We start from the raw sequence: 113471 nt of genomic DNA, 5'->3' as shown, positions 1-113471 counted from the left end.
GTCCGCCCCGGCGTCGAGCGCCTCGACCTTGTCGGCGGAGTCGGTGCGCGCGGACAGCACGATCACCGGCGACCGGCTCCAGCCGCGCAGTCCGGCCAGCACGTCGATGCCGTCCATGTCGGGCAGGCCGAGGTCGAGCACGACGACGTCGGGGTGTTTCTCGGCGGCGGCGCGCAGTGCGGCGGCGCCGCTGGCGGCGGTGATCACCTCGTAGCCGCGGACCGACAGGTTGATCCGCAGCGCGCGCAGGATCTGTGGTTCGTCGTCGACCACGAGCACCTTGGTCGGCGCCGTGTTCGGTGCAGTCACCGGTTCTCCTGTTCTGAAAGCTCTGTCGTACCACCGGAATCGGACGGTCCTTCGCCGGTCGGCAGATCGATCACCATGGTGAGACCGCCGCCGGGGGTCGGCTCGGCGTGCACCGTGCCGGCCATCGCCTCGACGAAGCCGCGGACCACCGACAGGCCCAATCCGACGCCGGTGGAGTTGTCGCGATCGCCGAGCCGCTGAAACGGTTCGAACATCTGGTCTTCCATGCCCGTCGGCACTCCGGGACCGTAGTCCACCACGGTGATCGACACGCGGTGGCCGGTGCGTTCGGCGGCGACACGCACGGTGGTCTCGCGTGGCGAATAACGCAGCGCGTTGTCGATCAGGTTGGCCAGCACCCGTTCCAGCAGGCCGCTGTCGGCGCGCACCGAGACATCGCCGACCTCGACCTTGATCCGGTCCATCGCCGCGCGGCGCACGCCCCGGGTGCCCATCCCGACCCCGACCACCGCCCGGCTGACGACCTCTTCCAGGTAGACCCGCTTCAGCTGAGGCCGAACCACCCCGACGGCCAGCCGCGAGGAGTCGAGCAGATTGCCGACGAGCGCGGTGAGCTGATCGACGGATTCCTCGACGGTTTCCAGCAATTCGGCGGTGTCCTCGGGGGAGAACTCGACATCGTCACTGCGCAGGCTGGACGCTGCGGCCTTGGCGGCGGCCAGCGGAGTGCGCAGGTCGTGGCTGACCGCCGACAGCAATGCTCGGCGCAACCGGTCGGCCTCGAGCACGCCGGCGGCGGCCTGGGCCTCGTCGGCCAAGCGGCGGCGCTGCTGCAATCCGGCGGCCTGATTGGCGACCGCGCCCAGCACCAGCCGGTCGCCGGCGGTCAGCGCGCGGCCGGTGAGCAGTAGCCAGTGCATGTCGTCGCCCGCCTCGATCGCGACATCGGCATCGCCGACCCGGCGCGGCGGGTTCTCGCCGACGCAGGCGATCACCTCGTCGTCGGTGGCGAAGCTGACCGCCCGCTGCCCGAAGGTCTCGCGGGCGCGTTCGAGCAGGTCGTGCAGGTCGGCGCCGTGCAGCACGGCACCGGCGAACAGGGTGAGCAGTTCGGCCTGCTGCGAGGCCCGGCGCGCCTCGCGCCGCCGTTTCGAGGACACGTCCACCAGCGCCGCGACGGCGACGGCCACCAGCAGCATCACCACGATGGTGAGGAAGTTGTTCAGCTCGGCGATGGTCAGGCTGTGCCGCGGTGAGACGAAGAACCAGTTCAGCAGCAGCCCGCCCAGCAGCGCCGACAGTGTGGCCGGTGCGACGCCGCCGAGCAGCGACACCGCGACGACGCCGATGAAGAACAGCGCGCTCTCCCCGGCCAGGTCGAGGTGGTGGTCCACCCAGAAGTAGCAGCCCACGGTGATCAGCGTGGGCACCAGCACCGCGGCCGGCCAGGACGACAGCTTGCGATGCCGGGGGGTGACCGCCGACCATCGGAACCCGCGCTTGGATTCCTCGTGGGTGACCATGTGTACGTCGATCTTTCCCGACAGCTGCACGACGGTGGATCCGATGCCCTCCTCGACCATGCGGGCCCAGCGCGACCGCCGCGAGGTGCCCAGCACCAGCTGGGTGGCGTTGACCTGGCGGGCGAAGTCGAGCAGCGCGACGGGCACGTCCTGGCCGGTGACGGTGTGGAGTCCGGCGCCGAGACTGTCGGCCAGGTCCCGCAGCCGCGCGAGGCGCTGGGTGGACACTCCGGCCAGGCCGTCGCCGCGGACCACGTGCACCACGATCAGATCCGCGCTGGACTTGGTGGCGATGCGGCTCGCGCGGCGCACGATCGTCTCCGATTCGGGCCCGCCGGTCACCGCCACCACGACGCGTTCGCGCGTCTCCCAGGTATCGGTGATCCGGTGGTCGTCGCGGTACTTGGCCAGCGCCGCGTCGACCTGGTCGGCCAGCCACAGCAGCGCCAATTCCCGTAGCGCCGTGAGGTTTCCGGGCCGGAAGTAGTTGCGCAGCGCGGCGTCGACCCGCTCGGCGGCGTAGACGTTGCCGTGCGACATCCGCCGCCGCAGCGCCTCCGGGGTGATGTCCACCAACTCCACCTGCTCGGCGCCGCGCACCACCCAGTCGGGCACGGTCTCGCGCTGCACCACGCCGGTGATCTGCTGCACGACGTCGTTGAGGCTCTCCAGGTGCTGCACGTTGACCGTCGAGATCACATCGATGCCGGCGTCGAGCAGTTCGTGTACGTCCTGCCAGCGCTTGTCGTTGCGGGAACCGGGCACGTTGGTGTGGGCCAGTTCGTCGACGAGCGCGACCGCGGGGCGGCGGCGCAGGACCGCTTCCACGTCGAGTTCGGGCAGGGTGGCGCCGCGGTAGTCGATCAGCTTCGGCGGTACGCGCTCGATGCCCGCCAGCAGTTGGGCGGTCTTCGCGCGGCCGTGCGTCTCCACCACGGCGGCGACCACGTCCCGGCCGCGTTCCAGCCGCCGATGCGCCTCGCCGAGCATCGCGAAGGTCTTGCCCACGCCCGGGGCGGCGCCGAGGTAGATCCGTAGCTGCCCGCGCTTCACTCGTCCATCATGGCGCGGGCGCCGCGGCGACTGTCTCGCGCCACGCGCTCGGTCGCTCGCGGGCGGCGCTGCGCGGTCGCGAGTACCCGCAGGGCCAGCGCGCAGGCCAGGAACCCGAGGAGCACCGCGGTGGTGACCGCGAAATCCGGCACTGTCTTCTCCTTACCGTCGCTGTCGTAGCCGGCCGGTCGATCCCGTAGCCGAGCACTCCACTGTCTACCGGCGGCGGTGGCGGTCAGACCGATCTTTACGGCTTCTTGACGGCCGTCCGGCCGACGTTGACGGCATTGCGGCGCTGACCGCGCACACCCCTGTAAGCGCGGCGTCAATTCGCGGCGGCGGAACGCTAAGAAGGCGTCAACGACCTCGAAAACGGCCAAAGCAGACGCTTGACTCGCTGTGGCGCGCCTCGGGTGCGCCGTTGTCGAGAGAGGTTGTTTCCCATGTCTGTCGTGGTGTTCACGCTGCTGACCGTGGCGGTCTTCGCACTGCTCGGCCTGATCCAGCGGGGAGTCGAACGGCTGTGACGCAGAACATCATCGGCCTGCTGCTGGCCGTCGGCGTCGCCCTGTATGTCCTTGCGGCCCTGCTGTTTCCGGAGAGGTTCTAGGTGAACACGACTACCGCGGGGATACTGTTCGCGGTATCCCTGGTGATCGCGCTCGCGGTGGTGCACGTCCCGCTCGGCGACTACATGTACCGGGTCTACGCGGGCACGAAGCACTCCCGGTTCGAGCGCGGCATCTACCGGCTCATCGGCGTCGAGCCGGGCGTCGAGCAGACCTGGGGCGTCTATGCCCGCAGTGTGCTGGCGTTCTCGGCGATCGGCGTGCTGTTCCTGTTCTTCCTGCAACTGCTGCAGGGACAGCTGCCGTGGCATCTGACCGATCCCGGCACCGAGATGACCGGCGGCCTCGCGTGGAACACCGCGATCAGCTTCGTCACGAATACGAACTGGCAGAACTACGCCGGTGAGTCCACGCTCGGTCACACCGTGCAGATGGTCGGGCTGACGGTGCAGAACTTCGTCTCGGCCGCGGTCGGTATCGCGGTGGCGATGGCGCTGGTGCGCGGCTTCGCGCGCCGCGACACCGGCGACCTCGGCAACTTCTGGGTGGATCTGGTGAGGGGAACCATCCGGCTGCTGCTGCCGATCGCGTTCGTGTTCGCCCTCGTCTTCGTGGCGGCGGGCATGATCCAGAATTTCCATGTCTACGACCAGGTCGCGCAGACCGTGGCCGGTACCGGATCGCAGACCCTGCCGGGCGGTCCGGTCGCCGGTCAGGAGGTCATCAAGGAGCTGGGCACCAATGGCGGTGGCTTCTTCAACGTCAATGCCGCGCACCCGTTCGAGAACCCGACCGCCTGGACGAACTGGCTCCAGATCTTCCTGATCCTGGTGATCGGCTTCTCCCTGCCGCGCACCTTCGGCCGCATGGTCGGCAGCCCGAAGCAGGGTTACGCGATCACCGCGGTGATGGCCACGCTCGCGATCATCAGCGTCACCCTGACCAATCTGTTCCAGCTGCTGCACCACGGCACCGTGCCGACCGCGGTCGGTTCCGCGATGGCCGACGTGGAAACCCGCTTCGGCGTGTCGAATTCGGCGACCTATGCCGCGGCCACCACGCTCACCTCGACCGGTGCGGTCGATTCGGCGCACGATTCCTACACCAGCCTGGGCGGGCTGTGGCCGCTGTTCAACATGCAATTGGGCGAGGTCGCGCCCGGCGGTGTCGGCGCGGGGCTGTACGGCATGCTGATCCTGGCCGTGATCACGGTGTTCGTCGCCGGGCTCATGGTCGGGCGCACGCCGGAATACCTGGGCAAGAAGATCACGCCGCGCGAGATCAAGCTCGCCGCCACCTATTTCCTGGTGAGCCCGCTGATCGTGCTGGTGGGCACGGCCGCCGCGATGGCCATGCCGGGACAGCGCGCGAGCATGGCCAACACCGGGCCGCACGGCCTGACCGAGGTGCTGTACGCCTTCGCCTCGGCGGCCAACAACAACGGATCGGCCTTCGCGGGACTGTCCGGCAATACCGACTGGTACAACACGGCGCTGGGCCTGGCCATGGTCTTCGGCCGCTTCGTCCCGATCATTCTCGCGCTCGCGCTCGCCGGTTCGCTTGCCGCACAAGGACATACCCCCGAGTCGATCGGTACGTTGCCGACGCACCGGCCGCAGTTCGTCGGCATGGTCGTCGGCGTGACGCTGATCCTCGTCGCGCTCACCTTCCTGCCCGCCCTGGCGCTCGGGCCGCTCGCCGAAGGAATCCACTCATGACCGCCCCCACCCTGGCGAAATCGCGTGTCGGCACGGGCCTTTTCGACCCGCGGATGCTGGTGCAGTCCCTGCCGGAGGCCTTCCGGAAACTCGATCCGCGCACGCTGTGGCGCAATCCGGTGATGCTGATCGTCGAGATCGGCGCCGTGTGGTCGACGATGCTGGCCATCGCCGAACCGACGTTCTTCAGCTGGGCCGTCGTCGTATGGCTCTGGCTCACAGTGCTTTTCGCGAATTTGGCCGAGGCCGTCGCCGAGGGGCGCGGCAAGGCGCAGGCCGACACATTGCGTAAAGCCAAGACCGACACCGTCGCTCGCAGGCTGGTGGATTGGCATCCCGGTCAGCAGCACCACACCGAGGAGCAGGTCTCGGCGCCGGAACTGCGCCGCGGCGACCATGTGGTGGTCGAGGCGGGGCAGGTCGTCCCGGGTGACGGCGATGTCGTGGAAGGCATTGCGTCCGTGGACGAGTCGGCCATCACCGGCGAGTCCGCGCCGGTGATCCGCGAGTCCGGCGGTGATCGTTCGGCGGTGACCGGCGGGACCACGGTGCTGTCGGACCGGATCGTCGTGCGGATCACGCAGGAGCCGGGTGGCTCGTTCATCGACAAGATGATCGCGCTGGTGGAGGGCGCCTCGCGGCAGAAGACGCCGAACGAGATCGCGTTGAACATTCTGCTGGCCGCACTCACGATCATCTTCGTGTTCGCCGTGGCGACAGTGCAACCGCTGGCGATCTTCGCCAAGGCGAACAATCCCGGCGTCCCGAACACTGCGGCGCTGGACGTGCACGGTGTCACCGGCATCGTGCTGGTGTCGCTGCTGGTGTGCCTGATCCCGACCACGATCGGCGCACTGCTGTCCGCCATCGGCATCGCGGGCATGGACCGGCTGGTGCAGCGCAATGTGCTGGCCATGTCCGGGCGCGCCGTCGAGGCCGCGGGGGACGTGAACACGCTGCTGCTGGACAAGACCGGCACCATCACCCTCGGCAACCGGCAGGCGTCGGAATTCGTGCCGATGCCGGGCATCTCCGAAGACGAGATCGCCGACGCCGCACAGCTTTCCAGTCTCGCCGACGAAACGCCCGAGGGCCGCTCGATCGTGGTGTACGCCAAGCAGGCCTACAACAAGCGCGAACGCACGCCCGGCGAGCTGACCGGGGCCACGTGGGTGGAATTCACCGCGCAGACCCGCATGTCGGGCGTCGACCTGCACGATGGCCACCAACTACGCAAAGGCGCGGCCAGCGCCGTCACCGAATGGGTCCGCGCCCACGGCGGCGAAGTCCCCGCCGAGGCAGGCGTGACCGTCGACGGCATCTCCGCGGCCGGCGGCACCCCGCTGGTGGTCGGCGAGATCTCCGGCGGGAATGCCCGGCTGCTCGGCGTGATCCAACTCGAGGATGTCGTGAAGCAAGGCATGCGTGAGCGTTTCGACGAGATGCGCCGCATGGGCATCCGGACGGTCATGATCACGGGTGACAATCCGTTGACAGCCAAGGCGATCGCCGACGAGGCCGGCGTGGACGACTTCCTCGCCGAGGCCACGCCGGAGGACAAGCTGGCGTTGATCAAGCGGGAGCAGGACGGCGGCCGCCTGGTCGCGATGACCGGCGACGGCACCAACGACGCGCCCGCTCTCGCGCAGGCCGACGTCGGCGTCGCGATGAACACCGGCACCTCGGCCGCCAAAGAGGCCGGCAATATGGTCGATCTGGACTCGGATCCGACCAAGCTGATCGAGATCGTGGAGATCGGCAAGCAGTTGCTGATCACCCGGGGCGCGCTGACGACGTTCTCCATCGCCAACGACATCGCCAAGTACTTCGCGATCATTCCCGCGCTGTTCGTGGTGCTGTTCCCCGGGCTCGACGTCCTCAATGTCATGCGGCTGCACAGCCCGCAGTCGGCGATCCTGTCGGCGGTGATCTTCAACGCGCTGGTTATCGTGGCGCTGATCCCGCTGGCGCTGCGGGGCGTGAAGTACACGCCGTCGAGCGCGTCCACACTGCTCTCCCGCAATCTCGCCGTCTATGGTGTCGGCGGCATCGTCGCGCCGTTCCTCGGCATCAAGCTCATCGACCTGATCGTTCGATTCCTCCCCGGGATGTCCTGATATGCCTACTTTCTCGATGCGGAAGACAACCTGGATCCGGCAGCACCTCGCGGCGCTGCGCGCGCTGCTGGTGCTGACCGTGATCACCGGAATCGTCTATCCCGTAGCGGTTTTCGCGGTCGCGCAGCTGCCCGGCCTGCACGACAAGGCGAACGGGTCGCTGATCGAGCAGGACGGCCGGATCGTCGGCTCGTCGTTGATCGGCCAGGCCTTTACCGACGGCAACGGCAACGCGCTGGCGCAGTACTTCCAGAGCCGACCGTCGAGCTCGGGCAAGGGTGACGGCTACGACCCGACCTCGACCAGCTTCACCAACCTCGGTCCGGAGAGCATCGTCGACACCCTCGCCGAGAATCCGGACGACGCGAAACAGAGCCTGCTCACCCAGGTCTGCGCGCGCAGCAAGGCCGTCGGTGAGCGCGAGGGCGTGGACGGCCGCCGCCCGTTCTGCACGGAATCCGGTGTGGGCGCGGTGCTTTCGGTGCTGGGTCCGCGCGACGACCGCGGCCGGGTGACCCATCCCACGGCGGTGATCAGTGTCGACGAGGCCTGCCCGGCCACGCCTTTCCTGGATACCTACGAGGGTGTGCGGGTCGAGTGCGCGAGGGTCGGCGAGGACTACTCGGCCGGGCTGATCGTGCCCGTGCGCGGCGACGCCCCGTCCGCTCCCGCGGTGCCCGCCGACGCCGTCGTCACCTCCGCCTCCGGACTCGATCCGGACATCTCCCCGGAGTATGCGGCCATTCAGGCGCCACGAATCGCCAAGGCCCGCAACATCTCCGAAGCCGACGTGCGCGCGGCGGTCGATGCGCACACCAAGGGGCGCGATCTCGGCTTCCTGGGTGAGTCCCGGGTCAACGTGCTCGAGTTGAACCTCGAACTGGACCGGAGCCACCCGGTCACCGGCTGAGGGTTTCGGCCTGGGTGCGTGGAGTTCGCAGTGCCGGGGCCACCCAGGTGGAGAGGTAGTCGCGAAGGTCGCGGCCGGTGCGCGGCGGGCGGCCGGGGTCGATGACGAACGACTGGACGATGCGCAGCATGTGTTCGACGAGGCCGTCCAGGTCGGTGTCGGAGATTCCGGCCGCGTCCCAGTCGACCGCGTAGCGTCGCAGGATCGAACGGCCGAACGCCATCGCGGTATCGGAGGTGACGCCCGCCGAGAACGCTCCGGCGCGGCCGGGAGCCAGCAGCAGGCCGAGGTACTTCTCCTGCGGCAGGCGTTCGAGGGTGTAGGCGATGCCCTCGACGACCGCGGTCGCGGGATCGCGCAGATCGTGCACATGCTCGGCCAGGACGTCGAGGAATTGCTCGGTGTGCGCGATGGCCGTCGCGGTCAGAAGCGCTTCGGCACTGGGGAAGTAGCGGTACACCGTCTGGCGGGTGACGCCGAGGTCGCGCGCGACCTCGGCGATGGTGAACTCCGCGCCGGAGCGATCGATGGCCGCCTTCGCGGCGGCCAGGATTCGCGCGATGGCCTCGTCGTCGTCGCCGGGCGCCGCTCCGGACCAACCATGCGTACGCACCGCACTCCTCCCGCACAGATCACCGGAAAGCTTACCGGCCGTCTTGACCATACACATGGTGGTAGATGTATGGTCGTCGGCAGCTCATCCGGAGAAAGGCACACCATGACCGCCGCGACGCCGCCGCGCCCCAAGCAGCTCGATTCGCCGATACTGCCGAAGATCTTCAAATACGCGGGCAGAGCCCAAGTGTGGGTCTACAAGCGGACGGGCGGCCGCATCGGCGGGAAGTGGCGTATCGGCGCGGGCTTCCGCAAACCGGTCCCGACCCTGCTGCTCGAGCATCGCGGCCGGAAATCCGGCGCCACGTACACCACGCCGCTGCTCTACATCACCGATGGCGACGACGTCGTCATCGTCGCCTCCCAGGGCGGCCTCCGTCATCACCCGCAGTGGTACCGCAACCTGTGCGCCCACCCCGATGCCCACATCCAGATCGGCCGGGACCGCCGGGCGGTCCACGCCGTCACCGCCGACCCGGATCAGCGCGCCCGCCTGTGGCCCCTGCTCCTCGACGCCTACGCCGACTTCGACACCTACCAGTCCTGGACGGATCGCGAGATCCCGGTAGTCGTCCTGCGTCCCCGCTCGTATTGACGTCAGCCGCCGTCTCGGTCAGACTTGCACACCAACCGGACCCTACAGTCCGGTTGGTGCCGTCACCGGGCCATGCCGGTCGGAAGCCGGTCGAGGAAGGCGGATTTCGAATGGGGAGCAGGATTCTCGCCACGCTGGTCGCGGCGATCGTGGCGGGTAGTGCGGGGGTGAGCGCGGCGGAGCCCGCCGGAGTGCCGTCGCTCGAGCCGTCGTTCCTCTGGGGTGTCGCGTCGTCCGGTTTCCAGAGCGAAGGGCATGCGGCCGACAGCAATTGGAGCCGCTACGCCGCGTCGCGCGAGGCCTACGGTGATTCCGTCGACTTCTTCCACCGCTATCGCGAGGACATCGGCCTGGCGCGGGACCTGGGTGCGCGGGTGTACCGGATCAGCGTGGAATGGTAACGGCTGCAACCACATCCGGGGGAGTGGGACGAGGAAGGGTTCCGCTTCTACGACGACGTGATCGCCGCGATCCGGGACGCGGGCATGCGCCCGATGCTCACCTTGGATCACTGGGCGTATCCGGGCTGGGAGGTCGACCGCGGCGGCTGGCGCAATCCGGGCATCGTGGACGACTGGCTGGCCAACGCCCGAAAAGTGGTGGACCGGTACGCGCGCTTCGACCCGCTGTGGGTCACGTTCAACGAACCGGCGTTCTACAGCATGCACGAATTGCGCATGGGCAACATGGGTGTCGGCGACATCCCGGCATTGAACGATCGTCTCGTCGCCGCCCACGACGCGGTGTACGACTACATCCACGCCCGGCAGCCCGGCGCGATGGTGACCAGCAATGTCGCCTTCGCCGCGAGTGGACAGGCGCTCACCGACGCGCTGTTCGAGGACCGGGTGGCCGCGAAGCTGGACTACCTCGGCATCGATTACTACTACGGCGCCTCGCTGGCGCATCCGGAAGGATCCAACCCGGTCGCCGCCGACGCGCCCTGGGAGCTGTCGATCACGCCGGAGGGCATCTATTACGCGCTGCGCTATTTCGACCGCAAGTTCCCCGGTAAACCGCTGTACATCGTGGAGAACGGCATGCCGACCGAGAACGGTAAGCCCCGCGCCGACGGCTGGGACCGGGCGGACGATCTGCGCGACACCGTCTACTGGCTGCAACGCGCCCGCGCCGACGGCATGAACGTCATCGGCTACAACTACTGGAGCCTCACCGACAATTACGAATGGGGCAGTTACGCACCGCGATACGGTCTCTACACCGTCGACGTCGCCACCGACCCGACCCTGACCCGCCGCCCCACCGACGGCGTCCCCGCCTATCGCGACATCATCGCCCGCGGCGGCGTCCCCGCGGATTATCGACCCACCCGCCCACCGGTCTGGTGCTCGATGGTCGACCTACCCTCCAGCTGCCTGGCCCCGGTCGCACCACCACGATGACTGACAAGACCGTCGCACTGTTACCGTGGCGCACCGATTGCCGGCGCGTCGCTCGGTACGGCATAGAACGCGCGAGTCAGCAGCGCCCATCCCCGCTCCGCGGCGGCGGGGCGCTCGGCGGTGGGCGTCTTGTGCAGCAGCCCCGCCAGCATGCTGATGCCGACGAACACCTCGTCGACGGTCAGGTCCGCCCGCAGCCCGCCGCGCAGGTCTTCCTCGGCGAGTTTGGCTTTCAGCAATCGGATGACGCGCTGACCGGGTTCGTAGAGCCGCCCGTCGGAACTGTCGCCCGGATCGAGCACGGCGATGAACGCGACCGAGGCGACCAACTGCTCGACGATCGCGCCGATCACCCGCCAGGCGGTGCTGTCGGCCTCGGCGGCGAACCGCTCCAGCTCCCTCACGATATCCTCGAACACCGCGACAATGACGTCCGCCCGCGTCGGAAAGTGCCGATACAGACTCCCTTTGCCCACTCCGGCCCGCTGCGCGATCAACGCCATCGGCGCATCCGCTCCGTACTCCGTGAGCACCTCCCGAGCCGCGCCGATCAGCGCCACTCGATTGGCCGCCGCAGCCGCCGGCCCCCGATTGGGCCGCCGCACAGTCGTCACCCCTGTGACACTACGTACTGCCCGACCGCCGCCGCCACCGCCCGGGCTACATCGGGAAGCAGCGGGCGAAGGCCAGGAGGAGGCGGGGGGAGCCGTAGGGCCTGATGCGGCCGAGCAGGATGGCTCCGGGGAGGACCGACTTCTTGGACAGCAGGCGGAGCCAGGTGCGGGAGTCGGCGGTGATTCGGATGTCGGCGGCGCCCTGGTGGCCGTCGGTGATCTCCAGGGTGCGGTCGCGGATCGCCACGGTGATCCGGCGCTGCTCGGCGCCGGTGAAGGTGAAGTGGTAGGTCGCGTTCAGGCCACGGGATTGCTCGCGCTGGAACAGCAGTGGCATCCCGGCCACGAAGCGGGCAATGCTGGTCGGACGCAGGCCGCGGCCGACGAACTTGATCTGCTTCTCCGGAAATCGTTGCGCGACATACTGTTCGGCGTCCGAGCCGCGGACGACGTAGACCGTTTCGGCCTTGTGCTGCAACGGGCGCACCACATCGTTGAGGTGCGCCTTGCTGTTGTCGAGGTAGGCGCCGATGACGTCCTCGCCCGCCGGGCACACCGACATGCAGTACGCCGCTTTGTAATTGGCGCCGAACGACAGGCTCTGCCACATGGACGCGGTCTCGCTGTCGGCGACGCGGGAACGGTAGTCCTCGGCATCGCGGCTGTCGGCGATCTGTTCCACCCACTCCCCGAAATTGCCGAGGAACTCCCGGTAGTTGTGGGTGTAGCAGGCGGAGAAGTCGAAGCGGCCGTCCGCTGCGATGGCCCCGGTCGGGCAGGCCGCCACGCACAGCTTGCATTCCAGGCACGGGTCGAAGTCGATCGGCCGGGAGTACTCGCCGATCTCGGCGTCGATCACGACGGTGCCGAGCAGCACGAAGCTCCCGAACTTCGGATGGATGACATTGCGGTGGATGCCCATCTTGCCCAGTCCGGCCGCCACCGCCACCGGCTTGTGCGAGACGACCCAGATCCGATCCGGGAAGCGGTCCATCTCCATCGGGAACCCGACGGCCGGATTCAGCGCCCGCACGCCCCGCTCCTGCAGCGCCGACACGATCCGGCGCGCCACGTCGTTGGTGTCGTCGGCGGCGTGATGGAACTCCAGATTCGCCACCGAACGCGCCGGACTGCGGATGCTGTCCCGGTTCATCCGGCACACGAAACCGATCAGGGCGCGGGCGCCCGGCAGCGCCGAGTCGATCTCGGCGCGCTCGTCGCGGAGTTCCGGACGGTCGATCTCGACGAACCCGACATCGTCGGCGCCGGCCTGTAATGCCAGCTCGCGCAGCCATTTCGCATCCAGCGGCCCCCGCCGCAGCACCGAATCGGCGGAGCGCTCGCGAACCCGGATGACGGTGGGATGCTCGTCGAGCCTGCTCCGCTTGTCCATCCGGCTACACCTGTTCGTCGGCCGTGTTTCCCCTGCTCGCGCATCGTAGCCCGCGAGTGTCGGACCGGCGCCCGGTCTTCGCGAAACACGCTTCGAGGCAGGGCATTTCACCAAAAATACCTACCGGATGGTTGTGAACGTGTACACCTACATGACCGGCGAAGCCGTTAGCCGGACGAGAGCCAGGCATCGGCCGAGGAGTCGTCCGGGGTTTCGCCGCAGGCTGTCCGACCGATGCCCCGAAGGCGACGGTGAGTGCGATGACCAGGCGCGACAAGGCACCGGGACCGAAGCTGCCGATCAATATCCGGCGCTATCGCGTCGATGCCGCCGACCTGATGCTGGAGTTGCATCGCCGATACGGTGACATCGTCCGCTTCCGGGTGGGACCACAACTGGTCCATCAGATCGCCGCGCCGGAACTCATCGGGCGGATCCTGCACGACAAGGACTCCTTCCGGCGCGGCAAGGTGTACCGCGGGTTCGAGCTGTTCCTCGGTCAGGGCATGCTCACCGCCGACGGCGAGAACTGGCGCGTCCGGCGCCGGGCCGGGCAGCCGCATTTCCGCGCCGCACGGCTCGCCGCCGCGCGACCGGGGCTCGCGACGGCCGTGCGCGATCTGCTGACCCGCTGGGAGGGGTACGCGGCCGAGGGCAGGCCGGTCGATCTGGTGCCGGAGGTCATGCGGCTGACCTTCGACGCGGTGGGCCGGGCGCTGTTCGATTTCGCACCGGACGGCCGCGCCGAGCAGGTGGTCGCGCTCGGCCCGGCGGTGCTGTCGGCCATGTTCCCGGGCAGCCCGGAGCAGTTGCTGCCGCCCTGGCTGCCGACGCCGGTGCGGCGACGGCTGCGGACCGCTCAGACAATCTTCGACGCAGCCGCCGAGGATCTCCTCGCCCGGCACGCGGCGCAGCCGTCGCCGGACGGGCTGATCGGCGATCTGTTCGCCGCGCGCCGCGCCGACACGGGAGCGCCGCTGACCAGGCCGCAGGTCGCCGAGGAACTGCGAACCTATCTGTGGACGGGGTACGAGACCACCGGGTGCGGGCTGGCGTGGGCACTGTGGGAGATCGCCCGGCATCCGGCGGTCCAGGATCGGCTGCGCGCCGAACTGGACACGGTGCTGAGCGGCCGGGCTCCGGACGCGGCGGACCTGCCACGATTGCGTTACCTGCGACAGGTACTCGACGAGACGTTGCGACTCCATCCGCCGATCCCGAGCTTCCCGCGAGAACCGGTGCGGCCCATGGAGATCGGCGGATATCGCATCCCGGCCGGGTCCACGGTCTTCCTCGGAAGCCAAGTGGTGCAGCGTGATCCACGCTACTGGCCGGACCCCGACGCCTTCGATCCCGGCCGATTCGCACCGGATCGACCGAAACCGCTGCCCTACACCTATTTTCCGTTCGGCGGCGGCCCCCGCCGCTGCATCGGGGCGGTACTGGCCGAGCTGGAACTCACGGTGGCGGTCGCCATGATCGCGCAGCGCTTCCGGCTCGGCGCCGACCCGGAAAGACCGGTGCGCGAACACTTCCTGATCTCGCTGCGGCCCCGGCCGGGAGTGCTGCTCACCCTGCGGGAGTGACCGGCCTCAGTGCAGCGCGCTGCCCGCCTGCCACTCCTCCCACGGAATGGTCCAGTCGCCGTTGTCCCACGACTGCAGCGGCGGCCCGGTGGTGTTGCGGACCTCCACCACATCGCCCGGCACCGCGAAGTTGTAGAACCATTTGGCGTTCTCGCCGTTGAGGTTCAGGCAACCGTGTGAGGTGTTCTGGCTGCCCTGCGCCCACACCGTGGAGTCCAGTTGGTGCAGGTAGACGCCGTCGGCGCTGATCCGGGTGGCCCAGTTGATGGTCTCCTTGTAGCCGAGCCGGGAGTTCACCGGCAGGCCGTAGCTGGCGGAGTCCATGATCACCGGGTTGCCCTTGTCCATCACCGTGTAGACCCCGGTCGGGGTGTTGAAGTAGATGGTCTTGTTGCCGACCTGCTCGCTGCCGCCGCGCCCCATCGAGGTGGGCATGGTGCGGATCAGCTTCCCGTCCTCGAACACCTGCACCTGATGGGTGTTGTCGTCGGCGATCGAGATGTGCGACGGGCCGATGGTGAAGGTGGTCTTGGAGTCCTCCTGCCCGTACATTCCGTCGCCGAGTTCCGCGCCGAAGATGTTCGCCGCCACCGTCACCTTGGTCTTCGAGGCCCAGTACTGCTGCGGACGCCAGTGCGCGTTGCGGTCGTCGAGCCAGTACCAGGAGCCCTGGACCGGCGGATCGGAGGTCACGCTCAGCCGCTTCTCGGCGGCCGCGCGGTCCGGAATCGGTTCGTCGAAGTGCGCGACGATCACGGTGCCGACCCCGTAGGTACCGCCGTCGGCCAGCGGCAGGCCGCCCGTGGTGGTCAGGTAGGCCTTGGTCTGATTGCCCGGCGTCAAGGTCGAGAAGGAAGCCGTCAAGGGTCCGCTGGGACCGCTGATCGTCACGCCCTGCGCGGTAACCTGATAGGTATGGCCGTAACCGAGCGGGCCGGTCGGTTTCCAAGCCGTTTTGTCCGGTGTGAGAATTCCCTCCACCGGTTTGCCCTGTTCGTTGGTCATCGACACCGACGTCAGAATGCCATCGGAGGTGGATACCTCGATTTTGCCTAGCGGGTCGACATCCTCACTCCCGGCTGCCGGGGTCACCGAGAGCACCGGCGCCGCCGGTTTCGGTGTAGCCGGGCCCGGTTTCGTACCGGAACCCGACGAGGATGAGCACGCGGCCATCAGCATCGTCACCAGGGCGATAACGCCCAATGCGACACAGAATCGGCAGCGGCGACCTGACATGGTGTCTCCTGCGCTCGCCGTGCGCCTGCCGAGCGAGTCCCCCGCAGCGCACCATCGCCTAACTGTCTTGCCGGGTAGTTTACGGGGAGACCCGGTGAGGGGGCACATCGAGGTGTTGCCCCACGTTTACGAAACGGTTGTCCGGGTACTCCAGTTACCGTTCTCTGCCCTCCGTAACCGTGCCCTCGTGGCGCTGGGGCACCAGGCCGAGTATCTGCTAGGGAAGAAGCTATGAGCGCTAACCTGATGATCGTAGAAGACGACGACCGGGTCCGGAGCGCCCTGCGGCTGGCCATGGAGGATGAGGGCTACGACGTCGAGGAGGCCGAAGAAGCGGAGGATGCCCTCGAGCATCTGCGCGACAACGGCGCACCCGATGTGATGATCGTCGATCTGATGCTAGGGGAGATGGACGGATTCTCCTGTATTCGTGAGATCCGCCGCGATCACGATGTGCCGATAATAGTGGTCAGCGCGCGTGACGATACTCACGATGTGGTGGCCGCGCTGGAGGCCGGCGCGGACGATTTCGTGACCAAGCCGTTCGAGATCAAGGAGATCACCGCGCGCATGCGGGCGCTGCGCCGCCGCGCGCAGCAGTTCGCCGAGCCGGACCCGGAGCCGGCCGCTCCCGAGGAGATGGTGCTCGACGCCGATCCCGACGAGCCGCTGGTGTTGTCGGTCGACGGCGGCACAGTGCGCCGCGGCGACGAGGAACTGCACCTGACGCTCACCGAGTTCCGGCTGCTGTGCGAACTCGCGGAGACGCCGGGCCGGGTGCTCTCCCGCAGCGTGCTACTCGAAAGAGTCTGGGACCGTGGCTTTTTCGGCGACGAGCGAATAGTCGACGTGCACGTGCGCCGGCTGCGCACCAAGATCGAGCAGGATCCTTCGGAGCCCTGCGTCGTCGTCACCGTGCGAGGGCTCGGTTACCGACTCGATGTCCAGCGCTGAGCCGCGCCGGGGACTGCGCGAGCTGAGCCGCCAAAGTCTGCGCGGCCGAGCGATTTTCGCGTTCGCCGTGATGTCCGGCCTGGTGTCGGGGCTGTTCGTGGTGATCGTGTCGGTCGCGTCCGAAGGTTTCTGGCTGCCCCTCGCGATCTGCCTGGTCGGGGGGACCGCGGTGGGCGCCGGATTCGGACTGTGGCTGTCGCGACGACTGCTGATACCGCTGCGCCGGTTGACCCGGACCGCGGCGCGGATCGCCTCGGGTGAACTCGGCACCCGGCTGCCCGACACCGATGATCCCGATCTGGCGCCGACGGTGGACGCGTTCAACACCATGGTCGATTCTTTACAACGGCGTATCGATCGCGAGCGGCGGCTCGTCGGTGACGTGAGTCACGAACTGCGCACGCCGTTGACGACGCTCACCACGAGTGTCGGGGTCATGTCCCGTTACGAGGACGAGTTGCCGCAGCGGTCGCGCCACGCGCTGGTCCTGGTGCGCGCGGAGCTGGAACACCTGCGTCGCCTGCTCGATGATCTGCTGGCCCTGGCCCGCGCGGAAGCGCGCATGCACCGGGCCGACGCCGAGCCGGTCTCGGTGCGCGAGTTGCTCACTCACACCCTGTCCGAACTGCGCTATCCGCCGGATCTGCTGAGCGTCGCCGCCGACGCCACGGTGACCGGACGCAAGCTGGAACTCGAACGCGCCCTGGTGAATCTGCTCGAGAACGCCGATCGCCACGGCGGCGGGGTGATGTCGGTGGGCGTGGACCGGGCCGGCGCCCAGGTGGTGATCACCGTGGACGACCACGGACCCGGTGTGGCGCCGCAGGATCGGCAGCGCATATTCGAACGTTTCGTGACGGTGCGTCGTGGCCGCCGCACCGCCGCGGGCACCGGCATCGGTCTGGCGCTCGTCGCCGAAACCGTTGCCGCACATGGCGGAACCGTGGAATGTACGGATCGACCGGGGGGTGGTGCGCGCTTCGTCGTACGGTTGCCCGCAACGTGACGAAATTCACTGATTAAACGGATGTAACGTAACCGTAATGAAGTCGACCGGTTGGCCTCAAAGTTCATTGGCAATTCTGGAAGGGTGATAGAGACCCGAACAAGGAGTACTCCATTCGGTTCGCCTCCCCCCGATAGGCAAGATTCAGATCGGGATACCTCTGCGCCTGCGGTGATTCGCACGCCGCGGCTCGGTGACGGGGCGCCGATGTGGCGTATTGCCGTCGAATCCCAGGTATTGGATGCAAATTCCAGCTACGCCTACCTCCTGTGGTGCCGAGATTTCCGGGCAACGTCCGTTGTCGCCGAAATCGGATCGGAAATCGCAGGCTTCGTCACCGGATATCTCCGGCCCGAGGCGCCGGACACGGTATTCGTGTGGCAGGTCGCCGTCGACCACGCCTTCCGCGGCCGCGGGCTGGGTGTGGCGATGCTGGATCAGTTGGTGGACAACGTCGCCGAGCACGGCGTATCGACGCTGGAGACGACGATCTCGCCCGACAACGCAGCCTCGCAGGCGATGTTCGCCTCGTTGGCGCGGCGCCGGGGCGCCCAGCTGACGCAAGAGTCGTTATTCGAACCGCAAGATTTCCCGGACGGTCACGAATCAGAGGACCTGTACCGGATCGCGCCATTGCATTCTGTGGCGCACACCACACGAAAGGATCATCGATGACCACCGCTGAGATGACCGTTTTCGAATCGCTCGAATCCAATGTTCGTGGCTACTGCCGATCTTGGCCGACCCTGTTCGACACCGCGCAGGGTTCGTGGATCCGCGACGGCAGCGGCCGGGACTATCTGGATTTCTTCGCCGGCGCCGGCGCACTGAACTACGGCCATAACAATCCCGTGCTCAAGCAGGCGCTGATCGATTACATCTCGCGCGACGGCATCACGCACGGACTGGATATGTCCACCGTGGCCAAGCAGCAGTTGCTGGAGACGATCGACACCGTGCTGCTCGATCCGCGCGGCCTGGACTACAAGGTGCAGTTCCCCGGCCCGACCGGCGCCAACGCCGTCGAGGCCGCGCTGAAGCTGGCGCGAAAGATCACCGGGCGCACGACAATTCTCAACTTCACCAACGCATTTCACGGCATGACGCTCGGCGCGCTGTCGGTCACCGGCAACGCCACCAAGCGGGCCGGCGCGGGAGTGCCGCTGGTGCATGTGAATCCGATGCCCTACGACGGCTACCTCGAGGGCGCCGACGAACTGGCCTGGATGGAGAAGGTGCTCGACGACGGCTCGTCCGGTGTGGACAAGCCCGCCGCCGTGATCGTGGAGACCGTGCAGGGTGAGGGCGGTGTCAACGTCGCGCGCGCGGAGTGGCTGAAGCGGCTGTCGGAGCTGTGCGCGGCGCGCGACATCCTGCTGATCGTCGACGACGTGCAGATGGGTTGCGGCCGCACCGGCCCGTTCTTCTCCTTCGAGATCGCGGGCATCACCCCCGACATCGTCACGCTGTCGAAGTCGATCGGCGGCTACGGCATGCCGCTGGCGCTGGTGCTGATGCGGCGCGAGCTGGACCAGTGGGCCCCGGGTGAGCACAACGGCACCTTCCGCGGCAACAACCCGGCCTTCGTGACCGCGACCGCCGCGCTGGAGCACTTCTGGTCCGACACCCGACTCGCCGAGGGGACCGCCGCCAAGGGCGCGCGCATCCACAAGTCCTTCAGCGAGCTGTCGGAGAATTACGATGGCGTGTCGACCCGTGGCCGCGGCTTGGTGCACGGCCTGGTGTTCGACGAGCCGTCGGAGGCGAACAAGGTCAGCCGGATCGCCTTCGAACAGGGGTTGCTGGTCGAGACCTCCGGCGCGGAGGATGAGGTGGTGAAGCTGCTGCCGCCGCTGACCATTACCGATGACGAACTCGACCACGGCCTGGGCATCCTGGGCAACGCGGTCGACATGGCCCGAGGAGGCAACTGACCATGATCGTGCGCACTACGGAGGAGATCACCGGCACCGACCGCGACGTCGCGGACGCCGGCTGGCGCAGCAAGCGGATCATTCTCGGGGGCGACAAGGTCGGTTTTTCTTTTCACGAGACCACGATTCAGGCCGGCACCGTGCACGAGTTCCATTACGCCAACCACGTCGAGGCGGTGTGGTTGATCGAGGGTGAGGCCACTCTCACCGATTTGGACAACGGTGTCAGCTACGAATTGGGGCCTGGCTCGATGTATCTGCTGAACGGACACGAGCGTCACCGCATCGAGACGCGCACGCAGATGCGGGCGTTGTGTGTGTTCAATCCGCCGGTCACGGGCCAGGAGGTGCACGACGAGAACGGCGTCTATCCGTTGGTCGCCGTTCCAGACTAGGTAGGAGGACAACACCGCGATGACGTTGGCCGACAGTCGAATCGATCGTTACCGCACCCGAACTCTGACCGCGGTGCCGCCGATCGAACGCAATGATCCGACCGTGTGGGGCCGGATCACCTCGCCGGAGCTGGCGAACTTCGACGCCGACGGGTACGCGATCATCGACCAGCTGCTGTCGCCGGAGGAGGTGGCCGATTTCTCCCTGGAGATCGACCGCCTGGCCGCCGATCCCGAACTTCGCCTGGACGATCGGGTGATCATCGAGAAGAAGTCGAACCGGGTGCGGTCGATCTTCGAGATGCACAAGATCAGTCGGGCCGTCGCGGATCTGATCCGGGACGAGCGTGTGGTCGGGCTTGCCCGGCAGGTGCTCGGCTCCGAGGTGTACATCCACCAGAGCCGGGTCAACTACATGCCGGGTTTCGAGGGCGCGGGGTTCTACTGGCACTCCGACTTCGAGACCTGGCATGCCGAGGACGGGATGCCCTCCCCGCGAGCGGTGAGCCTGTCGATCGCGTTGACAGAGAATTATCCGTTCAACGGCAGCCTGATGGTGATGCCGGGTTCGCAGCGCACATTCGTGCCGTGCCAGGGTGAGACCCCGGCCGAGCACTACCGGGAATCGTTGCGGGAGCAGGAGATCGGCGTGCCCTCGCATGCCGACATCACCGATCTGGCCAACAAGCACGGCATCGCGCAGTTCACCGGTGCGCGCGGGTCGGCGCTGCTGTTCGATTCGAACATCATGCATGCCTCGGCCAACAACATCACGCCGTTCCCGCGCTCGAACATCTTCCTGGTGTTCAACAGCGTGGAGAACACCCTCGTGCAGGAACCGTACGCGGCCAGGGAGATCCGGCCGACGTACATCGCCGCACGGGACTTCGATCCCGTCCGGTAACAGGATCCCGCGGCGCGCAACGGAGCGCGGTGTGGAGTCGGGTCGGCCGCCGAGCGAGCGCGGTAGCGGTCGAACACCGAAAGACGAGGCGCCGTCCGCTTTTCGAAGCGGGCGGCGCCTCGTCGGTTCGGTCTCAGTTCGGGCGGGTGAGGGCGGCGTAGCGGGCGATGTGATGGTCCGCCGAGCCCCATTCGTACTGAATCGCGGTGAGGCGCTTGAAGAAATGGCCGATGGCAAGTTCCTCGGTCATACCCATCGCGCCGTGCAGCTGCACCGCGTGCTGGCCGATGAAGCGGGCCGCGCGGGCCACGGTGGCCTTGGCGGCGGCCGCCGCGCGGGCCCGTTCGAGCGGTGCGGCGTCCAGCTTCAGCGTGACGAGATATGTTGCGGCGATGGCCTGTTCGAGTTCCAGGTGCATGTCGACCATGCGGTGCTGCAGGACCTGGAAGCTGCCGATCGGCACGCCGAACTGCCGACGCTGCTTCGCGTACGCCACGGTGTCGGCGAGCACCTTGCGCATGCCGCCGATCGCCTCCGCCGCGAGGGCGGCGATCGCCTCGTCCACGGCGCGGGCGAGCGAATCGTCCGCGCCCGCTTCGGTTCCCAGCAGTGCGTCCGCCGGGACCCGCACGCCGTCGAGTACGAGATCGGCGGCCCGGCGTTCGTCTATGGTGCGGTACGGATGCTGGGTGAGGCCGGGCGCGTCGGCCTCGACCACGAACAGCGACAGTCCGGTCGAATCCGGTGTGCGGGCCGTGACCAGCAGGTGTGTCGCCAGCGGCGCGGTGGTCACCACGGCCTTCGAGCCGTCGAGGACCCACGCGTCCCCGTCGCGGCGCGCGGTCGTGGACACCCGCCCGATGTCGTAGCCCGAATCGGCTTCCAGCGCGGCGAGAGTCGTGATGACCGTGCCGGAGACGATGCCGCGCAACAGGTCCGTGGCGCGGTCGCCACCGGCCCGGCGCAGCAGCCCGCCGCCGAGTACGACGGTGTCGACGTACGGTTCGACGACCAGCGCCCCGCCCAGGGCCTCGGCGATGAGCAGCGTCTCGACCGCGCCGCCGCCGAACCCGCCCACCTCCTCGGGCAGGCTCGCGCCGAGGATGCCGACCTCGTCGGCGAAGGCGCGCCAGATCTCCGGCTGCCGGCCGGCGCCCAGGCGGGCCGCGGCGCGACTCTTCTCCAGGTCGTAGCGCGCCGCCAGGAACTCGGTGACCGTATCGCGGAGCAGTTGCTGTTCGGCGGTGAATTCGAAGTCCATGTCTACAGTCCCAGGGTTGCCTTGGCGATGATGTTGCGCTGAATCTCGTTGCTACCGGCGTAGATCGAGCCGGCTCGATCGTTGAAGTAGCGCTGCGGCGCGACCGCCTGCCACTCGGCGCCGCTGAGGTAGCCGTCGGCCGGTGCGGTGAAGTCGGCCACGGGGCCGCCGGGCATGGTGCCGTGCGGCTGGTAGACCCGGCCGCGCGGGCCCGCGGCCGCCAGGGCGAGTTCGGTGAGCTGCTGGCTGAGTTCGGTGCCGAGGATCTTCAGCGTCGAGGCCGCGGGTCCCGGGTTCCTGCCCTGGGAGATCGCGGCCACCGTGCGGTACTCCAGGATCTCCAGCACGTCGGCGCGGATGCGGATGTCGGCCAGCCGGGCCGCGAAGACCGGATCGTCCAGCAGCGTGCCGCCGTCCGGGCCGGGCTGGGCCTGCGCCTGCTCGGCCAGCGATTCGGCCATCACCTGCAGCATGGGGCCCAGCGCGCCGCCGCGCTCGAAGTTGAGCAGGTACTTGGCGACGGTCCAGCCGTCGTCGACGCGGCCCAGCACGTTCGTCTTCGGCACCCGCACCTGGTCGAAGAACACCTGGTTCTGTACCTGCTCACCCGAGGTCATCACCAGCGGGCGCACCTGGATACCGGGGGAGTCCATCGGGATCAGCACGAACGTGATGCCCTGCTGCTTGCGCTCCAGCTTCGAGGTGCGCACCAGGCAGAAGATCCAGTTCGCCTCCGTGGCGTGCGTGGTCCAGATCTTGGAGCCGGTGCAGACCAGGTCGTCGCCGTCGTCGACCGCCGCCATGGTCAGCGAGGCCAGGTCCGAACCGGCCTCCGGCTCCGAGTAGCCCTGGCAGAAGAAGACCTCACCGGTGAGGATGCGGGGCAGGAAGTACGCCTTCTGCTCCTCGGTGCCGAAGGCGATGATCGCGTGCGACACCATGCGGATCCCCATGGGCGACAACGGCGGTGCGCCGGCCAGCATCGACTCGCGGTCGAAGATGTAGTGCTGGGTCATGCTCCAGTCGCAGCCGCCGTATTCCACCGGCCAGGCCGGCGCGGCCCAGCCGCGGGCGTGCAGGATGTGCTGCCACCGCATGCTGGCCTCGTGATCCGGGTAGACGCTCGTGGCGAGCTGCCCGGCGCGCCGGAGGTCGGGGGTCAGGTTCTCGTCGAGAAAACGCCGCACCTCGTCGCGAAACGCCAGATCGGTGGGCGACCATTCCAGATCCACGAAGAACTCCTTGTCCGCTAAACGGAGCTTCACCTTCTCATTTACCCGCACTCGAGCGCAAATGGTCGTTAACTTAAGGCCCCTCGGGCGGCCCCGGTTCACTCTCCGTCTTGACATTCCACTGTGGAGGTAGCATCATCCTGTGTACGTTCCACTTTGGAATATTGATCTCGTCGATAGGAACACGGGCCATGGACATCACCACCGGCACCCGCGCCTCCGACGCCGAGCGGCAGCAGGTGGCCGATCTGCTGTCCCGGCATTTGAGCGAGGGGCGCATCGATCTCGCCGAATACGACCAGCGGGTGGCGCGGGTGTTCGCCACCACCACGCGCGACGATCTGCAGCTGGTGTTGTCGGATCTGCCGAAGCTGCCCCGGCAGCGGGCCGCCGCGCCCGGCAAGAGCCCGGCCCGGTTGCCGATCTGGCAGCGCATCGAGGGCGGCGCGTGGCTGGGCGTCGGGGTGCTGTGCCTGGTGATCTGGGGCCTGATCTCGCTGGGTACGGGCGAATTCACCTACCCGTGGCCGCTGTGGGTGATCGGGCCGTGGGGTGCAGTGCTGGTGTTCCGCGTCCTCACCGGCTGGGAGTCGCGCGGGTGCGGCGGGCCGCGCACGAACATGCCCTGACGACATCCTGACCCGGCATACGCGGAGCTACCCCCGGCTAGCGGGTAGATTGGCCTGCTGTGCACCTGAAGAGTCTGACGCTGAAGGGATTCAAGTCCTTCGCGTCCGCGACGACCCTGCGCCTGGAGCCGGGCATCACCTGCGTGGTGGGGCCCAACGGCTCGGGTAAGTCGAATGTCGTCGACGCGCTCACCTGGGTGATGGGGGAGCAGGGCGCGAAGGCGCTGCGCGGCGGCAAGATGCAGGACGTCATCTTCGCCGGCACCGCCGGCCGCGCGCCGCTGGGTCGCGCCGAGGTCACCCTGACCATCGACAACTCCGACGGCGCGCTGCCCATCGACTACTCCGAGGTGTCGATCACCCGCCGCATGTTCCGCGACGGCGCGGGTGAGTACGAGATCAACGGCAACTCCTGCCGCCTGATGGATGTGCAGGAACTGCTGTCGGACTCCGGAATCGGCCGGGAGATGCACGTCATCGTCGGCCAGGGGCAGCTCTCGGCGATCTTGGAATCGCGTCCGGAGGACCGCCGCGCCTTCATCGAGGAGGCCGCCGGTGTCCTCAAACACCGCAAACGCAAGGAGAAGGCGGTCCGCAAGCTGGAGGCCATGCAGGCCAACCTGGCGCGCCTGACCGACCTGACCACCGAGTTGCGCCGCCAGCTCAAGCCATTGGGCCGCCAGGCCGAGGTGGCGCGCCGCGCCGCGACCGTGCAATCCGAACTGCGCGACGCCAAACTCCGGCTGGCCGCCGACGATCTGGTGACGCGCCGCCGCGAGCTGGAGAGCCAGCAGAGCAAGGAGTCCTACGCCCGCGAACAGCAGATCAATGTGCAGGCCGAACTCGACGCGGCCAATGCCGCACTGGCACAACAGGAATTCGAGCTGTCGCGGCTGACGCCCGGCGCCGAGGCGGCCGCGCAGACCTGGTTCCAGCTGTCGGCTCTGGTGGAGCGCGTCAACGCCACTATCCGCATCGCTCGCGACCGGGCCCGCAACCTGACCATCGAGCAGCCCACCGGTACCGGCCGCGATCCGGAGCAGCTCGAGGCCGAAGCGGCGCGGGTGGAGGCCGAGGAGGCCGAACTCCTGGAGGCCGTCGAGGTCGCGACCGCGACCCTGGAGGCCGCCCGCGACCAGTTGCACGATCGCGAGCAGGCGGCGAAGGCGGCGGAGCAGGCGCATCTGGCCGCCGTGCGCGCCATCGCCGATCGCCGCGAGGGGCTGGCCCGGCTGTCCGGTCAGGTCGACAATCTGCGCACCCGTGCCCAGTCCGCGGACACCGAGATCACCCGGCTGTCGACCGCGCTGACCGAGGCGCGGCAGCGTGGCGCGGACGCCGAGGCCGAATTCGAGTCGGTACAAGCCGAATTGAGCGAACTCGACGCCGGTGAGGAGAGTCTGGACGCCTCCTACGAGCACGCCGCCCAGGCCTTGGAGCTGGCCGACCGGCGCGTCACCGAACTTCGCGAATCCGACCGTGAGGCCGGCAAGAAGGTGGCCTCGCTGACCGCCCGGATCGAGGCGCTCACCATGGGCCTGTCCCGCAAGGACGGCGGCGCCTGGCTCCTCGAGCACCACGCCGACGGCCTCCTCGGCCCCCTGTCCGGCCTGCTGCGCGTCCACACCGGCTACGAATCCGCCGTCGCCGCCGCCCTCGGCCCCATGGCCGACGCCGTCGCCGCCGAGACGGGCAGCGCTGCCCACGCCGCCCTGACCGCGCTCAAGGAAGCCGACGGCGGCCGTGTGGCCCTGGTATACGGCCGCACCACAGCCGATATGGGCCATGGTCTCCCGGAGTCTGCAACTACGGGTAGCGGTGGGTCGGAGTCCGGTGTTGCGGTGCCGGAGTCGGCTGGTGCGGGTAGCGGTGTTGTGGTGTCGGGGTCGGCGGGCGACGGTGTGGATCGGTCGGAAGCTTTTGCCGCGGACGGACATTCGGATCGTGGGCGGGGTGGCTCCGGGCGCGGTGGGCAGCGGGCGGCGTTGCCGGGGCGGGCGCGGTGGCTTGCGGAGGTTGTCGATTGTCCGCCGGAGTTGCGGGGGGCTGTCGATGCGCTGACGGCCGGGACCGCGGTGGCCGATGATCTCGAGGCCGCGGCGGAGGTGCTCGGGGCGTATCCGGAGCTGCGCGTCGTTACTCGCGACGGGGATCTCGCCGGTACCGGGTGGGTGCTCGGTGGTTCCGATCGCGCGCCCAGCCGGCTCGAGATCCAGGCCGATATCGATGCCGCGCAGGCCGAATTGGAGTCGTGGCAGCGGCATGCCGAGGAGTTCGAGGCCGCGCTGTCGGGCGCCGAGGCCGAACAGACCGACCGCAAGCAGGCGGTGGACCAGGCCCTGCTGGCGCTGCACGAATCCGACCAGGCCATGGTGTCGATCTACGACCGGCTCGGCCGGGTGGGTGCGTCCGCGCGCTCCGCGAAGTCCGAATGCGAACGCCTGCAAGCCCAGCGGGCCGAGGCCGAGACCACCCGGGACGCGAACCTGCGGCAGCTGGCCGACCTGGAGAACCGGCTGCGGAACGCGGAATCCGAACAGTCCGAATTGGATTCGGACGACGACGCGGGCAGTGAGACCGCCGGGCTGGCGCGCGAGGAGGCGGCCGGGGCGCTGGCCGAGGCGCGCTCGATGGAAGTGGAGGCCCGGCTGGCGGTGCGCACCGCCGAGGAACGCGCGGAATCGGTACGGGGCAAGGCGGATTCGCTGCGCCGCGCCGCCCGCGCCGAGCGTGAGTCCCGGGCCCGCGCCGAGCGCGCCCAGGCCGCGCGCCGCCGGGCCGCCGAGGTCGCCGCCGTCGTCGCCGAGTCCGCCGAGCGGGTCGCCGCCGAGCTGGAAACCGTTGTGGGCGAAGCCTCTTCGCGCCGGGACGAACTGGTGCGGCGGCGCACCGACTGCGCCGCCCAGGTCGACCAGATCAAGGAGCGGGTGCGGGCGCTGACCACCCAGCTGACCCAGCTCACCGACGCCGTGCACCGCGACGAGGTGGCGCGCGCCGAGGCGGCTCTGCGCATCGAACAGCTCGAGCAGACCATCTCCGAGCAGTTCGGCATCGCCCTGGACGACCTGATCGCCGAGTACGGCCCCGACGTGCCGATGCCGCCGACCTCGCTGGAACTGCAGGAGTACGAGCAGGCCAAGGAGCGCGGCGAGCAGGTCAGCCCGCCGCAGCCGATGCCCTACGACCGTGCCACCCAGCAACGCCGCGCCAAGCGCGCCGAGAAGGACCTCACCACCCTCGGCAAGGTGAATCCCCTTGCGCTGGAGGAGTTCGCGGCCCTGGAGGAGCGCTACAACTTCCTGTCCACCCAGCTGGAGGACGTCAAGAAGGCCCGCCAGGACCTGCTGGACGTGGTCGCCGAGGTGGACGCGCGGATCCTGCAGGTGTTCACCGAGGCCTGGGAGGACGTCGAGCGTGAGTTCGTCGGCGTGTTCGCGAAGCTGTTCCCGGGCGGCGAGGGCCGGCTGTTGCTGACCGACCCCACGGACATGCTGACCACCGGGATCGAGGTGGAGGCCCGCCCGCCGGGGAAGAAGGTCAAGCGGCTGTCGCTGCTGTCCGGCGGCGAGAAGTCGCTGACCGCGGTGGCGCTGCTGGTGGCGATCTTCCGGGCCCGGCCCTCGCCGTTCTACGTCATGGACGAGGTGGAAGCGGCGCTGGACGACACCAACCTGCGCCGCCTCATCGGCCTGTTCGAGCAGCTGCGGGAGAAGTCGCAGCTGATCGTCATCACCCACCAGAAGCCGACCATGGAGATTGCCGACGCGCTCTACGGCGTGAGCATGCGCGGCGACGGCATCACCCAGGTGATCTCCCAGCGGCTGCGCGGGGAGAACCTGGTCGGGGCGTCCGCCTAGACCGGTTTCGGCGCGGGCGCGGCCACCGAACGGGTGGCGGTGAATCGCATCGTTGGGTAGGAACATCGCCCCCTAGGGTGCGTACCGGACGTGCCGATTCGCTGTGACCATGGGTGAGCCGGTCCACATCGACCCCTCGGGAAGCACTGCATCGCAACGGTGTCCGTGCCACGGGACCATCCCGGTTCGGCGGGGTCGGCCGGTCTGCATCAATTCCCTGGAGGAGCACCCATGTCCAGTTCTCGGCCATGGTCGAAAATCGCCGCCGTCTCGGCACTGTCTCTGCTCGTGGTGGGCGGTGGCGCCGCCTGTTCCAGCGACGTCGGCACCGCGCCCGCGGACCTGCATCCGCCGAACCGGATGGAGCAGGCCGCCGCGCTGATTCGTCCCGCGATCGCGGCCATCGATATGCGCGTCAGCGGTTATGTCCTCGACGAACTCGGCAATGTGTTCAACAACGGGCAGCCGTACGAGATCGACGCGACCTGCACCGGATTCGTGGTCGACCCCGACGGGTACGTCGCCACGGCGGGGCACTGTGTCGACATCGGTGCGGGCACGGAATCGTTCCGCGACAAATACATTCAGATGGCCGCGCTCGAGGCGCACGACCGCCGCGCCCAGGTGAGCGCCGAGGAGTTCTACGAGTTCGGTGCGAAGAACTGGACCGTGGAGGGCGAGGCCAAGGGATCGCCGCTGGATCTGCGGGCGACGGTGCAACTCGGCGACGGGCGGACCGATCCGCTGCCCGCCCGCGTGGTCGACTACCGCTCGCTCGGGCAGGGCGATGTGGCCCTGCTGAAGGTGGAGGCGCACGGCCTCGCCGCGGCCGAACTCGCCGCCGACGCCGACGTCCGCATCGGCGACCAGGTGCTGGCGGTCGGCTACCCCGCCAGCACGGAGACGGTCACGGATCGCTCGGCCGAACCGTCGAACAAGGAAGGCGCGGTCAGCTCGAAGAAGACACAGGGCAGCGTGCCGGTCTACGAGATCAGCGCCGCCGTGTCGCCCGGGATGAGCGGCGGTCCCACCGTCGGCGGCGACGGGCGGGTGATCGGGGTGAACAGCTTCCTGATTCGCGGCGAATCCCAGCCGTTCAACTTCGTCGCACCGGCTACGGGCCTGTCGGAACTGTTGAAGCGCAACGGAGTTCAGCCCGCACCGGCCGCCGTGGACACCTCCTATCAGGACGGGCTCGCGGCGTTCTATGCCGGTCGGTACACCACCGCGATTTCGGACTTCGACAAGGTGCTGGCGCTGTCGCCGAAGCACGCGAAGGCGGCCGAGATGAAGACGTCGGCGGCCCAGATGCGGGACAGGTTCGGTGACTGGGGCAACTCGTCCGCCGACTACCGGCTCTGGTATCTGATCGGTGGCGCAGCAGGTGCCGCGGTAGTGGTGGTGATCCTGGTCCTGCTGCTGGTGCGCCGCTCACGGCGCGGCAAGGTCGCCCTCGCGGCCCCGCCGATGCCGTCGGCCGGACCTGCCACGGACCCGGCATTCCGCTTCGGGCACCCCGGCCACGTCGTCGGCGCCGGCGTCCCGAGCGGCCTCGGCACTCCCGCACCGATACCGGCCGAAGCGCAGACGGTCCCGGCGCCTACCGGTATCCCTGTGCCGGGACCATCTGCGCCGCAATCGGTTCCGGGCAGTCCTGCGCCGACCACGTTGGTGTGGCAGGCCGCTGCACCGACCGTATCGGGGTGGCAGGCCGCTGCGCCGACGGCGTCGGTCCCGGCCGAGACGCAGCCGATTCGCGCCGTCGACGTGCCGGAAACGACTGCGGCGCAGTCGATTCCGTCGGAAATCGGAGCCGATACCGAGCAGCTGCCGAGTGCGGCGCCCGCGTTCTGCGGAACCTGTGGCTCCCGTACGGAGCCCGGTAACCGGTTCTGCCGGACCTGCGGACAGGCGCTTTAAGCCGATCCGTCCAGCAGCGACTTCAGTTGTGCGGCACCGGTTTCCGTCAGCCAGTCGTCGAACGTGCGGAGGCCGGGATGGATGACGCGCAGCGCGTGGATGTCGGCGTGCCAGCCCGCGCCGCCGTCACCGACCAGCCGGGCGACCGAGGCGATCGGCTCGCCCAGCGCTGCCACCTCCGGCCCGGTGAGCTGGTGGTATCGGACGGGGATCCCCGTGGCCTCGGAGATACTCGCCGCGGCGGCCACCGGTGTCTGCTCGTCACCGGCCAGTTCGAGGATCCGGCCGTGGAAGCGCTCCGGTTCGGCGAAGGCCAGCGCCGCGATGACGCCGATGTCGTCGACTGCGATCATCTGCACCGGGTGGTCGGGTGCGAACAGATGCCGGTGGACGCCCGCGCTGATTCCGTCCACCGGCGTGCCCTGTGCCAGATAGTTCTCCATGAACCGGACAGGTCGCAGCAGCGTATAGCGCATGCCACTGGCGATCACGGCCTGTTCGGCGGCCTCCTTCCCGGCGGCGATCCGCTCACCGCCGGAGAACGAGCCGATGCCGGTGAACACGAAGTGATCGACCCCCGCCGCCCGCGCCGCCTCGACCAGCTGCACGCTCCGCCGGGCTTCGATGTCCTTGATGTCGCTCGTCGGGTCCATGGGACTCGGCGGTACGGCGAAGACACCGCGGACTCCGGCGACCGCGGTGCGGAGCGTGGCGGGTTCGTCGAAATCGCCGACCACGAGTTCCGCGCCCAGCGCCGACAGTTCCCGCGCCGCGGCGGTCTTCGGGTCACGGACCAGCGCGCGGACGGGATGCCCGTGCTCGAGGAGGTGGCGGGCCGTCGCGCCGCCCTGCTTGCCGGTCGCGCCGGTCACCAGAATGGGATCGTTCGATTCGGACATGAGCTTCCCTTCGCTAGAATACGGGTTGTTCGACCCGTATTCGGACCATAGGAGGGGCGAAGTGCCCGCTGCCAGTGTTGAATCGAAGGTGCGTAACGAAACCCAGCCGCAGCCGGGACTCGGCAACCGGGCCGATGCCCGGCGCAACCGTGCGCTGATCCTGTCCGCCGCCCAGCGCGCCTTCGCCGAACACGGCACCTCGGTGTCGCTCGCCGAGGTCGCGCGTCGGGCGGGAGTCGGCGCCGGCACCGTGCACCGGCATTTTCCGGCGAAGACCGATCTGGTGGAAGCCGTTGTGCAGCAACGTGTCGACCGGCTCACCGCGCTGGCCATCGGCTATCGTGACGCGCCGGACGCGGGCGCGGCCTTCATCGAGTTCTGCGCCAAGGTCGTGATCGGCGCGCCCCGCAACAAGGCGATGTGCGATGTGCTGGAGTCCGACGACGGCTGGCCCCGCGAGCTGCTGCGGGGTGCGGGCGAGCGATTCCGCCACGCGCTGGCGGCGCTGCTGGTCGCGGCGCAGCGCGAGGGTTCGGTGCGCGCGGATCTCACCATGCCCGACGTGGTCGCGCTGTTCGCCGGATGTCTTGCCGTGCAGCGTTCTTCGGGGCTGACCGACACGCTGTCGCGGCCCGCCGCCCTGGTGCTGGACGCCATGCGCGCCGCCCCGTCCGAGCGTGTGACGAAACTCGAAACCCGCGGCCCGGATCGTAACGAAACGCATAGCGAAACGATCCGTTGCCCGGTCTGCGGCGACGCCCTGCGACCCTCCGCCACCGGCCGCCCCGCCCGGTACTGCTCACCGGCCTGCCGTCAGAAGGCGCACCGCCGCCGCGCTTCCGCCAAGACCTGTGACACCGAGACGGTCAACGCGGGCCTCGAATTCGACGGCGGCCGCTAATCTCGTCCCGTGCGAACCTTCGTGTGGCAGGGGATCGATGAGCCGCGGATGGAGATCGTCCGCGTCGAATCGCTGGACCGTGCCGACGGTACCCAGATCGGCGTGGCCTACGAATTGCGCTGGCGGCTGGACGGTCCCGAGCTGACCGTCGACATCGGCGACGGCCCGGTGCGGCATCGTCTGGACGGAGCCGACTACTTCGACCTCCAGCACTCCGCGTACTTCAACTCCCTGCCCGTGGTGCGCGACGAACTGCTGGGCGCGGCGTCCGCCCCGCGGGACTACACCATGCGATTCGTCGCGGTGCCGGACCTGACCGCCACGCTCACCGCGCAGCGGTACGAACCGCGCGGCGGCCGGACGGTGCGTTTCGTCTCCGGCGACTACCGCGCCGGCATCGATTTCGACGACGACGGATTCGTCCTGCTGTACGAGGACTACCTACGCCGGGTCCATCCCTGACCCCGGCCCGCGAGCGCGACCGGTGATACTTCTCACGATCCCGCCGACGCGCCCGGGCCTACAGCAGATCGCTCACGTCGTCGGGAACATCGACGGCGTATTTGCGGAGCGTGTCCATCGGGACGACCTCGAGCGCGTTCTCGTGGGTGGCGGCCAGGACCACCGGGGCGGCGACGCCGTCCTCGTGGGCATGTAGCCAGCGCACCGCGACCACGCACCAGCGGTCGCCCGGTTGCAGCCCGGGGAAGTTGTTCTCCGGGCGCGGGGTGATCAGATCGTTGCCGATCGACTTCTGGTGCTCCAGGAACTCCTGGGTTACGACGGTGCACACCGTGTGGCTGCCCAGGTCTTCGGGGCCGGTGCTACAGCAACCGTCCCGGTAGAAGCCGGTGAGAGGATCGGTGCCACACTCCTCCAGCGGTCCCCCAAGCACATTTCGATCGGTCACGTCGCCGATCCTATTGTCTCGGTATCGGATTCGCCGAGCCTTCCGCCGTGTGGTGCTCGGACGAGCAGACCGGTCGGTAGTTGATGGTGTCTACTACGCCGATTCCGGCGTGTCCTTCCGGTGGGTAACCAGCGGTTGTGTTAGTGCGCGGACCGCAGGTCGTACCCTCGACACATGCGGATCGCCTTCGGTACCGACGAATCCACCGACCTGACCCGGCACATGCGGGAATGGCTCACCGCCCAGGGACACGAACTGCTGGTGGTCGGCGAGGACATCGCCTGGCCGGAGGTGGGCAGCGGGGTCGGCGAGGCGGTCGCGCGGGGTGCGGCCGACCGCGGCGTGGTGTGCTGCTGGACCGGCACCGGCGTGTCGATCGCCGCGAACAAGGTGCCCGGTGTGCGGGCCGCGCTCTGCACCGACCGCTCCACCGCCGCGGGCGCCCGGAAATGGAACGACGCCAATGTGCTCGCCCTCGGTCTCCGGCTGACCTCGCCCACCCTCGCCGAGGAGATGCTCGAGGCCTTCCTCACCACCGACCCCGACGTCTCGGAAGCCGGCAACTACACCCGCCTCACCTGAGCGATCCCGGCCCGTCTACGACCATGCCGTAGGTCCGGCCGCAGGTCGCGGGCCGACGCGCCCGCGGTCCGCCACCCGACAGGTGTAACTCCGGGTTCTGAAAGGATGGGGGCGTGACTGCGCAAGCTTGGATTCTGATCGCCGCGATCGCCGCCGTGCTGCTGGTGGCGTTCGTGTCCGGATTTGTTCTGTACCGGCGCCGGCGGGTGACCCTCACCCCGGCCGCTACCGAGCAGGAGCTGACCGATCGGTCGGGCGGGTACACGGCGTCCGGCGGATTCGACTTCAGTCAGGGTGGCGCGGGTGCGGGGACCTTGACGCCGCCTCGTCCGGAACCGGAGCCGGTTCCCCTCGAGCGCACCGACGACGAGGGCCAGCCGCACGTCGGGGACGACGCCGCCATCCCGCGCGATTCGGCTCGCCGCACCATCACCGACGTCCGCCTCCCCGAACCCGACACCGCCGAGACCGCGGCCACCGCCGAGGAGGTAGTGCCCGAGGGCACGGCACCGGCGGAAGCTCCCGCGCCGAGCGAGAGCGAAACTCCCGCACCGCAATTGGAGGAGATCGAGCCCACTGCGGGCCGCCTCACCCGCCTGCGCGGTCGCCTGTCCCGGTCGCAGAACGCGGTCGGCAAGAGCCTGCTGGGCCTGCTCGGCGGCGGCGACCTGGACGAGGACTCCTGGGAGGAGATCGAGGACACCCTGGTCATGGCCGATCTGGGCACGGCCGTCACCGGCACGATCGTGCGGCGGCTGCGGGAGGAACTGGCCGCGCGCAGCGTCCGGACCGGTGAGCAGGCCCGCCAGGTGCTCCGCGATGTGCTGATCGAGGCGCTGCGCCCCGAGCTGAACCGGTCCATCCGAGCCCTGCCGCACGACGATCATCCGTCGATCCTGCTGGTCGTCGGCGTGAACGGCACCGGCAAGACCACGACCACGGGCAAGCTGGCCCGGGTCCTGGTCGCCGACGGCCGCCGCGTGCTGCTCGGCGCGGCCGACACGTTCCGCGCCGCCGCCGCCGACCAGTTGCAGACCTGGGGCGAACGGGTCGGCGCGGAGACCGTGCGCGGTCGCGAGGGCGCCGATCCCGCGTCGGTGGCCTTCGACGCGGTCAGCGCCGGAATCGCGAACGGAGTCGACGCGGTGCTGGTCGACACCGCGGGACGCCTGCACACCAAGACCGGCCTGATGGACGAATTGGGCAAGGTCAAGCGGGTGGTGGAGAAGAAGGCCGCCGTCGACGAGGTGCTGCTGGTGCTCGACGCGACCGTCGGCCAGAACGGCCTGACCCAGGCCCGCGTCTTCGCCGAGGTCGTCGACATCACCGGCGTGGTGCTGACCAAGCTGGACGGGACCGCCAAGGGCGGTATCGTTTTCCAGGTCCAGCACGAGCTGGGCGTTCCGGTCAAACTGGTCGGTTTGGGTGAGGGAGCCGATGATCTGGCTCCCTTCGAACCCTCCGCCTTCGTGGACGCGTTGCTGGGTTGACCTGCGAAAACCTCACCGAATCGGCTCACAGCGGGCGGGTGCGCACGCTGAGCCCCGAACCATCGTGAACCGCACGAAACGTAGTGGCAACACTGCAAGTTCATCCGTTCACCCAGCGGAAACATCGCGGCGTCACGGAGGAAACACCGACTGAGGAACCTACTCAGCAGGCTCGTTTTGCCGTAATCGGCAGGGCCCGAGATGAGGAGGAACAAAGGTGGCGTTTCCCGTAATCGGTGAACCCAATACCGGTGACACCGCATGGATGCTGGCGAGTTCGGCACTCGTGCTGCTGATGACACCCGGCCTGGCCTTTTTCTACGGCGGCATGGTGCGCGGCAAGAACGTACTCAACATGATCATGATGAGTATCAGCGCGATGGGCCTGGTGACCGTTCTATGGTCGCTCTACGGCTTCTCGCTGGCATTCGGCGACGACAAGGGCAACCTGTTCGGCGACCCCGGACAGTACTTCGGGCTGAAGTCGGTCTTCGGCGGCAGCTATCTGGCCACCACCGATCCCGCGTCGCCCGCCGCGATTCCGGTGGCGGGCTCGATTCCGCTGTCGGTGTTCGTGGCCTTCCAGTTGATGTTCGCGATCATCACCGTCGCTCTCATCTCGGGTGCGGTCGCCGACCGCCTCAAGTTCGGCTCCTGGCTGCTGTTCGCGGGCGTGTGGGCCACGGTCGTCTACTTCCCGGTGTCGCACTGGGTGTTCTCCTTCGACGGCATCACCGGTGAGCACGGCGGCTGGATCGCCAACAAGCTCAAGGCGATCGACTTCGCGGGCGGCACCGCGGTGCACATCAACGCCGGTATCGCGGGCCTGGTGCTGGCGATCGTGCTCGGCAAGCGCAGGGGCTGGCCCAAGACGCCGATGCGGCCGCACAACCTTCCCTTCGTGATGCTCGGCGCCGGACTGCTGTGGTTCGGCTGGTACGGCTTCAACGCCGGGTCGGCGACCGCCTCCAACGGCATCGCGGGCGCCACCTTCGTGACCACGACCATCGCCACCGCGGCGGCCATGCTGGCCTGGCTCGTGGTCGAGAAGATCCGCGACGGCAAGCCCACCTCGCTGGGCGCGGCCTCGGGCATCGTGGCCGGTCTGGTCGCCATCACCCCGTCGTGTTCGTCGGTGAACGTGGTCGGCGCGCTGGCCATCGGCATCGTCGCCGGTGCGCTGTGCGCCCTGGCGGTCGGGCTGAAATTCCGGTTCGGGTTCGACGACTCGCTCGACGTGGTCGGCGTGCACCTGGTCGGCGGTCTGATCGGCACCCTGATGGTCGGCCTGGTGGCCACCTCCGAGGCGCCGGCCGGGGTCGAGGGCCTGTTCTACGGCGGCGGCTTCGATCAGCTGGGCAAGCAGGCCGTCGGCGCCTTCGCGGTGCTGATCTTCTCCGGGGTCGTCACGGCGATCATCGCGCTGGCGATCAAGTACACCATCGGCCTGCGCGCGAGCGACGACGCCGAGTTCCAGGGCATGGACGAGTCGGAGCACGCGGAAACGGCATACGATTTCGCTGCTGTGGGTGGCACGGCACGTACCGCCGTCAAGGAGGCATGACGCAATGAAACTGATCACTGCAATCGTCAAACCGTTCACGCTCGAGGACGTGAAAAGCGGGTTGGAGCAGGCGGGTGTGCTGGGCATGACCGTCAGCGAGGTGCAGGGCTACGGGCGGCAGAAGGGCCACACCGAGGTCTACCGCGGCGCCGAGTACTCCGTCGACTTCGTGCCGAAGGTCCGCGTCGAGGTGGTCGTGGACGATGCCTCCGTCGAGAAGGTGGTGGAGGTGATCGTCGAGGCCGCCCGCACCGGCAAGATCGGTGACGGCAAGGTCTGGGTCACCCCCGTCGAGGCGGTGATCCGGGTCCGCACCGGCGAACGCGGGGCCGACGCTCTGTAGCGAACTACACCGCAGCGAACACAGAGAAGTGAGCGGCGGCCCCGCTCCCGGCCGGACGACGGCCGGGACGGGGCCGTGCGCATGGGACCCGGCGGCGCGGGTCCGCGGGGACACGGAATGGGTGGTGGTTGTGGGTTTGCAGGCGAACAACGACATGCCGGGCGGGGCCACGGATCTGGTGCGTGCCCGAGACCAACTGCTCGACGGCGGTGATGCCCGCCGGCCCCGCCTGGACGCCGAGTCGCTGCGCCAGGCGCTGGTGGATCTGCATGATCTGTGGCTCACCACCAAGGGCGCGGAACTCGGCATCACCGCCGACAGCGGCCTCGCGGTGGTCGCCGTCGGCGGACTGGGCCGCCGGGAGATGATGCCGTACTCCGACCTGGATCTGGTGCTGCTGCACGACGACGTGGACCCGAAACGCGTCGCCGAGGTGGCCGATCAACTGTGGTATCCGCTGTGGGACGCGCACATCAAGCTCGACCACAGCGTCCGCACGGTCCCGCAGGCATTGCGGGTGGCGTCGGAGGATCTCACCGCCGCGCTGGGCATGCTCGAGGCCCGGCACATCGTCGGCGATCAGGAGCTGAGCAACCTGCTGATCGGCGGGGTGCGCCGGGAGTGGCGGACCGGAATCCGTTCGCGCTTCGGCGAATTGGTGGAGCAGGCCCGGGTCCGGTGGAAGCGCGGCGGCGAGATCGCCCATCGCGCGGAACCGGACCTGAAGAACGGCCGCGGCGGGCTGCGCGACATCCAGCTGCTGGACGCGCTGGCCATCGCCCAGCTGACCGACGCCATGCCCGGTCTCGGCCCGGACGTGCCGGGCGGCGGCCTGAAACAGGCGCACCGCCGCCTGCTCGACGTGCGGACCGAACTGCACCGGGTGGCGCGCCGCTCCCGCGATCAGCTCCGTGCCCAGGACGCCGACGAGATCGGCGCCGCGCTGCGCATCGGGGACCGTTTCGATCTGGCCCGCACGCTCAGCGACGCCGCGCGCACGGTCGGCTATTCGGTCGACGTCGGGCTGCGCACCGCGGGCAATGCCCTGCCGCGTCGAGGACTCGCCCGGCTGCGCCGGGTGCCGGTGCGTCGACCACTCGATGAGGGGGTGGTCGAGCACTCCGGCGAGGTGGTGCTGGCCCGCGACGCGCGGCCGCAGAAGGATCCGGGCCTGATCCTGCGGGTGGCCGCCGCCTCGGCGCAGACCGGGCTGCCCATGGCGGCGACCACGCTCAACCGGCTGTCCGAGGACGCCCCCGAACTGCGCGAGCCGTGGCCGCGCGAGGCGCTCAACGACCTGCTGGTCCTGCTGGGCGCCGGGCGCGGCACCGTCGACGCGGTCGAGGCGCTGGATCGAACGGGCTTGTGGGGCAGGCTGTTTCCGGAGTGGGGAGCGGTGCGGGACCTGCCGCCCCGCGACCCGATGCACACCTGGACCGTGGACCGCCACCTTGTCGAGACCGTCGCCTACGCGAGCGCGCTCGGCACCCGGGTGTCGCGCCCCGATCTGCTGCTGCTGGGCGCGCTGCTGCACGACATCGGCAAGGGCCGGGTCGAGGACCACAGCGTCGTCGGCGCCGAACTCGCCACCCATATCGGCCGCCGGCTCGGGCTGTGGCCCACCGATGTGCGGACCGTGTCGGCGATCGTCCGCTACCACCTGCTGCTGCCGGACACCGCGACCAAACGCGATCTCGGCGATCCCGAGACGGTGCAGCGGGTGGTCGACGCGCTCGACGGCGATCCGCAACTGCTGGAATTGCTGCACACCCTGGCCGAGGCCGACTCCCTGGCCACCGGTCCGGGCGTGTGGGGCGACTGGAAGGCCGCCTTGATCGGTGAGCTGGTCCGGCGCTGCCGCCTGGTGATGGCGGGAGAGCCACTGCCACAACCGGATCCGATCGCCGACGAACTGCTGGAGCAGGCGAAGTCCGGCGGCGTGCACGTTCAGCTGGTACCCGGTGAGGGCCGCTACACCCACGTCGTCACCGTCATCGCGCCGGATACGCCGGGACTGCTGTCGGACGCGGCCGGGGTGCTGGCGCTGCATTCGCTGCGGGTGCTGTCGGCGTCGCTGGCCGGTGCGGACGGGATCGCGATCGACCGGTTCGTGGTGACGCCGATGTTCGGCGACCCGCCGGACGCCGGTCTGCTGCGGCAGGAATTGATCCGGGCGGTCAAGGGCGATCTGAACACCGGCGCGATGCTGGCGAAGAAGGAGCGCGAGGCGAGCGTGCGGGTCGGCCCGTACGCCCAGGCCCAGCCGCGGGTGATCTGGACCGACACCGCCGTGCCCGGCCAGGCGCTGCTGCAACTGCGCGCCGAGGACCGCATCGGGCTGCTCAGCCGATTGGCCGCGGCACTGGCCGCCACCGGGGCGAGCGTGCGGTGGGCCAAGGTCGTCACGCTGGGATCGGCCGTGGTCGACGCCTTCTGCCTGGACCTGGGCGACGACGACACACCCCAGCGCCGCGCCGAGATCGAAACCGCGGTGCTGGCGGTGGTTCCCCAGCCGGAACCGAAGAAACCCGCCGAAACGGACAGCGGCACCGACTCCGGAGCGATTTACTGAGCAGTCGCCCCGCCCGCGCATTTTCGCGCAAACTGGTCATTTGCTGGTTGATCAGATCGTTGCGCGCAATTTGCTACAACCTGTAGCTCGTGTGACGCGGGCCACTCTAATATCGGAACCGTTTGATGTTCTTCCGTCGGAGCTGTCGCAGTACCTGTCATGGTGTCCGGAGCACGAGGGGAGCAGGTCGGTGGCTATTGAAGTGGTATCCGCAGCAACGATGACCAGCGATCTGACCCGGCACATCGCGCGCTGCGTGGGCGGGGACCGCTGGGTGGTGTCCTGGCTACCCGGCCGCACGCTCACCGGTCAGCAGGCGGTGACGGCCATGACCATCGCCTCCACGGGCACCGACCACGACCCCACCGACGCGGAGTGGGCGATGCTCGACAACATGGCCCTCGAACTGGGGCTGACCGCCCGCGAGGCGATGTACATGGTGGCCTCGGAGGACCACGACATCCGGCAGGCTCCGCGCCCGCGGCGACGCTCGCTGGACTGACCTCGGGGCGGACCCGATACCCTGGTAAGTCGAGTGACGTCCGTCGAGATACCAGGAGCGCGATCGGTGTTCGAATCCCTGTCCGACCGGTTGACCGGTGCCCTACAGGATCTGCGCGGCAAGGGGCGGCTGTCACCGGCCGATATCGACGCGACCGCTCGCGAGATCCGGTTGGCCCTGCTCGACGCCGACGTCGCCCTGCCGGTGGTGCGGCAGTTCATCGCTCGCATCAAGGAGCGCGCCAAGGGCGCGGAGGTCTCGGGGGCGCTGAACCCGGCGCAGCAGGTCGTCAAGATCGTCAACGAGGAACTCATCGGGATCCTCGGCGGCGAGACCCGCCGGTTGCAGTACGCCAAGACCCCGCCGACGGTGATCATGCTCGCCGGTCTGCAGGGCGCGGGTAAGACGACCCTGGCGGGCAAGCTCGCGAAATGGCTGAAGGGACAAGGGCATACGCCGCTCCTGGTGGCCTGCGACCTGCAGCGGCCCGGCGCGGTCACGCAGTTGCAGGTGGTGGGCGAGCGGGCCGGTGTGCCGGTGTTCGCGCCGCACCCGGGAACCTCGATCGGCGGCGAGCACCCGCAGGGCATCTCGGTCAGCGAACCGATCGACGTGGCGCGCAAGGGCATCGAGGAGGCGCGCGGCAAGCAGTACGACGTCGTCATCGTCGACACCGCGGGCCGCCTCGGCATCGACGCGGAGATGATGGGGCAGGCCGCGGGCATTCGCGATGCCGTACAGCCCGACGAGATCCTGTTCGTCCTCGACGCCATGGTCGGCCAGGACGCGGTCAGCACCGCCGAGGCGTTCCGCGACGGCGTCGGGTTCACCGGTGTGGTGCTCACCAAGCTGGACGGCGACGCCCGCGGTGGCGCCGCGCTGTCGGTGCGCGAGGTGACCGGCCAGCCGATCCTGTTCGCCTCCACCGGTGAGAAGCTCGAGGACTTCGACGTCTTCCACCCGGACCGGATGTCGAGCCGCATCCTGGGCATGGGCGATCTGCTCACGCTGATCGAGCAGGCGGAGCAGGTCTACGACCAGCAGCAGGCCGAGGAGGCCGCGCGCAAGATCGGCTCCGGCGAGCTGACGCTCGAGGACTTCCTCGATCAGATGCTGGCGATCCGGAAGATGGGTCCGATCGGCAACCTGCTCGGCATGCTGCCCGGCGCGGGCCAGATGAAGGACGCGCTGGCTCAGGTCGACGACAAGCAACTGGACCGGGTGCAGGCCATCATCCGCGGCATGACGCCCGCCGAGCGCGCCAACCCCAAGATCATCAACGCCTCCCGGCGGCTGCGCATCGCCAACGGTTCGGGTGTCACGGTGACCGATGTGAACCAGCTGGTCGACCGCTTCTTCGAGGCCCGCAAGATGATGGCGCAAATGGGCCGCCAGATGGGCATGCCCGGCGGCGCTCGTCGAAATGCCAAGGGCAAGAAGGGGAAGAAAGGCAAGAAGGGCGGGCGCGGGCCGACGCCGCCGAAGGTGCGTGGCGGTTTCCCCGGCATGCCCGCGATGCCCCCGGGCGGCATGCCCGGCGGCATGCCGGACCTGTCGAACATGCCCGCGGGCCTCGACGAGTTGCCCCCCGGCCTCGAGGGCTTCGACCTGTCGAAGCTGATGAACCGCAAGCAGAAATAGCTTCCGACTTCCCTCGCGCCGGGCCGGAGCGCGCCGTGGCGCCGACCGCGTGTGAGGCACACCGTTGCGACCAGGAGGCGCGATGCGACTGCACCTGCGGGGAGTGGTACTCCCGGGAGACGAGGTCCGGGACCTGTGGGTGCACGACGGCCTGATCTCCTTCGAGCCCGTGCGCGACGCCGAAACCCTGTGCCGCACAGGGTGGATCGTGCCGGGCCTGGTGGATGCCCACTGCCACGTCGGCATCCGGTACGGCGGCGGGCACGAGGACCGCGCGGGCGCCGTCGCCCAGGCCGAGACCGAGCGTGACGCGGGCGCGTTGCTGCTGCGCGACGCGGGCTCGCCCATCGACACCCGGTTCATCGACGACCGCGAGGACCTGCCGCGGATCATCCGCGCGGGCCGCCACATCGCCCGGCCCAAGCGCTACATCCGCGAACTGGGCATCGAACTGGACGACGAGCGCGACCTGCCGGACATCGTCGCCGAACAGGCCCGCCTCGGCGACGGCTGGGTCAAGATCGTCGGCGACTGGATCGACCGTTCCGTCGGCGATCTGCGCCCGCTGTGGAGCGACGCCGTCCTGAAGGAGGCCATCGACGCCGCGCACCGCGAAGGCGCCCGGGTCACCGCGCACGTCTTCGGCGAGGACGCGCTGCCCGGCCTGATCGGCGCCGGTATCGACTGCCTGGAACACGGCACCGGCCTCACCGACGAGACCCTCGAGATGATGGTGCGCCACGGCACTGCCCTGGTACCCACCTTGATCAATATCAATACCTTCCCCGACATCGCCGACAGTGCGGCGAAGTTCCCGATCTACGCCGCGCACATGCGCGATCTGCACCGCCGCGTCCGCGACACCGTCGCCGCCGCCCACGCCGCCGGTGTGCCCATCTACACCGGCACCGATGCCGGCGGCTCGATCCGGCACGGCCGTATCGCCGACGAGATCGACGCGCTCGCCGGTGCGGGCCTGACGCCGGACGAGGCGCTGGGCGCGGCCTCCTGGCGGGCGCGGGAGTGGCTGGGCCGTCCCGGCATCGAACCGGGCGCCCCGGCCGATTTCGTGGTCTACGACGCCGATCCCCGGACCGGGCCGGAGGTCCTCGCGGCGCCCGCGTTCGTGGTGTTGCGCGGGCGGGTCCACAATCGCCGCGACCCGGTCACCGCCCACCGCTGAACTCGCGCATCGGGGGCGGTCCCGGACCCCGGCCGAGCCGATTTCATGTGGTCGGGGGGAGTCTGGCAGAATGATCGACCGTCCTCCTCGGTGACCACGGCTCGTGCCGCGGCCGCCGATCTCGGGACAGTGTCAGCCCGTCTCCGGTTACGTACCGCGCGGCGGTCACACACTCTACGCAAAACCGGGCCCGCATCCGTGTGGGTCGCTGAATTGCGCCGTGACCAACCGGCTGCCCGCGGGCGGCCACCACCGAAAGGCAACAGCCATGGCTGTCAAGATCAAGCTCACGCGGCTCGGAAAGATCCGCAACCCGCAGTACCGCATCGTCGTCGCCGACGCGCGCACCCGCCGCGACGGCCGCGCCATCGAGAGCGTCGGCAAGTACCACCCGAAGGAAGAGCCCTCGCTGATCGAGGTCGACTCCGAGCGCGTGCAGTACTGGCTGGGCGTCGGCGCGCAGCCGACCGAGCCGGTCAAGCGCATCCTCGAGATCACCGGCGACTGGCAGAAGTTCAAGGGCCTGCCGGGCGCCGAGGGCACCCTCAAGGTCAAGGCGGCCAAGCCGAGCAAGCTGGACCTGTTCAACGCCGCGCTGGCCGCCGCCGACAGCGAGCCGGTCGCCGAGGCCGTGACCCCGAAGAAGAAGGCCGCGAAGAAGGCCGACGAGGCCGAGACCGAGACCGCCGAGGCATGAGCGCCGTCGTCGCCGATGCCGTCGAGCACCTGGTGCGCGGCATCGTCGCCAATCCCGACGACGTCCGCGTCGAGCTGATCACCAGCCGGCGCGGGCGCACCGTCGAGGTGCATGTCCACCCGGAGGATCTGGGCAAGGTGATCGGCCGCGGCGGACGCACCGCGACCGCGCTGCGTACCCTCGTCGCCGGTATCGGCGGCCGGGGGATCCGGGTCGACGTGGTCGACACCGACCAGTAGATGGAACTCGTCGTCGGACGGGTCGCCAGGTCGCACGGCGTGCGCGGCGAACTCGTGGTCGAGGTGCGTACCGATGATCCCGAGGCGAGGTTCGCGCCCGGCACGGTGCTGCGCGGGCGGTTGCCCCGGTCGCAGCAGACGCAGCAACACACGGTGGAGTCGGTCCGGGAGCACTCGGGGCGACTGCTGCTGTGCCTGCGAGGCATTGCCGACCGCACGGCCGCGGACGCGTTGCGCGGCATGCTCTTTCTCATCGATACCGCCGATCTGCCGCCGTCGGAGGATCCGGACGAGTTCTACGACCACGAACTCGAGGGCCTGACCGTGCGGCTCGGCGACGGCACGGTCGTCGGCACGGTGACCGAGGTGCTGCATTCCGCTGCGGGAGAACTGCTTTCGGTGCGCGCCGCGGAAGACGGGCGCGAGATCCTGGTGCCGTTCGTGACCGCGATCGTGCCCACCGTGTCACTGGCCGAGGGCCTGGTCGTCATCGATCCGCCCGAGGGACTGCTCGACAAGGAGTGAGCAATGAGTGCCGACGCCGCGCTCCGCATCGATGTCGTCACGATCTTCCCCGAGTATCTGGAGCCGCTGCGAACGGCATTGCTGGGCAAGGCGATCGACAAGGGGATCGTCGAACTCGGCGTGCACAACCTACGGCGGTGGACGCACGACGTCCATCAGGCGGTGGACGACGCACCGTACGGCGGCGGTCCCGGCATGGTCATGAAACCGACCGTCTGGGGAGACGCCCTGGACGAGGTGTGTCCCGACGAGGCGCTGCTGGTGGTGCCCACGCCCGCCGGTGTCCCGTTCACCCAGGCCACCGCCGAACGCTGGGCCGGTGAACGGCATCTGGTATTCGCCTGCGGCCGCTACGAGGGCATCGACCAGCGCGTCTTCGACGACGCCGCGCGCCGGGTGCGCGTCGAGGAGGTCAGCATCGGCGACTACGTGCTGATCGGCGGCGAGGCCGCGGTGCTGGTGATGGCCGAGGCCGTGGTGCGGCTCGTGCCCGGGGTGCTCGGCAATCAGCTGTCCCACCAACAGGATTCGTTCTCCGACGGCCTGCTCGAAGGGCCCAGCTATACCCGCCCGGTCAGCTGGCGCGGACTCGAGGTCCCCGAGATCCTGCTGTCGGGCAACCACGCCCGGATCGAGGCCTGGCGCCGCGAACAATCTCTGGCCCGCACCCGCGCCCGCCGCCCGGACCTGCTGCCCGCGGACGTTCCGGAAGACGGGTAGCCGAGAGGTGTCCGGCCTGAGCGGACACAATTCCGTGTGACACGGCGAGAATGGTCGGCCGCGATTCCGTTCGGCGAGTTTCCTCGGTGTGCCGTCTCCTGTTGCCGCTGTTGAGGCGGTCGGGGCGAGCGTAAGCGAATGCGGCTGCGGCACTTCGGGCGCGGGGCTTGTGGTTTGCTGTCGGCGGGCGACGGTAGTGTCTGCGAGCGTGACGACAGCCCCAGAATCCGCCAGCGCCGGACCCGTCAGCACCGCAGCCGCTGGTTCCGTCTCGGCCGATCCGCCGGTCGTCGGGACCGTTCGCCTCGGCACCGTCAGCCGTCGCATCGCCGACGAGCTGAGCGTCCGCGACGAGCAGGTACGCGCCGCCGTGGAGCTACTCGACGGCGGCTCCACCGTGCCGTTCATCGCCCGGTACCGCAAGGAGGTCACCGGCGGGCTCGACGACGCGCAGCTGCGCCAGCTCGAGGAGCGCCTGTACTACCTGCGCGAACTGGACGAGCGCCGGGCGTCGATTCTGGAATCCATTCGCGGCCAGGGCAAATTGGACGCTGCCCTCGAGCAGCAGCTCATGCTCGCCGAGACCAAGGCCCGCCTCGAGGACATCTACCTCCCGTACAAACCCAAGCGGCGCACCAAGGCGCAGATCGCGCGCGAGGCCGGTCACGAGCCGGTCGCCGACGCCCTGATCGGCGATCCCGCCACCGACCCGGCCCAGTACAGCGCCGAACAGCTCGACGGCGCCCGCGCCATTCTGGTCGAGCGCTTCGCCGAGGACGCCGACCTGGTGGGCGAGCTGCGTGAGCTGATGTGGAACCGCGGTCAGGTCACCTCGCGGGTGCGGCCCGGCAAGGAGGAGGCCGGCGCGAAATTCGCCGACTACTTCGAGTTCGGCGAGCCGTTCACCAAACTGCCCTCGCACCGGATCCTGGCGCTGCTGCGCGGCGAGAAGGAAGAGGTGCTCACGCTGCACCTCGAGCCCGATATCGAGGAGCCGGAGCCGGGCGAGCGGTCGATCTACGAGGGTCGCATCGCGCTGAAGTTCGACATCGCCGACCGGGGCCGCCCGGCCGACGGCTGGCTGCTGGACACGGTCCGCTGGGCGTGGCGCACCAAACTGCAGGTGAGTCTCGGCATCGATATCCGGATGCGGCTGCGGCAATCCGCCGAGAAGGACGCGGTCGACGTGTTCGCCGCCAACCTGCGCGATCTGCTGCTCGCCGCGCCCGCCGGCACCCGCACCACGATGGGCCTGGACCCGGGGTTCCGCACCGGCGTCAAGGTGGCGGTCGTGGACGGCACCGGCAAGGTCGTGGCCACCGAAACCATCTACCCGCACAAGCCGCAGGGGCAGACCGAGAAATCGCTCGCCGTCCTCGGCGCGCTGGTCGCCCGTTTCGGCGTCGAGCTGATCGCCATCGGCAACGGCACCGCCTCGCGCGAGACCGATGCCCTTGCCGTCGAACTCATCTCGCGCATCCCCGAGAACAAGCCGACCAAGATCGTGGTGTCCGAGGCCGGGGCGTCGGTGTACTCGGCGTCGGCCTACGCCTCCCAGGAGCTGCCGGAGCTGGACGTGTCGCTGCGCGGCGCGGTCTCCATCGCCCGCCGCCTCCAGGACCCGCTGGCCGAGCTGGTGAAGATCGACCCCAAGTCCATCGGCGTCGGCCAGTACCAGCACGACGTATCGGAGACACTGCTGGCTCGCTCGCTGGGCGCGGTGGTCGAGGATGCGGTGAACGCGGTCGGCGTGGACGTCAACACCGCCTCGGTGCCGCTGCTGGCGCGGGTGTCGGGCGTGTCCACCTCGGTCGCGGAATCCATTGTGGCGCACCGTGATCAGAATGGCCCGTTCCGCAATCGCACCGCCCTGCGGGATGTGCCGCGACTGGGCCCGAAGGCATTCGAGCAGTGCGCGGGCTTCCTGCGCATCCGCGAGGGTGACGACCCGCTCGACAACTCCGCGGTGCACCCCGAGGCGTACCCGGTGGTGCGGCGCATCGTCGACAGCACCGGCCGCGGCGTGCTCGAGATCATCGGCAACAACACCGTGCTGAAGTCGCTGCGCCCCGCCGAGTTCACCGATGAGCGGTTCGGTCTCCCGACCGTCACCGACATCATCGCCGAGCTGGAGAAGCCCGGCCGCGACCCGCGCCCGGAGTTCAAGACCGCCGAGTTCGCGGCCGGCGTCGAGAAGGTCGCCGACCTGCAGCCGGGCATGGTGCTCGAGGGCGTGGTCACCAATGTGGCCGCCTTCGGCGCGTTCGTCGACATCGGCGTGCATCAGGACGGCCTGGTGCATGTCTCGGCCATGTCGCACAACTTCGTCCGCGACCCGCGCGAGGTCGTCAAGTCCGGCGATGTGGTGAAGGTCAAGGTGCTGGAGGTCGACGTGGCCCGCCAGCGCATCGGGCTGAGCCTGCGCCTGGACGACGAGCCCGGCAAGCCGGAGAAGGGTGGCCAGGGTCAGCGCGGCGGCGGCCAGCGCCCGCAGGGCCAGAACCGCGGCGGCCAGCCTCGCGGCGGCCAAGGCGGCGACACCCAGAACCGCGGCGGCCAAGGCGGCGGCCAGAACCGCGGCGGGCAGGCTCGAAACCAGCAGCGCCGCAACGCTCCCGCACCCAGCAACGGTGCCATGGCCGACGCACTGCGCCGGGCGGGTTTCGGCAAGTAATCACGCACCGTTCGCAGGCGACCCGGACCTCGGGCCCGTGACAGTCGGGCAATCGGTCCTGCCGGGTGATCTTCGCGTGGACCGGATCGGCTCAGGCCCGCACACAGCGTTCCGGTGAGCATCCGGCCCGGCGGGTTGTGCGGTGTGTTGCGTGCGGTTCGGCTGGGTGTCACGAGATTGCTGCACAATGTGGCTGAGGCGGGTCGGGCGTTGAGCGTGGCGTCCGCATGCCGACAGTGATCGCATATCCACGGCCGGAGCGATGGGGACATGGCAGCAATACGACGGTGGCTCGACGACTCCGTCATGGCGCAGGGACGCCTGCCGCTGCTGTGTTTCTTGCTCGGCTTCATCGTCGGATTCCTGCTGATCCGGTTGAGCGTCCGGCTGATTCGCAAACGGGTGCGCTGGTGGCCCGGCAACCTGCGCGCCGGCGACGTGCACATTCACCACATGGTGTTCGGCGTGGTGCTGGTGCTGCTGTCCGGGATCGGGCTGGTGGCGTCGTACGGCAGCGGGGTCGGCCCCTTCAGCGCGCTGGCCGCCGCGTTCGGTGTCGGGGCGGCGCTCGTGCTCGACGAGTTCGCGCTCATCTACTACCTGCGCGACGTGTACTGGGAGGAACAGGGCCGCACCTCCGTCGACGCCGTGTTCGTGGCGCTTGCGGTCACGGGCCTGCTGTTGCTCGGGTTCCATCCGCTGTGGTTGCTGGAGGTCAACGACATTCGGTACGACGGCAGCGAATTGGGCCGGGTCCTGCTCGCCCTGTTCGCGATCGGAAATCTCGCGCTCGCCGCGATCGTCATCGCCAAGGGCAAGATCTGGACCGGACTGTTCGGCATGTTCTTTCTCCCGCTGCTGGTCGTCGGCGCGCTGCGGCTGAGCCGCCCCGGCGCGCCCTGGGCGCGCTGGCGGTACGCGGGCCGGGCCAAACTCATGCAGCGGGCGATCCGGCGCGAACGCCGCTATCGGCGGCCGGTCATCCGGGCCAAGATCTTCGTGCAGGATCTGATCGCGGGCAGCCCCGATGTCGCGCACGTGCGGCGGGCGACCGAAGAGGAACTGGCCCGCCGCGTGGTACCCGCACCCGCCCCGCCGCACCCGCTGCGCGTCGGCCGTAAAGTGGCGGACTGACCTCGCACTCGGAGCGATATACCGGCAGGTCACCCGGTCGGCAACCCGATTAACTGTCCGATCCCTGGGTCTGGCACAATAGCGGGGTTGCCCTGGGCGAAGTAGGCCCAGCGCACCGCCCATATCCGGAGCACGAACCGGTCGAGCTAGAGCCGCCAGGTTCCTCTGTTCACGCGAACTTCCAAAGGACGGAAATGAACACCCTCGACTTCGTCGACGAAAAGTCGCTGCGCACCGATGTCCCCGACTTCCGGCCGGGCGACACCGTCAACGTGCACGTGAAGGTCATCGAAGGCAACAAGGAGCGCATCCAGGTCTTCAAGGGCGCCGTCATCCGGCGCCAGGGTGGCGGCATCCGCGAGACCTTCACGGTCCGCAAGATCTCCTTCGGTGTCGGCGTCGAGCGCACCTTCCCGGTGCACAGCCCCAACATCGACCACATCAATGTCGTGACCCGCGGTGACGTCCGCCGGGCCAAGCTGTACTACCTGCGCGATCTGCGCGGCAAGGCCGCCAAGATCAAGGAAAAGCGCTGAGACGGCGACTTCCCCCGAGAAACCCCCGGCCGGTCGGCCGGGGGTTTTCCTTTCCCGCCGCCGGGGCGGCAGCGCGCGTCCCGTCAGACCGCCGGGCTACGCTGTTCGGCGTGGCAGACGAAATCGACTCGGTGCGGGTATCCGGAGCGGATGACGAACGCGCAGGGGCAACCACGCCGAGGCAACGGCGCGCGCGATCGAAGAAGCAGAAGAAGCAGCGCCCGTTCTGGCAGGAGCTGCCGATCCTCATCGTGATCGCCGCGGTAATCGCCGCGCTCGTGGTGACCTTCATCGGCCGCCCGTACGTGATCCCGTCACAGTCGATGGAACCGACCCTGCACGGTTGCGCCGGTTGCACCGGCGACCGCATCTACGTCGAGAAGCTCAGCTACGACTTCGGCGACCCGGGGCCCGGCGACGTCGTGGTGTTCGTGGGGCCGAGCAACTCCTGGAACAAGGCCTACCGCTCCAACCGGTCCGGGAACGTCGTCGTCCGCGGCGTGCAGAACTTCTTCTCGTTCTTCGGGCTGGTCCCGCCGGACGAGAACGACCTGGTTAAACGCGTGATCGCGACCGGCGGGCAGACCGTGCAGTGTTGCGACACCGAAGGTCGGGTGATGGTCGACGGCAAACCGCTCGACGAGCCGTACGCGCACTACAACTACCCGTACCAGCCGGGTCTGCCGTACGCCGTGAAGACCGCGGGCGGCCTGTCGATCAACCCGCGCGGACGGGAATTCGGCCCGATCAAGGTGCCCGACGGCAATGTCTGGGTGATGGGTGACAACCGCAACGAATCCGCCGACTCGCGTGCCCACGTCGACGACGAGTACTCCGGCACCGTGCCCGTCGACGACATCCGCGGCAAGGCGGTGTTCAAGATCTGGCCGCCCAACCGGATCGGGCCGATCCGTTCGCAGGATCCCCAGAGCTGAGTGGCGCGCGTCGGGCAGAGATAATCGAATGGTGGGAGTTGTGGCGCGGAATCAGCAGCGCGCCGTCCGCAAGAGTAAGGGCGGCAAAGGGATTCGACCCATCGCTGTCCGCAGTGGAGATTGGCCGCCGCGGGTGGTGATGCGCAAGGCCGGTGGCCTGCGCACCCTGGAGGCGGCGCTGATCCGCAGCGGGCTCGGTCCGGTCGCGGGCGTGGACGAAGCCGGGCGCGGGTGCTGCGCCGGGCCGCTGGTGGTGGCCTCGTGCCTGCTGGCGCCCAAGGCGTACGACTCGCTGGCCGACCTGGACGACTCCAAGAAGCTCACGGAGGCGACCAGGGAGCGGCTGTTCCCGATCATCAAGCGGCGGGCGCTCGCGTGGCAGGTGGTCGTGATCCCGGCCTGGGAGATCGACGCCATCGGCATCCACGTCGCGAATATCGAAGGCATGCGGCGGGCGGTGGCCGGGCTGGGCGTCGAACCCGGCTACGTGCTCACCGACGGATTCCGGGTGCCCGGCATCACGGTGCCGTCGCTGCCGGTGATCGGCGGGGACGCGGCCGCGGCCTGCATCGCGGCGGCCAGCATCCTCGCGAAGGTCACCCGCGACCACATCATGGTCGACATGGACCGGCGGCTACCCGGCTACGGCTTCGCCGGCCACAAGGGTTACAACACACCCGAACACCTGGCGGCCCTGCGAGAACTCGGCCCGAGCAGCGAACACCGCCGATCCTGGCGGAACGTGCGGCTCAACGGCCAGGCCGAGGTGATCGAGGTCGAAGACGAACTGACGGAGGCAGAGCTGGCGGCGGAAATGATCGAACCGGACGCGGAGATCGCCGCGCCGGACATGCCCGGAACCAGGCGAGTGGCTACCGGCACCGCCCATGCGAGATGATGTGGTCAGCACCGCGTCGTGGCGAGAAGGAGGACGTTCCACCAGATGAGCGCCGAGGACCTCGAGAAATACGAAACCGAGATGGAACTCTCGCTGTATCGCGAGTACAAGGACATCGTCGGCCAGTTCTCGTACGTGGTGGAGACCGAACGCCGCTTCTACCTCGCCAACTCCGTCGAGCTGCGACCGCAGAACGCCGACGGGGAGGTGTACTTCGAGGTACGCATGTCGGACGCTTGGGTTTGGGACATGTATCGGCCGGCTCGGTTCGTGAAGCATGTGCGGGTTATTACGTTCAAGGATGTGAATATCGAGGAGTTGGAGAAGCCGGATTTGAGGTTGCCTGAGTAATTGGCCTTCGCTTCGCTTCGGCGGGTTTTCGGCGCCCTTGGTCTCGGTTTTCGGGTGCCGCTGCTGGCTCCTTCGTCGCTTTGCAGCGGCACCCGAAAACCGAGACGCGCCGAAAACCTACGGGGTTGGCGTGCTACAGGGGAGGTTTTTGGCGGAGGGGGTTGCGCTGTGCGGAATGTGGGCGTGGGGGTTGCGCGGTGCGGAATGTGGGCGTGGGGGTTGCGTGGTGCGGAACGTGGGCGTGGGGGTTGCGCGGTGGGGGGATGTGGGCGTGAGGAGTTCGGGGTGTGGGCGTGGGGGAGTTCGTGGTGCGGCGTGTGGGCGTGAGGAGTCGGCGATGTGGTGTGGGGGCGTGGCGAGTTGCGCGATGTGGATTGTTGGCGTGGGAGTTGCGCGATATGGGGTGTTGGCGTGAGGGAATGGTGGCGGGCTGGTGGTGGTGCCGTCATGGGCTCGCGGTGTTTGGGTTGGTGGTAGGTGGGCGTGTTGTCCACAGGGTTTCGGTTATTCACAGGGTTTCTGTTTGTGCAGGTTGGCTTGGTTGAGGTGGGTTGGCGGTCGTTCACGCTGGGTGGGTGGCACATAATCTGGCGCTTGGGGCGCATGGGGAAGAGTTGGCCGCGCGGTTCTTGCGGGCGGCGGGTATGGAGATCGTCGAGCGGAACTGGCGGTGTCGGTACGGCGAGCTGGATCTGATCGGGCGGGAAGGGGATGTCACCGCTTTTATCGAGGTGAAGACTCGGTCGGGGGTGGGGTTCGGGGTGCCGGCTGAGGCGGTGACTTTTACCAAACAGCAGCGTATTCGGCGGCTGGCGCTGCTGTGGCTCGACGAGCAGCCGGGGCCGTGGCGGCGCATCCGGTTCGACGTGGTGTCGGTGCTGCTCGTTCGTCATCGTGAGCCGGTGATCGAGCATCTTCCGGCGGTGTTCTGATGGCGCTCGGGCGGGCCTATTCGGTTGCGGTCACCGGTGTGGACGGTCAGTTGGTCGAGATCGAGGCCGATATCGGGCAGGGCTTGCCTTCTGTTCATCTGGTCGGGCGGCCCGACACCACGCTGCAGGAATCGCGGGACCGCGTGCGCGCTGCGGTGACCAACTCCGGCGAGAAATGGCCCGACGGCCGGGTGATCATGGCGCTGTCCCCGGCGACGCTTCCGAAGATCGGCAGCGTGTACGACTTGGCCCTGGCGACGGCCGTGCTCGACGCGGGGGACGCGATTCCCTCGGCGCGGCTGGCGGGCACGGTGTTACTCGGCGAACTGGCGCTGGACGGGCGCGTGCGCCGGGTGCGCGGCATCCTTCCGGCGGTGCTGGCCGCGCGGGGAGCGGGCCGGTCCACGGTGGTGGTGCCGGAGTGCGCGCTGGCCGAGGCCGGGCTGGTGGACGGGGTCACGGTGCTCGGCGCGTCGACCCTGCGCGAGCTGATCGACTGGCTGCGCGGCGACGGCATGCTGCGCGAGCCGGACGGCGCGCTCCCGCCCACCCAGCGCACCGGCGGCGACCTCAATGAAGTGGTCGGGCAGGACGAGGCTCGCTGGGCGCTCGAAGTAGCCGCGGCGGGCGGCCATCATTTACTCCTCACCGGCCCGCCCGGCATCGGCAAAACCATGCTGGCGCAACGTCTTCCGAGCCTGTTGCCGCCGCTGACGGAATCGGAGTCGCTGGAGGTGACGGCCATCCATTCGGTCGCGGGAACGCTGTCCGGCGATCACCCGCTGATCACGATGCCGCCCTTCGTCGCGCCACATCACTCGTCGTCGGTGAGCGCTATGGTCGGCGGCGGATCCGGTTCGGCGCGACCCGGCGCGGTCAGCCGCGCTCACCGCGGCGTGCTGTTCCTCGACGAGTGCGCGGAGATCGGCACGAAGGTGCTGGAGTCGCTGCGAACTCCCTTGGAGGAGGGCGAGGTTCGCATCGCCCGCAGAGACGGGGTGGCCCGGTATCCGGCCCGGTTCCAGCTCATTCTGGCCGCCAACCCGTGCCCGTGCTCGCCCGCCCGCGACGTGGACTGCATCTGCGCGCCGCTGGCGCGGCGACGATACCTGGGCAAGCTGTCGGGTCCATTGATGGACCGCATCGATCTCTGGGTGCAGATGGTCGGCCAGGCCGCCGGGGCGTTCGCCTCCACGGAAGCCGAAAGCAGCGAGGCGGTACGCGGTCGGGTGGAGGTGGCGCGGCAGGCGGCGGTGCGGCGGTGGGCGGAGTACGGCTGGTCCGCCAACGCCGAGGTCCCCGGACACGTGCTGCGCCAACGGTTCCGGTTGCCGCGCGAATCCCTCGCCCCGGTGGAGAGCGCGTTGCGACAGGGCCGCATGTCGGCGCGGGCGGCCGACCGCGCGATCAGGGTCGCCTGGACGGTGTGCGATCTGCGCGGCGGTGACGTACCGAGCACTCAGGATGTCTTGCAGGCGTTGAACTTCCGGCAGCGGGGACCGTCATGAACGCGTGGACCGCCGGACGGTCCATTCGCGGCGCTGTCGTACCGGACCGGGGTGGGCCGACACGAAATGGGGGAGCGATGAGCGATCGGCACGCGGATTTCGAGGGTACGGAACCACTGGGCGATGGGCTACGACTTGGTGGCCCGCGAAGCGCTGACACCGAACTGATGACTCTCGACACCGACGAGCGCCGTCTGGCGTGGATCTACCTGTCGCGTGTGGTCGGAGGCCCTTGCGCGCCGCTGTCGGCGCTGATCGACCGGGTCGGTGTGCTCGAGGCGGCGCGGGCCGTGCGCGAGTGCGACCTACCGGAGTCGCTGCGCGGCCCCACCGAGACTCGACGTGGAATCGACCGCGCCGAACGAGATCTCGAGGCGGTCACCCGATTGGGCGGGCGCGTGGTGACACCGGACGACCCCGAGTGGCCGGCCTGGCGTCTGCTCGGACTGAACCAACTCGACCCGGCGCGGGACGCCGGAGCCGCGATACCGCTGGTGCTGTGGGCACGCGGTCCGCTGTCGCTGCTCGACTCGACCGACCGCGCGCTGGCCGTCGTCGGCGCCCGCTGCAGCACCGGTTACGGCGAGCACGCGACCGCCGAAATCGTGGGCGAACTCGCCTATGGCGGTTGGACGATCGTGTCGGGCGCCGCCTTCGGCATCGATGGCACGGCCCATCGCGCGGCACTGGCAGTCGGCGGCTCCACCGTCGCCGTGCTGGGCTGTGGCGTGGACCGCCCATATCCCGCCCAGCACGAGCGACTGCTCGCCGAAATAAGCGAAACCGGCCTGGTGATCAGCGAATACCCGCCCGGCGCCACCGCGCACAAACACCACTTCCTCGCCCGGAACCGCCTCATCGCCTCCCTCGCCGACGGCGTCCTCGTAGTCGAGGCGGGCCTGCGCAGCGGCGCCAGAAACACGGTCAAATGGGCGCGCCGCCTCGGCCGCCCCGCAATGGCCGTGCCCGGCCCGATCACCTCGTCCTCCTCCGTCGGCTGCCACCGCATGATCCGAGAAGGCGAAACCCTCCTGGTAAGCCGAGCCGAAGAGGTCCTCGACGAACTCGGCCCATTGCGCCTCCCTCTCGCCACCGGACCCCGCTCCGACCCAGCCGATGCCCTGGACGGCGACCCAGCCACCATCTACGCCGCCCTCCCCGCAATAGGCTCCCGCAGCCCCCTCGAACTGTCCCGCGACTCCGGCCTCCCACTCCCCGCCGTACGCGCAGCCTTGCCCGCCCTGGAACTAGGAGGTCTAGCAGGAGTAGACGAAACCGGCTGGTACCGAATACGTCCCACCGACCCCAACCCATCGCCTCCATGAGGGGTACGGGCTATCGGGTTTCGCCGAAGGTGCGGCGGTAGGCGCCCGGGGTCGTGCCGAGATGTTCGCGGAAGCGGCGGCGCAGATTTACCGCGGAGGCGAGGCCGACTCGGGTCGCGACGGCTTCCACCGGGAGGTCGGTGTGCTCCAGGAGAGCGCGCGCCGCGTCGAGGCGTCGGCCGAGTAGCCACTGGCCCGGACTGGTGCCGAGCTGCTCGGTGAAGCGCCGGGCGAGAGTTCGCGTCGACAGCCCGGCCTGCGCGGCGAGGCGGTCGACGGTCAGCGCCGTGTCGAGGCGGGAGGTGGCCCACTCCAGCAGCGGTGCCAGTGACTCGTCGGGCTTGGCGGGGGCGGGTTGTGTGGCGTACTGGAGCTGGCTGCCCTCTCGATGCGGTGGCAGCACCATGTGACGAGCGATCTGGGCAGCGTGCGCCGCGCCGTGGTCGGACCGCACGAGGTGCAGGCACAGGTCGATGCCCGCGCCGGTTCCGGCGCTCGTCGCCACATCGCCGTGGTCCACGTAGAGCACGTCCGAGGCCAGCTCCACCTCGGGGAAGGCGGAGGCGAGTTGGGCGGCGTGGCGCCAGTGGGTGGTCGCGCTCCGGCCGTCGAGCAGTCCGGTTTGTGCGAGCACGAACGCTCCCGTGCAGATGGCGACGATTCGTGCCCCACGCCGGTGAGCGGCACGCACCGCCTCGACGACGGCCGACGACGCGGGCGTGGTCGGTGGCTGCCAGCCGGGAACGATGACGGTGTCCGCTTCCCGCAAGGCCGACAAACCGGCGTCGACGAGCATTGCGTAACCGACAGTGGTGCGCACGGGGCCGGGCCGCTCGGCGCAGACCCGGAAGTCGTAGTGATCCGGTATGTCCGGCCGGACGGTACCGAATACCTCAGCCGCACAACCCAACTCGAACGGCGACTGCGGCGGATTGACCAAAGCCACCACTCGATGACGACGCATGGCAGAAATATACCCAAGGATGTCTTTTCGGACTCTCGGCAGGCAGCCGGACTCGGACCACAGTGGTCCCATGAGCGAAACCACCGAAACGGGCGCGGTGAGGAAAGAGGTCCGCGTCGACGGCGAAACGATTTCGTACCTGACCGCGGGTCGGGACGGTTCTCCCGTGTTGCTGCTGCACGGGACCTACTGGAGCCGGGTGTGGCTGCCGGTATTGGAACCTCTCGCAACTGCCGGGTTCAGCCCGATCGCGGTCGATTTCCCCGGACTGGGCCGCTCCGGGGGAGAACTCACTCTGGAAACGGCGACCGTCCCGGCCTTGGCGGAGTGGGTGCCGCGATTCGCGGCCGCGCTGGGCCTCGCCGAGCCCCTCGCCGTCGCGGGCCACGACATCGGCGGTGCTGTCGCCCAGAATCTCCTCGCGCGCGATCGGCTGGCGGTGTCCCGGATGGCATTGGTCAACTCCGTCGCCTACGACTCCTGGCCCGCGCCACACGTGGCCCGATTCCGCGACCCGGAGGTTATCGCGGCCACCAGCGCCGACGAACTCCTCACAGCCCGCCGCGAGGCGGTGACCAGGGACCTGGCCGGTGCCGCCACAGCACAGCGTGTCGCCGACTATCTGGAGCCGTGGACCGACCCGCGCGTACGCCGTTCGTGGCTGGCCATGGTGGGCGCGGCCGACAGTCGCCACACCCTCGATTTCGTCCCCGCATTACGCCGCTGCCCGACCCCGAAACTGCTGGTCTGGGGCGAGGACGATCGCTTCGAGAAAGTCGAGTACGCCGAGAAATTCGCCTCGGAGATCCCGCACACCACGCTCGTGCGCATTCCACAGGCCGCGCACATCCCGACGGAGAATGCTCCTGACCAGGTCGCCCGCGCCCTCACAGACTTCTTCGCGGCGTAGCGCTGTCACCTTGTCCTCGAGCCTCACACCTTGCGGGGGCCGCTCGCTATCCGTCGAAACGGTCGACGGAATCCCGTGCGCGAGGGCAGTTTCCATAGCCGCTTGCGTAATTCCCTCGGCGACCGCGGCCCAGAGCCGATTGTTGCCGGCGGCGGCGGTGAAATCACCGTCGGCCGCGGTGAATCCCGCGCCCAGCATGGTCGTATTCCAGGCGTCGCACAGGCTGGTGCCGACGATGCGGGAGATGGTGCCAAGCTTCGCCGGGCCGCCCTCGACGCCAGGCCCGCCAGGCCATAACCAGCTACGTGCGGTCCGCGTACCGCTGTGGTGCCCGGCATAGTGTGCGCCGCCGCGGACGGTGCTGGCGGCGGTCGAACGCGACATCAAGGCGGTACTCACCGACTCGCAGGCGATTCGTGGAAACCCGTCGCCGGACGTGGTTTCCGGCGCGGGAGCTTGCGGCGAGCCCCGCTCCGGGCGACGGTGGAGGCATGGCCGACCTGCCCGAGGACCTTGCCGCCCTGCTCGAGGAGTACGGGCGGCACCTGCGACTCGGGCGGAACCGGTCGGCGCACACCGTCCGCGCCTACCTCGGCGATGCGCGCTCGCTGCTCGAGCACCTGCTGTCGCGATCACCGGATTCCGGTGTGGCCGAGGTGGATCTGCCACTGCTGCGGTCCTGGCTGGCCGAGCAGGCGAGCGGCGGCGCGGCGCGCACCACCATGGCGCGCCGGGCGTCGGCGGCGCGGACATTCACCGCGTGGCTCACCCACACCGGCCGGCTCGCCGTCGATCCGGGACCGCGGCTGGGTTCGGCCAAAGCCCACCGCGTACTGCCCGCGGTGCTGGGCCTGGAGCAGGCGAGCACGGCCATGAAGGCCGCCGAATCCGGTGCGGCGCAACATGACCCGATGGCGCTGCGGGACCGGCTGATCGTCGAGATGCTGTACGCGACCGGCATCCGGGTAAGCGAGCTGTGCGGACTCGACATCGACGATGTGGACCGCGAGCGTCGCCTGGTGCGGGTACTCGGCAAGGGCAACAAGGAGCGCTCGGTCCCGTTCGGACTGCCCGCCGATCACGCCCTGGAGGCCTGGCTACGCTCCGGCCGCCCCGCCTTCGCGACCGTCGACTCCGGCCGCGCCCTGCTGCTCGGCCGCCGCGGCCGCCGCATCGACCAGCGCCAGGCCAGAACGGTCGTGCACGAAGTCGTCGCCGCCATCCCCGGCGCCCCCGACATGGGCCCGCACGGCCTGCGCCACACCGCCGCCACACACCTGCTGGAGGGCGGCGCCGACCTGCGCGTCGTCCAGGAACTACTGGGCCACGCCAGCATGGCCACCACCCAGCTCTACACCCACGTCTCGATCGACCGCCTGAAAAAGGTGCACGACCAGGCACACCCCCGAGCCTGACCGGAGCGCCCGCGAAGCCCTCGCCCACCTCGTCGCCCCCGTACCGCCACGTGCCGTCCGCCCCGCCCACCGAACGGCTCCTGCCGCGGGGCACACCGCCACCCACCGCGTGCCACACCGCCACCCACCGAATGACACTCCGCCGCAGCCGAATACGACTCGCTCGGCCCCCGCCGCCCGCCCCTCCGCGTGATGAAGCCGCCGCCCTGACAATGCACTTGGCTGCCGCTCTGGCGATGCACTTGGTTGTTGCTCTGGTGCTGCGGTAGTAGCACCCGCACAAGCACTGCGGCCAGAATGCGCGCTACCTCGTGTGGTGGGGCAAGCGGGGCCGGATGGCGTCGATGTACCGCCCGGCGAAATAGCGTTGTGCCAGATGTCCGAAGGGACCGGCGAGGCGGGTGTACCAGGCCCCGGGGCGGGAGAAGGCGGAGATCACGCCGTATACCGCCTCGTCGGCGGGATCGAATTCCGCGGCGAACAGTTCTTCGCCGATCTCCGGGTGGCCCGGCAATGTGCCGTAGGCGAAGCCGCGGCGATTCGGCTCGTCGAGGACATAGACGACTCGGCACGGGGCGATGATGCCGACGGGTCTGGGGCCGAGGCGGACGGTCAGCAAGGTGCCGGGCTCGGCGGTGGGAGTGCTCGCCGAATGAAAGATGCCGGTGCCGTGCTGCATTCGATACGTGAGGATCTCGTTGCCCGCCGACTCGAACATCGGCCGCCCCGTGCCGATGCGGCGGCGCACCCGAAAATGGTGGTACCCGGGCGGGAATTCCCCGTTGGTGGCACCGGTTTCGGCATAGGTGAACGGGGGAGTGTCGCTCGGGTCGGGCATAGGGCCATCCTCCTCTCGACCGGGCCGGCCCGGAGAGCGCCCGCCCGGAGAAATGTGCAGATGTATCGAGAGCTATCGGCGATACTTCGTGCTACCGTCGCTTAGGTAACCCTAATTATGGAGGTGTCTTCCTTGGCTCGCCCCCGTCACAGCTTCGTCGTCAGTCGTACCGAACGCCTGACCGACCACCTGATCCGGGTCTACCTCGGTGGACCGGGTTTCGCATCCTTCCAGCCCAACAGCTACACCGACGCCTACGTGAAGCTGGTTTTCCCCGGCGCGGACGGTGAAACCGTGCGCACGTACACGGTGCGCGCGATCGACCCCGAAGCGCAGGAGATCGCCATCGACTTCGTCTACCACGGCGACGAGGGCGTCGCCGGACCGTGGGCAGCAGCGGCTCAGCCCGGTGACAAGATCGAACTCATGGGCCCCAGCGGTGCCTATTCGCCCAATCCCGAAGCGCAGTGGCATCTGCTCGCCGGCGACGAGGCCGCGCTCCCCGCCATCGCCTCCGCCTGCGCCGCACTGGCGCCCGACGCGGTGGGCCGGGTCTTCGTCGAGGTCGCCGGTCCCGCAGACGAACTCGCATTCGACCGTCCCGCAGGCGTCGAGCTGACCTGGGTGCACCGCGGCGACGGCGCACCGGGTGAGGCGCTCGCCGCGGCGGTCCGGGCCGAGCCGTGGCGCGACGGCCAGGCGCACGTCTTCATCCACGGCGAGGCCCAAGCGGTCATGCACGACCTGCGCCCCTACATCCGCAAGGAACGCGCCGTCCCCGCGGCATGGGCATCGATCTCCGGATACTGGCGCCGCGGCCGCACAGAGGAAACCTTCCGCGAATGGAAGCGCGAACTCGCCGAACGCGAGGGAACCGTCCCGGCCGGCCGCTGACCCGAGCCCGAAACCATCCTCGCCACAACGGCGATCGTTTGTGCGGAGCGTCCGCGGCAGCCCCTCGCTGCTGCGGTTACTTCGGCGGCACGGGTCGGGCGATCGACACCCGGTCCGTGTGTCTCGGCTGACCGTTCGCGCATCGCCGAAGTCCTCGTGGCGAAGTGATCATGGGCCTGGGCCGATCGGTTTCAATCGCAGCGGTGCCGAGTGGATCAGGGCGAGCGGGTCCAGGTACTCGCGCTCGCGCCGGACTCCCCAGTGCAGGCACGGTCCATCGCATCCGGCATGACCGGCCTCCAGCGTTCCGAGTACCGATCCTCGGGAGACCCTGTGGCCCTTCGTCACTGAAGCACGCACCGGTTCGTAGGTGGTGCGTAGACCGCCGGGATGGTCGACCGAAACCACAGGCTTGCCGCCGACCTCCCCGGCGAAGACGATCACTCCGTCACCGGCCGCCAGCACGTCTTGCCCGGCGCTGCCGCCGAGATCCACTCCGCGGTGCCCGGGCAGCCAGTCCTGCGGCGGCTTCTCGAACCGGCGCAGCACAGGCGGCCGCGGCTGCAACGGCCACCCGAACACCGCACCCGGCGCCGCATCGGCCTCGGTCGCGGCCAGCAGAACCGGCAGCAACACCCACCCCAGCACGAACACGATCACCCGGCGCATACCGCAACCTTGCCGCCGTCACCCTCTATACAAAAGACCCGCTCCGGCGAGTGTGGATAAATCCAAGGTTGTGAACAACGCACGCGCCGGACCGCAGTGCGATCTGCGCGCGGCCGATACGACTGCAACGCTCCGGCGCCCGCACGCATACCCCCGCCCACCGATTAGGCCCGAACAGGCCGGGAGCGTAGACTAGCCGGGCGGTTCACCCAGGGTGAACCGACTTCGCGCGCCCGCATCGCAAGGGTCGCCGGCTGGTCCCGAGTGTTCTTCCGAATCCCGGGTCCGGCGGCCTCGGGCGCCAGGGTGGGGATCGCCGATCCCTGCGTCAACCGGCAACGAAAGCGAGATACGAGAGCTATGGCTGTCGTAACAATGAAGCAGCTGCTCGACAGCGGCGCACACTTCGGGCATCAGACCCGCCGTTGGAACCCGAAGATGAAGCGATTCATCTTCACCGACCGCAACGGCATCTACATCATCGACCTGCAGCAGACGCTGACCTACATCGACAAGGCGTACGAGTTCGTCAAGGAGACCGTCGCCCACGGTGGCACGGTGCTGTTCGTCGGCACCAAGAAGCAGGCGCAGGAGTCCATCGCCTCCGAGGCCACTCGCGTCGGCATGCCGTACGTGAACCAGCGCTGGCTGGGCGGCATGCTCACCAACTTCTCGACCGTGCACAAGCGCCTGCAGCGCCTCAAGGAACTCGAGGCGATGGAGCAGACCGGCGGTTTCGAGGGTCGCACCAAGAAGGAAATCCTCATGCTCACGCGTGAGAAGAACAAGCTGGAGCGCACCCTCGGCGGCATCCGTGACATGGCCAAGGTGCCCTCGGCCATCTGGGTCGTCGACACCAACAAGGAGCACATCGCCGTCGGCGAGGCGCGCAAGCTGAACATCCCGGTCATCGCGATCCTGGACACCAACTGCGACCCCGACCTGGTCGACTACCCGATCCCGGGCAACGACGACGCGATCCGCTCGGCCGCGCTGCTCACCAAGGTGGTCGCCTCCGCGGTCGCCGAGGGTGTGCAGGCCCGTGCCGCGCGCGCCGGTGGCGACGCCAAGCCCGAGGCCGGCGCCGGTGAGCCGCTCGCCGAGTGGGAGCAGGAGCTGCTGGCGCAGGCGACTCCGGCCACCGAGGATGCCCCCGAGGCGGCCCCGGAGACTCCGGAGACCGCCGCCGAGGCGGAGCTGAAGGAGGAGCCGGCCACCAAGACCCCGGCCGACTTCTGATCGCTCGCACAATGTTTGTTCACCGTGCCGACCCTTCCTCTTCGGAAGCGGTCGGCATGGTGTTGCCAGAGACCTGAACCTTTACCGTTGAAGGAGGCTCGCCAGGATGGCGAACTACACCGCCGCGGATGTGAAGCGGCTCCGTGAGCTCACCGGCTCCGGAATGATGGACTGCAAGAAGGCCCTCGAGGAGACCGACGGCGATTTCGACAAGGCCGTCGAGGTCCTGCGGATCAAGGGCGCCAAGGACGTCGGCAAGCGTGCCGAGCGCGCCACCGCCGAGGGTCTGGTCGCCGCCTCGAACGGCGTCATGTTCGAGATCAACTCGGAGACCGACTTCGTCGCCAAGAACGACGAGTTCCAGAACGTCGCCGGCGACATTGCCGAGGCAGCGGCCAAGTCCCGCCCGGCCGACCTGGACGCGCTGAAGGCGCTCGACGTCAACGGCAAGACCGCCGACCAGGTCGTGCAGGAGCTGGCCGCGAAGATCGGCGAGAAGCTGGAATTGCGCCGCGTCGTCTCGTTCGACGGCCCGGTCGCGACCTACCTGCACAAGCGCTCCTCGGACCTGCCGCCGGCCGTCGGCGTGCTGGTCGAGTACCAGGGCGAGGGCGACGCCGCCGCCGAGGCCGCGCGTTCGGCCGCCATGCAGGTCGCCGCGCTGAAGGCCCGCTACGTCACCCGCGACGAGGTCCCGGCCGACATCGTGGAGAAGGAGCGCGGCATCGCCGAGGCCACCGCCCGCGAGGAGGGCAAGCCGGAGGCCGCGCTGCCCAAGATCGTCGAGGGCCGCGTCAACGGCTTCTACAAGGACGTCGTGCTGCTGGAGCAGCCGTCGGTCACCGACTCCAAGAAGACCGTCAAGCAGCTGCTGGCCGACGCGGGCGTCACCATCACCCGCTTCGCCCGGTTCGAGGTCGGTCAGGCGTAGTAGATCGAGAAGGGCTCCCGTGCAACCGATCCGGTTGCGCGGGAGCTTTTTGCTACGCTGCGCGGCGTGATCCGGACGCTGTCCGAAGTGCGCCGAGATGGTCACGAATCAGTGGGTCGGTGCGCGTCGGGCCCCGGTCGTAGGGCAGGATGGACGCAGCTTTCGTCACCGTCCCGTGTACCTCCCGACACCGGATGGTCTTTTCGCGTGTGTACCAGGTTGCCGAGTAGAAGGAGACCGATGTCCGACCCGGAACCGGCCCGAAAGGGCTATCGCCGAGTGCTCCTCAAGCTGGGCGGGGAGATGTTCGGCGGTGGCAACGTCGGGCTCGACCCGGACGTGGTGCAGACGGTCGCCGAGCAGATCGCCGAGGTCGTCGGGTCCGGCGTGCAGGTGGCGGTCGTCATCGGCGGCGGGAACTTCTTCCGTGGCGCCGAACTCGAGGAACGCGGCATGGAACGGGCGCGCTCGGACTACATGGGCATGCTCGGCACGGTGATGAACAGCCTTGCCCTGCAAGACTTTCTGCAACAGCAGGGCGTGGATACCCGCGTGCAGACGGCGATCACGATGGGTCAGGTCGCCGAGCCCTATCTCCCGCTGCGGGCCAAGCGGCATCTGGAGAAGGGTCGGGTGGTGATCTTCGGCGCCGGAATGGGCATGCCGTATTTCTCCACCGACACCACCGCCGCCCAGCGCGCGCTGGAGATCGGCGCGGAAGTGGTGCTGATGGCCAAGGCGGTGGACGGGGTGTTCGACGACGACCCGAAGGTGAACCCCGACGCCATCCAATTCACCGAGGTCACACACAAGGAAGTTCTCGAACGCGGGCTGAAGGTCGCCGATGCCACCGCATTCAGTCTCTGTATGGACAACCAGATGCCCATGTTGGTGTTCAATCTTCTGACGAAGGGCAATATCGCCCGTGCGGTGGCCGGTGAGAAGATCGGCACATTGGTTCGGTCCTGAATCGTGGCTCACGAGCCCGGTACCGACATACGACGAATGCTGTGGAGGAAACGGTCGTGATTGAAGAAGCGCTCTTCGACGCCGAGGAGAAGATGGAAAAGGCCGTCTCGGTGGCGAAGGACGACCTCGGAGGCATCCGGACCGGACGCGCCAACCCGAGCATGTTCAACAGGATCGTCGTCGACTATTACGGGTCGCTGACGCCGGTCACGCAGATGTCGAGCATCTCGGTGCCCGAGCCGCGCATGGTCATCATCAAGCCGTACGAGCAGGCGCAGCTACAGACGATCGAGACCGCCATTCGCAACTCGGACCTAGGCGTGAATCCGACCAACGACGGCAACATCATTCGCGTGTCCATCCCGCAGCTGACCGAGGAGCGTCGCCGCGAACTGGTCAAGCAGGCCAAGTCCAAGGGCGAGGACGCCAAGATCAGCATTCGCAACGTGCGGCGCAAGGCGATGGAAGAGCTGGGCCGCATTCAGAAGGACGGCGAGGCGGGCGAGGACGAGGTCGGCCGCGCCGAGAAGGAACTGGACAAGACGACGCACCGGTATGTCGCCCAGATCGACGAACTGGTGAAGCACAAGGAATCGGAACTGCTCGAGGTCTGAGGCCTTCGGCAGTTTGCCCGCCGGGGCCGGAGACGGAGTAGACGACAAGTGAGCGACGGGACAATGGTGGCCGAAGAAGCCGCCGCCGGCGATGCGGTGCCGGCGAGCGACGCGCCCGGTGTGACGCCGGCGCGGGAAACACCGTCGGCGGCGCAGCCGAACGGTAAGACCTCGCGTGCCGGCCGGAACTTACCCGCGGCGCTGGGCGTCGGCTTCGCGCTCGGCCTATCGCTCATCGCGATCCTGTTGTTCGTCCCCAAGGTGCTCATCGGCGTGGTGGCGGTGGCCATCGCGGTCGCCACCTGGGAGGTCGCCAAGCGGCTGCGTGAGGCGGACGTGCTCGTGCCGCGCATCCCGCTACTGCTCGGCGGGCAGGCGATGCTGTGGCTGGCCTGGCCGTTCGGCACCGAGGGCGTGGCGGGGGTGTTCGCGGGCACCGCGCTGGTGTGCATGGGCTGGCGGCTGTTCGACCACGGTCTGGCGGCGACGCCGCGAAACTTCCTGCGCGACACCGCCATCACGCTGTTCGTGCTGGCATGGGTGCCGCTGCTGGCCTCCTTCGCGGTGCTGCAACTGCAGCAGGACGACGGCAATCTGCGCGTGCTGACCTTCATGATCCTGGTGGTCTGCTCGGATGTCGGCGGCTATGTGGCCGGGGTGCTGTTCGGCAAGCATCCGATGGTTCCGGCCATCAGCCCGAAGAAATCATGGGAGGGTTTCGCCGGGTCGCTGGTGTTCTGCATCATCGGCGGTCTGCTCACGGTAACCCTGTTGCTGCAGGCGAATTCGATGATCGGCGTGCTGGCCGGTATCGCGGTGGTCCTGGTCGCGACCGGTGGCGACCTGGTCGAGTCGCAGGTGAAACGCGAGCTGGGCATCAAGGACATGGGCACCCTGCTGCCCGGGCACGGCGGCATCATGGACCGCCTGGATTCGATGCTGCCCTCGGCGTTCGTGTCGTGGGTGGTCTTCACCGCTCTGCTGTAGGCCGCTCAGCCTCTCCTGGCAGCCCGTCGCAACTGCAGGATTCGCCCGCCGCCGACGAGTGCCATCACGAGCGCTCCGGCGATCACCGAGAGCAGGATGGTGATCCCGAGCGGCAGCGAGAAGCTCCAGAAGAACAGCGTCACCTCGGCTTTGTCCAGGTTCTGCAGGATGAATACCAGCAGGATGATGCCGAGCACGGCGGCGGCGACGAGGGCGACCCAGGTGTAGCCGGTGCGGGTCTTGAGTGAGCGTTTGCCGCGTGTCGTCGGCGGTGCTGGTGTGGTGGGCAGTGTCTCCGCGCCGGGAGTCGCGGGCGTGACAGGGGTTACGGGCGTGCCGGGGCCGGTGTACGGATCGGGTCCCGAGGTCGGTGTGGTTTCGCTGGTCATACCTCGATCATTGCCGCTGGCTATGGTATTTACACGCATAACCCTCCGCTGATGTCGGCATGTGACCGCCGCCTCCGCGCCCACCTGCCGGTTCGGATCGCGCTGATGGGACAATGGATGAGTTATGGCTACCTCCCTCCCGCTCGTCTTCGATGCCCCGCGCCGGGATATGCCGCCGCGTCACCTCGCCGACCTCGACGCGGACGAGCGGCGCAGCGCGATCCAGCAACTCGGACTGCCGAAGTTCCGCGCCGACCAGATCGCGCGCCAGTACTACGGCCGCCTGCAAGCCGACCCCGAACAGATGACCGACCTCCCCGCGCCCGTGCGAGCCACGGTCGCCGAGGCGCTGTTCCCGCCGCTGCTGACCGAGGTCCGGCACGTGGTCTGCGACGACGGCACCACCCGCAAAACCCTCTGGCGCGCGGGCGACGGCACACTGCTGGAGTCGGTCCTCATGCGCTACCCCGACCGCAACACCCTGTGCATCTCCAGCCAGGCCGGCTGCGGCATGGCCTGCCCGTTCTGCGCCACCGGCCAGGGCGGGCTCAACCGCAACCTCTCCACGGCCGAGATCGTCGACCAGGTGCGCGCCGCCGCGGCAGCTCTACGCGACGGTGAGGTCGCGGGGGGACCGGGCCGTCTCTCGAACATCGTGTTCATGGGCATGGGGGAGCCGCTGGCCAACTACAAGCGGGTGGTTGCGGCTGTCCGCCGCATTACGTCCCCCGCGCCGGATGGTCTGGGTATCTCGCAGCGGAACGTCGTGGTGTCGACTGTCGGCCTGGCCCCCGCGATCCGCAAACTTGCCGACGAAAACCTGTCCGTGACTCTGGCCGTCTCCCTGCACACTCCGGACGACGAACTGCGAGACACGCTGGTACCGGTCAACAATCGCTGGCCGATCTCCGAAGTCCTCGACGCCGCAAGGTATTACGCCGACAAATCCGGCCGCCGAGTATCCATCGAATACGCCCTCATCCGCGACATCAACGACCACCCCTGGCGAGCGGACCTACTGGGTTCCAAACTCCACAAAGCCCTCGGTTCGCGGGTCCACGTAAACCTGATCCCCTTGAACCCGACCCCGGGCTCGAAGTGGGATGCCTCCCCGAAACCCGTTGAGCGGGAATTCGTCCGGCGCGTGGAGGCCCAGGGCGTGCCGTGCACGGTGCGGGATACGCGAGGGCAGGAGATCGCGGCGGCGTGTGGGCAGTTGGCGGCTGAAGAATAAGGAATTCAGCCGACTGGAAAGGAAAATCCAGCTCCCGGTCCGCCACTTCTGGGTATCGCCCAGTGGTTTGATGGGCAGGACGAAGCGCCGCCCAACAGCGTGCGTCAATGCTTGGCAGGCCGGAGTTCTCGGCGCCGGTTCTCGATGAGATTGGCTAGGTGGTGGGTGGTCTTGTCGTCGAAGCCGATTTCTGCGATCCGGGCTGTCCACGGTTCCGATGCTTCGACGATGCGGGCCAGGCTGCGGTCGATAGATCGTTTGCTGACGCCCAGGCGGGCGGCCGCTTCGCTCCACCAGCGGTGTGAGAGTTTCGCGTCGCGCCCGTACAGCGACAGAGCCATGGGGTCGCGCCAGCTGAGGTACGGCTGAGTGCTGAGGAGATCGTATGCCGGTGTGATTTCCCAGATTCCGGCTGGATTGCGGCGGATCGACAGGTTCTTGCCGTGTAGATCGCCGTTGCCGATGAGGTAGCTGAATGCGGCGATTTCCAGTACCTGCAGAGCAGCCAGACGGTAGGAGCCGCGGCCGGCGGCGACCGCGTCTGCCAGGGCTATGACGGCCTCCTGCAACGTGATTCGGTACTTGGCGGCGGGGTATCGACCGAGGACCTGGCAGGCGTCTTCCTGGGCCAGTCGGCGGATCTCGCCTTGTTCGACGATGCGGTCGAACCTATCGATGAACAGCGCGGTGCGGCCATTGCTGTCTGTGGCGAGCCGATGGTTGGGCACACGGAGGCCACATGCCGCTGCCATGTCGAGGAAGAAGTTCTCGTTCTCGACGAGGAGTTGGTAATCGGGCGGATTGAGTTTGAGAATGGCGGGGCCGCGCGCGGTGGAAACCGGGGTCGAGATCATTTGCGCTGAGACCTTGATCTGGACTCCGGGTAGTGCCGTCCGATCGAGATCACCCGGATTGCTCGACGTGGCGCGAGCGAACAAAGTCGTGAAATCTGCGTACCTCGTATCGGTCCTGTCGAACAAGGGCTGCGGGGCGGTGGGTGTGGTACCTCCAGGCAGAACCTGGATATCGCCGATGGTATCGGCGCCGACGGCCAGCAGAATGCTGAAGTGGTCGTCCTCGCTGGTCTTGGCCGCGGCCGTTATCGCAGTGAGGCGCAGGCCTTCTGGGAGTAGACCGGCGAAGAAAGGCGGCACCGATCCTCCGGTTGCCCGGAATGCTCCTGCTCGTTTCGGCAGCGTGAATGCAACGGGTGGCGCTGTCGAATCGTCGAGGTATGACTCGCTGTAGCTGAACACGATATCGTCGCGCTCCCGACGCAATTGTCCGGCGATACGGCCTGCCTTGTACACGTCGGCTTCGCCGACGGTGCGGAGGTCGGCGAGGTCGCTCGGCGCCGTCACTGGTGGTCGTCCTCTGCTACGCGCAGTTCGGCGGTGTCTCCGCTGATGGTTTCGGCATCGGCTTGCGGCATGGTGACGAGCGTCAGCCCGAGAGCATCCAGAATTCGGACGGTGATGGCGAGAGTCGGCGACAATTGCCCAGCTTCGAGCTTGCGTACCGAGGAGACGCCCACATCGGCGAGGTCGGCGAGGTCGAGTTGGGTCAGCTCGAGGGTGCGGCGCCGCTGCGCTACGAAGTTGCCGAAGGATGCAACGGGACCCGATTCTGCCCGCGATCGTTGCCGCGGTTTCGGCCGTGCCATCCTCACCCCTATCGTTTCGATCGCAGTGTTAACGAGTTGCAGCGGCAGTGTCGCGGGCTCTGGCAGTATGGCCAAGCAACTAACAGTGCTATGACAACGATAGCAGGTGGGTTCTGGCTGGACATCTTTCTAAGCAGCCTAATCGTTTCGATCGCAACGTTATTGTGCCGGAGTTCGCGCGAGGCTGCTTCGCGCGCCGGGGTGCAGGCTGTCGTCGGCCCGGATGTGCCCGGGTGCATGAGAATTCTTGCGTTCGTCGGCAACATGCAGAGGGGCGGTTGGGCACCTTGGTGTCGAGATAGTTTCGCTGAAGACGCGGACGAGGCCCGGGGGCATGCTCAACCCCGGGCCTCGTCGGACTGCGTACAGCGGGTGGTCGGCGGCTTGGGCTACCCTCGACCACCGGTGTCCTCGGGGGCACCCGGGGACGTAGGGGAGCTTACGGCTGTGAGACTGGTCGGCTAGGTTTTCCGTACGGGAGCAATTGATCTGTTATCTCCAACCGAACGGTTCGGTTTGGGGGCGGCCAGGGAAGATCCATCGATCTGCGACACGCCGCCGCGCCGGCTCCGGTTTCGGGCTACACCTGGGCAATATGTCGGCGATTGCCATTCGGAGGAAGGGGACGGTGTGGCGACGATCGACACTCCTGTGCCGCAGGCGTGGCCGCGGCGGGTGGCGCGGCGGCGGGATCGGCGGCGGTTCGCGTTGAGTGCGGTCGCGGTGCTGTCGAGTCTGGCGAGTGTGGACGCGGCCGTGCATGCGATGGCGATGCCGCAGGTGGTGCGGGGGTTCGAAATGGGTTCGGAGGCTGCGGGTTCGGCCTCGTGGATCGGGAGTGCGGTGACGGTGGCGTTGCTGCTGGGGGCGGGAGTGCTCGGCGATCGAATCGGGCGGCGGCCCCTTCTGATCGCGGGTGGGATCGGCGTCGTGATCGGTTGTCTGGTCAGCACTTTCGCTGCCGATGAGTGGATCTTCCTCGGTGGCCGCGTGGTAACGGGGATGGCCACTGCGGCCATTGTGGTGACGACATTGTCGGTGATGCCGGGATTGTTCTTCGCGTCCGAATTGCCTGCTGTGGTGGGGATGTGGCTGGCGGTGCAATCGGCGGCGGTACTGACCGGTGCGCTGTGCGGCGGTGTGCTCGTCACTGAAATCGGTTGGCGTACAGGGTATTTGATGACCGCTGGCATGGCGACGGTTGTACTGGGGCTGGGATGGCTGGTGGTGCCCGCCGCCGAGCGCGCGCCGGATCGGCGTGTCGACACCGTCGGCGCGCTGCTGGCCGGGGCGGCGCTCGCCGTGCTGTTGGTCGGGGTCGGATCGGCCGTCGAAATCGGCTGGCGCAGTGCGGTCGTGGTCGGTTCGATAGCCGCGGCGGCGGGGCTGGCGGCGCTGTTCGTGTGGTGGGAGCGCCGCCGTCCCGACCCGGCATTGCCGATGCGGCTGATGCGATCGACGCCGTTCGCCGCGGCGTGTGTGGCGGGCATCGCGAACGAGGTCGCCGCGGCCGTCTACCTGTTGCCGATCGTCGCGCTACTGAGCAGTCCGGCGGAGCCCACCCTGACCGCGCTGGTGCTCGCCGTTCCGATGTTTCTCGGCATGATCATCGGCGCTGTGCTGTCGGGATCCGCACGGCAACAGCGGGTGTCGCTGCGGGCGCTGCTCGTGTCCGGCCTGCTGTGCTGTGCGTGCGGTACGCTGCTCGGTGCGTGCGTCGATGTGCGGAACGAGTCCTGGCTGTACGCGACGGCCGGGACGATTGTCGGTTTCGGCGTGATGTGGACGCGCGTGCCGCAGTCATCCGTGATTATCGCGGCGGTCTCGCCGGAACACGCCGGATCCGCGGCCGCTGTACAGGCTGCGGCCCTGCGGATCGGTCTGGTGCTCGGCCCCGCGGCGCTGGGACCGATCGTGGTCGTGTTCGGTGGTGACGGCCCGGCCGCGTTCTTCCACGGGTTTCCCGCGGCGCTGCGGGTGACGGCGGTGGTACTCGCCGCCGCGGCGGCCGCCATCGGTGTCCTCATGTACAACCATCGAGCGCGCACAACGGTCGGGGCCGCCAGTTATTGCCGCTACCGCGCCGGACAGGGCCGCAGGGCGCGGCTCGGCGGCTCTGCGATACGCGACGTGATGGGGAGTGATCGTGCTGCGAGTGATCACGCCGGACGGCGAGAACGTTGACGCCGAGACCTACTCCGCACCGATGTTCCCGCTCGTACCCCTACCCCGGAATGACGTACTCCACGCGCACCGAATCGGGGGAGTGCACGAATTCCTTTGTGGTGACCGTCAATTCGACATGCCCCGGGCCCGACGGAATCTGCGCGGAGTTGTACCACGACCCGACCAGCTTCACGGTGGTGTCGCCGCGCGCCCCGGTGTCGATGTTGTGCCAGGACACGTACGCGGTGGTGGCGCACGTGCCGATGCCTTGGAACGCGCTGGTCAGGTGGATCGATGAGGACGAGTCCTGATCCACGTTCCCGCGAATCGTGCCGTAGCAGAGGCCCGCTTCGGTCGCGGAGGTTTCGAGGACCGGGATCTCCGCGGCCGCGGCCGCGGCGGGTCCGGCGACGAGCAGGGCCGGAATACCAGCGAACGCGGCGGCCACGGCTACGGCCGACTTGCGCACAGGACGCATGAAAGTTCCCTTCGATACGTCGGAGCCGGTGAACCGGCCCGAATACCCCAATTAGCGTCAACGTCGCGGCGGTCGTTACGTGTCGACCCCGCGAGTGTCGTTCGCCCCACCCGAAACCCTTGCGGCGTGAGCTGATCGGTCGCCCGAGGAGAGGAACGAGAACTCCACACCCCGATTCGCTGTGAGATCTACGTCACAGCAATAACATCTTCCTATGTCAGCCCTGCGGAACGGATCAATGGCGATCGAGGGCCGGGTCGAGCGCGTGCCGACGGACGCGCCGAAGGTGACTTTTCGGGCCGGGACGGGAGAGGTACTGGCGATCGCGGTACGCGCGGCCGCCGGCCCGGGCGGTCGACTGGCGAGTCTGCTCGGGTCCGGTCGCGAACGGTATCGAATCGACTACCCCGACCGGTCCGAGGTGTGGGTGGACCCGAAGGACTCTGCGTCCACCTCGGTACACCGCGCGGACGGCGCGGTCGTCGGGACTATTCTGCGCGCGACGTCGGCCACCGCGGTCGCCGCGACGGGCGGCACCCTGTTCCATTTCGTCCGCGACCCGGGCACGCCCCGCACGCCGGAACTCGCGCGCCTGCTGGTGCTCGACCGATCCGGCGGCGAACTCGGCTGTGTGGACATCGGATACGCCGGATCGGACCCGTACCCCGACCGGATCGCTGTCCGCGGCTTGATCCTCCGCGACCGGGTCGAGCAGGACATGCTGCTCGGCGCCTGCGTGGACATGACGCTCGGCCTGCGACCCTATTGCGTCGAAAGGGAACAGGGTGCCGGCCACCCGATACCCTTACCGGAATGACTGAGTTTGCTCCCGATGCGCTGCGCGTGGGCTACGTCCCCGGCGTGACCGTGGCCAAGTGGGCACGCCGATGGAGCGAACGATTCCCGGACAGTCCCATGGAATTGATCGGCGTACCGCAGGCCGAACAGGACGCGGCGCTGCGCGACGGCCGGGTCGACATGTGCTTCGTGCGCCTGCCGATCGACCGCGAGGGCATGCACGCCATTCCGCTCTACCGCGAACTGCCGGTCGTGGTCGTGCCCAAGGACCACCCGATCTCGCTGTTCGACGAGGTGACCGCGGCGGATCTGGCCGACGAGCGGATGCAGGACGCCGGCGACATCGACGCGTTGGCGGGCACGGTCGAACTCGTCGCGGCGGTCGGCGGCGCCGCCGTCATGCCGCAGTCGCTGGCCCGGCTGCATCACCGGCGCGACCTCGTCTTCCGCGCCGTCACCGACCTGCCGGATACCGAGGTAGCCCTGGCGTGGCCGGTCGAGCGGACCACCGAGACGGTCGAGGAATTCATCGGGATCGTGCGCGGCCGCACCGAGCGCAGCTCACGGTCGCCCTCGGGCCGCGCGAAAGACGCTGTGGCCGAACGCGTCACACCGCGAAAGGATCCGGGCAAACAAACGTCCGGCGGTCGTGGGACCGCCGGACGCAGGAATCCGGGCCGCGGCAAGCAGACTCGCCGCCGGGGGCGTTAGCGCGGCTTGTTCTTCAGGAACGAGTCGCGAATCAGCACACCCGCGAGCGCGATGGCGAAACCGATGAGGAAGAGATAGCCGATGTTGCCCGTGCCCGACGAGGCGCCTTGCGGGCCCTCGAACAGCATGGCCAGCAGGATTACCACGACCACCCAGCCGGCGGCGCGGAAGGTGCGCCGCGACTCGCCGCTCCAGCCCCAGGCCGCGGACGGAACCTCGGCGGGATCGACCTTGGTGACGACGGTGCTCTTGGCGGGCTCCAGTTCCGTGGCGGCCACGTTCGCTCCCATCCGTTCCAGTTCGTTGCACAACCTGTGCGCACTCTCGTCACTATGTTGGCATACGACCGCCCGTCGTAGCCAGCGGGGTGAGCGGGTGTCGGCGGCGGCTGATCGGGAACAATGGAAGGGTGTCCGACATCGTGAGAGTCCTGCTGCTCGGTAGCACCGGTTCCATTGGCACACAGGCGCTGGAGGTGATGGCGGCCGACCCGGAGCGGTTCCAGGTGGTCGGTCTGGCGGCGCGCGGCGGCAATACCGAGCTGCTGGCCGAGCAGATCCGGGCCACGGGCACGGGCAACGTCGCCGTCGCCGACCCGGCCGCGGCCGCGAAACTCGGTGTGGCGCTTGCGGGTCCGGACGCGGTGACCGAACTGGTCCGCCGCACCGAAGCGGATGTGGTGCTCAACGCGCTGGTGGGAGCGCTGGGGCTGGAGCCGACGCTGGCCACGCTGGAGTCCGGTCGGCGGCTCGCGCTGGCGAACAAGGAGTCCCTGGTCGCGGGCGGCTCGTTGGTGACTCGCGCGGCCGCGCCCGGCCAGCTCGTGCCGGTGGATTCGGAGCATTCGGCGATGGCCCAATGCCTGCGCAGCGGCCGCGAGAGCGAGGTGGACCGACTGGTGCTCACCGCCTCCGGGGGACCGTTCCGCAGCTGGACCACCGAGATGCTCGACTCGGTGCGCCCGGAGGAGGCCAAGGCGCACCCGACGTGGTCGATGGGTCTGATGAACACCCTCAACTCGGCGACGCTGGTGAACAAGGGCCTGGAGCTGATCGAGGCGCACATGCTGTTCGGCATCGACTACGACAAGATCGACGTCACCGTGCACCCGCAGTCGATCGTGCACTCGATGGCGACGTTCACCGACGGTTCCACCATCGCCCAGGCCAGCCCGCCCGATATGAAGCTGCCGATCTCGCTGGCGTTGGGCTGGCCCGACCGGGTGCCCGGGGTGCTCGCGCCGCTCGACTTCGGCAAGGCCTTCACCTGGGAATTCGAGCCGGTGGACAATGTCGTGTTCCCCGCCGTGGAGCTGGCCCGGCAGGCCGGGAAGGCTGGCGGTAGTGTGACGGCGGTCTACAACGCGGCCAACGAGATCGCGGTGCAGGCGTTCCTCGACGGGCAGATCCGGTTCCCCGACATCGTGCGTACGGTGGCGCAGGTGGTCGAGTCGGCCGACCGGTGGAGCGCGGAACCCGCTACCTTGGACGAAGTGCTCGCGGCCGACGCGTGGGCTAGGCAGCGTGCGCGCACGCACGTGGGTAACTGACGCAGGAGGGTTCGAAACCGCATGGGGTTCGCGATCGGGTTCGTGCTGTTCGCCCTCGGTATCACGGTGTCGGTGGCCTTACACGAATGCGGCCATATGTGGACGGCGCAAGCCACCGGCATGAAGGTGCGCCGCTATTTCGTAGGCTTCGGGCCGAAGATCTTCTCGTTCCGCCGAGGTGAGACCGAATACGGCCTCAAGGCGTTGCCGCTCGGCGGTTTCTGCGATATCGCGGGCATGACCGCGCTCGACGAGCTGGAGCCCGAAGATGTGGACCGGGCCATGTACCGGCAGGCCGCGTGGAAGCGGTTGCTGGTGATGTCCGGCGGCATCCTGATGAATTTCTTCCTCGGCTTCCTGCTGATCGTGTTGCTGGCCGTGGCGTGGGGGCTGCCCAGGCTGGACGCCCCGCCGGATACGCAGATCATTCCGGCCGGATGTGTGGCGCCGCAGAATCCGGACGGCAGCGCGGCGCCGTGTACCGGCGACGGCCCGGCTCAGGTGGCCGGTCTGCGGCGCGGCGATTTGGTGAAGGCGATCAACGGCGTGCCGGTGCACAGCTGGAACGATTTCCGCAAGATCACCGAGAGTCAGTCCGGCCCTATCCTTTACACGGTCGAGCGGGACGGGCAGAAGCTCGACATCTCGGTGATGCCGGAGCGTGTGGCCACGTATCCGCTGAAGCCGGATTCGGACGAGCGCGTGACCGAGCCGGTGTACGTCAGCAAGGTCGGGGTCGGCCAGGATTTCTATCCGCCGACGAAATACGGTCTGCTGCCCGCGATTCCGGCCTCGATCTCGTTCACCGGTGAGATGTTCGCCAAGACCTTCCAGTCGTTGGCGCAGATGCCGACCAAGGTCGTGAACCTGTGGCACGCGGTCACCGGAGGTAAGCGGGACGCGGACACTCCGGTCAGCGTGTACGGCGCCAGCAAGATCGGCGGCGAAACCGCCGAGCGCGGGCTCTGGGGCGTATTCGTGCTGGTGCTGGCGAGCCTGAACTTCTTCCTCGGGGCGTTCAACATCCTGCCCCTGCTGCCGCTGGACGGCGGGCATATCGCGGTCGTGCTGTACGAGAAAGTGCGCAATGTCCTGCGCGGGCGCAAAGGCCTGCCGCCCGGCGCCCCCGTCGACTATATGAAACTTCTTCCGGCGACTTACGTGGTCGTGGTAATCGGCGGGGCTTATATGATTCTCACTCTCGTTGCCGACATCGTGAATCCCATCAAACTATTCCCCTAGGTTTACTCCTTTTCTGGCTAAGCGCCGCCGCTTCTACTGACTCAGCAAGGTCGTGCTTGCGTTATCGCCGAACGGCTGCATGGCCGTACTCGCTTGGCTGTCGGATTTGTCTGCTCAGGGGTGTCAGATCGTCGTGGCGACACATTCGCCGATCCTGGTGGCGCTGCCCGATTCGACGGTATTCGAGATCGCCGATGACGGTACGATCGGCTCTGTCACCTACGACGAGGCACTGCCGGTTCGGCTGACCAGAGATTTTTTGGCCCAGCCGGACCGTTATCTCCGACATTTGATACGCGATGACTGACGTCGCCTGCCGGCTGCAAGCAAGAAGATTTAACCTGGCGGGAATGTGCGAACTGTAGCGTCTTTCGGGTTCCGAAGAGGTAGGGAGGCGCGATGACGACGAAGAAGGATGCGGCGGGGGCCGTGGTGGCGGCTAAGCAGCGGCTCGGGTTGACTTGGGGACAGTTGGCCGAGGCTATCGGGAAGGCGCCGGCGTGGACGGTGGCGGCGCTGCTCGGGCAGCATCCCGTGCCCGCGGAGGCCGCGAAAACCATTGCGGCAATGCTGGATCTGGACGGTGAGGTGGAACTGGCGCTGCAGGCGCAACCCACGCGCGGTGCCCTGGAGAGCCCCGTGCCCACCGACCCGACGATCTACCGGTTCTACGAGGTGCTGCAGGTGTATGGACCCGCGATCAAAGAACTCATCCACGAGGAATTCGGTGACGGCATCATGAGCGCCATCAATTTCCGGATGGATGTCAAGCGGGTGGAGGATCCTGCCGGGGATCGGGTGGTGGTGACGCTGGACGGGAAGTTCCTGCCGTATCAGTGGTGAGTCGATTCCGACCGATGGCGATGTCGCGCAGCAGTGTTCGGCAGAGGTGGTCGGCACGGCGAGTCGTTTCCGGCTGGCGGTAGCTCGGACTCAGGGCCAGCACCTGTGCACAAGCTGTATCAATATTGATTCTGTGGCCTACCAAGACGTAGACGGGTTTGATGCCCGTCTGAGTGCGCAGTGCCCTGCCGACGACTTCCCCGTCCAGTGTGATGTCGCTGACCGATCCGCGTTCGGCCGGCGGTTCGTCGCACTCGCCCAGCACGTTCTTGGCGACGCCGATTGTCGGCAGGCCCGTGATCAATCCGAGGTGGCAGGCCAGTCCGAAACGGCGTGGGTGCGCGATACCCTGCCCGTCGCACACCAGGAGATCCGGTGTGGTGCCGAGTTTTTCGAGTGCGGCGAGGGTGGTGGGCAGCTCGCGGAAGGCGAGTAGGCCGGGGACGTAGGGGAAGGTGATTGTGCCTCGGGCCGTGGCGGTGTCGACGGGTTCGAGGGTGTCGGCATCGAGGACCACCACGGCCGCGACGACATGACCCGCGTCGTCGTAGGCGGAGTCGAGTTCCGCGACGGTGCGGAAATTCGGCGGACGGGGATCGGTCGTGTCGACCGACGTTCGCAACCTTTCTTGCATCTCGACAGCCGCTTCGGGCGTGGTCGGCAGTGCTACCGGATCGGCCGGGCTTCCGATACCGGGAGCCGTCATGAGGGGTTCATATCAGCTGTGCGATCGGGGTTATGTGGGCGGGTAGCGTCGGAGCCATTCCGCGTCGGTGAGGACGTCGCGGAGTTCGGTGGCGAGGTCCTGGGCGAAGGTGTCCAGGGTTCGGAGTGATGAGATCGGGTCGCTGAGTGCCTTGGGAACCGCCTGAATTCCGTACTCGGCGCCGATGAGCATGCCGGCCACCGCGGCGACCTGGGGGCGGTGGGTGGCGTAATTCAATGCCAGGAGCAGCGCTTCACGTACGTAATCGCTGACCATGGCGGAATAGAGGGCGATGCCGAGTGTTTCGACACCGTCGGCGCCGCCGTTGGGGAAGTACTGGCGGAGGTTGCTGGGCTGGGTGGGGACCCACTCGTTGCGAATCAACGAGACCACGGTATTGATTGCCGCGAGGGTCTTTTCATGTCCCGGCCGTTTACTCACCTGACTGCGACCGGCGGCGAGGCAGTCCAGGAACGGATGGTCGCGGAGCTGCTGGTGCAGGATCACGGCCAGGGTCGCCGCGGGGAGGTAGTCGTCCGGGTGCGGGTGAGTAAGGGCGGCGATGGCGACCGCGAGATCGAAAGTCTCCGAAAGGTCTTCCGACCACACTGCGGCGAGAGCGGCGCGGACCAGGACGTCGGCACCTCGGGCTTCGCTGCGCGGGTCGGCGGGAGTGGAGATGGTGCCGGTGGAGGCGAATCCGAGTAGAGCGTCGAGGACCGCGGCGTCCGGATCACGGTTGGAGACGAAATCGGTGTCGTGTGCAGCAATCCCGTCGGGGCGATCGTGATCGCCGGCATCACGCGCATAGATGCCGCCGTAGATTCGCCATTCGCCGACAGTGCGCACCGACCGCTTCATGTAATAGAGCCACCGCTGCAACGCGTGCTGCACGGTCGACACCGGGTCGACCGGTTGCCCGGTACGCCTCCCGACGAGTGCGCGTATCAATCCCTCCGCGGAGTATCCCATCAGCTGCGTGATCCAGGTCGATGGCATGAACTCGCCCGGCAGGTAGTCGACGAGAACCTCCTCGGCGTTTCTCATTCCTCCCGCATCCCACGGGTATGAGGTCAGACCGAAATGGTTCCGCGCGTACGCGAACGCGTCGCCGATGCCTGCGGTGACCAAAGCTCCTCTCAGCCGCTCGGCTCCGGTGGGCAGCGGTAGGCGCGACGTGCCTCCGGGACGGCTGCCACTCACTTCGTCCGATCGTGAGCTGTAATCCAGTTGGGCCTCTACGGGAGCCTCGACAGCAACGTAATGCTGGTTGTAATCGCTGTTCTCGACAGTCCGGGTTTCCGGGCGGAAGTCCGCGCGATGCTGCCACCGCCGGGACCAGTCGTCGTGCCAATTTCCGGCCTTGAAATCACGTCTGTTGCGTTCCGCACTGGACCAGCCCTTCGGGGAGATTCGTGGGTCTCTCAACGTTGCTCCTGTTCGAGAATCATTTCGGCGTCCCAGGAGATGTGCTCGCCGGGTTCCATAAATACTGATTTACCGGGCCACGTTTGCTGTCTCGATTGTCCGGGAACGGCATCGGCCGGCCGGCCGAGTTGTGAAATTTCCAGTGGCGTAGGAAAGTTGGGCGATCCTACCTGGAAGCGGTCGAGGATTTCCTGGCCCTGCCCGATCGTGGAGACAAGGTCCGTGAATTGGCTCTCGAGGCGCGATCGCTCCGGTCCTGGGGGAAGCGAATTCAGTTGCTGCCGCAGCGCATCCGCTCTTTGGATCGCCCGATCGACTTCTCTCGCCAGGCGCGGGCGAATCTGGTCGATAGCCTGGTGGTGGTCGGCGAAGGTGAACCCCTGCCGCGCCCACGCGTAGCTTCCGACGTCGATGTTGGCCAGCAGAACTACTTTGTGCACACCCGATTCTCGGTACCAGTCGAACATGGCACGGTTGAGCTCGGTGGCGAACCCTTGCCCCTGAACGCTGCGGATCAACTCGAGGTCTTGGTGAATGACACTTATACGCCCGTTGCTTTCGAGTGTGAAGATGCGGGTGAGGGACCCGACCCACTTTCCTTCCGCGTCGTAGATTTCCGCCATCATCTTCACGTCGTACGTTGGCACCGCATGGAATGGAGACAAACCGCCGATGACGTGCTCGACTCGGACGCGAAGTCCACTGTATTCGCCATCGATCACCTGCCGGAGCAGCGGGAGCAACCGGTTCGGGTCGGCCGGACGACCATCTGACGGGAACAGATCCCGCAGCCTCGGCCGAGGTTCGTCCGGTGGAGTCCGCGAATCATTGTGAGTGTCTGTCGGAGGTGGAGGTTCCGTCCGGTTTGGACGAGGCTCTTCGTGGGGCCGCTCGGGGCTACGCTCATCCGGCGTGTGCCTCGGTGCATGAGAGTCAGCAGGTGTCGTTGACCGGCGCTCCGGGGGCAGAACGTTTTCCGGCCCACGCCGCGGTGCCGTCCCGGGCTCGGGCCGCCAGTGCTCCGCGCCGGGCTGCCTCGCAGGATGATCGGGCGGCAAGTCCGGACGCCTACCGTCCCAATCGGGTGCACGATTCGATGCCGGCGCACGATCACCAACCGGATGCGGATGTTGGGGTCGACCGGTGGTCTCGTGCGGCGGAGTGCCCGGGTGATCCACAGGTCGCCGATCCTCGGGACGTTGCCCGCGCGGATGATCGGGCACACCACGGTATTCGGGGCGCCCGCGACCCTCCGACGGGGACCTCGGAGGGATCGGCTGATTGCGGGTGGCAGGGCTCTGCGTGCGGGGATCGATCGGACGAGCCGGATGAGAAGGGGGCGCCGGGCGTGGTGGAGGCGTGCTGTGGTCGTTGTATGGGGTGTGGTTCCCCGGGTGTGGTGGTCGGGTGGCGGGGTCGTGGGATCGGGTCGAATGCGGCGGCGTCGGTTGCCGTGGCGAGGAGTTGTGCGGCTGAACCGGATACGGAGGGCGGGAGCCGTCGTTCGGCGGGCGCGTGTGTGCCGGTGGTGTGCCGGTTGCGTTCGGTTGCCCTGGGTGAGATGGCATTCCGGCATGTGGTGGTGTCGCGCCGGGAATGTTCGGGCGCGCGTGGGGGATCGGTGTCGTCGGTGCTGAATCGGGACTGGGCGTATGGGCGTGCGGCATTCCGGTTGCGTCCGGTCGCGCCGGATGCGGTGGGAGTCCGGCGCGTGGTGGTGTGCCGGGGTCGTTCGGTGGCGTCGTGTGGGCGTTGGGTTCGCCGTGGAGAGGTATGCGGGGTGGCGTGGGATGTGGTGGGAGTCCGGCGCGTGGTGGTGTGCCGGGGTCGTTCGGTGGCGTCGTGTGGGCGTTGGGTTCGCCGTGGAGAGGTATGCGGGGTGGCGTGGGATGTGGTGGGAGTCCGGCGCGTGGTGGTGTGCCGGGGTCGTTCGGTGGCGTCGTGTGGGCGTTGGGTTCGCCGTAGAGAGGTATGCCGGGTGGCGTGGGATGCGGTGGGAGTCCGGCACGTGGTTGCGTGCTTGGGCCGTTCGGTGGCGTGTTGGGCGGTGGTGTCGACGGCGGGCCGGTGGTGGGTCGGGGCGTGTGTGGTGGTGGGACGGGACGCGCGGGCGGGTTCGATTCCGGGGCGCGGGTGAGGTTTTCGCCGGGGCCCGGGTGTGGTTGTGGGTAGGGACGGCCGGGAGCGGGCGTGGCTCGGCCCGGGTTGCCCGTGCCCGGCGCGGGATGTCTTGTGGTGGGGCCATTGTCGTGGGTCGCCGCAGGTCCGCTGGTGGGCTGCGGCCACCAGTCCGGCAGCCGGGTGGCGTCGGCGTGATGGTTGGGGTTCTGATGCGCCCAGCGTGGCGGTTCGGGCGTCTGCCCCTGGCCTGGGTACGGACCGGTCGGCTGGGCGGGTGGTGGCGTCGATGCCGGGGAGCGGGGCGGAATGTCCGAGCGTGTCGGTTGTCCGGGAGGCGCATTCGTAGGGCCCGATTCGGGCCGGACATCGTCGGGGTGCGGGTCGGGGCCGACAGGGGGCGGACTGGTCTCGGGGCGACGGAGGTCGGGGCCCACGGGTGTCGGTTGAAAAGGTGTGCTGCCCGGCGTGGGTGTGTTTACCGGAGCGGCGTCTCCCACGGCCGGAGTGGCGTTGCTCGGGATCGGTGTGGAGTGTGTGTCGGGCGCGACTTCCGGGTTCGAGTTCCGGAGGCTGTCCGTCTCGTGGCCGCCCGGGTCGCGCGTCGGGTGGTGGGCGGTTTGTCCGGCCGTTGGATTGTCTGGGCTCAGCGGATGCCCGGTATCTGTGTCGAGAAGCAGCTCCCCGTTCCAGAGGATCGATTCGCCGGGCTCCATGAATATCGTTTTTCCCGGCCATGTTTGATCTCTCGCCTGTTCGGGACTGAGATCGGCCGGTCGGCCGAGTTGTGAAATTTCCTTCGGTGTAGGGAAGTTGGGCGAGCCTACCTCGAAGCGGTCGAGGATCGCCTGTCCCTGGCTTATTATCGAGTCGAGATCATTGAGTTGCCTCTCGAGAGGTGATCGCTCCTGTCCTGGGGGAAGCGAATTCAGCTGCTGCCGCAGCGCTTCAGCCCTTTGGGTCGCCCTATCGATCTCGTTTTCCAGTCGAGGGCGGATCTGGTCGATAGCTATGTGCTCGTCGGCGAACGTGAAACCATGCCGCGCCCACGCATAGCTTCCGACGTCGATATTGGCCAACAGAGTAACCTTGTGCACTCCCGACTCTCGATACCAGTCGAACATGGCACGGTTGAATTCGGTGGCGAACCCTTGCCCCTGAACGTCTTCCTCCACTTTGAGGAAGTCGTGATTGGCGGTTATGCGTCCGTCTCCGTCGATTGTGAAGTCGCGGCTGAACTCCCCGACCAGCCTTCTGTACCCGAACCTATCGGGGAGGCTCCAGATTTTCCCCTTCACATTGAGTTCGTTCGGGATACACGTGAGGTTCTCGACCTCGACGCGTAGCCCTCCGTATTCACCATCGATCGCCTGCCGGAGCAGCGGCAGCAACCGGTTCGGGTCGGCCGGAAGACCATTGGACGGGAACATGTCCCGCAGACTCGGCCGGGGCTCGTCCGGTCGAGCCGGCGAATCGTCGTCAGTCGGAGAGCGGGGCGGCCCGTCCGGGTGGGTCGGTTGTTCGGGAGGCGTGTGCGTACGTTCCTGCCCGGCGTGGACGTCGTCGGGATGCGGATTGGGGCCGACAGGCGGCGCAGTGGTGTCAGCTCGGTGAGGGCCGGGGCCCGCGGGCGTCGAGTGGAAAGGGGCGGTGGTGTCTACCGGACGTGCGTCTCCCACAGGGGGAGTTGCGTCTGCCGGGGCGCGTGTGGGGAATGTGTCGGGGTCGAGGTTGAGGCTCCACTCCGGGGAGCTCTCCGTTCCCTGGTCGCGCGGCGTCGAGTGGTCGTGGGTGGCGTCGGGGTTGGTGGGGGTGCGCGCGGGTGTCTCGATCGGGGGCAGGTCGAGACTGAAGTCGGCGGGTTCCGGATCCGCCGCGGGGCGGTGTGGGGGGAGGTCCAGGCTGGAGTTTTCTAGGCCTGTATCAGGCCCGTGGTCGGCCAGGTTCCTTCCTTGCGGAACCGGTGGAAGATGTGGCCCGCTGTCTCCATGGGTAGGCCGTCCCCCTTGTTGTCCGGGTCCCGTATCTGACGTGTCTGCTTGTCGATGATCACGCGGCGGTCCAGAAGCTTCTCCGTCGCCCCGAAGCGGTACTCCACCTCGTTCTGGTCGTCCCGAATCCGGTTGTAGAACACCATCAGTGCCATTCTGGTCCTTTCGTGGCGTGTCGTAGCTTTCGCCGGTGCGGGCGGGTACGTCGGCTTGCCAATTGAACGACTCGTTCGCCCTGCTGTGTGCTTCTGCGGCGGTGGCACCTGGGTGGTCACGCAGGTACTGGGATTCAGCGAGTTCGTGCTCGAGGAGGACGATGTCCTGCGGCAGCGGCTCCCCGGAACGCAGTCGGATCCAGGCCTCCGCGACGGAACGCGAGGGTGCGAACCGCTCGCGCGTGTGACCATCGTTGCCCAATCCGAGCAGATGCTCGTCGCGCATGAGATGGTTCTTGATCTGCTCGATCTCGGCTCGGGTGAAGCCGGCGCCACCGTCTCGTCGGGGCTGATCGGCGAGATTGTTCGCTATGTCCGCGATGTCGCTGTCGTCGGCTCGGAAGTGCTCGTACGCTGCCTCGGCCCACTCCACGTCCTCGGACGGATCGCGGGGGCCGATCGCGCCGCCGGTTTGCACGAGTTCGCGGTCTGCGTCCTGTGGCGGAGCATCGGAATGGTCGGCGAATTGGTCCGGCCGTTCGTTCCGCGACGGGGTTGCCGAGTCAGCTGGGGGCGTGGCGGGGCGTGGCGGTGTCGGCCGCGCGGCATCGGCTGTGGCGTTCGGTCGCGACGGTGATTCCGATCGGTTGGATTCCGGTCGATGGGTGGCGTCGGGACGTTGGTTGGTATGGGGGCGATTCGGGTCGGGGCGAGTGCTTGTGTCGGAAAGTGTTGGGGAAGAAGTGGATTCGGGACGGCTTTGTGATGGGGTGGACGCACTGTCCGTGGCCGGGGGGTGGGCCGGAGTGGCGGGGCGCTGATTGGAGTCGGAGGCGTGCGGGGTGAAGCCCGCCATGGATGGCGTGCTGGTTGCGGGACTTGTTGTGCTGGAAGATGTTTGGACGGGAGCCGGGTTGCTGTCGGGCGTTGGGGGTGTGGTACCGGCATTGTCCGGAGTGGGGTGAGGGTTGCTGTTGTCGGGTGTGACGACGGTCTTCGGTTCCGCGGGGCGTGGGTCCGGCGTGGTGGGGTCGGCGTTGTCGTGCGGGGTGGGTTGAGATGGGACGGAAGTATCGGGATCGGGTGTGCCCGTGCCGCTTTCGTGTGGCGTCGGGGTGGTGGCCGGGGTCGGATTGCCGACGTCCTGGGGGCCGGGTGGAGTGGTGTGGGAATCCGGGGGACCGACGCCGGTATCGGGCGCGAGGGTGTCCGGCGAGACGGGGGCGCTCGGGTTCGAAGGTGTTGCGGGAGCGCCGATGTCGGTGCCGGCCGGAGTGGTCCCGGGGTCGGGGGTGGTCGGGGCGGTGCCCGTGTCCGGGGGAGCCGCATGGCTGGTGTCGAGGGCCGGGCCGGTGTCGGAGGGGGCCGGTCCGGTGGTGGGTTGCGATGGCTGTGCCGGGCCGCTGTCGGTGGGGGCGGGCTGGCTCGTGTGTCCGGAATCCGTTGCGGCAGGGCTGGTTTGGGTGTCACCGGGACTGTTGGCGCCGAAACCGGCGGTGCTGGTGTCGGTGCCGCCCGGTTCGGTAGCGGTGTTGCTGCCGAGATCGGTTGTGGCGGGGCTGGGCTTGCCGGGATCAGCGGCGGGTCCGGGATCGCCGGTGTTGTCGACGGTCTTGCTCGGCGCCGGGTTGTCGGCGGCGGGCGCTGGTTGTCCGGGGTCCTGCTCGGTTTCGCCGCTGCTGTGCTCACCACCATTGTTGTGCCCGTGCGGGCCGGCACTGGCCGCGGTGGTCGCCACGGAGGAGGACGCGCTGGAGGTGAGAGTTTCTATGCCGAGGTTCATTTCGCCGCCGAACGGCACGATCGCCAGTTGGCCCGCGACTTCACCGGCGACACCGGAGGCGGTGTCCGCCGCGGCCTGGGCGCCGAGGCGGCTGACTCTGTTCTCGACCTGGTTGGTCAGGCCGTGCAGGGCGCCGCCGCTGCCGAGACCCCCGCCCACCGCGCCGCCGGCCGTTCCGGCCAGCGAGACCAGGCCGACCGCCTTCCAGTCCGCGGCGGTCAGCCCGTCGCGGTCGCCGCGCGCGACCTGGATCAGGCGGGCAGCCAGATCCGAGCCGCCCTCTTCGAGCAAACCGGTGAACGCGCCGATCGCCGCAGCGCGCAAGGCGGCCTTGGCGAGCATGCGCGAGAGGATGCGCTGGATCAAGCCGCGCACGACCATGCGGATCGCCACCTGGGTCGCCACCCGGGCGGCCACGCCCGCGGCGGCGCCGATTCCGGTCCACGACGTCGCCAGCGCGACAGCCAGTTCCGCGGCCAGGATGACCATCGCCGCGATGATCGTGTACTTGGTGTGCTCGATGTCGGTGGCGCCCTTGTCGAGGCTGTCGGCCTGCGACTGACACCTTTTGATCAGCTCCTGTATCGCGCCCTGGTCGCCGCCGATCGGGGCCCACATGGTGGAAACGGCATCGTGGGCCTGGCCGGCCGACAAGGCCGTCAGCACATCGCGGACGACCGCGTCGGCATCCTCGTCGATCGTGCCGAGCGTCTCGGCGAGACCGTCCCACGAATCGGCGAGCCGCCGCATCGCTGTCTCGTCGCCCTCGGGCCAGTCGCCGCCCCCCACCACATATTTCGCGACCCACTGCAGCGAGTCGGGAATCTCGAGACCCATGGATCAGACCACGAGCCCGGCGGCGTTGGCACCCTCTTGGCCGGACAACAGGTCGGCGCTCTGAGCCATCTGTCCGCCGATAGCCGTCAAGGTCGAGGAGAACCCGGCCAGCGCCTGCACCAGTTCGTCGGTGGCCGGGACGTAGTCCGTCGCGAAGGCCTTACCCGTCTCGTCAGCACCCCAGCACTGGCCCTCGGTATTCAGAGAGCTCTGTAGCTGAGTGAGCGCGTTGGTGACCCGCGTGGCCAGGTCGGTGAATCGGGGCTGCGTAGCGCGCAGGGCCACCGGGTCGACGCGCAACGGGTTCACAGCGGATCCTTCGGGTAGTCAGGTTGCTTCATCAGGGTGGACGCAGGCGCACCGCGTCTGGTTCCAACGAATTCAGGTGGCGGTGTTACCGCCCGTCGTCGAGGTAGGAGCGGTTGCGGAAGTATTCGTCTTCCTCTTCCTCGTCCATCGGCGGGGGCGGCGCTTGCACCTCGGCGGCCGGTTCCGGCAACAAAGAGCGCACCAGATCCTTGATGCTCGGCGCGCCCGGAACGATGTCGGACAGGTCGGGCAACTCGCCCGCCAGCTCCGCTATCGGGGCGATGGCCTGCTGTGACTGCTCGGTCGCGGACCGCGCGGCGGCCTGCGCGGCCTCGGCGATCGACCGGCCCAATTTCTCCGGTGTGGAGCGTTTGAAGGCCTCGGGCACCAGGTGCACCTCGAGCGGCACGCCCGATACGTTGCTGACCACGCGCACCAGATTGTCCGACGACCAGGCCTCCGCGGTGGTCGACGCCAGTCGCGAGTGCAGGTCGGCCAGTTCGCGGCGCTGCTGCTCGTAGGTCTCGAGCATCGAGTCCACCTGGATGCGCAACTCCTCGTTGCGGGCGCGCATCGCTTCCCGCTCGCTATCGGTCATGCCACCTCCCCAATTCGGTTCCCCCATCAGATCCGACGCGTCGGGGCGGCGGTCGGTTCCCCTTCGGTCCGATTCCATCACCGGCCGGACATCACAGGCAAGTGCAACGGGTGCCGAGGCGCGCCCGAGAGACACATCATCTCGCCGAAAAAGTGCCTCCGACCAGGGCAGACACGCCCGGCGGCGACCGATCCGGCAACTTACACCGCGCCGATCCCCGGACCGCGACGAATACCGGATGGACAACGACGTTTCTCACGACCGGTCGTTGTAGGTGCTCTCACAGCGTCTGGTCCGGCAACACCACTAGACTCGGCCCCGAAACGGTGAGCACACACGAAAGTAGGCAACTGAACGTGAGCGAGCGCAGCGAGCGAATCGACGACGCAGCGCGACAGGCTGCGCCGACAGTCAGCGAGGCACGGCCGTGAGCGGTGCCATCACATTGGGTATGCCGTCCGCGCCCGCGGCGGTTCTCGCACCCCGCCGTAAGACCCGTCAGCTACAGGTGGGCAAGGTCGGGGTGGGCAGTGATTTCCCGGTGTCGGTGCAGTCGATGACGACCACCAAAACCCACGACGTGAATACGACCCTGCAGCAGATCGCGGAGCTGACCGCGTCCGGCTGCGACATCGTGCGGGTGGCCTGCCCGCGCCAAGAGGACGCCGACGCGCTGTCCGCGATCACCAAGAAATCCCCGATCCCGGTGATCGCCGACATCCACTTCCAGCCGCGCTACATCTTCGCCGCGATCGACGCGGGCTGCGCGGCCGTCCGCGTGAACCCGGGCAACATCAAGGAATTCGACGGCCGCGTCAAGGAGGTCGCGAAGGCGGCCGGCGCCGCGGGCATCCCGATCCGCATCGGCGTCAACGCGGGCTCGTTGGACAAGCGAATGCTGGAGAAGTACGGCAAGGCGACGCCGGAGGCGCTGGTGGAGTCGGCGCTGTGGGAGACGAGCCTGTTCGAGGAGCACGGCTTCGGCGACATCAAGATCTCGGTGAAGCACAACGACCCGGTGATCATGGTGGAGGCCTACCGGCAGCTCGCCGCGCGGTGCGACTATCCGCTGCACCTGGGCGTCACCGAGGCCGGTCCGGCGTTCCAGGGCACCATCAAATCGGCGACGGCCTTCGGCGCGCTGCTGAGCCAGGGCATCGGCGACACTATCCGGGTCTCGCTGTCGGCGCCGCCGGTCGAGGAGGTGAAGGTCGGCAACCAGATCCTGCAGTCGCTGAACCTGCGCCCGCGCAAGCTGGAGATCGTCTCGTGCCCGTCCTGCGGCCGCGCCCAGGTCGACGTGTACACCTTGGCCAACGAGGTCACCGCGGGGCTGGAGGGGATGGAGGTCCCGCTGCGGGTGGCGGTCATGGGCTGTGTGGTCAACGGTCCGGGCGAGGCCCGCGAGGCCGACCTGGGCGTCGCCTCGGGCAACGGCAAGGGTCAGATCTTCGTGAAGGGTGAGGTCATCAAGACCGTGCCCGAACATCAGATCGTGGAGACGCTGATCGAGGAGGCGATGCGCATCGCCGAGTCGATGGGCGAGTCCGGTACGGGCGAGCCGGTGGTCACCGTCGGTTAGTCCCGGGTGAGCGAGGTGCGTGCGTGAGATCGGGCGTCGCCGTGTGCGGTTCATCGCTCGCGATGGTCAAACAGCAGCGTGTTCGCGGCGTTCGTGGCAGGCTGTGAACGTGCGGAGTGTGCTGGAGCCGAGCCGCCGGACGAGGACCTCCGGTGCCCGCCAGCTCGCGAATCGCGATCTGGCACTGGTGCAAGAAGTACTGGACACCGATCCGGTGGCCAGCTGTATGGTCGCCGCGCGACTGCAGGAGTACGGCCTGGACACCCGGGGTGGACAGGGCGAACTGTGGAGTCGCGGCGGCCCGGCCGAGTCGCTGTGCTTCTCGGGCGCGAACCTGGTGCCGCTGCGCGGCGGGCCCGACGATCTGCGTGCCTTCGCCGAGCGTGCGGCGCGCTGGCCGCGATTGTGCTCGTCGGTGGTGGGTCGGCAGGAGCTGGCGCTGCCGCTGTGGGAGATGCTGGCCGACCGCTGGGGACCGGCCCGTGACCTGCGGGCCGACCAGCCGTTGCTCGCGCTCGACGGCCCCGCCTACGCCGTGGCCGATCCGCGGGTGCGGCGGGTGCGCGCCGACGAACTGGACCGCTATCTGGTCGCCGCGATCGCGATGTTCACCGAGGAGATCGGCGTCGACCCGCGCGCGGGCGACGGCGGGCGCAGTTACCGCCGCCGGGTGGCGAGCCTGATCCAGGCGGGCCGGGCCTGGGCCCGCTTCGAGGACGGCGTGGTCGTCTACAAGGCCGAGGTGGGTGCGATATCGCGGCGCACCGGGCAGATTCAGGGCGTGTGGGTGCACCCGGAGTGGCGCGGCCGCGGCCTGGGCACCTCGGGTACCGCGGCGGTGGCCAACGCCGTGGTCGCTTCCGGCCGCACCGCGAGCCTGTATGTCAACTGCTACAACGAGGCCGCCCGGCGCGCCTACGCGAACGTCGGATTCCGCCAGGTCGCCACGTTCGCAACGGTTCTCGTCGACTGAGGCCGGAAATCGCGCGAGCGCCCGCGTCGTGTCGCCCCGGTTGCGCGTGGTCTGCTGACTACCATCGCTGTCGATGTCGACACCCGAAAGACGTTGTGTGGGGCGCGGCCTCGCGCCGCGAAGACGCACGGCCGTGCTGCTGTCGGCCGTCGCGCTCGCGCTGGCGGCGAGCGGCTGCGGCTCCGGCTCGCAGGGCCCGGTCCCCGCGGCCGACGACTTCCTGGCGGCGGTCGCCCGGCACGATCCGGCAGGCGCCGGGAAACTCACCAACCAACCCGACAAGGCAAGTGCCGCACTGGCTTCGGCATGGGACAAGCTGCAGGCCGAGGAGCTGACCGCGCACACCGGCGACGCCCGGGTCACCGGCGACACCGCCACCGTCGACTACACCTACCGGTGGCGGTTGCCGAAGAACCGGATCTGGACCTACACCGGACAGCTGCAGATGGGCCGCAGCGACGGCCGCTGGCAGGTGCGCTGGACGGCCTCGGACATTCATCCCAAACTCGGTGACACCCAGACCATGGAGTTGCGCGCCACCCCCGCACCGCGCGCCCGCGTCAACGAACGCTCCGGCAGCGATGTGCTGATACCCGGTACGGTGCACCCGATTTCGTTCACCGCGAGCGCCGCGCCGGACCCGGGTTACGTCGCCGCGGCCCTCTCCGATGCCCTGCGCCCGTTCGACGAAACCCTCACCGCGGACGCCATCCGCACCGCCGCGGGCAAGAGTCCGGGCGCGTACACCGTTGCGGCACTGACTGATTGGGAGTTCGATCAGGTTCACGACGAGTTGATCGGGCTACCCGGCGTGCGCGCCGGTGAGCAGGCGGACCTGGTCGCCGTCGACCGCCATTTCGCCCCGGACCTGATGACGCAGATCCGCAAGACCGTCGCCGACGAGGTCGACGGCAAGGCGGGCTGGTCCGTGGTCACCATGAACACCAACGGCGCCGATGTCGACGTGCTGCACGAGGTGGACCCGCAGCCCGCGCCGTCGTTCTCGCTGAGCATCGACCGCAATGTGCAGAACGCCGCGCAGCGGGCCGTCGATGTGCGGACCGAGCAGGCCATGATGGTGGTGCTGCAGCCGTCCACGGGCGCCGTTCTCGCGGTGGCTCAGAACCGCGCGGCCGACGCCGACGGCCCGGTCGCCACGTCGGGGTTGTATCCGCCGGGCTCCACCTTCAAGACGGTGACGGCGGCCGCGGCGATGGCGGAGGGCACCGCGACCCCGGAGACGGTGGTGCCGTGCCCGAGCCGAATCGTGATCGGCGAGCGCACCATCCCGAACTACGAGCTGTTCACCATCGGTGACGTGCCGATGGCGACCGCGTACGAGCGATCCTGCAACACCGCGTTCGCCAAGATCGCCAGCGAACTGTCCGCGGACGCGCTGACCGACGCGGCGGCCCGATTCGGGATCGGCCCGGATTACACGGTGGTCGGGTTGCCGACGGTGTCCGGGTCGGTGCCCGCGGCAAAAGAGCAGGTGCAGCGCACCGAGAACGGCATCGGCCAGGGCAAGGTGGTGGCGAGCCCGTTCGGGATGGCGCTCGTCGCCGCGACCGTCGCACACGGCTCCGCGCCCACGCCCTATCTGATCGCGGGATACGAGACCAAGGTGGACGGCGACCGCCCGGCCTTGTCCCCGAAGGTGGCCGAAGGCCTGCGCATGATGATGCGCAAGGTGGTGACCGGAGGTACCGCCGAGCGGATCGCCGATCAGGGCGAGGTGTACGGCAAGACCGGTGAGGCGGAGGTCGACGGCGGCTCGCATTCGTGGTTCATCGGCTACCGCGGCGACCTGGCCTTCGCGACCCTGCTGGTGCGCGGCGGGAGTTCGGACAACGCGGTCGCCGTCACCCGCGACATGCTGGCCGCACTGCCGCCGGGCACCGCATGACATTCGCGGTCTCGAACGAATTGGGTCGCAATCTCTCTCGCCGTGGAGCGCATTTCCCACAGTGTTCCGGAAAACTCCTGGCAAACGACGACGACCGGATGCCCGGCTAGGTGAGGCATCCGGTCGTCCGGTCGCAGAGAACGTGTTCGGCTGTGATTTATGGCGAGTGCACCTCCATTCCGCTCGTGACCGTCGAGGCGGCGTTCTCGACGGGGGAGGTAGCTCCGGCGGAGGCGTCCCCGAGCAGTTCCACGGCACCGGTGCCGGCTAGGAGCATTCCCGCGGTGATGAGGGTGAGCGTCGAACGCTTCATGGTCTTCTCCCTTGAGGGTGAGCGAGATCCAATGGGCTCGAACTATTGGTCGCCGACTTTGCCGACTGGACCGACGGTAGAACGCGAGCAATCTCCTAGACAACCCCTCGGTGCGCAATAGCACAGGTCTCGAAAATCGCGCTGCAGGTCACGGGCGTGTCGGTAACCTTTTTGTTATTCGGCCCGGCGCAGACTGGCGGCGAGATGATGCTGTTTCGGCTGTCCGGCGGCGGCCATCCGCAGGGTGTAATCGATGGTGTCGCCCGACAATCGGATCGAGCGGCCGAGCGCGGTCACCAGCTTCGCGGTGGTGGTGCGGCCGATGTGGGTCGAGTCCAGTTCCAGGTGCAGGCCGCCGTCGGCGACGTCGACGCTGCCCTCGCAGATCTCGGTGATCCCGGTCGGGTGGGCGAGGATCAGCTCGATGCGATCCGGTCCAGCGCAGCGCAGGTAGCCGGTCTCGGCGTGCAGCGAACGGCCGTCCCCGGCGTGCCGGGTGCGCTGGCGGTAGGTGAGAAACGGGCGGCCGACATGACCGAAGTGGACTTCCTCGTGGTAGTCGAACGCCTCGATCGTCGGATACTCCCCGTGGCCGGAGCCGCGCCAGACGCCCAGGAGCGGGGCGAGGTGGGCGATATCGGGATGGGGCGCGACGGCCGGCTGGGGTTCGAGCACGGCGGTCAGCATAGTGGCCGCGGGCCGCGGTGGCGCGCGGACGACGCGCTGGGGTCGAACGATGTCTGCGTTTCCGGCCGTATGTCTGGTGAGATGAGACGAGCTGCCGTCGGCGCGGGGAGGTGGTAGGGGATGGGGATCAATGTGACGACGCGAACCGAGCCACCGCGGCGTTCGGCGTTGCGGCAGTGCTGGGTACTGGCGATACGCCTGGTGCGGCCCTCGCTGCGCAACGGCGAGGTGGTGACGGCGCTGCTGTCTCCGGCCGTGTTCACGGTCGGGTTCTATGTGCCGCTGGATCGGGTGATGAACTTCGCCGGGCACGGACTCAGCAGTTACGCGCAATTCCTGATGCCGATGATCGTGATGCAGGCGGTGGCGTTCTGCGGCACCGCGGCGGCGTTCCGGTCGGCCACCGACGCGCGCGACGGTCTGGACACGCGATTCGCGACGATGCCGATGCCCGCGGCCGCGCCGCTGGTGGCCCGGACCGCGGCGGCGCTGTACCGAGTCGCGATCGCGCTCGTGGCGGCGGTGGTGTGCGGCTACGCGATCGGGTTCCGGTTCTACGGCGGCGCAGGGCAGACCGCCGCGTTTCTGTGTTTCGCCATGCTGCTCGGGCTGATGATGTGCCAGCTCGGCGATCTGCTGGGCGCGCTGTCGAAGAGTCCGGAGGCGACGACGCAGGTGCTGGTGCTGCCGCAATTGATCCTCGGCATGGTGTCCACCGGATTCGCGCCGGCGAGCCAGTTCCCGGACTGGATCCGGGGCTTCGCGCGTGATCAGCCGGTGTCGCAGTTCGTGGGCACGCTGCGGGTGCTGGCGGGTGACCGTTCCGGACGGGCCGGGGTGGCGAACTGGGCGTCGGCGGGGCCGGGGCTGGGCTGGACGCTGGCCGGCCTGGTCGCGTTCGGCGGCGCTTCGGTGCTGGTGGCGGTTCGGAGGCAGCGATGACGACGAGCGCGGACGTGCGGCCGGGGTCGGCCACCGAGTTACCGGTGGTCGCGTTTCCGACCGAGACGTGGCGGCTGCTGCTGCCGCAGACGGTCGTGCAGACGCGGCGGCTGCTGGTCCGCTGGCGCCGCGACCCCCTGACGATGGCGCAGTCGCTGCTGTTCCCGGCCTTGTTGCTGGTGATGCTGAATACCGTGCTGGGACGGCAGATTTCGGCGTTCTCGGGGGCGGACGCGCTGTACGGCTCGGTGCCGATGGTGACGCTGGTGTCGGTGATGTCGGGGTCGCTGGCCGGGGCGATTACGCTCGGCCGCGAGCGCGATGACGGTCTGCTGGCGCGGTTCTGGGTGCTGCCGGTGCACCGCGCGTCGGGATTGCTGGCGCGCATTCTCGCCGAGGGTGCGCGCATCCTGGCGTGCACGCTGGTGCTGTTCGGAGTCGGTCTGCTGCTGGGATTCCGTTTCCGCCAAGGACTTCTGGCTGCGGTGGCGCTGGTGGGGGTGCCGCTGATGTACGGTCTCGGTTTCGCGACCATGGTCACCGCCGTGGCGTCCTACACCGCCAAACCCGCGCTGGTGGAAGCGATTTCGCTGGGATCGTCGCTGCTGATGTTCTTCTCCACCGGGTTCGTGCCGCTGGCGGCCTATCCCGCGTGGGCGAAACCGATTGTGGCGCACTCGCCGATGTCGTACGCGGTCGACGCCATGCGCGGGCTGTCGCTGGGAGGTCCGGTGCGGGGGCCGTTGCTGGCGACGGTCGCGTGGTCGGCGGGTGCGATGGTGGTGTTCGCGGTGCCCGCCGTCCTGGGCTACACGCGCGCGAGTCGGCGGTAGTTCCGGCCGGGTCTATCGCAAGTCGTCGGCTACTCGGGCTACCAGGTTGGTGGAATCGCGGGGGCTCAGGGCCATGGCGCGGAGTTGGTCGAACATCACGCCGAAGCGGCGGATCTCGTTGTGGCCCTCCACGATATCGTCGCCGGCGATGCCCTCGACGTACACCAGTTCGGGGTCGGCGGGGTCGTGGAAGTCCAGGACGACGAAGGAGCCGACCATCGCCGGGTGCGCGCCCGCGTCGAACGGCAGCACCTGGAGGATGACGTTGCGCTTCTCCGCTTCCTCGACCAGTCGCAGCAACTGGCCCCGCATCACCTCGCGGCCGCCGACGACGCGCCGGATCGCCGCCTCGTCCAGCACCACCCACAGCTCCAGCGGCTCCTCCTTGGCGAGCAGCTTCGCGCGTTCGAAGCGGGCGCGCAGGCGCTGTTCGATCACCGCGGTCTCGACCTTGGGCATCGCGGTATCCAGCACCGCCCACGCATACTGCTCGGTTTGCAGGAGTCCGGGGATGAACGACGTCTGGAACAGCCGGGCCGAGAGCGCCTCGGTCTCGAAGTTGATGTAGGCGGCGTACACCTCCGAGACCGCCGCCTCGAACGGCCGTGACATGCCGGGCTTCTGCGCCTCTTGGAGCAGTTGCAGCGCGTCCGACCGCTGCGATTCCTCGATGCCGTACAGGTCCAGCATCGCCATCAGGGTGCGGCGCTGCGGTCGCGCCTGCGCCGTCTCGATGCGGTACAGCGTGGTGACGTTGATGCCGGTGCGGGCGCTGACAACCTCCTTGCTGATCCCGGCGTTCTCGCGCATCTCCTGTAGAAGTGCGGCCAATCGCCTGAGCTGGACCGTCAACACCGTCCGCTTGCCTGCCATCGTGCGCGTTCTCCTCTGAACGTGCCGCCTCTGTTGTGGCCTTCGCGTACGCCCGAGCGGCACTGTCGGCTTGCCGCGCCGGGCCCTTGTCGAGCTCGAGCATAACCATTGCGCCCGCGAAAGATGCCCCGCCACCGGAAAAGCTGGTGGCGGGGCGACGGTTCGAGGCAAGCCTGATGGCGGGGCAGTGGTTCGAGCCTTGTGGGCGAAGCTATTCCGCGGCGGCGGCGAAACCGGTGCGCAGGTCCTCGAGGATGTCGTCGAGGCCCTCGATGCCGACGGCGAGACGGACCAGGCCCGGGGTGACGCCGGAGGCCAGCTGCTCCTCAGGGGTCAACTGGGAGTGCGTGGTCGAGGCGGGGTGGATGACCAGCGAGCGGACGTCACCGATATTGGCGACGTGGCTGTGCAGGGTCAGCGCGTCCACGAACTTCTTGCCCGCGTCGACGCCGCCGGCCAGCTCGAAGCCGATGATCGCGCCGGTTCCCTTGGGCGCCAGTTGCTTTCCGCGCTCGTACCACGGCGACGACGGCAGTCCGGCATACGACACCGAGGTGACTTCCGTTCGCTCGGTGAGGAATTCGGCCACGGCCTGAGCGTTCTGCACGTGCCGCTCCACCCGCAGGCTGAGAGTTTCCAGGCCCTGGCTGATCAGGAACGCGTTGAACGGCGAGATCGCCGCGCCGAGGTCGCGCAGCAGCTGCACCCGGGCCTTGAGCGCGAAGGCGGGCGCGCCCAGTTCGGCGAACACCACGCCGTGGTAGCTGGGGTCGGGCGTGGTGAAGCCGGGGAAGCGGGACTTGCCGTCGGCGTCGGTGACCGTCCAGTCGAAGGTGCCGCCGTCGATGATCACGCCGCCGATGGCCGCGCCGTGGCCGCCGAGGTACTTCGTGGCCGAGTGCACCACGATGTCCGCGCCGTGCCGCAGCGGCTGGATCAGGTACGGGGTGGGCACGGTGTTGTCGACGATCAGCGGCAGCCCCGCGGCGTGCGCGACCTCCGCGATGCCGGGGATGTCGAAAATGTGGTTCTGCGGGTTGGAGACCGTCTCGCCGTACAGCGCCTTGGTGTTCGGGCGGATCGCCGCGCGCCACTGCTCGAGGTCGTCCGGGTCCTCGACGAAGCTGACCTCGACCCCCAGCTTCGGCAGCGTGTAGTGGAAGAGGTTGTAGGTGCCGCCGTACAGCCGCGGGCTGGAGACGATGTGGTCGCCCGCGTTCGCGATATTGAGGATCGCGAAGGTCTCCGCCGCTTGTCCGGAGGCCAGCAACAGCGCGGCGACTCCGCCTTCCAGCGCCGCGATCCGCTGCTCCACGGCGTCCTGGGTCGGGTTGATGATGCGGGTGTAGATGTAGCCGGGCTCGGTGAGACCGAACAGCGCCGCGGCGTGGTCGGTGTCGCGGAAGGTGTAGGAGGTGGTCTGGTAGATCGGCAGGGCGCGGGCGTTGGTGGTGCCGTCGGGCACCTGGCCCACATGGACCTGCTTGGTTTCGAAGGTCCAGTTCTGGGACGGGTCGGCCGGTGCGGCGGGGTCGGTCATCGGGGTCTCCTGGCGGTGTGGATACGGATGTCGAGCGGGCGTGCGGCCTCGGCTCGCCGCCCGCGTCCCTGTCGATACGGCATGAACGGAACTACATCTCGCCGACCGGCGGCATTGTTTGAATCGGCTGGATTCGAACTCCACGTGCGTGTCGTGGGTTCGTGCGGGCGTGTCGCCGGTTCGCAGCAGGTTCCCAGGAATCGGCCAGGCTTCTCACCGCTCGGATTGGGAGACTCCCGCGGTGACTGTGACCGCGACCGTGTTCCCCGAACCGCCGCCCGCCCGCCGCCGGGATCGCCTGGCCCTGGCGGCCCTGCTCGGCGTGACCGCGGCGGCGTACCTGTGGAACATCGGCGTAAACGGCATGGGCAACGGGTTCTACGCCGCGGCCGCGTGGGCGGGGTCGCGGAACTGGGAGTCCCTGCTGTTCGGATCGCTGGATCCGGGCAATTTCATCACCGTCGACAAGCCGCCGGTGTCGCAGTGGGTGATGGGCTTGTCGGGGCAGCTGTTCGGTTTCGGCAGTGCGAGCATGCTGGCGCCGCAGGCGCTGATGGCGGTGGCGACCGTGGCGCTGCTGTACGGGATGGTCACGCGGGTCACGGGCGCTCGCGGCGCCGGGCTGCTGGCGGGGCTGGTCTTCGCGGTGACGCCGGTGGCGGCGTTGATGTTCCGGTTCGACAATCCCGACGCCGTGATGGTGCTGCTGATGACCGCCGGGGCGTACTGCGTGGTCCGCGCGCTGCCGCGGGCGGACGTGCGCTGGCTGGCGGCCGCCGGGGTGGCACTGGGTTTCGCGTTCCTGGCCAAGATGCTCGAGGGACTGATGGTGCTGCCCGCGCTGGCACCGGTGTATCTGCTGGCCGCGCCGACGACGCTGGGAAAACGGTTGCTGCACTTGCTCACTGCCGCCGCCGCGCTGGTCGTCTCCGCCGGGTGGTACGTGTTGCTGACTATGCTGTGGCCGGTGTCGGAGCGGCCGTATCTGGCGGGCTCACGGAACAACACGTTCATGGATCTGGTGTTGGGCTACAACGGATTCGAGCGCATCCTCGGACGTTCGCACCAGGGGCGCAGGCCCTTCGAACTGCCGGCGGGGTACGAGATGCCGCATCTCGGCGGGCCGGGCGGATTCGGGTCCGGTGCCGGGCCTACGCGTCTGTTCACCGGGGAGATCGGTTTCGAGATCTCCTGGCTGCTCCCCGCCGCCGTGGTCGCCTTCGGGCTGGTGCTGGTATCCCGGGGCCGGTCGCCGCGTACGGACCCAATGCGTTGCGCGGCTTTGCTGTTCGGGCTGTGGCTGCTCGTGGACGGGGTCGCGTTCGCCACGATGCGGGGCGGCATGCACGCCTATTACACGCTGGCGATCGCGCCGGCTGTCGCGGGTTGTTTCGCGCTCGGCGTACACGAGGTCTGGCAGCGGCGTGGCACCGCGTTCGGCCGGACCGGTGGCGCCGCACTGGTTCTCGCGGGCGGTGTGTGGGCCTTCGTGGTGTTGCAGCGCAACGCCGGGTGGCAGCCGTGGCTGCGCTGGGTGGTTCTGGTGGCAGCGGTGGCGGTCGTGCTCGGACTGCTGACGACACTGGTTCCGGTGGCAGCGCGGCGGGTACCGCGCGGTGTCGTCGCCATGCTGCTGGCGGGCGGGGTGATCGCGAGTCTGGCCGGGTCGACCGCGTACGCGGCGGCCACACTGCCGCAATCGCACACCGGGGGAAGCCCGTCCGTCGGCCCGGCCCACGCCGAATCGTCAGGCGCCGCTTCGCCTTTCCGGGGCGCCATGAGCGCATTCCGCGGCGACGGCGACACCGATCCTCGGCTCATCGCCATGCTGCGTGCGACCACCACGCAGTGGTCGGCCGCGATCGACCGCTCCTCTCCCGCCGCCGGGCTCGAATTGGCCAGTCGCACAGCGGTCATCGCCCTCGGCGGCTTCACCTCCGCGGACCCCGTGCCGACCCTGCCGCAGTTCCAGGACCTCGTGCGCGAGCACCGCGTCACCTACTACCTCGCCCCGGAGGTGCGGTTGCCCGATTCGTGGCGGACCGCGCCGCCACCCGAATCCTCAGTCACGCAGGGAGATCCAGTTGCCGAGCTATGGCATCCGGTCGGCGACACCGACATCTACAACTGGGTATCCCAGCACTACACCGCCCAGCACATGAACGGACTGGCCGTCTACGACCTCACCGCCGCGCCGCACTGAGGCGGCTACGGGCGGAGGCCCGCCAGCACGACCGTGAGGGCGTGGTTGGGGGCGCCGCGGCGGTGGGCGCGGCGTTCCGCGGTGGCGGCGCCGACGAGGAGATCCATGGCGTCGGCGGTATCGAGGTCGGAACGGACCGTGCCGGCGTGCTGGGCGCGTCGGAGCAAGGTGTCGAACTGTGCGCGGAATTGATCACGAACCTCTTCGGAGACAATGGCTTCCGCGCCCGTCTCCAGCGTCTCGCAGAGCGCCTGATTCAGCGCTACCTCTCCGACCAGTCGAGTGAAGTAGTCGAGGAAGGTCCGGCCCGGGTCGGCTTCGGCCGCTGCGAGGCCCCGCGCGTCGTCGACGAACTGCTCGAGGCGGCCACGCAACACCGCCTCGTACAGGGCCTCCCGGGTGGGGAAGTGCCGGTAGACGGTGCCGACGCCGACTCCGGCGCGGCGCGCGATCTCGTCGAAGGACACCGAAAGACCCTCGGCGGACAGCATGTCGCGGGCGGTGGCCAGCACCAGGTCGCGATTGCGGCGAGCGTCCGCGCGCATCGGTTTGGAGGCCTGGGCAGCTTGGTCGACCACGCGTCGATCGTACCTGCGGTATTGCGAAGCGGAGAGATCTCTCCGTATAGTGCCAATCGGAGAGAGTTCTCCGATTATTTCGCAGGGCGGCAAGCCGAGGAGGAACCACAGTGGACCAGGTCGTTTTCGTCACCGGCGCGACCGGGCAGCAGGGCGGAGCCGTCGCGTACCGGCTCCTCGAGGACGGGTGGCGGGTGCGTGCGCTGACCCGGGACCCGGCCGGCGCCGCGGCACGGGCGCTGGCGGCGGCGGGAGCCGAGATCGTCGCGGGCTCGCTGGAAGACCCGGCGGCGATAGAACGTGGGGTGGCCGGCGCGTACGGCGTCTTCAGCGTGCATCCCGGACCCCTGACGCCGGACCGGGACGAGGCGAAGTCGGGCAAGGGCATTGCCGACGCCGCACTGAAACATGGTGTGGCGCATCTGGTCTACAGCTCGGGCCTGGCGGCCGACCGGGGCGGGCAGGAGGCCAAGTGGGAGGTGGAGCGGTATCTCGCCGAAATCGGTGTGCCGGTGACGATTCTGCGGCCGAGCTCGTTCATGGAGAATTTCGTCACCCAGTCGGCCACCGTCGGAGTGCGAGACGGCGCGTTGCGCACCGCCGCGGCCCCGCACGTGCGCCAGCAGTTCATCGCCCTCGACGACATCGGCGCCTTCGCGGCCCTCGCCCTGGCGCGCCCCGGCGAATTCCGCGGCAGGACACTCGAATTGGTCGGCGACGCACTGACGCCGCCCGAGGTCGCCGCGGAGATGAGCGCGGCCGTGGGGCGGACCATTCCCTACATCCAGCGGCCCATCGAGGAACTACGCCGCATCAACGAGCGCTTCGCCCGCGGCTACGAACTCATCAACAGCGGCGCCCTCGACGACATCGACGTGGATATCGCCGAACTGCGCCGACTGCACCCCGGCCTGATGACCCTGCGGGACTGGCTGAAACACCGAGGCGCGCAACTACTCCGGCCGTTCCTGGGATGAGCGAGGGGGTCCGTCGGTCCGCGACGGCGTGGTGAGCAGGTCGATGACCGCCTTCGCCTCCTCGGTGGTCGGGGTGGGCAGACTGCCCCGGCCGTGGATCAGGCCGATGCCCAGATAGACCATGGTCCCGGCGCGCAGCCGGGCCTGCGTCTCGTCGAAGCCGAGTTCCAGCATGGTCTGTTCGACGATGTCGAAGATCTTGCGTTCCAGGGCCTGCACCGCGCTCGCCACCTTCGGATCGTTGCGCGCCCACTCGCGGACGGTGGCCTCGACGATCCAGGTGCTCTGGTCGACCAGCAGCGATGTCATGTTCTCGATGCGCTGCTCGACGGGGATGGAGTCGACGGCGCCGAGCGCGCGGACGGCGTCGGCCTGCACGGCGCTCCATCGGTCGGCCATGGCCTCCATCAGCTGCCGGATGTCGTCGAAATGCCAGTAGAAGCTGCCCTTCGTCACGCCCAGTTCGCTGCACAGCCGCGGAATCCTGATGGCGCCCACGCCCTCTCGGGCCAGCAGTGCGAGTGCGCCGTCGACCCAGTCGTCGTAGGAGAGTCGCGGCGTGCGGCCGCGGCCGCGTCGCTGCGCCTCGGCCTTCTTCGAGCGGCGCGGGCGAGCGGCGGAAACCGGCTCGCCCGGGGACGGTGTCCCGGCGGCCGGTTCGGGGGGAACGTCTGCGGCTGCCACGCCTCGATGCTAGGTCAGCGGCCCGGCGGGGTCCGAGACGGCCGGGTGATTCGCCGCGTCCTCGAAGGCGGCCGAAGCCGGCCCCGCCGGGTTGTCGGGCGAGGTCAGGGCTTGCGCGCCACCCCGCCGTAGGCGGCGATATCGCGCAGACCGGCCAGTTCGTGCTCGGGCCGACGCCAGTGGGTGATCTTCCCGAAGCCCGGCTCGAGCAGTTCGTAGCCCTCGAAGACCGCGCGCAGTTGCTCCTGGGTGCGCGGATAGTACGGCGCGCCACCGGATTTCGCGTATTCCTCACACATCGCCACATAGGTGGGGCTGTCCACCGTGCCGTCCCAGTACACCAGGTGACTGCCGGAAGGTACCGAGTCCAGCACGGTGTGGACGATGCGCAGCAGGTCGTCGTAGGTGCGGGCGTGCCCGAGCACGCCCATGAACATCACGCCGATCGGCTGGGTGAAGTTCAGGATGTTCTTGGCGTCGGCGACGATCTGCTCCGGCTCGTGGAAGTCGGACTCGATGTAGGTGGTGACGCCCTCGTGGGTCGTGCTTGTCAGCAATGCCCGCGCGTGAGTGAGAACCAGTGGGTCGTTGTCCACGTAGACGATTCGGGCATCCGGGACGATGCTCTGGGCGACCTGGTGGGTGTTCTGCATGGTGGGCAGCCCGGTACCGATGTCGAGGAACTGCCGGATGCCGACGTCCTGCGCCAGGTGGGTGACCGCGCGGATGAGGAAACGCCGGCTCTCGGTCGCCATGGTGCCGATGTCGGGATCGATCTGCAGGCTGGCGTCGCCGACCTCGCGATCGATGTCGTAATTGTCCTTACCGCCCATCCAGTAGTTCCAGATCCGGGCGGAATGCGGTATGTCGGTGCGGATCTCGGTGTTGTGCCCTGTCGGCATGTGGGTCGGCTCCTCGTCGAGATCCCGGAACCGTGCCGCCGCGCGGGAGGCACGAACGGGGTCGTTATCTGATCTGTCCTGTGACAGTACAAGATTCGACGCGGGTCGACAGCGGATCGCGGACCGTTAGCTGTCGGTTGCCCGGTGCGCTTGCGATGCGGATCAGCAAACTCGCGGCGGCGGATGGCCGGCTGGAGCCTGGCGGCAGAAGACGAACCGAGGCGCGGTCGCGGCCGTGCCGGATGCGAGGGGAAGGGTCGCGCGGCGACTACCGACGTCGAATCACTATGGCTTACAGCGCGTTTCCGACAAGGCGGCGCTTGCCAACGCCGCAGCGTGCGCCCGGAGCATCCGGTGGTGTGTCGGGCAATCGTCGAGATTCTCGTGCCGGCAGCCCAGGGCGTGCCGGAGCGCCTGCTGTGCCTGCTGAATGCGCTGGATGCGCCGGTCGAGTTCGCTCAGTTTCGCTGCCGCGAGCGCCCGCCAGTCGGGCGTGGTTCGTCCGGTCGCGTCGATGAACTCGGCGATTTCGGAGAGCGTGAAACCCGCCAGTTTCAGCACGTCGATGAAGGCGACCTGTTCGACAGCACTCTCGTCGTAGAACCGTTTCCCGCCGACCCGGCCGGTAGCGCGGAGCAGTCCTTTTCGTTCGTAGAACCGCAGCGCGGACGACGCCAGACCGGTCCGCGCCCGAAGTTCCGAGATCGATAGCTCACCCATTGACTTGAACCGTAGTTCAACATGCATGCTCACCGGAAGCGCAGGAGTGAACGAGAGGAATCAGCCGATGGCAGGCGGAACACGTGTCGCTGTGGTGACCGGGGCGGGCCGGGGGATCGGCCTCGCTATCGCACAGGCACTGACCGAGGAGCGGTTCACGGTGGTCGCCGGGAGCCGCACGGTGACCGATGCGCTCCGGGACACGGGATCCGATGTCGTGGCGATCGATCTCGCCACACCGGACGGGCCCGCTCGTCTCGTCCGGCATGCGCTCGACCGGCACGGCGGGATCGATCTGCTGGTCAACAATGTCGCAGGGACGTCGAAGCCCGCCGGTGGTTTCGATCTGCTCGATGACGACGCGTGGTTCCATACGTTCAATCTGACCGTGATGTCGGCCGTGCGTGCTACGCGCGCCGCGCTGCCGAGTCTGCTGGATCGTCGCGGCAGCGTCGTCAATATCGGTTCGGTCAATGCGAAACTGGCGCAGCCACGTCTGGTCGCCCAGTCCGCGGCCAAGGCCGCGCTGTCCAACCTCGGCAAATCACTCGCCGAGGAGTTCGGTGGCCGTGGGGTGCGCGTGAACACGATCTCTCCGGGCCCGGTATGGACCGACGTGTGGACCTCGCCGGGTGGGCCGGGTGACGTGCTGGCCGAGCGGTTGGGCATCGCGCGCGCGGATCTGGCTGCCGAACTTCCGGCGGCGGTGGGACTCTCGACCGGACGTTTTACAACGCCGCAGGAAATCGCCGCGCTCGTCGTGTTCCTGGCCTCGGGCCGGGTAGCGAACATGAGCGGCTCGGAACTTGTGATCGACGGCGGGATCGTGAAGACCGTATGACCATCGGCGTCTTGTGCGGGGAGGTGCTGCCCACCCAATGTGAAATATTGGACAATTCTCCAGGGCGACGACCGATCCCCGACCTGTCGGGCGCGTTCTGGCAGTAAGTTCGCGGACGTGAGACTCAACAGGGACGAGTATCGGCGGTTCGTCGACCTCACGAAATCTGGTGGGCCTTATGCCAGTACGGCGCCATCCGATGTCGTGTACGCGCTCGCCGCGCTGGCAGGCGGGAACGAGATCGAGGCGAGCCACGTCTGGTACACGTCCGAAGGCCGGGAAACCGCGTGGTTCGGGCTGTGGCTGGTGCCTGCCGGACTGATCTACGTGACGGCCGCTTACAACGAGCCGAATTGGACGGGGAACCGCGAGAACAGTGTCGGCCCGCGTCGGCCGTCCATCTTCTTCAGCTGGTATCGCCGCACCGCGGACGTCAAGGCGATCGGCATCAAGTCCATCGACGCCGACAGCTCGGGGAAGCAGTTCGTGCTGCGCGGTGAGGCCGTTCTCGAACTGGAAGGCAATCCTCAGAAGCTGACGGTGAAGTTCGGCGAACCCGGTTCGGGCGCTGCCGAACTCCTGGCCAAGCTGCGCGATCGCCTGTAGCAACGGGTGTCTCGGGACAGTCGTCCCGACCGGTACGTATGTTCCTTCCGGAGGACTGCGCGCAGCCTGTTGGGCAGTGCAGACGCAATCTTGCGTTCTTGCATATGTAAGAGCATGATCCCAGCTAGCCTAGATGTGACCACCGATCGAAGACCGGTATAGCGAAACCCGGAGATCAATCATGTTTGTGCGATTAACAGTGCATTCGGGTGTGTTCGGGGTGCGGCGATGACACTGTCGATAGCCGAGGTGCTGCCCACCGCACCGCAATTGCTGTGTGCTTTCCAAGGACGCCGGTTCCAGGACCGGGTCCTGCTGCGCACCGCGCGCGCCCTGGCGGAGCTGCACAGTCGCCGTGTGCAAGTGCGTGATCCGCTCATGGTCGCGGAGATCGACTGCCGGCGTGGCGAACTCGTGGACGACATCAACGACTGGGTGGATCAGCAAGTGCCGCAGCATCGCAACGGCGCCTCCCTGCACACCGAGAGTCTCGGCGCGGTGGTCGATCGGATGGCGCAGAGCTGGGTCGACGCCAACCAGGTGATCGACCGCGAGGGCGCGCGCAGCGATAACACCCATAAACACTGGTACCACCTGGCAGAACTGGTGGACGGTTACACTGATCTCGTGATCGACGTGGCCGGTGGCCGCCGCCGGTTGCCCGAGCAGTGACTCGCCCCGAATGCATTGGCAGCAAACGTCATTGCCCGACCGGCGCGGCACGCCCGCGACGATTCCCGGAACCGTTCCGCCTGAGGGCCAGGCCGATATCGCTGTCGGACAACGGTTTTCCCTTCACAGGTTCAGGAGGTCGGCGGTTTCCTCGCCGAGCGCGGGGCCGAGCGTCATGCCGCGGCCGCCCGGGCCGGTGATAACCCAGACGTTCTCGGCGGCGCGGGCACGCGTGACGATGGCGTTCGGATCGATGCTCTGGCTGTAGACGCCGGCCCAGCGCCGCACCACCGGCGGCAGCTCGCGACCCAGCAGTTCCTCGGTGACCGAAGTGAGGTGTTCGTACGGGGCCTCGTCGACGTCGAAGGCGAACGGCTCGTCGTTGTTCGGACATGCGGTCGTCTTGATGCGGGCGATGGCCGAGGATCAGGCGAGGGCGCTGGTTTCCGGTGTGGGAACGACGGATCCGTCGGGTGCGATCTCGATTCGGCGCGGCGGTTCGGAGGTGACGACGATGGTGGCGAGCAACGGTCGGCCGGGCGGCAACGCACGCACGGTGATGCGGCCCGCGGACGTCTCCTCGAGGGCCGCGACCGCGGTGGCGAGGACATGCGCGCGCGCCGCGTCGGTCGCCGAGGCCAGCCCGCCGTCGTCGAGCAGGGTGACCGTGACGCCTCGCTGCCGCGCCCGGCGGGCGGCCCGGGCCATGGCCGACGTGGCGAAACCGGGCGCTCGCAGGCGATCTCGCAGTTGTGCCTCGAGCAACGCACACTCCTGTTGTTCGGCGTCATCGAGGGGCCGTCCCGCGGCGAGCAGCTCCAGCATGGGCCGGGCGGTCCGATCCAGATAGGCGAGCTGACGGCGGCGTTCCCCGTCGTGCGCGGCGGTGCGCGCCTCGGCCCCGGCGTTGCGAGCGACCTCGGCGCGGGCTTGGTGGAACGACCGCAAGGTCGGGCGCATGTACAGGGCGAATCCGGTGACGGCCGAGACCGTGCCCGCCGTCACGGCCGACCCGTCGATCGCCGCCGACCACCCCGCACCCGCGGCCGCGAACGCCACGGCCGCCGCCCCGAGTCCGGCCCAAGCAGCACCGACGCGCCCGCGAATCCCCAACAGCGCCAAGACATACGAGTAGGCCATGAGGATCCAGGACCCGTGATGCACCGGGTGATCCGGCACGACCACCCGGGTCGCCAGCACGGCGAGCGGACCGGTCGCGACGATCAACGCGGTGCTCGGCCACGGCAGCGGATCGCGGCGCGGGATCAGCACCGCCGCACCGGCCACGCCGACCAGGCCGTAACTCGCGACCGCGGCGGCCGGCCCGGCGCCACCGGTCAGATACCCGACCATCAGCATCACCACGGCCAGCTCGACCGCGACGAGCAGCGCGATACCCGTCGCGCCGCGCAGGCTGAGCAGCGTCGGCGGATGCGCGTCGGCCGGTTCGGCACGCGCCCACCGCAACACGACGGTGGTCCCCCTGCCGGGATGCGATTCGACCACAGCATCCCCACCCGGAAGCCGCCGCATCCGCTCGACAATGCTCTGCCGAATACCGAGCCGGTCGGCAGGCACCCGCCGCGGATCGAACCCGACCCCATCATCATCAACCCGAACATTCACCCCGCGTGCATCGATATCGACGCGCACCGTGCGTCGAACAGAGTCCCGCCCAACCGCCCCGTGCCGCAGGCTGTTTCGGGCTGCCTCGCCGAGGGCGGCGTTTATGGCGGTGACTACTTCGCGCGGTAGTGGTCGGGCGCGGGCCTGTTCCTCGATGCGGGTGTCGGCGGTGATGCCCGGGCCGGTTTCGGCGATTGTGGCGCACCAGGTTTCGGCGGCGGTGGGTGCGGGGATCTGGTCGTCGTCGAGGTGGTGGGTGCTGTCGTCGAGTTGGCGCAGGGTCCGGTGCGCCGACCGGTGCAGGGCGGCCGGGTCGGTGCCGCGGGCGGCGTCGAGGAGGGTGGCCAGCACGTTGTCGTGGATGAGGCCGGCGAATCGGGAGCGCTCCCGGTCGGTCGCCTCGGCGGCCGCCGCGACCGCGGCCCGACGCACCGCGGCCGTCGTCGCCGCGTCGAGCTGTGCCGCCGCCCGGACGATTCCCGCCGCCACACAGGCGAAGAAACTCTGCATCACCCAGGTTCGCGTCAGGCTCTCGGCCACGCTGTGAATGCTCTGGCCGCCCGACACGTAGAAATCGGCGGCGACCGCGATCATGCCGGATACGGCCAGGTTGACCGGCCAACCACGCGGCCAGGCAAGCACTCCCGCCACCGCCGCCGTGGCGACCAGCGGGGGCAGCCAGGTTCCGGTCGGGCCGAAGCAGCCGTACCGGCCCGCCGGAAACAGCGCCGCGATACTCGCCGTCACGGCCACGGCCATCGCCGCCGCGGCGATTCCGGTCGCGCGCCCGCGCAGCACCACGGCCGCGGCGACCACGGCGGTCCCGGACACGGTCAGCAGCGCCACCACCGTCGGCGTCCACCACGACCTCACCAGATCGGCCTGCTCGGCGATGGTGGACCGATGGGTGACCACCCACAGCACGGTGCCGACCCCGGCCGCGACGCCGACGGCCCGCCGGGCGCGTCCCTCGGCCCGCGCGGCCGCGGGCAGCGGACCGGACCAGCGGATCCGTCTCACAACCATCAACCCCACTGCCGTCTCGTCGCCCGTTCCGTCCGTCCCGAACCGGTACCCGGAAGGCTAGCGGCCCCGACATCCGCGGCCGGGACGGATACTCTGGACCGCATGTCTGTCCGTACTCGCCAGCCACTCGTCCCCGGAACCCAGTCGCCGATCCGTGAGGTCCCGCGCTCGATCGAGCGCCCGGAGTACGCGTGGAAGAAGTCCGTCAACGAGGGCCGCGAGCCCTGGGTGCAGACACCGGAGACGATCGAGAAGATGCGACTGGCCGGGAAGCTGGCCGCGCAGGCGCTGGAGGAGTCCGGTAAGGCGGTCGCGCCGGGCGTCACCACCGACGAGCTGGACCGCATCGTGCACGAATACCTGTGCGACCACGGCGCCTACCCCTCGACCCTGGGCTACAAGGGCTTCCCCAAATCGTGCTGCACTTCGCTGAACGAGGTGATCTGCCACGGCATCCCGGATTCGACCGTGATCGAGGACGGCGACATCGTCAACATCGACGTCACGGCCTACATCGACGGCGTGCACGGCGACACCAACGCCACCTTCCTGGCCGGCGACGTGGACGAGGAGGCGCGGCTGCTGGTCGAACGCACCCGCGAGGCCACCATGCGGGCCATCAAGGCGGTGCGGCCGGGCCGGGCGCTGAACGTGATCGGCCGGGTCATCGAGTCCTACGCCAACCGCTTCGGCTACGGCGTGGTGCGCGACTTCACCGGCCACGGCGTCGGCCCCACCTTCCACAGCGGCCTGGTCATCCTGCACTACGACCAGCCGGCCATCGAATCGGTCATCGAGCCGGGCATGACCTTCACCATCGAGCCGATGATCAACCTCGGCGGCATCGACTACGAGATCTGGAACGACGGCTGGACCGTGGTCACCAAGGACCGCAAGTGGACCGCCCAGTTCGAGCACACCCTGGTGGTGACGGACGAAGGCGCCGAGATACTCACCCTTCCGTGACGGTGAACGGGGCGCTGCTGATCGCGGGCACGACCTCGGATGCCGGGAAAAGCGTTGTGGTGGCGGGGATCTGCCGGATGCTGGCGCGGCGGGGCGTTCGGGTGGCGCCGTTCAAGGCGCAGAACATGTCGAACAACTCGGTGGTGACCCTGGACGGCGGGGAAATCGGCCGGGCGCAGGCGCTACAGGCGCGAGCGTGCGGGCTGGAGCCCAGCGTGCGGTTCAATCCGGTGCTGTTGAAGCCGGGCAGCGATCGGCGGTCGCAACTGGTCGTGCGGGGTAAGGCGGTCGATACCGTGGGCGCCGCGGACTACTTCCGGCACCGGCAGCGCCTCGGCGGCATCGTGGCCGACGAATTGGCTTCGCTGCGTGCCGAATTCGATGTGGTGATCTGCGAAGGCGCCGGGTCGCCCGCCGAGATCAACCTGCGCGCAACCGATCTGGCCAATATGGGGCTGGCGCGGGCGGCGAACCTGCCGGTGCTCCTGGTGGGCGACATCGACCGCGGGGGCGTGCTGGCGCATCTGTTCGGCACCGTCGCGATCCTGGAACCCGAAGACCAGCAATTGATCTCGGGCTTCATCGTGAACAAGTTCCGCGGCGATGTCGACCTGCTGCGGCCGGGCATCGACCAGCTGGCCGCGCTCACCGGCCGTCCCACCCTCGGCGTACTGCCCTACGCCGAAGAACTCTGGATCGACGCCGAGGACTCGCTCGGCACCGTCGCCGACGCCCCGGTCGGGAGGTCGAATCCGCCGATAGGGGACGACTGGCTCACCGTCGCCGCGATCCGTTTCCCGCGCATCTCCAACTCCACCGACATCGAGGCCCTGGCGTGCGAGCCGGGTGTCGCGGTGCGCTGGGTCGGCGATCCCGCCCGCCTGGCCGACGCCGACCTGGTGGTGCTGCCCGGCAGCAAATCCACGGTGAGCGACCTGGAATGGTTGCGCCGCACCGGAATCGCCGACGCGCTCGCGGCACGCGCGCGATCGGGCGGCCCGATCCTGGGCATCTGCGGCGGCTACCAGATGCTCGGCCGCCGCATCCTCGACGACGTGGAATCCGGGGCGGGCGAGGTGCCCGGCCTCGGCCTGCTGGACCTCGAGATCGAATTCGCCGACCCGAAGGTGTTGAGCCGCACCACCGGTCACGCGTCCGCGCCGGGCCGGATCCCGGTGCAGGGCTATGAGATTCACCACGGCCGGGTCCGCCACACCGGCGATCCCGCGTGGCTGGAACTCGCCGACGGCAGCCCCGAGGGCAGCGCGCGCGGGGCGGTCTGGGGCACCCATCTGCACGGCCTGCTCGAATCCGACGAGTTCCGCCGCGCCTGGCTGCGCACGGTCGCCGACCGTGCCGGACGAGCCGGTTTTGTTGTCGCACAGGATGTCTCGGTGGCCGACGTGCGCATGTCGCAACTGGACCTACTGGCCGACCTGGTCGAGAAACACCTCGACCTCGATCACCTCGAACGGCTGCTCACCACCGGCGCGCCGCCCGGACTGCCGACCCTCACCGTCAGCAGCTGAACCGAACGCCACAGCGCGCCGCCGCCCGCACGGCGCGTCGACCAGCGGGCACGCTAGATGGGCCGAAGGGTGGTCAGCAACACGCGGTCGGGAGCCGCGACGACGTGTAGCGTGAGTCGGCATGGAAACTCGGCGGATCGCGGTCGGGGACCGCGCGTGGACCGTGCGAGTCGGTGGACCGCAATCACGGCACACCGTACTGCTGCTGCCCGACGCGGGTGACCCGGTCGATGTCTACGACCGGGTGTGCACCCGCCTGCACACCTCCGACCTGCGCACGATTGCGGTGGAATCGCTCGACGACCTGGACCAGACCGGGGTCTACGCCATCCTCGACGATTTAGGGGTCCCGTGGACCAACCTGGTCGGCGCCGGGGCGGGCGCCGACCTCGCGTGGCAACTGAGCGCCCGTGGCTTCGGCCGCTTCATCGGGCTGGTCGCCGCCGGTCGAGCGCATCCCGCCGTACCGGTCGCCGGGGGCGCCGCGGATGCCGCCTGCCCGGCCGTGGAGCTGCCGACCACGGTGATCGCCACCAAGGACCTGCCGCGCTCGGCCGCCGATGCCAGCGGTCGCTTCGTCTTCGGCGAGTTCCGCGTCACCCAGGTGGACGTCGCGCACGTCGCTACCGAGGCCGATCAGGAACTGGCGACGGAGATCGTGCTGCGCAGCGGCCTGTGGTGAGGCTCAGTCGCCCTTCGCGGTGAACTCGGCCAGCCACGTCAGCCAGGAATCCAGCTCCTCGAACGCGGTCGCCCGCACCGACTCCGAGGACAGGAACACGTCGTGGCGTGCGCCCTCGATCGGCACCACATTCGTCCGCACGCCCAGGCAGCCGGACCAGCGCTGGATCTGGCGCACGTCGAGGACGGTGTCGGCGACATCGGCCGCCGGGCCGTACTCGCGCATGAACTTCGTCACCTTGGACCGCAGCACCAGCGCCGGCACTCCGACGTCGAGCCCGCGCTGCAGCCGCGCGTGCCCCTGCCGGATCGCGCGCAGCCAGCCGAAGTGCACGGGAAAGCCGGTCAGCGGCTTCCAGTCCAGGTCGTAATCCCACTCGCCGGACACGCTGTGGTGCAGGCTGTCGCCGTAGGTACTCAGCTCGGCGCCGGGCATCCGCGCCATGGCCCGCACCCGGCCGAGGCCCTTGATCACCGCCGTGCCGATCGTCCGGTAGTACGCGGGGCCTTGCAGATCGAACCACGGGCTGTTCAGCACCAGACCGGTGACGCCCTGCGCGGCAACGCCTTTCGAGTGCTCGAGCCGGTCCAGCCACAGCGGCAGCACCAGGCCGCCCGTGGAGTGCGCCATCAGCAGCACCGGCAGCCCCGTCTCGGCGCGCACGATGCGCAGCGCCTCGTTCAGCTCGGCGTCGTAGAACGACAGGTCGCTGACGTAGTGCGCGGTCTGCCCCGGCCGCCGGGATCGCCCGCACTTGCGCAGATCCAGCGCGTAGAAGCGGTAGCCCTGCGCGGCCATGTGCTCGGCCAGGTGCTTCTGGAAGAAGTAGTCGGTGAAGCCGTGCACGTACAGCACGGTCCCGGTGGCGGTGTCGCGGGCGCCGGCGGCGTAGCGCACCAGCGTGGCCTCGACGGTGCCCTCGCCGTCCGGGTCGGCGCCCAGCGGAATGGTCAGTTGCTCGTATTCCTCGCCCAGCACATCGGGTTGCCAGGCCTCGGCACGGGTGGCTGCCACGGGCGTTTCGTTCGTCACAGCTCCACGATATTCGACCCGCTCATCGAGGGCGGACAGAGGGAAGTCCGTCACATCCCGTGTCGACGTATTCTGGAACGGGCATGGTGAGGGGCAGAATCAGGTTGAAGTGAACGGCGGGTAACCTTCCCGCTGAAGTTGCTGACCCGCTGGCAGGACAAGGAAGTCGATCTACCCGTGCCGAACGCTGCGATGACTGAAAAGACCGATGTAGTCCTCATCGGTGCCGGCATCATGAGTGCCACCCTCGGGGCGCTGCTACGTCAGTTGCAGCCCGATTGGTCGATCACCATGTTCGAGCGGACGGATGCCGCCGCACCGGAGAGCAGTGACCCGTGGAACAACGCGGGCACCGGCCATTCGGCGCTGTGCGAGCTGAACTACAGCCCGCAGCTGCCCGACGGTTCGGTCGACGTGTCCAAGGCCGTGGACATCAACGAGCGGTTCCAGGTGTCGCGGCAGTTCTGGGCGCACGCGGTGGAGACCGGCGTGCTGGGTGAACCGTCGGAGTTCATCAACCCGATCGCGCACGTCAGCTTCGTGCACGGCGCCGACAACGTCGACTACCTGCGCAAGCGGTACGAGGCGCTGGCACGGCACCCGCTGTTCGAGGGCATGGAGTACATTGATACGCCCGACGAGTTCGCGCGGCGGCTGCCGCTGATGGCCAAGGGCCGCGACTACTCCGACCCGATCGCGCTGAACTGGAGCGACCGCGGCACCGACATCGACTTCGGTTCGCTGACCAAGCAGCTGCTGGCGTACCTCGGCGGGAGCGGCGTCGAGATCGCGTTCGGCAGCCAGGTGCGCAATCTGGACAAGCAGTCCGACGGCAGCTGGAACGTCCGGGTCCGCAACACCCGCACCGGCGGAAACCGCACGGTGAACGCGAAATTCGTCTTCGTCGGCGCGGGCGGGTACGCGCTGCCGCTGCTGCAGAAGTCGGGCATCTCGGAGATCAAGGGCTTCGCGGGGTTCCCCGTCAGCGGTCAGTTCCTGCGCTGCACCAACCCCGCGCTGATCGACCAGCACAACGCCAAGGTGTACGGCAAGGCCGCGGTGGGCGCGCCGCCGATGTCGGTGCCGCACTTGGATACTCGCGTCATCCGCGGCAACGCCGGGCTGCTGTTCGGGCCCTACGCCGGCTGGACGCCGAAGTTCCTCAAGGACGGCAAGCTCACCGACCTGTTCAAGTCGGTGCGCGCGGGCAATGTCACGCCCATGCTCGGCGTCGGCGTCACCGAGCTGGGGCTGGTCAAGTACCTGGTCAGCGAGCTGCTCAAGTCCCCGGCGGGCAAGGTGAACACCATGGAGGAGTTCATCCCGCGCGCCGACGGCCACGACTGGGAGCTGATCACCGCCGGGCAGCGCGTGCAGATCATCCGCCGCAAGGGTATCGGCGGCGTGCTCGAGCTGGGCACCGCCGTGATCGCCGCGGCCGACGGGTCGGTCGCCGGGCTGCTCGGGGCGTCGCCGGGCGCGTCCACCTGCGTCAGCGCCATGCTGGACGTGCTCCAGCGGTGTTTCCCCGGCGAGTACGAGCAGTGGACGCCGAAGCTGAAGGAGATGGTTCCTTCGCTGGGTATCAAGCTGTCGGAGAACCAGGGCCTGTACAGCGAGGTGTGGGACTGGTCGACCAAGGCGCTGCACCTCGAACGGCCCGAGCCGGTCGGCGGCAACACGCCGACGCCTGCTGGGGTCGCGCAGAACTGATCTATGTGATAGCAAGACGCGATGATGTCAACGGTTGCTCTCAAACGGTCGTGGGCCGCGGATCTCGACACCGCGACCCTCTACAAGCTGTTGCAGCTTCGCGTCGCGGTCTTCGTGGTCGAACAGAAGTGCGCGTACCCGGAGCTGGACGGTCTCGACCTGCTGCCGGAGACGCGGCACCTCTGGCTCGACGACGAGGGTGAGATCATCAGCACCCTGCGGTTGCTCGAGGAGCACAAGGACGGCGTGAAATCGTTCCGGATCGGTCGGCTGTGCACCACTCCGCCGGCTCGCGGACACGGCTACACCACCCGGCTGCTGCAGGCCGCGCTGGCCGAAACCGGTTCGGCCACCGTGCGTTTGAACGCGCAGACCTACCTGGTCGACATGTACACCAAGCACGGGTTCAAGCCCGATGGCGAGGAGTACATCGAGGACGGCATTCCGCACGTGCCGATGCGACGCGGCTGATACGCCGAAGTCCCGCAGCCGAGATCGGCTGCGGGACTTCTCTTTCGAGGGGTGTGCTCAGTCCGCGGCGACGGCGAAGAAGGCGCGGGAGTGGGCCGGTCGTTCGATCTCGTCGACCACCGCGCGGGCGAAGTCCGGGTAGGTGATGCGCAGCTCGAATTCGGCCGGGGCGAATCGGTAGCGGCCCACCGGCTCGCCGGTGTGGTCGAAGTCGCCGGACGGGGCCACAACCGTCCAGTCGATCGTGGTGTCCGCCGAGCGCAGGGCGTCGGTTCCGGCGCTGTGCCCGAGGATGAAAGGGAGGTGCTCGGGGGGAAATTCGATGGAGTCGCGCAGCAGCACGCCGTCGGCGTTGGGCACGTTGGTGGCCAGGCCGATCGCGACGAGCCGCGGGACGCCCGCGGTGGTGAG

Annotated in this window: 105 protein-coding genes and 2 pseudogenes (2 of these 107 only partly in view); 71 read left to right on the top strand and 36 right to left on the bottom strand. The window is 68.4% G+C overall.

Annotated features, from left to right (window positions below; all coding sequences use genetic code 11):
• The 3 genes in view from ACFMRZ_RS12185 to ACFMRZ_RS12175 are tightly spaced (each overlapping or abutting the next) and all read right to left on the bottom strand, a layout consistent with a single transcriptional unit that may run on beyond the window.
• On the bottom strand, positions 1–309 hold the beginning of the coding sequence (locus tag ACFMRZ_RS12185; RefSeq protein ID WP_280270295.1) for a response regulator. The gene continues 393 nt to the left of window position 1, outside the view; the window shows 309 of its 702 coding nt (coding positions 1–309); it begins with the start codon at positions 307–309; the stop codon falls past the left edge of the window.
• On the bottom strand, positions 306–2846 hold the full coding sequence (locus ACFMRZ_RS12180; RefSeq protein WP_400179228.1) for an ATP-binding protein: 2541 nt from the start codon (positions 2844–2846) through the stop codon (positions 306–308). The genes ACFMRZ_RS12185 and ACFMRZ_RS12180 overlap by 4 nt, the downstream gene beginning before the upstream one ends.
• Positions 2843–2998, bottom strand: coding sequence for a hypothetical protein (locus ACFMRZ_RS12175; protein WP_400179227.1), 156 nt, complete (start codon positions 2996–2998; stop codon positions 2843–2845). Before ACFMRZ_RS12175 ends, ACFMRZ_RS12180 begins: the two co-directional genes overlap by 4 nt.
• 291 nt (positions 2999–3289) lie before the next feature.
• Between ACFMRZ_RS12175 and ACFMRZ_RS12170 the strand changes: the two genes are divergently transcribed.
• Genes ACFMRZ_RS12170 through ACFMRZ_RS12150 form a run of 5 tightly spaced genes read left to right on the top strand, consistent with a single transcriptional unit; the run spans position 3290 to position 8160 of the window.
• Positions 3290–3373: a potassium-transporting ATPase gene (locus ACFMRZ_RS12170; protein ID WP_114699639.1), complete on the top strand. Its 84-nt coding sequence runs from the start codon at positions 3290–3292 to the stop codon at positions 3371–3373.
• A complete protein-coding gene (locus ACFMRZ_RS12165) occupies positions 3370–3456 on the top strand; it encodes a potassium-transporting ATPase subunit F (protein ID WP_280270302.1) in 87 nt (28 codons plus the stop codon). The genes ACFMRZ_RS12170 and ACFMRZ_RS12165 overlap by 4 nt, the downstream gene beginning before the upstream one ends.
• Positions 3457–5133: a potassium-transporting ATPase subunit KdpA gene (gene kdpA, locus ACFMRZ_RS12160; RefSeq protein WP_400179226.1), complete on the top strand. Its 1677-nt coding sequence runs from the start codon at positions 3457–3459 to the stop codon at positions 5131–5133. It abuts the gene before it with no gap.
• Positions 5130–7250, top strand: a complete 2121-nt coding sequence (gene kdpB / locus ACFMRZ_RS12155) for a potassium-transporting ATPase subunit KdpB (protein ID WP_400179225.1) — start codon at positions 5130–5132, stop codon at positions 7248–7250. The genes kdpA and kdpB overlap by 4 nt, the downstream gene beginning before the upstream one ends.
• Before the next feature lie 16 nt (positions 7251–7266).
• Positions 7267–8160 (top strand): potassium-transporting ATPase subunit C, encoded by an 894-nt coding sequence (locus ACFMRZ_RS12150; protein ID WP_400179224.1) that lies wholly within the window; start codon positions 7267–7269, stop codon positions 8158–8160.
• Here ACFMRZ_RS12150 and ACFMRZ_RS12145 read toward each other — a convergent pair.
• Complete coding sequence (locus tag ACFMRZ_RS12145; RefSeq protein WP_400179223.1) at positions 8150–8773, bottom strand: TetR/AcrR family transcriptional regulator; 624 nt, start codon at positions 8771–8773, stop codon at positions 8150–8152. The genes ACFMRZ_RS12150 and ACFMRZ_RS12145 overlap by 11 nt on opposite strands.
• 105 nt (positions 8774–8878) lie before the next feature.
• Here ACFMRZ_RS12145 and ACFMRZ_RS12140 point away from each other — a divergent pair, with 105 nt between their 5' ends.
• Together ACFMRZ_RS12140 and ACFMRZ_RS12135 are read left to right on the top strand one after the other, a co-directional pair.
• Entirely contained in the window at positions 8879–9370 is a 492-nt protein-coding gene (locus ACFMRZ_RS12140; RefSeq protein ID WP_400179222.1) for a nitroreductase family deazaflavin-dependent oxidoreductase, read from the top strand.
• Positions 9371–9480: 110 nt separating this feature from the next.
• Positions 9481–10773, top strand: a pseudogene (locus ACFMRZ_RS12135) (glycoside hydrolase family 1 protein).
• Positions 10774–10793: 20 nt separating this feature from the next.
• Here ACFMRZ_RS12135 and ACFMRZ_RS12130 read toward each other — a convergent pair.
• Together ACFMRZ_RS12130 and ACFMRZ_RS12125 are read right to left on the bottom strand one after the other, a co-directional pair.
• A complete protein-coding gene (locus ACFMRZ_RS12130; RefSeq protein ID WP_400179221.1) occupies positions 10794–11387 on the bottom strand; it encodes a TetR/AcrR family transcriptional regulator in 594 nt (197 codons plus the stop codon).
• Positions 11388–11433: 46 nt separating this feature from the next.
• Positions 11434–12780, bottom strand: coding sequence for a 4Fe-4S binding protein (locus tag ACFMRZ_RS12125; RefSeq protein ID WP_400179220.1), 1347 nt, complete (start codon positions 12778–12780; stop codon positions 11434–11436).
• Between the two features lie 260 nt (positions 12781–13040).
• On the opposite strand from ACFMRZ_RS12125, the gene ACFMRZ_RS12120 reads away from it, so the two are divergent.
• A complete protein-coding gene (locus tag ACFMRZ_RS12120) occupies positions 13041–14366 on the top strand; it encodes a cytochrome P450 (RefSeq protein WP_400179219.1) in 1326 nt (441 codons plus the stop codon).
• A 6-nt stretch (positions 14367–14372) separates the two neighbouring features.
• On the opposite strand, the gene ACFMRZ_RS12115 is transcribed toward ACFMRZ_RS12120, so the two are convergent.
• Entirely contained in the window at positions 14373–15602 is a 1230-nt protein-coding gene (locus ACFMRZ_RS12115) for an Ig-like domain-containing protein (RefSeq protein WP_280270815.1), read from the bottom strand.
• A gap of 231 nt (positions 15603–15833) precedes the next feature.
• On the opposite strand from ACFMRZ_RS12115, the gene ACFMRZ_RS12110 reads away from it, so the two are divergent.
• The 6 genes from ACFMRZ_RS12110 to thpD all read left to right on the top strand — a co-directional run bounded on the left by ACFMRZ_RS12110 (position 15834) and on the right by thpD (position 20795).
• On the top strand, positions 15834–16556 hold the full coding sequence (locus ACFMRZ_RS12110) for a response regulator transcription factor (protein ID WP_280270816.1): 723 nt from the start codon (positions 15834–15836) through the stop codon (positions 16554–16556).
• Positions 16543–17562, top strand: coding sequence for a HAMP domain-containing sensor histidine kinase (locus ACFMRZ_RS12105; protein ID WP_280270817.1), 1020 nt, complete (start codon positions 16543–16545; stop codon positions 17560–17562). Before ACFMRZ_RS12110 ends, ACFMRZ_RS12105 begins: the two co-directional genes overlap by 14 nt.
• A gap of 207 nt (positions 17563–17769) precedes the next feature.
• Complete coding sequence (gene ectA / locus ACFMRZ_RS12100) at positions 17770–18237, top strand: diaminobutyrate acetyltransferase (protein WP_280270822.1); 468 nt, start codon at positions 17770–17772, stop codon at positions 18235–18237.
• The gene (gene ectB / locus ACFMRZ_RS12095; protein WP_400179218.1) at positions 18234–19496 is read left to right on the top strand and encodes a diaminobutyrate--2-oxoglutarate transaminase; all 1263 of its coding nucleotides are present in this window, start codon (positions 18234–18236) and stop codon (positions 19494–19496) included. The genes ectA and ectB overlap by 4 nt, the downstream gene beginning before the upstream one ends.
• Before the next feature lie 2 nt (positions 19497–19498).
• Positions 19499–19891, top strand: coding sequence for an ectoine synthase (locus tag ACFMRZ_RS12090; protein ID WP_280270819.1), 393 nt, complete (start codon positions 19499–19501; stop codon positions 19889–19891).
• Positions 19892–19910: 19 nt separating this feature from the next.
• Positions 19911–20795 (top strand): ectoine hydroxylase, encoded by an 885-nt coding sequence (gene thpD, locus ACFMRZ_RS12085; RefSeq protein WP_280362641.1) that lies wholly within the window; start codon positions 19911–19913, stop codon positions 20793–20795.
• Positions 20796–20928: 133 nt separating this feature from the next.
• Here the strand turns inward: thpD and ACFMRZ_RS12080 are convergent, their stop codons facing one another.
• Together ACFMRZ_RS12080 and ACFMRZ_RS12075 are read right to left on the bottom strand one after the other, a co-directional pair.
• Positions 20929–22056 carry an acyl-CoA dehydrogenase family protein gene (locus ACFMRZ_RS12080; protein WP_400179217.1) on the bottom strand — a complete coding sequence of 376 codons (1128 nt, stop codon included), beginning with the start codon at positions 22054–22056 and terminating at the stop codon, positions 20929–20931.
• A 2-nt stretch (positions 22057–22058) separates the two neighbouring features.
• A complete protein-coding gene (locus ACFMRZ_RS12075; RefSeq protein ID WP_400182840.1) occupies positions 22059–23288 on the bottom strand; it encodes an acyl-CoA dehydrogenase family protein in 1230 nt (409 codons plus the stop codon).
• 191 nt (positions 23289–23479) lie between these two features.
• Between ACFMRZ_RS12075 and ACFMRZ_RS12070 the strand changes: the two genes are divergently transcribed.
• The 3 genes from ACFMRZ_RS12070 to ACFMRZ_RS12060 all read left to right on the top strand — a co-directional run bounded on the left by ACFMRZ_RS12070 (position 23480) and on the right by ACFMRZ_RS12060 (position 29694).
• On the top strand, positions 23480–23917 hold the full coding sequence (locus ACFMRZ_RS12070; RefSeq protein WP_280272592.1) for a DUF1707 domain-containing protein: 438 nt from the start codon (positions 23480–23482) through the stop codon (positions 23915–23917).
• A gap of 59 nt (positions 23918–23976) precedes the next feature.
• The gene (locus ACFMRZ_RS12065) at positions 23977–27774 is read left to right on the top strand and encodes an AAA family ATPase (RefSeq protein ID WP_400179216.1); all 3798 of its coding nucleotides are present in this window, start codon (positions 23977–23979) and stop codon (positions 27772–27774) included.
• A gap of 231 nt (positions 27775–28005) precedes the next feature.
• Positions 28006–29694: a trypsin-like peptidase domain-containing protein gene (locus ACFMRZ_RS12060; RefSeq protein WP_400179215.1), complete on the top strand. Its 1689-nt coding sequence runs from the start codon at positions 28006–28008 to the stop codon at positions 29692–29694.
• Here ACFMRZ_RS12060 and ACFMRZ_RS12055 read toward each other — a convergent pair.
• Positions 29691–30593 carry an NmrA/HSCARG family protein gene (locus tag ACFMRZ_RS12055; RefSeq protein WP_400179214.1) on the bottom strand — a complete coding sequence of 301 codons (903 nt, stop codon included), beginning with the start codon at positions 30591–30593 and terminating at the stop codon, positions 29691–29693. The genes ACFMRZ_RS12060 and ACFMRZ_RS12055 overlap by 4 nt on opposite strands.
• A 61-nt stretch (positions 30594–30654) precedes the next feature.
• Here ACFMRZ_RS12055 and ACFMRZ_RS12050 point away from each other — a divergent pair, with 61 nt between their 5' ends.
• A complete protein-coding gene (locus ACFMRZ_RS12050; protein WP_400179213.1) occupies positions 30655–31494 on the top strand; it encodes a TetR/AcrR family transcriptional regulator in 840 nt (279 codons plus the stop codon).
• A gap of 9 nt (positions 31495–31503) precedes the next feature.
• A complete protein-coding gene (locus tag ACFMRZ_RS12045; RefSeq protein ID WP_400179212.1) occupies positions 31504–31956 on the top strand; it encodes a putative glycolipid-binding domain-containing protein in 453 nt (150 codons plus the stop codon).
• Between the two features lie 58 nt (positions 31957–32014).
• Here the strand turns inward: ACFMRZ_RS12045 and ACFMRZ_RS12040 are convergent, their stop codons facing one another.
• The gene (locus ACFMRZ_RS12040) at positions 32015–32404 is read right to left on the bottom strand and encodes a DUF2237 family protein (protein ID WP_024806481.1); all 390 of its coding nucleotides are present in this window, start codon (positions 32402–32404) and stop codon (positions 32015–32017) included.
• A 174-nt stretch (positions 32405–32578) separates the two neighbouring features.
• Between ACFMRZ_RS12040 and ACFMRZ_RS12035 the strand changes: the two genes are divergently transcribed.
• The 21 genes from ACFMRZ_RS12035 (at position 32579) to dprA (ending at position 54755) form a co-directional block, all read left to right on the top strand.
• The gene (locus tag ACFMRZ_RS12035; protein WP_400179211.1) at positions 32579–32986 is read left to right on the top strand and encodes an RpiB/LacA/LacB family sugar-phosphate isomerase; all 408 of its coding nucleotides are present in this window, start codon (positions 32579–32581) and stop codon (positions 32984–32986) included.
• A gap of 113 nt (positions 32987–33099) precedes the next feature.
• On the top strand, positions 33100–34476 hold the full coding sequence (gene ftsY, locus ACFMRZ_RS12030; RefSeq protein WP_400179210.1) for a signal recognition particle-docking protein FtsY: 1377 nt from the start codon (positions 33100–33102) through the stop codon (positions 34474–34476).
• Between the two features lie 217 nt (positions 34477–34693).
• A complete protein-coding gene (locus tag ACFMRZ_RS12025; protein WP_400179209.1) occupies positions 34694–36040 on the top strand; it encodes an ammonium transporter in 1347 nt (448 codons plus the stop codon).
• A 4-nt stretch (positions 36041–36044) separates the two neighbouring features.
• Positions 36045–36383: a P-II family nitrogen regulator gene (locus ACFMRZ_RS12020; protein ID WP_187687650.1), complete on the top strand. Its 339-nt coding sequence runs from the start codon at positions 36045–36047 to the stop codon at positions 36381–36383.
• A 154-nt stretch (positions 36384–36537) separates the two neighbouring features.
• Positions 36538–38955, top strand: coding sequence for a [protein-PII] uridylyltransferase (locus tag ACFMRZ_RS12015; protein ID WP_400182839.1), 2418 nt, complete (start codon positions 36538–36540; stop codon positions 38953–38955).
• A 220-nt stretch (positions 38956–39175) separates the two neighbouring features.
• Positions 39176–39457, top strand: a complete 282-nt coding sequence (locus tag ACFMRZ_RS12010; RefSeq protein WP_280367860.1) for a hypothetical protein — start codon at positions 39176–39178, stop codon at positions 39455–39457.
• Positions 39458–39523: 66 nt separating this feature from the next.
• A complete protein-coding gene (gene ffh, locus ACFMRZ_RS12005) occupies positions 39524–41098 on the top strand; it encodes a signal recognition particle protein (RefSeq protein WP_400179208.1) in 1575 nt (524 codons plus the stop codon).
• An 82-nt stretch (positions 41099–41180) separates the two neighbouring features.
• Complete coding sequence (locus tag ACFMRZ_RS12000; protein WP_400179207.1) at positions 41181–42281, top strand: amidohydrolase family protein; 1101 nt, start codon at positions 41181–41183, stop codon at positions 42279–42281.
• A 268-nt stretch (positions 42282–42549) separates the two neighbouring features.
• Positions 42550–42978, top strand: coding sequence for a 30S ribosomal protein S16 (gene rpsP / locus ACFMRZ_RS11995; protein WP_280270224.1), 429 nt, complete (start codon positions 42550–42552; stop codon positions 42976–42978).
• The gene (locus tag ACFMRZ_RS11990) at positions 42975–43217 is read left to right on the top strand and encodes an RNA-binding protein (protein WP_187687654.1); all 243 of its coding nucleotides are present in this window, start codon (positions 42975–42977) and stop codon (positions 43215–43217) included. Before rpsP ends, ACFMRZ_RS11990 begins: the two co-directional genes overlap by 4 nt.
• Positions 43218–43742, top strand: a complete 525-nt coding sequence (gene rimM, locus ACFMRZ_RS11985; RefSeq protein WP_400179206.1) for a ribosome maturation factor RimM — start codon at positions 43218–43220, stop codon at positions 43740–43742.
• Positions 43743–43745: 3 nt separating this feature from the next.
• Entirely contained in the window at positions 43746–44462 is a 717-nt protein-coding gene (trmD, locus tag ACFMRZ_RS11980) for a tRNA (guanosine(37)-N1)-methyltransferase TrmD (protein WP_280367867.1), read from the top strand.
• Positions 44463–44670: 208 nt separating this feature from the next.
• Entirely contained in the window at positions 44671–47136 is a 2466-nt protein-coding gene (locus ACFMRZ_RS11975; RefSeq protein ID WP_400179205.1) for a Tex family protein, read from the top strand.
• 270 nt (positions 47137–47406) lie between these two features.
• Positions 47407–48270 carry a hypothetical protein gene (locus tag ACFMRZ_RS11970; protein WP_400179204.1) on the top strand — a complete coding sequence of 288 codons (864 nt, stop codon included), beginning with the start codon at positions 47407–47409 and terminating at the stop codon, positions 48268–48270.
• A 194-nt stretch (positions 48271–48464) separates the two neighbouring features.
• On the top strand, positions 48465–48806 hold the full coding sequence (gene rplS / locus ACFMRZ_RS11965) for a 50S ribosomal protein L19 (protein ID WP_400179203.1): 342 nt from the start codon (positions 48465–48467) through the stop codon (positions 48804–48806).
• A gap of 110 nt (positions 48807–48916) precedes the next feature.
• Positions 48917–49741 (top strand): signal peptidase I, encoded by an 825-nt coding sequence (gene lepB / locus ACFMRZ_RS11960; protein WP_400179202.1) that lies wholly within the window; start codon positions 48917–48919, stop codon positions 49739–49741.
• A gap of 139 nt (positions 49742–49880) precedes the next feature.
• A complete protein-coding gene (locus ACFMRZ_RS11955) occupies positions 49881–50639 on the top strand; it encodes a ribonuclease HII (protein ID WP_280367877.1) in 759 nt (252 codons plus the stop codon).
• A gap of 45 nt (positions 50640–50684) precedes the next feature.
• Positions 50685–50990, top strand: a complete 306-nt coding sequence (locus ACFMRZ_RS11950; protein ID WP_011210678.1) for a DUF2469 domain-containing protein — start codon at positions 50685–50687, stop codon at positions 50988–50990.
• Between the two features lie 575 nt (positions 50991–51565).
• Positions 51566–51922 (top strand): YraN family protein, encoded by a 357-nt coding sequence (locus ACFMRZ_RS11945; protein WP_280274536.1) that lies wholly within the window; start codon positions 51566–51568, stop codon positions 51920–51922.
• On the top strand, positions 51922–53430 hold the full coding sequence (locus ACFMRZ_RS11940; protein WP_400179201.1) for a YifB family Mg chelatase-like AAA ATPase: 1509 nt from the start codon (positions 51922–51924) through the stop codon (positions 53428–53430). The genes ACFMRZ_RS11945 and ACFMRZ_RS11940 overlap by 1 nt, the downstream gene beginning before the upstream one ends.
• Before the next feature lie 167 nt (positions 53431–53597).
• Positions 53598–54755 (top strand): DNA-processing protein DprA, encoded by a 1158-nt coding sequence (gene dprA / locus ACFMRZ_RS11935; RefSeq protein ID WP_400179200.1) that lies wholly within the window; start codon positions 53598–53600, stop codon positions 54753–54755.
• A gap of 10 nt (positions 54756–54765) precedes the next feature.
• Here dprA and ACFMRZ_RS11930 read toward each other — a convergent pair whose 3' ends face one another.
• Positions 54766–55719, bottom strand: coding sequence for a GlxA family transcriptional regulator (locus tag ACFMRZ_RS11930; protein WP_400179199.1), 954 nt, complete (start codon positions 55717–55719; stop codon positions 54766–54768).
• A 70-nt stretch (positions 55720–55789) separates the two neighbouring features.
• Here ACFMRZ_RS11930 and ACFMRZ_RS11925 point away from each other — a divergent pair, with 70 nt between their 5' ends.
• Entirely contained in the window at positions 55790–56629 is an 840-nt protein-coding gene (locus ACFMRZ_RS11925) for an alpha/beta fold hydrolase (protein ID WP_400179198.1), read from the top strand.
• Between the two features lie 491 nt (positions 56630–57120).
• Positions 57121–58044, top strand: coding sequence for a tyrosine recombinase XerC (locus tag ACFMRZ_RS11920; RefSeq protein WP_400179197.1), 924 nt, complete (start codon positions 57121–57123; stop codon positions 58042–58044).
• 304 nt (positions 58045–58348) lie between these two features.
• Here ACFMRZ_RS11920 and ACFMRZ_RS11915 read toward each other — a convergent pair whose 3' ends face one another.
• The gene (locus ACFMRZ_RS11915; protein ID WP_400179196.1) at positions 58349–58882 is read right to left on the bottom strand and encodes a DUF1990 family protein; all 534 of its coding nucleotides are present in this window, start codon (positions 58880–58882) and stop codon (positions 58349–58351) included.
• 132 nt (positions 58883–59014) lie between these two features.
• On the opposite strand from ACFMRZ_RS11915, the gene ACFMRZ_RS11910 reads away from it, so the two are divergent.
• Positions 59015–59776, top strand: coding sequence for a siderophore-interacting protein (locus tag ACFMRZ_RS11910; protein ID WP_400179195.1), 762 nt, complete (start codon positions 59015–59017; stop codon positions 59774–59776).
• Between the two features lie 168 nt (positions 59777–59944).
• Here ACFMRZ_RS11910 and ACFMRZ_RS11905 read toward each other — a convergent pair whose 3' ends face one another.
• Entirely contained in the window at positions 59945–60445 is a 501-nt protein-coding gene (locus tag ACFMRZ_RS11905; RefSeq protein WP_400179194.1) for a M23 family metallopeptidase, read from the bottom strand.
• Positions 60446–60805: 360 nt separating this feature from the next.
• On the opposite strand from ACFMRZ_RS11905, the gene rpsB reads away from it, so the two are divergent.
• The 5 genes from rpsB to ACFMRZ_RS11880 all read left to right on the top strand — a co-directional run bounded on the left by rpsB (position 60806) and on the right by ACFMRZ_RS11880 (position 65185).
• Positions 60806–61684 carry a 30S ribosomal protein S2 gene (gene rpsB, locus ACFMRZ_RS11900; RefSeq protein WP_280274527.1) on the top strand — a complete coding sequence of 293 codons (879 nt, stop codon included), beginning with the start codon at positions 60806–60808 and terminating at the stop codon, positions 61682–61684.
• A 106-nt stretch (positions 61685–61790) separates the two neighbouring features.
• On the top strand, positions 61791–62615 hold the full coding sequence (tsf, locus tag ACFMRZ_RS11895; RefSeq protein WP_280274526.1) for a translation elongation factor Ts: 825 nt from the start codon (positions 61791–61793) through the stop codon (positions 62613–62615).
• Positions 62616–62855: 240 nt separating this feature from the next.
• Positions 62856–63584 (top strand): UMP kinase, encoded by a 729-nt coding sequence (gene pyrH / locus ACFMRZ_RS11890; RefSeq protein WP_187687673.1) that lies wholly within the window; start codon positions 62856–62858, stop codon positions 63582–63584.
• A gap of 56 nt (positions 63585–63640) precedes the next feature.
• The gene (gene frr, locus ACFMRZ_RS11885; RefSeq protein WP_280274525.1) at positions 63641–64198 is read left to right on the top strand and encodes a ribosome recycling factor; all 558 of its coding nucleotides are present in this window, start codon (positions 63641–63643) and stop codon (positions 64196–64198) included.
• 63 nt (positions 64199–64261) lie between these two features.
• Positions 64262–65185, top strand: coding sequence for a phosphatidate cytidylyltransferase (locus ACFMRZ_RS11880; RefSeq protein WP_400182838.1), 924 nt, complete (start codon positions 64262–64264; stop codon positions 65183–65185).
• A 5-nt stretch (positions 65186–65190) separates the two neighbouring features.
• Here the strand turns inward: ACFMRZ_RS11880 and ACFMRZ_RS11875 are convergent, their stop codons facing one another.
• Positions 65191–65574, bottom strand: coding sequence for a lipopolysaccharide assembly LapA domain-containing protein (locus ACFMRZ_RS11875; protein WP_280274523.1), 384 nt, complete (start codon positions 65572–65574; stop codon positions 65191–65193).
• 124 nt (positions 65575–65698) lie between these two features.
• Between ACFMRZ_RS11875 and rlmN the strand changes: the two genes are divergently transcribed.
• Positions 65699–66808, top strand: a complete 1110-nt coding sequence (gene rlmN, locus ACFMRZ_RS11870; RefSeq protein ID WP_400179193.1) for a 23S rRNA (adenine(2503)-C(2))-methyltransferase RlmN — start codon at positions 65699–65701, stop codon at positions 66806–66808.
• Positions 66809–66912: 104 nt separating this feature from the next.
• Here the strand turns inward: rlmN and ACFMRZ_RS11865 are convergent, their stop codons facing one another.
• Together ACFMRZ_RS11865 and ACFMRZ_RS11860 are read right to left on the bottom strand one after the other, a co-directional pair.
• Positions 66913–68169 carry a type II toxin-antitoxin system HipA family toxin gene (locus ACFMRZ_RS11865; RefSeq protein WP_400179192.1) on the bottom strand — a complete coding sequence of 419 codons (1257 nt, stop codon included), beginning with the start codon at positions 68167–68169 and terminating at the stop codon, positions 66913–66915.
• The gene (locus ACFMRZ_RS11860; RefSeq protein WP_400179191.1) at positions 68166–68471 is read right to left on the bottom strand and encodes a helix-turn-helix domain-containing protein; all 306 of its coding nucleotides are present in this window, start codon (positions 68469–68471) and stop codon (positions 68166–68168) included. Before ACFMRZ_RS11860 ends, ACFMRZ_RS11865 begins: the two co-directional genes overlap by 4 nt.
• A gap of 630 nt (positions 68472–69101) precedes the next feature.
• On the opposite strand from ACFMRZ_RS11860, the gene ACFMRZ_RS11855 reads away from it, so the two are divergent.
• A complete protein-coding gene (locus tag ACFMRZ_RS11855; protein WP_400179190.1) occupies positions 69102–70655 on the top strand; it encodes an MFS transporter in 1554 nt (517 codons plus the stop codon).
• Positions 70656–70695: 40 nt separating this feature from the next.
• Here the strand turns inward: ACFMRZ_RS11855 and ACFMRZ_RS11850 are convergent, their stop codons facing one another.
• A complete protein-coding gene (locus tag ACFMRZ_RS11850; RefSeq protein WP_400179189.1) occupies positions 70696–71115 on the bottom strand; it encodes a hypothetical protein in 420 nt (139 codons plus the stop codon).
• 214 nt (positions 71116–71329) lie between these two features.
• Here ACFMRZ_RS11850 and ACFMRZ_RS11845 point away from each other — a divergent pair, with 214 nt between their 5' ends.
• Together ACFMRZ_RS11845 and ACFMRZ_RS11840 are read left to right on the top strand one after the other, a co-directional pair.
• On the top strand, positions 71330–71932 hold the full coding sequence (locus ACFMRZ_RS11845; RefSeq protein ID WP_400179188.1) for a hypothetical protein: 603 nt from the start codon (positions 71330–71332) through the stop codon (positions 71930–71932).
• Positions 71929–72624 carry a LysR family substrate-binding domain-containing protein gene (locus ACFMRZ_RS11840; RefSeq protein WP_400179187.1) on the top strand — a complete coding sequence of 232 codons (696 nt, stop codon included), beginning with the start codon at positions 71929–71931 and terminating at the stop codon, positions 72622–72624. Before ACFMRZ_RS11845 ends, ACFMRZ_RS11840 begins: the two co-directional genes overlap by 4 nt.
• On the opposite strand, the gene ACFMRZ_RS11835 is transcribed toward ACFMRZ_RS11840, so the two are convergent.
• The gene (locus ACFMRZ_RS11835) at positions 72621–72902 is read right to left on the bottom strand and encodes a DUF2631 domain-containing protein (protein ID WP_280273121.1); all 282 of its coding nucleotides are present in this window, start codon (positions 72900–72902) and stop codon (positions 72621–72623) included. The two genes, ACFMRZ_RS11840 and ACFMRZ_RS11835, sit on opposite strands and share 4 nt — an antisense overlap.
• Positions 72903–73033: 131 nt before the next feature.
• Between ACFMRZ_RS11835 and dxr the strand changes: the two genes are divergently transcribed.
• The 4 genes from dxr to cynS all read left to right on the top strand — a co-directional run bounded on the left by dxr (position 73034) and on the right by cynS (position 76258).
• Positions 73034–74173 (top strand): 1-deoxy-D-xylulose-5-phosphate reductoisomerase, encoded by a 1140-nt coding sequence (gene dxr, locus ACFMRZ_RS11830; RefSeq protein ID WP_400179186.1) that lies wholly within the window; start codon positions 73034–73036, stop codon positions 74171–74173.
• Between the two features lie 21 nt (positions 74174–74194).
• Positions 74195–75415: a M50 family metallopeptidase gene (locus tag ACFMRZ_RS11825; protein WP_280363912.1), complete on the top strand. Its 1221-nt coding sequence runs from the start codon at positions 74195–74197 to the stop codon at positions 75413–75415.
• Between the two features lie 79 nt (positions 75416–75494).
• Positions 75495–75722 carry a hypothetical protein gene (locus ACFMRZ_RS11820; protein WP_400179185.1) on the top strand — a complete coding sequence of 76 codons (228 nt, stop codon included), beginning with the start codon at positions 75495–75497 and terminating at the stop codon, positions 75720–75722.
• Between the two features lie 92 nt (positions 75723–75814).
• Positions 75815–76258 carry a cyanase gene (cynS, locus tag ACFMRZ_RS11815; protein ID WP_400179184.1) on the top strand — a complete coding sequence of 148 codons (444 nt, stop codon included), beginning with the start codon at positions 75815–75817 and terminating at the stop codon, positions 76256–76258.
• On the opposite strand, the gene ACFMRZ_RS11810 is transcribed toward cynS, so the two are convergent.
• From ACFMRZ_RS11810 to ACFMRZ_RS11790, 5 genes are all read right to left on the bottom strand, one after another.
• The gene (locus tag ACFMRZ_RS11810) at positions 76182–76964 is read right to left on the bottom strand and encodes an endonuclease V (RefSeq protein ID WP_400179183.1); all 783 of its coding nucleotides are present in this window, start codon (positions 76962–76964) and stop codon (positions 76182–76184) included. The genes cynS and ACFMRZ_RS11810 overlap by 77 nt on opposite strands.
• A 30-nt stretch (positions 76965–76994) precedes the next feature.
• Complete coding sequence (locus tag ACFMRZ_RS11805) at positions 76995–78392, bottom strand: ADP-ribosylglycohydrolase family protein (protein ID WP_400179182.1); 1398 nt, start codon at positions 78390–78392, stop codon at positions 76995–76997.
• Entirely contained in the window at positions 78389–85276 is a 6888-nt protein-coding gene (locus tag ACFMRZ_RS11800; protein WP_400179181.1) for a hypothetical protein, read from the bottom strand. Before ACFMRZ_RS11800 ends, ACFMRZ_RS11805 begins: the two co-directional genes overlap by 4 nt.
• A gap of 3 nt (positions 85277–85279) precedes the next feature.
• The gene (locus tag ACFMRZ_RS11795) at positions 85280–85585 is read right to left on the bottom strand and encodes a WXG100 family type VII secretion target (RefSeq protein WP_400179180.1); all 306 of its coding nucleotides are present in this window, start codon (positions 85583–85585) and stop codon (positions 85280–85282) included.
• Between the two features lie 85 nt (positions 85586–85670).
• Positions 85671–86183 (bottom strand): YbaB/EbfC family nucleoid-associated protein, encoded by a 513-nt coding sequence (locus ACFMRZ_RS11790; RefSeq protein ID WP_400179179.1) that lies wholly within the window; start codon positions 86181–86183, stop codon positions 85671–85673.
• Between the two features lie 451 nt (positions 86184–86634).
• On the opposite strand from ACFMRZ_RS11790, the gene ispG reads away from it, so the two are divergent.
• The 3 genes from ispG (at position 86635) to ACFMRZ_RS11775 (ending at position 90644) form a co-directional block, all read left to right on the top strand.
• Entirely contained in the window at positions 86635–87765 is a 1131-nt protein-coding gene (gene ispG, locus ACFMRZ_RS11785) for a flavodoxin-dependent (E)-4-hydroxy-3-methylbut-2-enyl-diphosphate synthase (RefSeq protein ID WP_400182837.1), read from the top strand.
• Between the two features lie 109 nt (positions 87766–87874).
• Positions 87875–88738, top strand: a complete 864-nt coding sequence (locus tag ACFMRZ_RS11780; RefSeq protein WP_280273133.1) for a GNAT family N-acetyltransferase — start codon at positions 87875–87877, stop codon at positions 88736–88738.
• 73 nt (positions 88739–88811) lie between these two features.
• Complete coding sequence (locus ACFMRZ_RS11775; RefSeq protein ID WP_400179178.1) at positions 88812–90644, top strand: penicillin-binding transpeptidase domain-containing protein; 1833 nt, start codon at positions 88812–88814, stop codon at positions 90642–90644.
• Between the two features lie 157 nt (positions 90645–90801).
• On the opposite strand, the gene ACFMRZ_RS11770 is transcribed toward ACFMRZ_RS11775, so the two are convergent.
• Together ACFMRZ_RS11770 and ACFMRZ_RS11765 are read right to left on the bottom strand one after the other, a co-directional pair.
• Positions 90802–90957, bottom strand: a complete 156-nt coding sequence (locus ACFMRZ_RS11770) for a hypothetical protein (protein WP_400179177.1) — start codon at positions 90955–90957, stop codon at positions 90802–90804.
• A gap of 174 nt (positions 90958–91131) precedes the next feature.
• Positions 91132–91644, bottom strand: coding sequence for a peroxynitrite isomerase (locus ACFMRZ_RS11765; RefSeq protein ID WP_400179176.1), 513 nt, complete (start codon positions 91642–91644; stop codon positions 91132–91134).
• 120 nt (positions 91645–91764) lie between these two features.
• On the opposite strand from ACFMRZ_RS11765, the gene ACFMRZ_RS11760 reads away from it, so the two are divergent.
• Together ACFMRZ_RS11760 and ACFMRZ_RS11755 are read left to right on the top strand one after the other, a co-directional pair.
• Positions 91765–92586, top strand: coding sequence for an ABC transporter permease (locus tag ACFMRZ_RS11760; protein ID WP_400179175.1), 822 nt, complete (start codon positions 91765–91767; stop codon positions 92584–92586).
• Complete coding sequence (locus ACFMRZ_RS11755; RefSeq protein WP_400179174.1) at positions 92583–93419, top strand: ABC transporter permease; 837 nt, start codon at positions 92583–92585, stop codon at positions 93417–93419. The genes ACFMRZ_RS11760 and ACFMRZ_RS11755 overlap by 4 nt, the downstream gene beginning before the upstream one ends.
• Positions 93420–93431: 12 nt before the next feature.
• Here ACFMRZ_RS11755 and ACFMRZ_RS11750 read toward each other — a convergent pair whose 3' ends face one another.
• Positions 93432–94292, bottom strand: a complete 861-nt coding sequence (locus ACFMRZ_RS11750) for a helix-turn-helix transcriptional regulator (protein ID WP_280273139.1) — start codon at positions 94290–94292, stop codon at positions 93432–93434.
• Positions 94293–94503: 211 nt separating this feature from the next.
• Complete coding sequence (locus ACFMRZ_RS11745; protein ID WP_280273140.1) at positions 94504–95832, bottom strand: bifunctional o-acetylhomoserine/o-acetylserine sulfhydrylase; 1329 nt, start codon at positions 95830–95832, stop codon at positions 94504–94506.
• 241 nt (positions 95833–96073) lie between these two features.
• Here ACFMRZ_RS11745 and ACFMRZ_RS11740 point away from each other — a divergent pair, with 241 nt between their 5' ends.
• On the top strand, positions 96074–98035 hold the full coding sequence (locus ACFMRZ_RS11740; RefSeq protein WP_400179173.1) for a glycosyltransferase family 39 protein: 1962 nt from the start codon (positions 96074–96076) through the stop codon (positions 98033–98035).
• A 5-nt stretch (positions 98036–98040) separates the two neighbouring features.
• Here the strand turns inward: ACFMRZ_RS11740 and ACFMRZ_RS11735 are convergent, their stop codons facing one another.
• Positions 98041–98613, bottom strand: a complete 573-nt coding sequence (locus ACFMRZ_RS11735; RefSeq protein WP_400179172.1) for a TetR/AcrR family transcriptional regulator — start codon at positions 98611–98613, stop codon at positions 98041–98043.
• A gap of 110 nt (positions 98614–98723) precedes the next feature.
• Here ACFMRZ_RS11735 and ACFMRZ_RS11730 point away from each other — a divergent pair, with 110 nt between their 5' ends.
• Entirely contained in the window at positions 98724–99590 is an 867-nt protein-coding gene (locus tag ACFMRZ_RS11730; protein ID WP_400179171.1) for an NmrA/HSCARG family protein, read from the top strand.
• Here ACFMRZ_RS11730 and ACFMRZ_RS11725 read toward each other — a convergent pair.
• From ACFMRZ_RS11725 to ACFMRZ_RS11715, 3 genes are all read right to left on the bottom strand, one after another.
• Positions 99567–100274 (bottom strand): TetR/AcrR family transcriptional regulator, encoded by a 708-nt coding sequence (locus tag ACFMRZ_RS11725; RefSeq protein ID WP_400179170.1) that lies wholly within the window; start codon positions 100272–100274, stop codon positions 99567–99569. The genes ACFMRZ_RS11730 and ACFMRZ_RS11725 overlap by 24 nt on opposite strands.
• Positions 100275–100378: 104 nt before the next feature.
• Entirely contained in the window at positions 100379–101176 is a 798-nt protein-coding gene (locus tag ACFMRZ_RS11720; RefSeq protein ID WP_280273145.1) for an SAM-dependent methyltransferase, read from the bottom strand.
• A gap of 285 nt (positions 101177–101461) precedes the next feature.
• A complete protein-coding gene (locus tag ACFMRZ_RS11715; protein WP_400179169.1) occupies positions 101462–101896 on the bottom strand; it encodes a MerR family DNA-binding protein in 435 nt (144 codons plus the stop codon).
• A 67-nt stretch (positions 101897–101963) separates the two neighbouring features.
• Between ACFMRZ_RS11715 and ACFMRZ_RS11710 the strand changes: the two genes are divergently transcribed.
• The 3 genes from ACFMRZ_RS11710 to ACFMRZ_RS11700 all read left to right on the top strand — a co-directional run bounded on the left by ACFMRZ_RS11710 (position 101964) and on the right by ACFMRZ_RS11700 (position 104015).
• Positions 101964–102737, top strand: a complete 774-nt coding sequence (locus tag ACFMRZ_RS11710; RefSeq protein WP_400179168.1) for an SDR family NAD(P)-dependent oxidoreductase — start codon at positions 101964–101966, stop codon at positions 102735–102737.
• A gap of 117 nt (positions 102738–102854) precedes the next feature.
• A complete protein-coding gene (locus tag ACFMRZ_RS11705) occupies positions 102855–103343 on the top strand; it encodes a hypothetical protein (RefSeq protein ID WP_280275373.1) in 489 nt (162 codons plus the stop codon).
• Positions 103344–103655: 312 nt separating this feature from the next.
• Positions 103656–104015, top strand: coding sequence for a DUF4254 domain-containing protein (locus ACFMRZ_RS11700; protein ID WP_280275378.1), 360 nt, complete (start codon positions 103656–103658; stop codon positions 104013–104015).
• 123 nt (positions 104016–104138) lie between these two features.
• Here the strand turns inward: ACFMRZ_RS11700 and ACFMRZ_RS11695 are convergent.
• Both ACFMRZ_RS11695 and ACFMRZ_RS11690 read right to left on the bottom strand, forming a co-directional pair.
• Positions 104139–104393: pseudogene (locus tag ACFMRZ_RS11695) on the bottom strand (FAD-dependent oxidoreductase); the annotation flags it as partial.
• A gap of 48 nt (positions 104394–104441) precedes the next feature.
• Positions 104442–106661: a sensor histidine kinase gene (locus ACFMRZ_RS11690; RefSeq protein ID WP_400179167.1), complete on the bottom strand. Its 2220-nt coding sequence runs from the start codon at positions 106659–106661 to the stop codon at positions 104442–104444.
• Between the two features lie 108 nt (positions 106662–106769).
• Between ACFMRZ_RS11690 and map the strand changes: the two genes are divergently transcribed.
• The 3 genes from map to ACFMRZ_RS11675 all read left to right on the top strand — a co-directional run bounded on the left by map (position 106770) and on the right by ACFMRZ_RS11675 (position 109844).
• Positions 106770–107633 carry a type I methionyl aminopeptidase gene (gene map, locus ACFMRZ_RS11685; RefSeq protein ID WP_280275370.1) on the top strand — a complete coding sequence of 288 codons (864 nt, stop codon included), beginning with the start codon at positions 106770–106772 and terminating at the stop codon, positions 107631–107633.
• Between the two features lie 2 nt (positions 107634–107635).
• On the top strand, positions 107636–109162 hold the full coding sequence (locus tag ACFMRZ_RS11680; RefSeq protein ID WP_400182836.1) for a cobyric acid synthase: 1527 nt from the start codon (positions 107636–107638) through the stop codon (positions 109160–109162).
• A 121-nt stretch (positions 109163–109283) separates the two neighbouring features.
• A complete protein-coding gene (locus tag ACFMRZ_RS11675; protein ID WP_400179166.1) occupies positions 109284–109844 on the top strand; it encodes an alpha/beta hydrolase in 561 nt (186 codons plus the stop codon).
• Between the two features lie 3 nt (positions 109845–109847).
• Here ACFMRZ_RS11675 and ACFMRZ_RS11670 read toward each other — a convergent pair whose 3' ends face one another.
• Positions 109848–110876, bottom strand: a complete 1029-nt coding sequence (locus ACFMRZ_RS11670; protein WP_400179165.1) for an alpha/beta hydrolase — start codon at positions 110874–110876, stop codon at positions 109848–109850.
• Between the two features lie 192 nt (positions 110877–111068).
• On the opposite strand from ACFMRZ_RS11670, the gene mqo reads away from it, so the two are divergent.
• Both mqo and ACFMRZ_RS11660 read left to right on the top strand, forming a co-directional pair.
• On the top strand, positions 111069–112589 hold the full coding sequence (gene mqo / locus ACFMRZ_RS11665; RefSeq protein ID WP_400179164.1) for a malate dehydrogenase (quinone): 1521 nt from the start codon (positions 111069–111071) through the stop codon (positions 112587–112589).
• Positions 112590–112610: 21 nt separating this feature from the next.
• Positions 112611–113060, top strand: a complete 450-nt coding sequence (locus ACFMRZ_RS11660) for a GNAT family N-acetyltransferase (protein ID WP_280275366.1) — start codon at positions 112611–112613, stop codon at positions 113058–113060.
• Positions 113061–113117: 57 nt separating this feature from the next.
• On the opposite strand, the gene ACFMRZ_RS11655 is transcribed toward ACFMRZ_RS11660, so the two are convergent.
• Positions 113118–113471: the 3' portion of an NAD(P)-dependent oxidoreductase gene (locus tag ACFMRZ_RS11655; RefSeq protein ID WP_400179163.1), read on the bottom strand. It continues 267 nt past the right edge of the window; only the last 354 of its 621 coding nucleotides appear in the window; the start codon falls outside the window, past its right edge; its stop codon occupies positions 113118–113120.

The organism is Nocardia sp. N2S4-5, assembly GCF_044628355.1.
Classification (GTDB): Bacteria; Actinomycetota; Actinomycetes; order Mycobacteriales; family Mycobacteriaceae; genus Nocardia; species Nocardia wallacei_B.
This window is presented reverse-complemented; position numbering and strand designations above follow the sequence as displayed.

Coding starts and splice junctions, on each gene's coding strand:
- ACFMRZ_RS11790 (WP_400179179.1), bottom strand. CDS start 86,183: ATGACCGATAGCGAGCGGGAAGCGATGCGCGCCCGCAACGAGGAGTTG.
- ACFMRZ_RS12000 (WP_400179207.1), top strand. CDS start 41,181: ATGCGACTGCACCTGCGGGGAGTGGTACTCCCGGGAGACGAGGTCCGG.
- ispG (WP_400182837.1), top strand. CDS start 86,635: ATGCCGTCCGCGCCCGCGGCGGTTCTCGCACCCCGCCGTAAGACCCGT.
- rlmN (WP_400179193.1), top strand. CDS start 65,699: ATGGCTACCTCCCTCCCGCTCGTCTTCGATGCCCCGCGCCGGGATATG.
- ectB (WP_400179218.1), top strand. CDS start 18,234: ATGACCACCGCTGAGATGACCGTTTTCGAATCGCTCGAATCCAATGTT.
- ACFMRZ_RS11880 (WP_400182838.1), top strand. CDS start 64,262: ATGGTGGCCGAAGAAGCCGCCGCCGGCGATGCGGTGCCGGCGAGCGAC.
- ACFMRZ_RS11720 (WP_280273145.1), bottom strand. CDS start 101,176: ATGCCGACAGGGCACAACACCGAGATCCGCACCGACATACCGCATTCC.
- thpD (WP_280362641.1), top strand. CDS start 19,911: ATGACGTTGGCCGACAGTCGAATCGATCGTTACCGCACCCGAACTCTG.
- tsf (WP_280274526.1), top strand. CDS start 61,791: ATGGCGAACTACACCGCCGCGGATGTGAAGCGGCTCCGTGAGCTCACC.
- kdpB (WP_400179225.1), top strand. CDS start 5,130: ATGACCGCCCCCACCCTGGCGAAATCGCGTGTCGGCACGGGCCTTTTC.
- ACFMRZ_RS11915 (WP_400179196.1), bottom strand. CDS start 58,882: ATGCCCGACCCGAGCGACACTCCCCCGTTCACCTATGCCGAAACCGGT.
- ACFMRZ_RS11770 (WP_400179177.1), bottom strand. CDS start 90,957: ATGAAGCGTTCGACGCTCACCCTCATCACCGCGGGAATGCTCCTAGCC.
- ACFMRZ_RS11850 (WP_400179189.1), bottom strand. CDS start 71,115: ATGCGTCCTGTGCGCAAGTCGGCCGTAGCCGTGGCCGCCGCGTTCGCT.
- ACFMRZ_RS11905 (WP_400179194.1), bottom strand. CDS start 60,445: ATGCGCCGGGTGATCGTGTTCGTGCTGGGGTGGGTGTTGCTGCCGGTT.
- ACFMRZ_RS11875 (WP_280274523.1), bottom strand. CDS start 65,574: ATGACCAGCGAAACCACACCGACCTCGGGACCCGATCCGTACACCGGC.
- ACFMRZ_RS11955 (WP_280367877.1), top strand. CDS start 49,881: ATGCGCAAGGCCGGTGGCCTGCGCACCCTGGAGGCGGCGCTGATCCGC.
- rpsB (WP_280274527.1), top strand. CDS start 60,806: ATGGCTGTCGTAACAATGAAGCAGCTGCTCGACAGCGGCGCACACTTC.
- ACFMRZ_RS12140 (WP_400179222.1), top strand. CDS start 8,879: ATGACCGCCGCGACGCCGCCGCGCCCCAAGCAGCTCGATTCGCCGATA.
- mqo (WP_400179164.1), top strand. CDS start 111,069: ATGACTGAAAAGACCGATGTAGTCCTCATCGGTGCCGGCATCATGAGT.
- ACFMRZ_RS12125 (WP_400179220.1), bottom strand. CDS start 12,780: ATGGACAAGCGGAGCAGGCTCGACGAGCATCCCACCGTCATCCGGGTT.
- ACFMRZ_RS12150 (WP_400179224.1), top strand. CDS start 7,267: ATGCGGAAGACAACCTGGATCCGGCAGCACCTCGCGGCGCTGCGCGCG.
- ACFMRZ_RS12070 (WP_280272592.1), top strand. CDS start 23,480: ATGGACATCACCACCGGCACCCGCGCCTCCGACGCCGAGCGGCAGCAG.
- ACFMRZ_RS11860 (WP_400179191.1), bottom strand. CDS start 68,471: ATGGCACGGCCGAAACCGCGGCAACGATCGCGGGCAGAATCGGGTCCC.
- ACFMRZ_RS12090 (WP_280270819.1), top strand. CDS start 19,499: ATGATCGTGCGCACTACGGAGGAGATCACCGGCACCGACCGCGACGTC.
- ACFMRZ_RS11970 (WP_400179204.1), top strand. CDS start 47,407: ATGGCAGCAATACGACGGTGGCTCGACGACTCCGTCATGGCGCAGGGA.
- ACFMRZ_RS11845 (WP_400179188.1), top strand. CDS start 71,330: ATGTCAGCCCTGCGGAACGGATCAATGGCGATCGAGGGCCGGGTCGAG.
- ACFMRZ_RS12110 (WP_280270816.1), top strand. CDS start 15,834: ATGAGCGCTAACCTGATGATCGTAGAAGACGACGACCGGGTCCGGAGC.
- ACFMRZ_RS11810 (WP_400179183.1), bottom strand. CDS start 76,964: ATGACGGCTCCCGGTATCGGAAGCCCGGCCGATCCGGTAGCACTGCCG.
- ACFMRZ_RS11760 (WP_400179175.1), top strand. CDS start 91,765: ATGGGGATCAATGTGACGACGCGAACCGAGCCACCGCGGCGTTCGGCG.
- ACFMRZ_RS11950 (WP_011210678.1), top strand. CDS start 50,685: ATGAGCGCCGAGGACCTCGAGAAATACGAAACCGAGATGGAACTCTCG.
- rimM (WP_400179206.1), top strand. CDS start 43,218: ATGGAACTCGTCGTCGGACGGGTCGCCAGGTCGCACGGCGTGCGCGGC.
- trmD (WP_280367867.1), top strand. CDS start 43,746: ATGAGTGCCGACGCCGCGCTCCGCATCGATGTCGTCACGATCTTCCCC.
- rplS (WP_400179203.1), top strand. CDS start 48,465: ATGAACACCCTCGACTTCGTCGACGAAAAGTCGCTGCGCACCGATGTC.
- ACFMRZ_RS12080 (WP_400179217.1), bottom strand. CDS start 22,056: ATGGACTTCGAATTCACCGCCGAACAGCAACTGCTCCGCGATACGGTC.
- map (WP_280275370.1), top strand. CDS start 106,770: ATGTCTGTCCGTACTCGCCAGCCACTCGTCCCCGGAACCCAGTCGCCG.
- ACFMRZ_RS12115 (WP_280270815.1), bottom strand. CDS start 15,602: ATGTCAGGTCGCCGCTGCCGATTCTGTGTCGCATTGGGCGTTATCGCC.
- pyrH (WP_187687673.1), top strand. CDS start 62,856: ATGTCCGACCCGGAACCGGCCCGAAAGGGCTATCGCCGAGTGCTCCTC.
- ACFMRZ_RS12035 (WP_400179211.1), top strand. CDS start 32,579: ATGCGGATCGCCTTCGGTACCGACGAATCCACCGACCTGACCCGGCAC.
- ACFMRZ_RS12055 (WP_400179214.1), bottom strand. CDS start 30,593: ATGTCCGAATCGAACGATCCCATTCTGGTGACCGGCGCGACCGGCAAG.
- ACFMRZ_RS11775 (WP_400179178.1), top strand. CDS start 88,812: ATGTCGACACCCGAAAGACGTTGTGTGGGGCGCGGCCTCGCGCCGCGA.
- ACFMRZ_RS11930 (WP_400179199.1), bottom strand. CDS start 55,719: ATGCGTCGTCATCGAGTGGTGGCTTTGGTCAATCCGCCGCAGTCGCCG.
- ACFMRZ_RS11755 (WP_400179174.1), top strand. CDS start 92,583: ATGACGACGAGCGCGGACGTGCGGCCGGGGTCGGCCACCGAGTTACCG.
- ACFMRZ_RS12020 (WP_187687650.1), top strand. CDS start 36,045: ATGAAACTGATCACTGCAATCGTCAAACCGTTCACGCTCGAGGACGTG.
- ACFMRZ_RS11710 (WP_400179168.1), top strand. CDS start 101,964: ATGGCAGGCGGAACACGTGTCGCTGTGGTGACCGGGGCGGGCCGGGGG.
- ACFMRZ_RS11825 (WP_280363912.1), top strand. CDS start 74,195: ATGGGGTTCGCGATCGGGTTCGTGCTGTTCGCCCTCGGTATCACGGTG.
- cynS (WP_400179184.1), top strand. CDS start 75,815: ATGACGACGAAGAAGGATGCGGCGGGGGCCGTGGTGGCGGCTAAGCAG.
- ectA (WP_280270822.1), top strand. CDS start 17,770: ATGTGGCGTATTGCCGTCGAATCCCAGGTATTGGATGCAAATTCCAGC.
- ACFMRZ_RS11990 (WP_187687654.1), top strand. CDS start 42,975: ATGAGCGCCGTCGTCGCCGATGCCGTCGAGCACCTGGTGCGCGGCATC.
- ACFMRZ_RS11765 (WP_400179176.1), bottom strand. CDS start 91,644: ATGCTGACCGCCGTGCTCGAACCCCAGCCGGCCGTCGCGCCCCATCCC.
- dprA (WP_400179200.1), top strand. CDS start 53,598: ATGACTCTCGACACCGACGAGCGCCGTCTGGCGTGGATCTACCTGTCG.
- ACFMRZ_RS11840 (WP_400179187.1), top strand. CDS start 71,929: ATGACTGAGTTTGCTCCCGATGCGCTGCGCGTGGGCTACGTCCCCGGC.
- ACFMRZ_RS12010 (WP_280367860.1), top strand. CDS start 39,176: ATGACCAGCGATCTGACCCGGCACATCGCGCGCTGCGTGGGCGGGGAC.
- ACFMRZ_RS12105 (WP_280270817.1), top strand. CDS start 16,543: ATGTCCAGCGCTGAGCCGCGCCGGGGACTGCGCGAGCTGAGCCGCCAA.
- ACFMRZ_RS11800 (WP_400179181.1), bottom strand. CDS start 85,276: ATGGGTCTCGAGATTCCCGACTCGCTGCAGTGGGTCGCGAAATATGTG.
- ACFMRZ_RS11925 (WP_400179198.1), top strand. CDS start 55,790: ATGAGCGAAACCACCGAAACGGGCGCGGTGAGGAAAGAGGTCCGCGTC.
- ACFMRZ_RS11715 (WP_400179169.1), bottom strand. CDS start 101,896: ATGGGTGAGCTATCGATCTCGGAACTTCGGGCGCGGACCGGTCTGGCG.
- ACFMRZ_RS11820 (WP_400179185.1), top strand. CDS start 75,495: ATGGCCGTACTCGCTTGGCTGTCGGATTTGTCTGCTCAGGGGTGTCAG.
- ACFMRZ_RS11660 (WP_280275366.1), top strand. CDS start 112,611: ATGATGTCAACGGTTGCTCTCAAACGGTCGTGGGCCGCGGATCTCGAC.
- ACFMRZ_RS11750 (WP_280273139.1), bottom strand. CDS start 94,292: ATGGCAGGCAAGCGGACGGTGTTGACGGTCCAGCTCAGGCGATTGGCC.
- rpsP (WP_280270224.1), top strand. CDS start 42,550: ATGGCTGTCAAGATCAAGCTCACGCGGCTCGGAAAGATCCGCAACCCG.
- ACFMRZ_RS12060 (WP_400179215.1), top strand. CDS start 28,006: ATGTCCAGTTCTCGGCCATGGTCGAAAATCGCCGCCGTCTCGGCACTG.
- ACFMRZ_RS12120 (WP_400179219.1), top strand. CDS start 13,041: ATGACCAGGCGCGACAAGGCACCGGGACCGAAGCTGCCGATCAATATC.
- ACFMRZ_RS12170 (WP_114699639.1), top strand. CDS start 3,290: ATGTCTGTCGTGGTGTTCACGCTGCTGACCGTGGCGGTCTTCGCACTG.
- ACFMRZ_RS12015 (WP_400182839.1), top strand. CDS start 36,538: ATGCCGGGCGGGGCCACGGATCTGGTGCGTGCCCGAGACCAACTGCTC.
- ACFMRZ_RS11675 (WP_400179166.1), top strand. CDS start 109,284: ATGGAAACTCGGCGGATCGCGGTCGGGGACCGCGCGTGGACCGTGCGA.
- ACFMRZ_RS11745 (WP_280273140.1), bottom strand. CDS start 95,832: ATGACCGACCCCGCCGCACCGGCCGACCCGTCCCAGAACTGGACCTTC.
- ACFMRZ_RS11940 (WP_400179201.1), top strand. CDS start 51,922: ATGGCGCTCGGGCGGGCCTATTCGGTTGCGGTCACCGGTGTGGACGGT.
- ACFMRZ_RS11920 (WP_400179197.1), top strand. CDS start 57,121: ATGGCCGACCTGCCCGAGGACCTTGCCGCCCTGCTCGAGGAGTACGGG.